This window comes from Variovorax sp. Soil_C_17 (assembly GCF_057657265.1).
Map to the genome: position 1 here is coordinate 112,268 of NZ_JBDGIT010000003.1, position 111,861 is coordinate 224,128.

Annotated in this window: 105 protein-coding genes and 1 tRNA gene (1 of these 106 running past the window's edge); 47 read left to right on the forward strand and 59 right to left on the reverse strand. The window is 67.9% G+C overall.

Annotated features, from left to right (window positions below; genetic code table 11):
* Positions 1-111: 111 nt before the first annotated feature.
* On the reverse strand, positions 112-1,008 hold the full coding sequence (locus AC3A6Y_RS15620; RefSeq protein ID WP_487869159.1) for a YihY/virulence factor BrkB family protein: 897 nt from the start codon (positions 1,006-1,008) through the stop codon (positions 112-114).
* Between the two features lie 73 nt (positions 1,009-1,081).
* Entirely contained in the window at positions 1,082-1,702 is a 621-nt protein-coding gene (locus AC3A6Y_RS15625; protein WP_487869160.1) for a DUF3761 domain-containing protein, read from the reverse strand.
* Between AC3A6Y_RS15625 and AC3A6Y_RS15630 the strand changes: the two genes are divergently transcribed.
* Positions 1,653-2,573, forward strand: a complete 921-nt coding sequence (locus AC3A6Y_RS15630; protein WP_487869161.1) for a 1-acyl-sn-glycerol-3-phosphate acyltransferase — start codon at positions 1,653-1,655, stop codon at positions 2,571-2,573. The genes AC3A6Y_RS15625 and AC3A6Y_RS15630 overlap by 50 nt on opposite strands.
* A 21-nt stretch (positions 2,574-2,594) precedes the next feature.
* On the opposite strand, the gene AC3A6Y_RS15635 is transcribed toward AC3A6Y_RS15630, so the two are convergent.
* Positions 2,595-3,152, reverse strand: coding sequence for a septal ring lytic transglycosylase RlpA family protein (locus AC3A6Y_RS15635; protein WP_487869162.1), 558 nt, complete (start codon positions 3,150-3,152; stop codon positions 2,595-2,597).
* Between the two features lie 160 nt (positions 3,153-3,312).
* On the opposite strand from AC3A6Y_RS15635, the gene AC3A6Y_RS15640 reads away from it, so the two are divergent.
* On the forward strand, positions 3,313-4,374 hold the full coding sequence (locus AC3A6Y_RS15640) for an RNA methyltransferase (RefSeq protein ID WP_487869163.1): 1,062 nt from the start codon (positions 3,313-3,315) through the stop codon (positions 4,372-4,374).
* On the opposite strand, the gene AC3A6Y_RS15645 is transcribed toward AC3A6Y_RS15640, so the two are convergent.
* Both AC3A6Y_RS15645 and AC3A6Y_RS15650 read right to left on the reverse strand, forming a co-directional pair.
* On the reverse strand, positions 4,364-5,419 hold the full coding sequence (locus tag AC3A6Y_RS15645; protein ID WP_487869164.1) for a hypothetical protein: 1,056 nt from the start codon (positions 5,417-5,419) through the stop codon (positions 4,364-4,366). The genes AC3A6Y_RS15640 and AC3A6Y_RS15645 overlap by 11 nt on opposite strands.
* 66 nt (positions 5,420-5,485) lie before the next feature.
* Complete coding sequence (locus AC3A6Y_RS15650) at positions 5,486-6,502, reverse strand: AraC family transcriptional regulator (RefSeq protein ID WP_487869165.1); 1,017 nt, start codon at positions 6,500-6,502, stop codon at positions 5,486-5,488.
* A gap of 141 nt (positions 6,503-6,643) precedes the next feature.
* Between AC3A6Y_RS15650 and AC3A6Y_RS15655 the strand changes: the two genes are divergently transcribed.
* From AC3A6Y_RS15655 to AC3A6Y_RS15675, 5 genes are all read left to right on the forward strand, one after another.
* A complete protein-coding gene (locus AC3A6Y_RS15655) occupies positions 6,644-7,492 on the forward strand; it encodes a TauD/TfdA dioxygenase family protein (protein ID WP_487869166.1) in 849 nt (282 codons plus the stop codon).
* Positions 7,493-7,531: 39 nt separating this feature from the next.
* Complete coding sequence (locus AC3A6Y_RS15660; protein WP_487869167.1) at positions 7,532-8,590, forward strand: beta-keto acid cleavage family enzyme; 1,059 nt, start codon at positions 7,532-7,534, stop codon at positions 8,588-8,590.
* Between the two features lie 19 nt (positions 8,591-8,609).
* On the forward strand, positions 8,610-9,581 hold the full coding sequence (locus AC3A6Y_RS15665) for a Bug family tripartite tricarboxylate transporter substrate binding protein (RefSeq protein ID WP_487869168.1): 972 nt from the start codon (positions 8,610-8,612) through the stop codon (positions 9,579-9,581).
* Between the two features lie 70 nt (positions 9,582-9,651).
* Positions 9,652-10,623: a quinone oxidoreductase family protein gene (locus AC3A6Y_RS15670; protein ID WP_487869169.1), complete on the forward strand. Its 972-nt coding sequence runs from the start codon at positions 9,652-9,654 to the stop codon at positions 10,621-10,623.
* Positions 10,624-10,650: 27 nt separating this feature from the next.
* A complete protein-coding gene (locus tag AC3A6Y_RS15675; protein WP_487869170.1) occupies positions 10,651-12,279 on the forward strand; it encodes a 3-(methylthio)propionyl-CoA ligase in 1,629 nt (542 codons plus the stop codon).
* Between the two features lie 73 nt (positions 12,280-12,352).
* Here AC3A6Y_RS15675 and AC3A6Y_RS15680 read toward each other — a convergent pair whose 3' ends face one another.
* From AC3A6Y_RS15680 to trkA, 4 genes are all read right to left on the reverse strand, one after another.
* Positions 12,353-13,867, reverse strand: coding sequence for a sensor histidine kinase (locus AC3A6Y_RS15680; protein ID WP_487869171.1), 1,515 nt, complete (start codon positions 13,865-13,867; stop codon positions 12,353-12,355).
* Complete coding sequence (locus tag AC3A6Y_RS15685; RefSeq protein ID WP_487869172.1) at positions 13,868-14,674, reverse strand: alpha/beta fold hydrolase; 807 nt, start codon at positions 14,672-14,674, stop codon at positions 13,868-13,870.
* 78 nt (positions 14,675-14,752) lie between these two features.
* Positions 14,753-16,219, reverse strand: a complete 1,467-nt coding sequence (locus AC3A6Y_RS15690) for a TrkH family potassium uptake protein (RefSeq protein WP_487869173.1) — start codon at positions 16,217-16,219, stop codon at positions 14,753-14,755.
* An 18-nt stretch (positions 16,220-16,237) separates the two neighbouring features.
* The gene (trkA, locus tag AC3A6Y_RS15695) at positions 16,238-17,707 is read right to left on the reverse strand and encodes a Trk system potassium transporter TrkA (protein WP_487869174.1); all 1,470 of its coding nucleotides are present in this window, start codon (positions 17,705-17,707) and stop codon (positions 16,238-16,240) included.
* A 146-nt stretch (positions 17,708-17,853) separates the two neighbouring features.
* Here trkA and AC3A6Y_RS15700 point away from each other — a divergent pair, with 146 nt between their 5' ends.
* The 7 genes from AC3A6Y_RS15700 (at position 17,854) to AC3A6Y_RS15730 (ending at position 24,553) form a co-directional block, all read left to right on the forward strand.
* On the forward strand, positions 17,854-20,154 hold the full coding sequence (locus AC3A6Y_RS15700) for an NADP-dependent malic enzyme (RefSeq protein ID WP_487869175.1): 2,301 nt from the start codon (positions 17,854-17,856) through the stop codon (positions 20,152-20,154).
* Positions 20,155-20,322: 168 nt separating this feature from the next.
* Entirely contained in the window at positions 20,323-21,354 is a 1,032-nt protein-coding gene (locus AC3A6Y_RS15705) for an ABC transporter substrate-binding protein (RefSeq protein WP_487869176.1), read from the forward strand.
* Complete coding sequence (locus AC3A6Y_RS15710; RefSeq protein ID WP_487869943.1) at positions 21,354-22,220, forward strand: ABC transporter ATP-binding protein; 867 nt, start codon at positions 21,354-21,356, stop codon at positions 22,218-22,220. Before AC3A6Y_RS15705 ends, AC3A6Y_RS15710 begins: the two co-directional genes overlap by 1 nt.
* Positions 22,217-22,984, forward strand: coding sequence for an ABC transporter permease (locus AC3A6Y_RS15715; protein ID WP_487869177.1), 768 nt, complete (start codon positions 22,217-22,219; stop codon positions 22,982-22,984). The genes AC3A6Y_RS15710 and AC3A6Y_RS15715 overlap by 4 nt, the downstream gene beginning before the upstream one ends.
* The gene (locus AC3A6Y_RS15720) at positions 22,977-23,459 is read left to right on the forward strand and encodes a nucleoside deaminase (protein ID WP_487869178.1); all 483 of its coding nucleotides are present in this window, start codon (positions 22,977-22,979) and stop codon (positions 23,457-23,459) included. Before AC3A6Y_RS15715 ends, AC3A6Y_RS15720 begins: the two co-directional genes overlap by 8 nt.
* 194 nt (positions 23,460-23,653) lie before the next feature.
* Entirely contained in the window at positions 23,654-24,157 is a 504-nt protein-coding gene (locus tag AC3A6Y_RS15725; protein ID WP_487869179.1) for a hemerythrin domain-containing protein, read from the forward strand.
* A gap of 81 nt (positions 24,158-24,238) precedes the next feature.
* Positions 24,239-24,553, forward strand: a complete 315-nt coding sequence (locus tag AC3A6Y_RS15730) for an EthD family reductase (protein ID WP_309965676.1) — start codon at positions 24,239-24,241, stop codon at positions 24,551-24,553.
* On the opposite strand, the gene AC3A6Y_RS15735 is transcribed toward AC3A6Y_RS15730, so the two are convergent.
* From AC3A6Y_RS15735 to AC3A6Y_RS15775, 9 genes are all read right to left on the reverse strand, one after another.
* A complete protein-coding gene (locus AC3A6Y_RS15735; protein WP_487869180.1) occupies positions 24,531-25,577 on the reverse strand; it encodes a lysylphosphatidylglycerol synthase domain-containing protein in 1,047 nt (348 codons plus the stop codon). The two genes, AC3A6Y_RS15730 and AC3A6Y_RS15735, sit on opposite strands and share 23 nt — an antisense overlap.
* A 148-nt stretch (positions 25,578-25,725) precedes the next feature.
* Complete coding sequence (locus AC3A6Y_RS15740) at positions 25,726-25,932, reverse strand: hypothetical protein (RefSeq protein ID WP_487869181.1); 207 nt, start codon at positions 25,930-25,932, stop codon at positions 25,726-25,728.
* Position 25,933: 1 nt separating this feature from the next.
* Positions 25,934-26,266 (reverse strand): hypothetical protein, encoded by a 333-nt coding sequence (locus AC3A6Y_RS15745; protein WP_487869182.1) that lies wholly within the window; start codon positions 26,264-26,266, stop codon positions 25,934-25,936.
* A 63-nt stretch (positions 26,267-26,329) separates the two neighbouring features.
* On the reverse strand, positions 26,330-26,725 hold the full coding sequence (locus AC3A6Y_RS15750; RefSeq protein WP_487869183.1) for a hypothetical protein: 396 nt from the start codon (positions 26,723-26,725) through the stop codon (positions 26,330-26,332).
* A gap of 161 nt (positions 26,726-26,886) precedes the next feature.
* Complete coding sequence (locus tag AC3A6Y_RS15755; protein ID WP_487869184.1) at positions 26,887-27,402, reverse strand: hypothetical protein; 516 nt, start codon at positions 27,400-27,402, stop codon at positions 26,887-26,889.
* Positions 27,403-27,505: 103 nt separating this feature from the next.
* Entirely contained in the window at positions 27,506-30,634 is a 3,129-nt protein-coding gene (locus AC3A6Y_RS15760) for an efflux RND transporter permease subunit (protein ID WP_487869185.1), read from the reverse strand.
* The gene (locus AC3A6Y_RS15765) at positions 30,631-32,151 is read right to left on the reverse strand and encodes an efflux RND transporter periplasmic adaptor subunit (RefSeq protein WP_487869186.1); all 1,521 of its coding nucleotides are present in this window, start codon (positions 32,149-32,151) and stop codon (positions 30,631-30,633) included. The genes AC3A6Y_RS15760 and AC3A6Y_RS15765 overlap by 4 nt, the downstream gene beginning before the upstream one ends.
* On the reverse strand, positions 32,148-33,380 hold the full coding sequence (locus AC3A6Y_RS15770; protein ID WP_487869187.1) for a TolC family protein: 1,233 nt from the start codon (positions 33,378-33,380) through the stop codon (positions 32,148-32,150). The genes AC3A6Y_RS15765 and AC3A6Y_RS15770 overlap by 4 nt, the downstream gene beginning before the upstream one ends.
* Before the next feature lie 75 nt (positions 33,381-33,455).
* Positions 33,456-33,812, reverse strand: a complete 357-nt coding sequence (locus tag AC3A6Y_RS15775) for a hypothetical protein (protein ID WP_487869188.1) — start codon at positions 33,810-33,812, stop codon at positions 33,456-33,458.
* A gap of 106 nt (positions 33,813-33,918) precedes the next feature.
* Between AC3A6Y_RS15775 and AC3A6Y_RS15780 the strand changes: the two genes are divergently transcribed.
* From AC3A6Y_RS15780 to AC3A6Y_RS15800, 5 genes are read left to right on the forward strand one after another with little or no spacing between them, the layout of a single operon-like run.
* A complete protein-coding gene (locus tag AC3A6Y_RS15780) occupies positions 33,919-34,245 on the forward strand; it encodes an ArsR/SmtB family transcription factor (RefSeq protein ID WP_487869189.1) in 327 nt (108 codons plus the stop codon).
* 19 nt (positions 34,246-34,264) lie between these two features.
* On the forward strand, positions 34,265-34,744 hold the full coding sequence (locus AC3A6Y_RS15785; protein WP_487869190.1) for an ArsI/CadI family heavy metal resistance metalloenzyme: 480 nt from the start codon (positions 34,265-34,267) through the stop codon (positions 34,742-34,744).
* A 41-nt stretch (positions 34,745-34,785) separates the two neighbouring features.
* A complete protein-coding gene (locus tag AC3A6Y_RS15790; RefSeq protein WP_487869191.1) occupies positions 34,786-35,280 on the forward strand; it encodes an arsenate reductase ArsC in 495 nt (164 codons plus the stop codon).
* Between the two features lie 9 nt (positions 35,281-35,289).
* Entirely contained in the window at positions 35,290-36,024 is a 735-nt protein-coding gene (locus tag AC3A6Y_RS15795) for an aquaporin (RefSeq protein ID WP_487869944.1), read from the forward strand.
* Between the two features lie 13 nt (positions 36,025-36,037).
* Positions 36,038-37,222 carry an MFS transporter gene (locus AC3A6Y_RS15800; RefSeq protein WP_487869192.1) on the forward strand — a complete coding sequence of 395 codons (1,185 nt, stop codon included), beginning with the start codon at positions 36,038-36,040 and terminating at the stop codon, positions 37,220-37,222.
* A gap of 75 nt (positions 37,223-37,297) precedes the next feature.
* Here AC3A6Y_RS15800 and AC3A6Y_RS15805 read toward each other — a convergent pair whose 3' ends face one another.
* A complete protein-coding gene (locus AC3A6Y_RS15805) occupies positions 37,298-38,089 on the reverse strand; it encodes an IclR family transcriptional regulator (protein ID WP_487869193.1) in 792 nt (263 codons plus the stop codon).
* Positions 38,090-38,207: 118 nt separating this feature from the next.
* Between AC3A6Y_RS15805 and AC3A6Y_RS15810 the strand changes: the two genes are divergently transcribed.
* Genes AC3A6Y_RS15810 through AC3A6Y_RS15820 form a run of 3 tightly spaced genes read left to right on the forward strand, consistent with a single transcriptional unit; the run spans position 38,208 to position 40,828 of the window.
* Entirely contained in the window at positions 38,208-39,185 is a 978-nt protein-coding gene (locus AC3A6Y_RS15810) for a Bug family tripartite tricarboxylate transporter substrate binding protein (protein ID WP_487869945.1), read from the forward strand.
* 30 nt (positions 39,186-39,215) lie between these two features.
* Positions 39,216-39,905, forward strand: coding sequence for an RraA family protein (locus tag AC3A6Y_RS15815; protein WP_487869194.1), 690 nt, complete (start codon positions 39,216-39,218; stop codon positions 39,903-39,905).
* On the forward strand, positions 39,902-40,828 hold the full coding sequence (locus AC3A6Y_RS15820) for an NAD(P)-dependent oxidoreductase (RefSeq protein ID WP_487869195.1): 927 nt from the start codon (positions 39,902-39,904) through the stop codon (positions 40,826-40,828). Before AC3A6Y_RS15815 ends, AC3A6Y_RS15820 begins: the two co-directional genes overlap by 4 nt.
* A gap of 93 nt (positions 40,829-40,921) precedes the next feature.
* Here AC3A6Y_RS15820 and AC3A6Y_RS15825 read toward each other — a convergent pair whose 3' ends face one another.
* Positions 40,922-41,806 carry a hypothetical protein gene (locus AC3A6Y_RS15825; protein ID WP_487869196.1) on the reverse strand — a complete coding sequence of 295 codons (885 nt, stop codon included), beginning with the start codon at positions 41,804-41,806 and terminating at the stop codon, positions 40,922-40,924.
* Positions 41,807-41,887: 81 nt separating this feature from the next.
* Positions 41,888-42,583: a Crp/Fnr family transcriptional regulator gene (locus AC3A6Y_RS15830; RefSeq protein WP_487869197.1), complete on the reverse strand. Its 696-nt coding sequence runs from the start codon at positions 42,581-42,583 to the stop codon at positions 41,888-41,890.
* 219 nt (positions 42,584-42,802) lie between these two features.
* On the opposite strand from AC3A6Y_RS15830, the gene AC3A6Y_RS15835 reads away from it, so the two are divergent.
* Entirely contained in the window at positions 42,803-45,040 is a 2,238-nt protein-coding gene (locus AC3A6Y_RS15835) for an NADP-dependent isocitrate dehydrogenase (RefSeq protein ID WP_487869198.1), read from the forward strand.
* A gap of 70 nt (positions 45,041-45,110) precedes the next feature.
* Here AC3A6Y_RS15835 and AC3A6Y_RS15840 read toward each other — a convergent pair whose 3' ends face one another.
* Both AC3A6Y_RS15840 and AC3A6Y_RS15845 read right to left on the reverse strand, forming a co-directional pair.
* The gene (locus AC3A6Y_RS15840) at positions 45,111-46,841 is read right to left on the reverse strand and encodes an OPT/YSL family transporter (protein ID WP_487869199.1); all 1,731 of its coding nucleotides are present in this window, start codon (positions 46,839-46,841) and stop codon (positions 45,111-45,113) included.
* Between the two features lie 24 nt (positions 46,842-46,865).
* A complete protein-coding gene (locus AC3A6Y_RS15845; protein ID WP_487869200.1) occupies positions 46,866-47,963 on the reverse strand; it encodes a lipocalin-like domain-containing protein in 1,098 nt (365 codons plus the stop codon).
* 260 nt (positions 47,964-48,223) lie between these two features.
* On the opposite strand from AC3A6Y_RS15845, the gene AC3A6Y_RS15850 reads away from it, so the two are divergent.
* Positions 48,224-49,408 carry an amylo-alpha-1,6-glucosidase gene (locus AC3A6Y_RS15850; protein WP_487869201.1) on the forward strand — a complete coding sequence of 395 codons (1,185 nt, stop codon included), beginning with the start codon at positions 48,224-48,226 and terminating at the stop codon, positions 49,406-49,408.
* Between the two features lie 13 nt (positions 49,409-49,421).
* On the opposite strand, the gene AC3A6Y_RS15855 is transcribed toward AC3A6Y_RS15850, so the two are convergent.
* From AC3A6Y_RS15855 to AC3A6Y_RS15870, 4 genes are all read right to left on the reverse strand, one after another.
* Positions 49,422-50,492: a TAXI family TRAP transporter solute-binding subunit gene (locus AC3A6Y_RS15855; RefSeq protein WP_487869946.1), complete on the reverse strand. Its 1,071-nt coding sequence runs from the start codon at positions 50,490-50,492 to the stop codon at positions 49,422-49,424.
* A 112-nt stretch (positions 50,493-50,604) separates the two neighbouring features.
* Positions 50,605-51,504: a hypothetical protein gene (locus AC3A6Y_RS15860; protein ID WP_487869202.1), complete on the reverse strand. Its 900-nt coding sequence runs from the start codon at positions 51,502-51,504 to the stop codon at positions 50,605-50,607.
* 56 nt (positions 51,505-51,560) lie between these two features.
* Positions 51,561-53,066, reverse strand: a complete 1,506-nt coding sequence (locus AC3A6Y_RS15865; protein WP_487869203.1) for a hypothetical protein — start codon at positions 53,064-53,066, stop codon at positions 51,561-51,563.
* Between the two features lie 148 nt (positions 53,067-53,214).
* On the reverse strand, positions 53,215-53,604 hold the full coding sequence (locus AC3A6Y_RS15870; protein ID WP_487869204.1) for an OsmC family protein: 390 nt from the start codon (positions 53,602-53,604) through the stop codon (positions 53,215-53,217).
* A gap of 72 nt (positions 53,605-53,676) precedes the next feature.
* Between AC3A6Y_RS15870 and AC3A6Y_RS15875 the strand changes: the two genes are divergently transcribed.
* The 3 genes from AC3A6Y_RS15875 to AC3A6Y_RS15885 all read left to right on the forward strand — a co-directional run bounded on the left by AC3A6Y_RS15875 (position 53,677) and on the right by AC3A6Y_RS15885 (position 57,294).
* The gene (locus AC3A6Y_RS15875) at positions 53,677-54,507 is read left to right on the forward strand and encodes an urease accessory protein UreD (protein ID WP_487869205.1); all 831 of its coding nucleotides are present in this window, start codon (positions 53,677-53,679) and stop codon (positions 54,505-54,507) included.
* 84 nt (positions 54,508-54,591) lie between these two features.
* The gene (locus AC3A6Y_RS15880) at positions 54,592-55,383 is read left to right on the forward strand and encodes a hydroxyacylglutathione hydrolase (RefSeq protein ID WP_487869206.1); all 792 of its coding nucleotides are present in this window, start codon (positions 54,592-54,594) and stop codon (positions 55,381-55,383) included.
* A 462-nt stretch (positions 55,384-55,845) separates the two neighbouring features.
* Positions 55,846-57,294 carry an MFS transporter gene (locus tag AC3A6Y_RS15885; protein ID WP_487869207.1) on the forward strand — a complete coding sequence of 483 codons (1,449 nt, stop codon included), beginning with the start codon at positions 55,846-55,848 and terminating at the stop codon, positions 57,292-57,294.
* Between the two features lie 57 nt (positions 57,295-57,351).
* Here the strand turns inward: AC3A6Y_RS15885 and AC3A6Y_RS15890 are convergent, their stop codons facing one another.
* From AC3A6Y_RS15890 to ppk2, 10 genes are all read right to left on the reverse strand, one after another.
* Positions 57,352-58,296, reverse strand: coding sequence for a VTT domain-containing protein (locus AC3A6Y_RS15890; RefSeq protein ID WP_487869208.1), 945 nt, complete (start codon positions 58,294-58,296; stop codon positions 57,352-57,354).
* 124 nt (positions 58,297-58,420) lie between these two features.
* Positions 58,421-59,113: an urea ABC transporter ATP-binding subunit UrtE gene (gene urtE, locus AC3A6Y_RS15895; protein ID WP_487869209.1), complete on the reverse strand. Its 693-nt coding sequence runs from the start codon at positions 59,111-59,113 to the stop codon at positions 58,421-58,423.
* A gap of 21 nt (positions 59,114-59,134) precedes the next feature.
* Positions 59,135-60,013 (reverse strand): urea ABC transporter ATP-binding protein UrtD, encoded by an 879-nt coding sequence (gene urtD, locus AC3A6Y_RS15900; protein ID WP_487869210.1) that lies wholly within the window; start codon positions 60,011-60,013, stop codon positions 59,135-59,137.
* A complete protein-coding gene (urtC, locus tag AC3A6Y_RS15905; protein WP_487869211.1) occupies positions 60,010-61,287 on the reverse strand; it encodes an urea ABC transporter permease subunit UrtC in 1,278 nt (425 codons plus the stop codon). Before urtC ends, urtD begins: the two co-directional genes overlap by 4 nt.
* Positions 61,284-62,870, reverse strand: coding sequence for an urea ABC transporter permease subunit UrtB (gene urtB / locus AC3A6Y_RS15910; RefSeq protein WP_487869212.1), 1,587 nt, complete (start codon positions 62,868-62,870; stop codon positions 61,284-61,286). Before urtB ends, urtC begins: the two co-directional genes overlap by 4 nt.
* A 157-nt stretch (positions 62,871-63,027) precedes the next feature.
* Positions 63,028-64,299 (reverse strand): urea ABC transporter substrate-binding protein, encoded by a 1,272-nt coding sequence (urtA, locus tag AC3A6Y_RS15915; RefSeq protein WP_487869213.1) that lies wholly within the window; start codon positions 64,297-64,299, stop codon positions 63,028-63,030.
* 130 nt (positions 64,300-64,429) lie between these two features.
* A complete protein-coding gene (locus tag AC3A6Y_RS15920; protein WP_487869214.1) occupies positions 64,430-64,894 on the reverse strand; it encodes a MarR family transcriptional regulator in 465 nt (154 codons plus the stop codon).
* Between the two features lie 49 nt (positions 64,895-64,943).
* Positions 64,944-65,798, reverse strand: a complete 855-nt coding sequence (locus AC3A6Y_RS15925; RefSeq protein WP_487869215.1) for a lipase family protein — start codon at positions 65,796-65,798, stop codon at positions 64,944-64,946.
* A gap of 15 nt (positions 65,799-65,813) precedes the next feature.
* The gene (locus tag AC3A6Y_RS15930) at positions 65,814-66,863 is read right to left on the reverse strand and encodes an extracellular catalytic domain type 1 short-chain-length polyhydroxyalkanoate depolymerase (RefSeq protein WP_487869216.1); all 1,050 of its coding nucleotides are present in this window, start codon (positions 66,861-66,863) and stop codon (positions 65,814-65,816) included.
* Between the two features lie 74 nt (positions 66,864-66,937).
* A complete protein-coding gene (ppk2, locus tag AC3A6Y_RS15935; RefSeq protein ID WP_487869217.1) occupies positions 66,938-67,855 on the reverse strand; it encodes a polyphosphate kinase 2 in 918 nt (305 codons plus the stop codon).
* 97 nt (positions 67,856-67,952) lie between these two features.
* Between ppk2 and AC3A6Y_RS15940 the strand changes: the two genes are divergently transcribed.
* The 7 genes from AC3A6Y_RS15940 to AC3A6Y_RS15970 all read left to right on the forward strand — a co-directional run bounded on the left by AC3A6Y_RS15940 (position 67,953) and on the right by AC3A6Y_RS15970 (position 74,394).
* Complete coding sequence (locus AC3A6Y_RS15940) at positions 67,953-69,062, forward strand: transporter (protein WP_487869947.1); 1,110 nt, start codon at positions 67,953-67,955, stop codon at positions 69,060-69,062.
* Positions 69,063-69,162: 100 nt separating this feature from the next.
* Positions 69,163-70,017 (forward strand): 3',5'-nucleoside bisphosphate phosphatase, encoded by an 855-nt coding sequence (locus tag AC3A6Y_RS15945; protein WP_487869218.1) that lies wholly within the window; start codon positions 69,163-69,165, stop codon positions 70,015-70,017.
* Positions 70,018-70,040: 23 nt separating this feature from the next.
* Complete coding sequence (locus AC3A6Y_RS15950; protein WP_487869948.1) at positions 70,041-70,961, forward strand: DMT family transporter; 921 nt, start codon at positions 70,041-70,043, stop codon at positions 70,959-70,961.
* A gap of 73 nt (positions 70,962-71,034) precedes the next feature.
* A complete protein-coding gene (locus AC3A6Y_RS15955; RefSeq protein WP_487869219.1) occupies positions 71,035-71,670 on the forward strand; it encodes an L-threonylcarbamoyladenylate synthase in 636 nt (211 codons plus the stop codon).
* A gap of 47 nt (positions 71,671-71,717) precedes the next feature.
* Positions 71,718-72,389, forward strand: a complete 672-nt coding sequence (locus AC3A6Y_RS15960) for a site-2 protease family protein (protein WP_487869220.1) — start codon at positions 71,718-71,720, stop codon at positions 72,387-72,389.
* Between the two features lie 7 nt (positions 72,390-72,396).
* Entirely contained in the window at positions 72,397-73,725 is a 1,329-nt protein-coding gene (locus AC3A6Y_RS15965; RefSeq protein ID WP_487869221.1) for a tryptophan--tRNA ligase, read from the forward strand.
* A 66-nt stretch (positions 73,726-73,791) separates the two neighbouring features.
* Positions 73,792-74,394, forward strand: coding sequence for a response regulator transcription factor (locus AC3A6Y_RS15970; protein ID WP_487869222.1), 603 nt, complete (start codon positions 73,792-73,794; stop codon positions 74,392-74,394).
* Between the two features lie 39 nt (positions 74,395-74,433).
* Here AC3A6Y_RS15970 and shkS read toward each other — a convergent pair whose 3' ends face one another.
* From shkS to AC3A6Y_RS15985, 3 genes are all read right to left on the reverse strand, one after another.
* Positions 74,434-75,870 (reverse strand): surface-behavior sensor histidine kinase ShkS, encoded by a 1,437-nt coding sequence (gene shkS / locus AC3A6Y_RS15975; protein WP_487869223.1) that lies wholly within the window; start codon positions 75,868-75,870, stop codon positions 74,434-74,436.
* 211 nt (positions 75,871-76,081) lie between these two features.
* Positions 76,082-76,291 carry a hypothetical protein gene (locus tag AC3A6Y_RS15980; RefSeq protein ID WP_487869224.1) on the reverse strand — a complete coding sequence of 70 codons (210 nt, stop codon included), beginning with the start codon at positions 76,289-76,291 and terminating at the stop codon, positions 76,082-76,084.
* A 178-nt stretch (positions 76,292-76,469) separates the two neighbouring features.
* On the reverse strand, positions 76,470-81,308 hold the full coding sequence (locus AC3A6Y_RS15985) for an NAD-glutamate dehydrogenase (RefSeq protein ID WP_487869949.1): 4,839 nt from the start codon (positions 81,306-81,308) through the stop codon (positions 76,470-76,472).
* 115 nt (positions 81,309-81,423) lie between these two features.
* Here AC3A6Y_RS15985 and AC3A6Y_RS15990 point away from each other — a divergent pair, with 115 nt between their 5' ends.
* A complete protein-coding gene (locus AC3A6Y_RS15990) occupies positions 81,424-82,440 on the forward strand; it encodes a class I fructose-bisphosphate aldolase (protein WP_487869225.1) in 1,017 nt (338 codons plus the stop codon).
* 21 nt (positions 82,441-82,461) lie between these two features.
* On the opposite strand, the gene AC3A6Y_RS15995 is transcribed toward AC3A6Y_RS15990, so the two are convergent.
* The 4 genes from AC3A6Y_RS15995 to AC3A6Y_RS16010 form a co-directional block, all read right to left on the reverse strand.
* Positions 82,462-83,094, reverse strand: coding sequence for a class I SAM-dependent methyltransferase (locus AC3A6Y_RS15995; RefSeq protein WP_487869226.1), 633 nt, complete (start codon positions 83,092-83,094; stop codon positions 82,462-82,464).
* A gap of 26 nt (positions 83,095-83,120) precedes the next feature.
* Positions 83,121-83,564 (reverse strand): CBS domain-containing protein, encoded by a 444-nt coding sequence (locus AC3A6Y_RS16000; protein WP_487869227.1) that lies wholly within the window; start codon positions 83,562-83,564, stop codon positions 83,121-83,123.
* A gap of 133 nt (positions 83,565-83,697) precedes the next feature.
* The gene (locus tag AC3A6Y_RS16005; RefSeq protein WP_487869228.1) at positions 83,698-85,521 is read right to left on the reverse strand and encodes a TraB/GumN family protein; all 1,824 of its coding nucleotides are present in this window, start codon (positions 85,519-85,521) and stop codon (positions 83,698-83,700) included.
* Between the two features lie 806 nt (positions 85,522-86,327).
* Complete coding sequence (locus tag AC3A6Y_RS16010; protein ID WP_487869229.1) at positions 86,328-86,528, reverse strand: hypothetical protein; 201 nt, start codon at positions 86,526-86,528, stop codon at positions 86,328-86,330.
* A 156-nt stretch (positions 86,529-86,684) separates the two neighbouring features.
* Between AC3A6Y_RS16010 and AC3A6Y_RS16015 the strand changes: the two genes are divergently transcribed.
* On the forward strand, positions 86,685-86,846 hold the full coding sequence (locus AC3A6Y_RS16015; protein ID WP_487869230.1) for a hypothetical protein: 162 nt from the start codon (positions 86,685-86,687) through the stop codon (positions 86,844-86,846).
* A gap of 334 nt (positions 86,847-87,180) precedes the next feature.
* Here AC3A6Y_RS16015 and AC3A6Y_RS16020 read toward each other — a convergent pair.
* A tRNA-Ser gene (locus AC3A6Y_RS16020) sits at positions 87,181-87,271 on the reverse strand.
* Between the two features lie 54 nt (positions 87,272-87,325).
* On the reverse strand, positions 87,326-88,657 hold the full coding sequence (gene serS / locus AC3A6Y_RS16025) for a serine--tRNA ligase (protein WP_487869231.1): 1,332 nt from the start codon (positions 88,655-88,657) through the stop codon (positions 87,326-87,328).
* A 62-nt stretch (positions 88,658-88,719) separates the two neighbouring features.
* Between serS and AC3A6Y_RS16030 the strand changes: the two genes are divergently transcribed.
* On the forward strand, positions 88,720-89,130 hold the full coding sequence (locus tag AC3A6Y_RS16030; protein ID WP_309965438.1) for a VOC family protein: 411 nt from the start codon (positions 88,720-88,722) through the stop codon (positions 89,128-89,130).
* On the opposite strand, the gene AC3A6Y_RS16035 is transcribed toward AC3A6Y_RS16030, so the two are convergent.
* The 3 genes from AC3A6Y_RS16035 to AC3A6Y_RS16045 are packed head-to-tail and all read right to left on the reverse strand — an operon-like array spanning position 89,131 to position 91,519.
* A complete protein-coding gene (locus tag AC3A6Y_RS16035) occupies positions 89,131-90,096 on the reverse strand; it encodes a threonine/serine dehydratase (RefSeq protein WP_487869232.1) in 966 nt (321 codons plus the stop codon).
* Positions 90,093-91,058 (reverse strand): 4-hydroxy-3-methylbut-2-enyl diphosphate reductase, encoded by a 966-nt coding sequence (ispH, locus tag AC3A6Y_RS16040; RefSeq protein ID WP_487869233.1) that lies wholly within the window; start codon positions 91,056-91,058, stop codon positions 90,093-90,095. Before ispH ends, AC3A6Y_RS16035 begins: the two co-directional genes overlap by 4 nt.
* 2 nt (positions 91,059-91,060) lie before the next feature.
* The gene (locus AC3A6Y_RS16045; protein ID WP_487869234.1) at positions 91,061-91,519 is read right to left on the reverse strand and encodes an FKBP-type peptidyl-prolyl cis-trans isomerase; all 459 of its coding nucleotides are present in this window, start codon (positions 91,517-91,519) and stop codon (positions 91,061-91,063) included.
* Positions 91,520-91,583: 64 nt separating this feature from the next.
* On the opposite strand from AC3A6Y_RS16045, the gene radC reads away from it, so the two are divergent.
* Positions 91,584-92,261, forward strand: a complete 678-nt coding sequence (gene radC / locus AC3A6Y_RS16050) for a RadC family protein (RefSeq protein ID WP_487869235.1) — start codon at positions 91,584-91,586, stop codon at positions 92,259-92,261.
* A 38-nt stretch (positions 92,262-92,299) separates the two neighbouring features.
* Complete coding sequence (locus AC3A6Y_RS16055) at positions 92,300-92,956, forward strand: Smr/MutS family protein (protein WP_487869236.1); 657 nt, start codon at positions 92,300-92,302, stop codon at positions 92,954-92,956.
* A gap of 60 nt (positions 92,957-93,016) precedes the next feature.
* On the opposite strand, the gene AC3A6Y_RS16060 is transcribed toward AC3A6Y_RS16055, so the two are convergent.
* Positions 93,017-93,427, reverse strand: a complete 411-nt coding sequence (locus AC3A6Y_RS16060) for a group II truncated hemoglobin (protein ID WP_487869237.1) — start codon at positions 93,425-93,427, stop codon at positions 93,017-93,019.
* A gap of 87 nt (positions 93,428-93,514) precedes the next feature.
* On the opposite strand from AC3A6Y_RS16060, the gene AC3A6Y_RS16065 reads away from it, so the two are divergent.
* From AC3A6Y_RS16065 to AC3A6Y_RS16100, 8 genes are all read left to right on the forward strand, one after another.
* On the forward strand, positions 93,515-94,345 hold the full coding sequence (locus AC3A6Y_RS16065; RefSeq protein ID WP_487869238.1) for an ABC transporter substrate-binding protein: 831 nt from the start codon (positions 93,515-93,517) through the stop codon (positions 94,343-94,345).
* Positions 94,346-94,437: 92 nt separating this feature from the next.
* Positions 94,438-95,133, forward strand: a complete 696-nt coding sequence (locus AC3A6Y_RS16070; RefSeq protein WP_487869239.1) for an amino acid ABC transporter permease — start codon at positions 94,438-94,440, stop codon at positions 95,131-95,133.
* A gap of 76 nt (positions 95,134-95,209) precedes the next feature.
* A complete protein-coding gene (locus tag AC3A6Y_RS16075; RefSeq protein ID WP_487869240.1) occupies positions 95,210-95,920 on the forward strand; it encodes an amino acid ABC transporter permease in 711 nt (236 codons plus the stop codon).
* Positions 95,917-96,660, forward strand: a complete 744-nt coding sequence (locus AC3A6Y_RS16080) for an amino acid ABC transporter ATP-binding protein (protein ID WP_487869241.1) — start codon at positions 95,917-95,919, stop codon at positions 96,658-96,660. The genes AC3A6Y_RS16075 and AC3A6Y_RS16080 overlap by 4 nt, the downstream gene beginning before the upstream one ends.
* Positions 96,661-96,673: 13 nt before the next feature.
* A complete protein-coding gene (locus tag AC3A6Y_RS16085) occupies positions 96,674-97,699 on the forward strand; it encodes an isopenicillin N synthase family dioxygenase (RefSeq protein WP_487869242.1) in 1,026 nt (341 codons plus the stop codon).
* Positions 97,700-97,847: 148 nt separating this feature from the next.
* Positions 97,848-98,270, forward strand: coding sequence for a rubrerythrin family protein (locus AC3A6Y_RS16090; RefSeq protein ID WP_068680194.1), 423 nt, complete (start codon positions 97,848-97,850; stop codon positions 98,268-98,270).
* Positions 98,271-98,355: 85 nt separating this feature from the next.
* Entirely contained in the window at positions 98,356-99,708 is a 1,353-nt protein-coding gene (locus AC3A6Y_RS16095) for a (Fe-S)-binding protein (protein ID WP_487869243.1), read from the forward strand.
* 5 nt (positions 99,709-99,713) lie between these two features.
* Positions 99,714-100,295: a DUF3501 family protein gene (locus AC3A6Y_RS16100; protein WP_487869244.1), complete on the forward strand. Its 582-nt coding sequence runs from the start codon at positions 99,714-99,716 to the stop codon at positions 100,293-100,295.
* Positions 100,296-100,730: 435 nt separating this feature from the next.
* Here the strand turns inward: AC3A6Y_RS16100 and AC3A6Y_RS16105 are convergent, their stop codons facing one another.
* The 9 genes from AC3A6Y_RS16105 to AC3A6Y_RS16145 all read right to left on the reverse strand — a co-directional run.
* Complete coding sequence (locus tag AC3A6Y_RS16105) at positions 100,731-101,921, reverse strand: trans-sulfuration enzyme family protein (protein ID WP_487869245.1); 1,191 nt, start codon at positions 101,919-101,921, stop codon at positions 100,731-100,733.
* The gene (locus AC3A6Y_RS16110) at positions 101,918-103,291 is read right to left on the reverse strand and encodes a pyridoxal-phosphate dependent enzyme (protein WP_487869246.1); all 1,374 of its coding nucleotides are present in this window, start codon (positions 103,289-103,291) and stop codon (positions 101,918-101,920) included. The genes AC3A6Y_RS16105 and AC3A6Y_RS16110 overlap by 4 nt, the downstream gene beginning before the upstream one ends.
* Positions 103,292-103,302: 11 nt before the next feature.
* The gene (locus AC3A6Y_RS16115; RefSeq protein ID WP_487869247.1) at positions 103,303-105,915 is read right to left on the reverse strand and encodes a helix-turn-helix transcriptional regulator; all 2,613 of its coding nucleotides are present in this window, start codon (positions 105,913-105,915) and stop codon (positions 103,303-103,305) included.
* A gap of 127 nt (positions 105,916-106,042) precedes the next feature.
* Complete coding sequence (locus AC3A6Y_RS16120; protein WP_487869248.1) at positions 106,043-108,559, reverse strand: ABC transporter permease; 2,517 nt, start codon at positions 108,557-108,559, stop codon at positions 106,043-106,045.
* 54 nt (positions 108,560-108,613) lie between these two features.
* Positions 108,614-109,084, reverse strand: coding sequence for a hypothetical protein (locus tag AC3A6Y_RS16125; RefSeq protein ID WP_487869249.1), 471 nt, complete (start codon positions 109,082-109,084; stop codon positions 108,614-108,616).
* Between the two features lie 57 nt (positions 109,085-109,141).
* Positions 109,142-109,993, reverse strand: coding sequence for a formate dehydrogenase accessory sulfurtransferase FdhD (locus tag AC3A6Y_RS16130; protein WP_487869250.1), 852 nt, complete (start codon positions 109,991-109,993; stop codon positions 109,142-109,144).
* Complete coding sequence (locus tag AC3A6Y_RS16135; RefSeq protein ID WP_487869251.1) at positions 109,990-110,379, reverse strand: hypothetical protein; 390 nt, start codon at positions 110,377-110,379, stop codon at positions 109,990-109,992. Before AC3A6Y_RS16135 ends, AC3A6Y_RS16130 begins: the two co-directional genes overlap by 4 nt.
* Positions 110,376-111,605 carry a formate dehydrogenase subunit gamma gene (locus AC3A6Y_RS16140; protein ID WP_487869950.1) on the reverse strand — a complete coding sequence of 410 codons (1,230 nt, stop codon included), beginning with the start codon at positions 111,603-111,605 and terminating at the stop codon, positions 110,376-110,378. The genes AC3A6Y_RS16135 and AC3A6Y_RS16140 overlap by 4 nt, the downstream gene beginning before the upstream one ends.
* A 28-nt stretch (positions 111,606-111,633) precedes the next feature.
* On the reverse strand, positions 111,634-111,861 hold the 3' portion of the coding sequence (locus tag AC3A6Y_RS16145) for a hypothetical protein (RefSeq protein WP_487869252.1). The gene runs 42 nt beyond the window's last position; 228 of the gene's 270 nt are visible here — the last part of the coding sequence; its start codon lies beyond the right edge, outside the window — the gene reads right to left on this strand; its stop codon occupies positions 111,634-111,636.

Sequence of the window (111,861 nt, forward strand, 5' to 3'; positions counted from 1 at the left end):
TCTCCTTAAATTAAATGGAGAACTTAAGTTCCGCTCGCGTCGACGAAACGCACAGGGTCTATTGCCTGATCGGGTTGAAGGGTGCGAGCGCTGCGGCGTGACGGCGCCTGCCTACATGTTGGTATGACGCGTGGAAGCAAGCGTCGCGTCCTCCCCATCTTCTTTTTCGCGCAACACCGCGTTGATCTCGGCACCGAAGATCAGCGTGGTCGCGCTGATGTACAGAAAGACCAGCGTCGCGACCACACCGGCGAAGCTGCCGTACAGCAATGCCAGTTTGCCGGCGGTACGCAGCGTGTACGAGAGAGTGGCGGCAGCCGCCACCCACAATGCCGCACCCATCAACGCGCCGGGCATCACCGTGCGCAGCCGCTGGCGAATGTCGGGCAGCCAGCCGTAGAGCAGCGCGTACAGCATCGTCAGCACCAGGAAGGCCGAGCCGTAGCGCACGCTGTTGCGAAGCCAAGGGGCCTCTTGCCCCGCCAGCAGCTGCCACAGGTACGGCATGATGATCACCGAGCTGAACGCTGCCAGGATGCCGGTGCCCACGATCGTCGTGAACAGCGTGACCTTGATGCGTGCCTTCCAGAACGGCAAGCCACGCTGGATGCCGTAGGAGCGATTGAGCGCCGTGCGCACGCCCTGCATGCCCGACGAAGCGGTCCAAAGCGTCATCACCACGCCGATGGTCAGCAGCGCCTGGTTGCGCTGGGCCAGCACCTGATCGATGACCGGCTGTACCGCGTCGCGCACCACCTGCGGCGCGTAGTCCATCACGCGATGGGCCAGCGCCGCGGCGTCGCCAGGCTGCCCCATGAAGCCGGCGGCGGCGGACAGCAGGATCAACAGCGGAAACATGGCCAGCACCCATGAGAACGCGAGGCTCCCGGCCTGGTTGGCGCTCTGGTGCAGGACGTAGTTGCGGATGGCGAGCAGGATGACGCGCAGGCCCGGCGTCGCGATCGCGGCATGCCGCACGCGGCGCCAGGCATCGCTGAGGCGTCTCATGGGGTGGCATGCCAACGCATCGCGGAAGGCGCTGGGGATGCAGTCAAGTCAAAGCGCTGTATCCGTGGGCTCGCTATTTTTTCTGCGTCTCTGGCTGCGCGGGCTTTACCGGGTTTTCCGGTGTCGCCGGGGTCCTGGACGGCTCGCCCGTCGCAGGCGCAGCGCCGGTCGCGGTCACCGCGGGAGACTGGGTCTGCACTGCCGCTGGTCCATACCACGTCTTGACGCCCCGATGCCCGGCGCATGCATCGGACCTCTTGGCGGCTTTCGAATAGGTTCCGTCCTTGCATTGCGCCGTACTGCCGGCCGGCGCCTTCGCCGGCGCCTGTGCTTGCGCAGCGAAGCAAAGAAGGGATGAGCAGATGAGAACAACCGGCCCGTAACGCATGACTGAACTCCTTGGCGCAATCGGTGTGCGCTTCCTGCTTCCTTCTTGCTCCACGGAGACGGCAGGGGCGACAGTCCTGCTTGCTGTTTGAACGTAGGACATCCGGCAGGCCGTGGGTCGAGTTCGATCCACCGCCTGCCATTGCCGCGAAGCTCGCAAGCGGGACCGGCCCTGTCGGACGACCTCCCAACATTGCGCGAGCCCTGAAAGAATGGATGCCCACCCGGGCTGTTCCGGACCCATCCCCCGCCGGCAAATGACCGTCTCCGCGTCGCCATCGGTCGAGACACTGACCGAGCTCAACATCGTCGACCTGCTCGATTCGGCAGGTCTGTTGCGCCTGCGCGGGACGCCTCTGTCCCGCTTGTTTCGACCTGCAGCCCGCCGCTTCGCCCGGACTGCGCACGAGTTCGACACCCGTGTCGGCGAACAGGGCCTTGCGCAGGGCAGCGCGTGGCTGATGAGCCGCATGACCGCCGGCATCGTCACCTCCGGCCTGGAATACGTTCCGCCGCAAGGGCCCGTGATCATCCTGGCCAACCATCCCGGCATGACGGACACGGTTGCGCTCTTCACGAGTCTCGCCTGCCGCCCTGACCTTCGCGTGATCGCCTCCGATCGCCCCTTCCTTCGCGCCTTGCCCAACGTCGCGCGGCAGTTGATCTTCCTGCCCGATGAAGAAAGCGGGCGCATGGCGGTCATACGAACGGCCGCCAGGCACTTGCAGGAAGGTGGCGCCCTGCTGACCTTCCCGGCCGGAGAGATCGAGCCCGACCCCGCCGCCTTTGGCCCCCAGCGGGCAGCGGCGTCGTTGCAGAGCTGGTCCGGCAGCTATGCCTTGTTCGCCCGGCTGGCGCCCCGAACGCGCTTCGTGCCCGCGCTCGTGAGCCATGTCATCTCCCCGGATGCACAGAGGCATCCGCTCACGCTGTTGCGCCGCACGGCGCGCAACAAGGAAAAGCTCGCTGCCGCGCTGCAGGTGGCGCTACCGCGCTACCGCGATCTGGTCGCCAAGGTCACGTTCGGCCATCCGATGGACGCCGGCGCCGAGGGGGCGCAGGCGCTCGGCGCGTCGATCGCAGCGCAGATGCGCCGCCTCATTTTTTCGGACGGATCGCCTCTGCGCACCGACGAGTCGCTCGAGGCGCTTTCGCCTCGTCTCGGACCTTCACCCTGATCACCCCAAGGGCCCCGCACGTCATCGTGTCGCCGCGCTGCCGCCCTTCGTGCCATCAGGCTGCGGTATCGACAAGGGCGTGACCTCGACCTGCGCCAGCCCGTCTTCCCGCGAAAGACCGATCTCGCGGGCCGTGGCGGGCGAGAGATCGACGATGCGCCCCTTCACGAACGGGCCGCGATCCTGGATGGTGACCACCGCGCTGCGCCCGGTGTCCAGGTTGGTCACCCTTGCGGTGGTCCCGAGGGGCAGTGTCTTGCTGGCCGCGTTGTCGTCCCGCGGGTTCATGCGGGTGCCGTCCGCCATCTTGCGGCCGGTGAATTTGTCAGCATAGAAGGAGGCCTTTCCGACCTGCTTGCCGCCGCTGCGGTCGAGGCCGGTCTTGCCGGCCGCGGATGGCTTCGGAGCGGGCGACGGTGCGCTCGATGGCGGCAAGACCTCACGCGATGCACCCGGCTCCGAAGCGGCCCCTTGCGCCGGCCGCTCGCGCGGCGTCGGGGCGATCGCGCAGCTGGACAGCATGCAGGCCATCACCGCGAGCGCCGCGGCGCGTCGGCCCGATGTCGGTTTCAGGATCATGGCGGCTCCCTTGCAGACGCTGTGGATGCAGGCAGCATTTCCCGTCGAGCGCACGGCATGTGTCGGACGCCGCCGATTTGCCTGGCGGATGCTGCCGGGCAGGTGTGCGAGGCAGTGCCCCTGCCCGGGTGCGACACTCGCGTGTCCAAAAAGGCAGCCCATGCGAATCCAGGAAATCAAACGCCGACTACGGGAAGCCGGAGCAGGGCCCAGCCACGAGCACCGCATCTTGCGGCTCTGGTCCCATGCGCTCCCCCGCAACAGCGGAAAGCGCCGGCCGGACAGCTTCTTTCCGTCATCCCTGCTGGCCGCCCTGCCCTCCATCGAAGCCGAGCTGGCGGGCCTGGCGCACATCCACGCGGTCCATCACGGTGCCGATGGTTCCGAGCGGCTGCTGATCGCCCTCGCGGACGGCCAGATGGTGGAGAGCGTGTTGCTGCCGCGGGACGGCCTTTGCGTCTCGTCGCAAGTCGGGTGCGCCGTCGGATGCCGCTTCTGCATGACGGGCCGCGACGGCTTGCTGCGCCAGGTGGGAAGCGCCGAGATCGTTGCCCAGGTCGCCCTCGCGCGCCTGCGCCGGCCGGTGCGCAAGGTGGTGTTCATGGGCATGGGCGAACCGGCCCACAACCTCGACAACGTGATGGAGGCGATCGACCTGCTCGGCACGGTGGGCAACATCGGCCACAAGAACCTGGTCTTCTCCACCGTGGGCGATGCGCGCGCATTCGAGAGGCTGCACGAGCAAAGCGTCAAGCCCGCGCTGGCCCTCTCGTTGCACACGACCCGGGCCGAGCTGCGCAGAAGGCTGCTTCCGCGCGCGCCGAGCATGACGCCCGAGGAACTGGTGGCGGCGTGCGAACGCTATGCCCGGGCCAGCGGCTACCCGGTCCAGTACCAATGGACGCTGCTGGAAGGCGTCAACGACAGCGAAGAGGAGATGGAAGGGATCGTGAAGCTGCTCTCCGGCAAGTTCGGCGTGCTGAACATGATCCCCTTCAACGCGGTGGATGGCGTGGCGTTCAGCCGCCCCGCGCGGGAGCGCTGCGAGCAGATGGCGCGCCTGCTGCACCAGCGCGGCATCCTGACCAAGCTGCGCTATTCGGCGGGCCAGGACGTCGACGGCGGGTGTGGTCAGTTGCGGGCGCGTGCGGTCGAAGTGCAGGTGCCGCTTCGCAGTTCGATCTCCGGCGCCAGGCATCGGGCCGGCGACGTCACAGGGTGATGGTCACGGTATTTCCACTCCGGCCCGTGCACATGAGGTATTGCGCAATGGCGCGCTTCACCGTGTCGAAATGCCGCAGGTGGATCTTTCCGTAGGACTTGTTGTTCTTCTTGTCGTAGTTGTCCGTGTTGTTCATGATGCTGTCGGTGGTAAAGCCTGGCTTGTCGTAGATGTCTGCGCGATAAGGCGACGGGACATTCTCGAAGCTCTTCACGTGGTATTCGTCCGGATTGCCAATCATGTGGCCGAACTCGTGTATCACTTCCACGCGGTCTTCCACATCCCATGTGCTCAGGTTGGCGCCGGCGCCGCGCGTCTCGGACACCTCGTCTCTCCACGCTTTCAACTCCGCCGGGTTCATGGCGCTCAATGGCTTCGGTGGGGGACCGACGGGCGTCGTCTTGGGCACGATGAGTCCATGGTAAGAACTGGTGCTCGGGTCCACCCAGGTCAAGTCGAACTGCAGGTCTCTCGGTCTCCGGCCGTCGCCGAGATCCACTTTGGCAACGTTCCAGAAGCTTTCGATCACGTTCTTCATGGATTGCTTGATGGCCTGGCTCTTCGCACCGCCCGGGTCGTAGGCCGCGAAGACTCGGACAAGAACCACAGGGCCATGCTCCGCCACCTCCAGGTAGGTCGACCACTTGTACGTCTTCATCTTCTCACCGGGCCACTGTTGCCTTTGCTGGATGTGATAGCTGATCTTCAAGGGAAGCTGCCCGCTCTTCAGAACGACGGCCTGTTGAGCGATCACCTTCTGCCCGAAATCGCTTCCCCTCGCGTTCACCGCGCCGGTGCTCTGGTGATAGACACCCGCAGCCCACCTTTCCAGGGCCGTCACCGCCAGGCGGGTCTTGTCCGACGCGCCCGCGCCCGCATGCTCGGCGTGCCACCTGTCGATCATTTCCAGAAGAATCGACAGCCCGAGCTTTGACCCCTGGTAGGTGCTCCAGAGCGCATTCAACGCACGGTCGATGTCGAGCAGCTTTCCCGACAGGGCGGTCTTGCCGGCGGCCTTGAGATCTTCGGCCCACTTCTTTCTCATCTTTTCGCAGTCTTGAGACGTCATATCAACACCTCCGAAGAAAGTTGAAACCGACAAGCGGCGCTGCTAGGGAGAAAGCACTCTTGTCGACGATGCCGAACGGTTGCGCCACGCTTCCGGAGAACAGCCGAACTGCGTGCCGAACCATCGGGTGAATGCGCTGTGCGAGGTGTAGCCCAGCATCGCCGCCACCTCTCCGAGGCTGTGGTGGGTATTGGCAACATAGCGGCGCGCGAGTTCCTGCCGCACTTCGTTGATCAAGGCCTTGAAGCAAAGCCCGTGTCCGTCGAGCTCCCGTTGCAAGGTGCGCACGCTGATCCCCAAGCCGGACGCGACGGATTTGCACGTTGCGCGGCCGGTCGGCAGCATCAGGTAGATGGCCTTGCGAACCTCCTGGTCGATGGAGCGCTGCCGATCGTCGGGCAGCGCCGCAATCATCTTCCTCGCATATCCGGCCAGCACCGGATCGGCCGCCGCGTTGGCCACGTCCAGATCGGCGGCGCGGCACACCAGCCCATTGAAGGGGCCATTGAACTCGACCCGGCATTTGAAAAAGCGGCGATGAAAGGCCGGGTTCGCCGGCGGCTCGTGCGCAAAGCTGACGCTCGTGGGCAGCCAGCGCTCCCGAAGAAGCAGCTCGCCCATGCGGTAGAGGACGCCGATCGCCAATTCGATGGACTGGCGGGCGGCACCCGGAAGCAGCAGCTCCTCGCGCAGGACCACCCGATCCCCGACGTCCTCGACCTGGATCGCCAGGCGCTCGTTGAGCAGGTGCAAGTGCTCGATGAGCGTCAGCAGCACCTGCCGCAGCGTGGATTGATGCATGAGCAGCAGGCTGACGACGCCGAAGTTCGACAGCTGGCGCCGTGCTGCCATGCGCAGGCCGAAGGACTCGCAGCCGGTGCTGCGGGCTGCATCCTCGAACAGGTGCGCGACCCGGTCCGCTTCGATCAGCTGGTCCGGCTGGCGAATCAGCTCGGCTCGCAGTCCCGCCCTGCGCAGCGCCGCGCCCGGATCGAGTCCGAGCTCCTGTGCAACTTCCGAGAAGTTCGTCAGCGCCGCTGCGCGCACCAGGGCCGTCATGGAGAAGCCTTTAGGTCGGGAGGCGATTCTGGCACGAAATGTCAAGGCGAAGGCACCAATTGCAAAGCGCCGACACAGCCCGACTCCTACAGTTCGCTCACTGCCCGAGCCTTGAAGCTCGAGGCGAAGAAGGAGACAAAGATGAAGATCGAAGCGCTGACATGCGCCCTGGGCGCACAGCTCCACGGCGTCAGCCTTGCCGACGCGGTGCGCAGCGAGGACTTGTTCATGCAGATCAAGGCGGCGCTGTTGCGTCACAAGGTGCTGTTCCTGCGCGACCAGACCTTCAGCCGCGAGGACCACGTGGCCTTCGCTCGCCGCTTCGGCGAACTGGAAGACCATCCCGTTGCCGGCAGCGATCCCGAGTACCCCGGGCTGGTGCGCATCTACAAGACGCCCGATGCCCCCAACGACCGCTACGAGAACAGCTGGCACACGGACGCGACCTGGCGCGAAGTGCCGCCGATGGGCTGCGTGCTGCGGTGCATCGAGTGCCCGCCCGTCGGCGGCGACACCATGTGGGTGAACATGGCGCTGGCCTACGAAAAGCTGCCCGAGCACATCAAGACGCTGATCGCCCCGCTGCGGGCACGCCACAGCATCGAGGCGACCTTCGGCGCGGCCATGCCGCCCGAGAAGCGGCTGGCGCTCAAGACACAGTTCCCGGACGCCGAGCACCCCGTGGTCCGCACGCACCCCGAAACGGGCGAGAAGGTCCTGTTCGTCAACAGCTTCACCACGCACTTCACCAACTTCCACACGCCGGCCAACGTGCGCTACGGGCAGGACTTCGTCCAGGGCTCGTCGTCGCTGCTGCAGTACCTGCTCAGCCAGGCCACGATTCCCGAGTACCAGGTGCGCTGGCGCTGGCAGCCCGACAGCGTGGCGATCTGGGACAACCGGGCCACGCAGCACTACGCGGTGATGGACTACCCGCCCTGCCATCGCAAGATGGAACGCGCGGGAATCATCGGCACGCCGACCTTCTGACCTGCCGCCCTATCCACTCGACATTCCCCGGAGCATTCAATGAACTTCCTCGACGGTCACCTGTTCCCCGAAAACCAGCAGCCGCTGGTCATCACCGCGGCGCCCTACGCGCCCTCGTGGCTGCCTTCCGATTTTCCCGGCGAGATCGCCGTGACGATGGAAGAGCAGATCCAGAAGGCGGTGGACTGCTACGAAGCCGGCGCCACCGTGCTGCACCTGCACGTGCGCGAGCTGGACGGCAAGGGCTCCAAGCGGCTGTCCAAGTTCAACGAGCTGATCGCCGGCGTGCGCGCCCGCGTGCCGGAGATGATCATCCAGGTGGGCGGCTCCATCAGCTTCGCGCCCGAGACCGAGGGCGCGGCCGCCAAGTGGCTGAGCGACGACACGCGCCACATGCTGGCGGAACTCGACCCCAAGCCCGACCAGGTGACGGTGACGATCAACACCTCGCAGATGAACATCCTGGAGCAGTTCGACGCCCGGGACATCCAGGGGACTTCGATGGAGGACCCGGCCGTCTTCAATGCCTACAAGGAGATGACCGTGCCGGCCCAGCCCGGCTGGGCCGAGGAGCACATCCGCCGCCTGTCGGCCGCGGGCATCCAGAGCGCCTTCCAGTGCTACAACATCAACAGCTTCGAGTCGGTCGAGCGCCTGATGCGGCGCGGCATCTACAAGGGCCCGCTGGCCCTGAACTGGGTGGCGATCGGCGGAGGCATGGACGCGCCGAACATCTACAACCTCGCCAACTTCGTGCGGGCGGTGCCCGACGGCGCGATGTTGACGGTGGAGAGCTCGGTGCTCAACGTGCTGCCGGTCAACATGATCGGCATCGCCATGGGGCTGCATGTGCGCTGCGGCACCGAAGACAACCTCTGGAACCAGTCGCGCAGCGCCAAGATCGGCACGGTGGCGCAGATCGAGCAGCTGGTGCGCATTGCCGGCGAGTTCGGCCGGCCCGTCGCGACCGCGCAGCAGGCCCGCGAGATCTGCAAGATCGGCGTGTTCTACGACACCGTGGAAGAGACGCTGCTGGCCAACGGCTTCGCGCCCAATCGCAATGGCGGCCAGCAGGGCTTCCTGCGCAAGGCCGCCTGAGCGCGGCACAGGAGACACCATGAAGCGCTTTTTCAATCTCGCCCTGTGCGCCGCGCTCGCCGCAGCCGGGCTGGTGCCGGCGTCGGCCTCTGCTTTCGCCGACAGGCCGGTCAAGATGATCGTGCCGGCTCCGCCGGGGGGCACCATCGACGTGATGGCACGCATCGTGAGCGACCAGCTCTCGCGCGACATCGGCCAGCCGGTCGTGATCGAGAACAAGCCCGGCGCCGGCGGCTCCATCGCGGTGAAGTACCTGCTCTCGCAGCCGGCGGACGGCCAGACGCTGATGGTGACGGCCAGCAACGTGCTCACCGAGGTGCCGCACGTGCTCAAGGGCGGCTTCGATCCGCTCAAGGACGTCAAGCCCATCTCGCTGATGGCGCTGTCCTCCATGCTCTTCATCGCTTCGCCGCAGTTCCCGGCCAAGGACGCGAAGGAAGCCATCGCCTACGTGAAGGCGCATCCCGGCCAGGTGTCCTATGCCTCCTACAGCGCGGGAACGGCATCCCAGTACGCCGGCGCCATCCTGAACAAGGCGGCGGGGCTGGACATGCAGCATGTGCCCTACCCCGGGTCCGCGCCGGCGCTGGCCCAGTTGATGGGCGGCCAGGTTCCGCTCATGTTCGATGGCGCCGTCACCTCCAAGAACCTGATCGCCGCCGGCAAGGTGCGGCTGCTGGCGGTCGCGACCAAGGCCCGCTTGCCGGACTTTCCCAACGTGCCCACGCTGACGGAGCTGGGCTACCCGGCGCTGAACTTCAGCAACTGGACGGGCGTGATCGCCTCGTCCCAGATGCCGGCGCCGGTGGCCGAGAAGGTTCATGCGGCGCTGCAGAAGGTCGCGGCGAATGCCACGGTGCGCGAGCGCCTGATCGCTGCCGGCTTCGAGCCGATGCCGGAGCGTTCGCTGGCGCAGGCGCAAAGCCAGTTGCGGGAGGAGTTCGACCGCAACGCCGAGATCGTCAAGACCTTCAACATCAAGCTCGACTGAGCGCCGGCGCCACCGCCTGAAGGTGCTGCATGCCGGGCGCCTCGACACCGAAACGAGCAGGAGACATGACATGGCCAAAGCCATCCGATTTCACGAGACCGGCACGCCCGAGGTGCTGAAGCTGGAAGACGTCGAGGTCGGCGATCCCGGCCCGGGCCAGGCCCGCGTTCGCCACAGCTACATCGCGCTGAACTTCATCGACATCTATTTCCGCACCGGGCGCTATCCGCTCGCGCTGCCCAACGGCCTGGGCTCCGATGCGGTCGGCGTGGTCGAAGCCGTGGGCCCGGGCGTGACGGACATCCGGGTGGGCGACCGCGTGGGCTACCTCATCGGCCCGCAGGGCGCGTACTCGCAGGTGCGGGTGATGCCGGCCGAGGTGCTCATTCCGCTGCCGGACGGCGTGTCGGACCGCACGGCCGCCACCTTGATGATGAAGGGCATGACGGCGCAGTACCTGTTCCGCCAGGTGTTTCCGCTGCAGGGCGGCGAGACCATCCTCTACCACGCGGCGGCCGGCGGCGTGGGCCTGATCGCCTGCCAATGGGCGCGCGCCATGGGCGTGACGATGATCGGCACCGTCAGCACCGACGAGAAGGCCGAGCTCGCCAAGGCCAACGGCTGCGCCCACACCATCGTGACTTCGCGCGAGGACATCGTGCAGCGCGTCAAGGACATCACCGGCGGCAAGGGCGTGCCGGTGGTCTACGACTCGGTGGGCAAGGACACGCTCGCGGCCTCGCTGGACTGCCTGCAGCCTCGCGGCTCGCTGGTCAGCAACGGCACATCGTCGGGCCCGGTGGTGATCGACTCGCAAATGCTGGCCGCCAAGGGTTCGCTCTGGGTCACGCGGCCGGCGATGGCGCACTACATCCAGCCGCGCGCCCACATGCTGGACATGGCCCGCGAGCTCTTCGACCACGTGCTGGCCGGACGCATCGTCAGCGAGCCCAAGCAGATGTTCCCGCTGGCGGATGCGGCCGAGGCCCATCGCGCGCTCGAGTCGCGCAAGACCACCGGATCGACGGTCCTGGTGCCCTGATCCGCCTGCAACCTGAAAGCACTTCCCATGAACGGTTTGATGATGGATCGGCCATTGCTGATCTCCAGCCTCCTCACACATGCAGAGAGCCAGCACGGCGACCAGGAGATCGTGTCGCGCCGCGTCGAGGGCGACCTGCACCGCATGACCTACCGCGAACTCGGCCAGCGCGCGCGCCGGCTGGCCAACGCGCTGGCCGCGCACGGCATCGGACAGGGCGAACGCGTGGCCACCCTGGCCTGGAACGGGCACCGCCACATGGAGCTCTACTACGCCGTGTCGGGCTCGGGCGCCGTGCTGCATACGGTCAACCCACGCCTGCATGCCGATCAGGTGGCGTGGATCGCCGACCATGCACAAGACCAGATCCTTTTCTTCGACCTCAGCTTCCTTCCGCTGGTCGAAGCCATCGCGCCGCGCGTGGCCACCATCAAGACCTTCGTCGCGATGACCGATCGGGCACACATGCCCGCCGCCACGACGGTGCCGAACCTGCTGTGCTACGAGGACCTGCTCGAAGCCCATTCGGCCGCATTCGACTGGCCCGAGTTCGACGAGCGCGCCGCCTCTTCGCTGTGCTACACGTCCGGCACCACGGGCAACCCCAAGGGCGTGCTCTACAGCCATCGCTCGACGGTGCTGCACGCCTACGCCGCGGCGCTGCCGGATGCGCTGAGCTATTCCGGCAGCGATACCGTGCTGCCCGTGGTGCCCATGTTCCACGTGAACGCCTGGGGCATTCCGTACATCGCCTGCATGGTGGGCGCCAAGCTGGTCTTCCCCGGCCCGAACCTCGACGGCCGGTCGCTGCACGAGCTCTTCGAGGCCGAAGGCGTCACCGTGTCTGCCGGCGTGCCGACCGTGTGGCAGGGACTGCTGGCGCATGTGGAAGCCAACGGGCTGAAGTTCAGCACCATGCGCCGCACCATCATCGGCGGCTCGGCCTGCCCGCCCGCCATGGTGCAGTCCTTCCAGGAGCGCCATGGCGTGCAGGTGGTGCATGCCTGGGGCATGACGGAAACCAGCCCGCTGGGCTCGGTGTGCAAGCTCCAGGCGCGGCATCTGGGGCTCGATGCGCCGCAGCGCCTGGCCATGCAGGCCAAGCAGGGCCGCGCGGTGTTCGGCGTGGAGATGAAGATCGTCGATGCCCAGGGCGAGCGCCTGCCGCACGACGGCCGGGCCGCGGGCGAACTGATGGTGCGGGGGCCCTGGATCGCCTCGGGCTACTACCGCGGCGAAGGTGCCGGCCCGGTGGTGGACGGCTGGTTCCCGACCGGCGATGTGTCGACCATCGACGCCGAAGGCTTCATGCAGATCACCGACCGCAGCAAGGACGTGATCAAGTCCGGCGGCGAGTGGATCGGCTCCATCGACCTGGAGAACATCGCCGTCGCGCACCCGGCGGTGGCCGCCGCCGCCTGCATCGCCGCGCGCCACCCGAAGTGGGACGAGCGTCCGCTGCTGATCGTGGTGAAGAAGCCCGGGCATGCGCTGTCGCGCGACGAACTGCTCGGCTTCTACGAAGGAAAGATCGCCAGGTGGTGGACGCCGGACGACGTGGTGTTCGTCGACAGCATTCCCCTCGGCGGAACCGGCAAGGTGCAGAAGAACCTGCTGCGCGACGCCTGGCGCGACCACTTGCTCGCCCAGGCCTGAGAGACGCACAGCCGTTCGATGTGAGGAGACCCGACCCCGGGCAGCAACTGGCGCAAGGAAAGAGGGAACCGACTCAGCCTCTCGGAAAGCTGAACGTGAAGGTGCTTCCACCGATCTGCGACGAGCTCACGCGCACATCGCCCCCATGCGCACGGGCGATGGCACGCACGATGAAGAGGCCCAGCCCCACGCTGCGCGCGGCGCTTCCCATGGAGCCGCCGCGCACCATGGGCTCGAACAGCGATGCCTGCACCTCGGGTGCGATCGGCTCGCCCCAGTTGTGGACGGAAAGACTCGCCGTGTCCCCCCGGATTGCCGAGGTCACGGTCACGGTGCCGCCGGGCTCGCCGTAGGTCATTGCATTGCCCACCAGGTTGCCGAGGAGCTGAGCCACGCGGTCGGCATCGGCAATACAGTGGCCCGAGCCTTCCGCGCGGTGGACGATGGTGCGGTCGGGAAATGCAAGCGCGAGCTCCTCCACGATCTTTGCTGCCAAGGCATGCAGGTCGAGGCTCGCGGGTTCGACCGCCAGGCCACGCCCGACCCGCACGAGCGTGAAATCGAGCAGTTCCTCGATCAGGCGCTGGGCGCGCTGGGCCGAACTGTCGACATGACCCAGCACGCGAAGCCGGTCGGCGGAGGTCTCGCCGCGGGCGAGCAGCTTGGCGCCCATGAGGATGGCCGACAGCGGATTGCGCAGGTCGTGGCTGACGATGCCCACCATCTGCTCCGCGAAAAGCGCCCTGTCGTGGGCGCGCGCGTGCTCGCGGGTCGATTCGGTGATGTCGCTCAGCACGCCGATGAAGTAGGCCAGGCTGCCGTCGTCGTTGAAGAACCCCTGTCCCGTGGAGGCCACGGTCCGTTGCACGCCATCGACGCCGTCGAGCCTGTAGGTGCAGTTGTAGACGTCCTCCGTCCGCCCCAGCGCGCATTCCATGGCGTGACGCTCGCTCTCCCGGTCGTCCGGCACCACCGCGGCGGCATAGAGCGCGTCGCTCACGGGGCGTGGCGCGGCGAATCCGAGCAGCCGCGCCACGTCGTCTTCGTAGCGGCGCGCGCCGGTGGCCGCATCCACGTCCCAGAGGAAGAGATTGCCCAGCTTCAAGGCCTGCCGCAGCCGTGCCTGCGTCACCTTCAGCGCGGCCTGGGCTTCGCGTGCCTTCGCCACCAGGTCGTCGGCGCGCTTGCGCGCAGCGAGGAGCTCCCGCTCGTACTTGTTGCGCTCCTCGGCGACCACCATCGAGACCTCGTCGTAGCTGCCCGCCCTCGTGGTGCGCCGGATCGCGTTGAGCATCATCGGAATGGTGTGGCCGTCCTTGTGGCGAACGTCGAGCTTCACTTCGGACAGGGAGCCCTGCATGTCCAGGGTCGGCAGCCAATGCGTCTGATGGAAGATGCGGCCACCCATCGTGAAGAGTTCCTGGAGCCGCTTCCTGCCCACCAGCTCGTCGCGTTCCATGCCGAGCCAGGTGCAGAAGGTCATGTTGACCTTCAGGATGGTGCCGGTGACCGTGGTGACGAGCAGGCCTGTCGGGAACTCATCGAAGAGCTGCTCGGCGTTCGGGAGTTCAGGAACGTGCTCGGCCATTCATCGAAGGGACAGAGTCGCGAGGAATTCATCCACCGCATCGGCGCTCGCGCAGGGCGCGCTCAGATGCGGGCAGTGGCCCACGTTCTCCACGACGCGAAGCATGGCGTTCGGAAGATGCCGATGCATGTATTCGCCGACGGCGACAGGGGCGATGAGGTCGTCGCTCGACTGGACGATCAGGGTCGGCGCGGCGAGCTTGGGCAGATCGGCCCGGTTGTCCGACATGAAGGTGACGCGGGCAAACTGGCGGGCGATGTCCGGGTCGGTACGGCAGAAGCTGTTCGTGAGCTCGACCCCCAGCTCCGGCTGCTCGGGCGCACCCATGATGGCCGGCGCCATGCTACTGGCCCAGCCCAGGTAGTTGGATTCCAGCGTGTCCAGCAGCGAGTCGATGTCTTCCCTGGTGAAGCCGCCGACGTAGTCCGCATCATTGATGTAGCACGGGGACGGCCCCATCATCACATGGCCCGCAAAACGCTCCGGGGCGCGGATGCCGGCCAGCAGGCCGATCATGGCGCTCACGGAGTGCCCGACGAAGACGACCGGCCCATCGGCGAACTCGTCGATCAGCTCGAGCAGGTCGCCCGCGTAGCCGGACAGATGGTCGTACTTGACGGGGTCGTAGGCTGCGATTTCCGACTGCCCGGCGCCGACCAGGTCGAAGGTGACCGTGCGAAAGCGCGAGGCATACTGCGGCGCCAGGAAGCGCCACATGTTCTGGTCGCACCCGAATCCGTGCGAGAACACCATCGTGGCAGGCCCGCTGCCCAGAACCTTGACGTTGTTCCGTTTCTTCACCGACATGACCTGTCCTTTGCTGGCACTGCCGCTCGCCCGGTGAACGGTCGGCAACAGAAGATGGATTATTCCCCAAGCCCGTCCTCACTTGCGCCAGAACGAGGGCGTCAGCAGTGCGATGAAGCTCAGCATCTCGAGCCGGCCCAGCACCATCGCGAAGGTGCAGACCCACAGCTGAAAATTCGAGAGGCCGCTGAAGTTGCCGGCCGGCCCCACGCTGCCGAGCCCCGGGCCGGTGCAGTTCACGCTGGCCAGCACGGCGCTGAAGGCCGTGACGGGGTCGAGGTCGGTCAGCACGAGCAGCATGCTCAGCGAGATCGTGGTCACGCCGTAGACCAGCATGAAGGCCAGCACCGAGAAGATCACGCGGTGGTCGACCACCATGTTGCCGAGCGTCACCGGCTGGACCGCGCGCGGATGCACGAGGCTCGTCATCTCGCGGCGCGCCTGCTTCACGAGGATGAGCACCCGCACCATCTTGATGCCGCAGCCGGTGGACCCGGCGCTCGTCGCCACGCCTGAGAGCAGCAGCATGAAGAGCGGCGCGAACACGGGCCAGTGCAGGTAGTCGACCGTGGCATAGCCGGTGGTGCTGCCGATCGAGATGGTGTGGAACACGCCGTGGCGCAGCGCATCCACCGGCCCGTAGACGCCTTTCATCCACAGCACCACGGCCACCAGCAGGCCGCCGCCGATCAACGCCGTGAGCGTGGCGCGCAGCTCCGGGTCACGCCAGACGCCGCGCCAATGGCCCTTTCGCATCGCGACGAAGTACAGCGCGAAGTTGCAACTGGCCGCCAGCATGAAGAGGACCGACACCGCTTCGAGCAGCGGCGAAGCAAAGTGCGCAAAGCTCGCGTCGTGCGACGAGAGCCCGCCCAGGCTCACGGTGGTGAACATGTGCATGAGCGCGTCGATGGCCGTCATGCCGCCGGCCCAATACGCGAGAAAGCAGGCCGCGGAGAAGGTCGCGTAGATGCCCCAGAGGCCCTTGGCGGTTTCCTTCACGCGCGGCGTGAGCTTGCTGTCCTTGATCGGGCCGGCCACCTCGGCCTTGAAGAGCTGGCTGCCTCCGACGCCCAGCAGCGGCAGGATGGCCACCGCCAGCACCAGGATGCCCATGCCGCCGAGCCATTGCAGGAACGTGCGCCACACGTTGATCGACACCGGCAGCGCGTCCAGCTTGACGAGCACCGTCGCGCCCGTGGTGGTGAGGCCCGACACCGCCTCGAAGTAGGCATGCGTGAAGTTGATCGGCCGGCCGATGTCCTCCAGCGCCCACATCAGCGGCAGCGTGGCGAAGAGCGGCAGCAGCACCCAGGTGAAGGACACCAGGAAGATGCCGTGGCGCGGCTGCAGTTCGCGCTTGTAGCGGGTCAGGCCGCCCCACAGCGCGCCCCCGCAGACGAAGGAGATCGCCGCAGAGAAGGCCCACACATGGCGCAGGCCGTCGGCATGCATCCACGAGATGACCCACGGCACGAACATGCCGATCGAGAAGAAGGTCAGGAGCGCACCGAGCACGCGCAGGACCGGAAGGAAGTCGCTCATCGAACGCGGGCCACGGCGTCAGAAGAAGGTGGCGCTCACGCGGAACAGCTTTTCCACGTCGCGCACCTGGCGCTTGCGCGGCACGAAGATCACCACGTGGTCGTTGCTCTCGATCACGGTGTCTCCGCGCGCGATGATCACTTGCGCCGGCGGGGGCAGCGGCGCCTCGCCGGCCGGCACCGTGCCCTCCCCGATCTCCGGCAAGCCGCGCATGACCAGGCCGAACTGCGCCCCCTTGGGCAGCTCGATGTCCGAGATCCTGCGCCCGACCACGCGCGAGGTCTTGCGGTCGCCGCGCGCCACGATTTCCAGGGCCTCGGCCACGCCGCGGCGCAGGCTGTGCACCGCCTGCACGTCGCCCCGGCGCACATAGGCCAGCAGCTCGCCCAGCATGGTCTGCGCGGGCGACAGCGCAATGTCGATCTGCGTGCCGTGCATCAGGTCGGCATAGCTGCGGCGGTTGATCAGCGCCAGCACGCGCTGCGCGCCCAGGCGCTTGGCCAGCAGGCTGGCCATGATGTTGTCCTCGTCGTCGCTGGTGAGCGAGAGGAACAGGTCGATGTTCTCGATGCCCTCGTCCTCCAGCAGGTCTTCGTCGGTGCCGTCGCCATGCAGCACCAGCACGCCCGTCGGCAGCTCGGAGGCGAGCAGCACGCAGCGCGCATGGTTGCGCTCCAGCAGCTTGATCTGGTAGTTGCGGCCGGTCTCGACGAGCTGCCGCGCGAGCCGCAGCCCCACGCGGCCGCCGCCGGCGATCATGATGCGCTCGACGGCGCGGTGATCGGCCTGGTCGTAGCGGTGCAGCGCCGACAGGACCGCCCGGAGGTGCTCGCGCGCCGACAGCACGAACACCTCGTCGCCGGGCTCGATGAGCGTCTGGCCCTCGCACACGATGAAGCGATCGGGCTCGTTCTCGAGCCGGCGGTAGATCGCGACGATGCGCATGTCGGCACCGGGCACGCATTGGCGCAGCTCGGCGATGGTGTGGCGTACCAGCGGCGCACCCGCGACGGCGCGCACCGCCACGAGGCAGGCCAGCCCGCCCGCGAACTCGCGCACCTGCAGCGCCTCGGGGTACTCGACCAGCTTGCCGATGTAGCGTGTCAGCGATTCCTCGGGGCAGATCACGCGGTCGACGGCGAAGCCTTCCTTGCCGAGCAGCGGGCCGTCGTCCTTGAACGCATTGGAGCGAACGCGCGCGATGCGCGTCGGGATGCCGAACACCTGGTGGGCGACCTTGCAGCACACCAGGTTGGTCTCGTCCAGCGCGGCGCAGGCGATCAGCATGTCGGCATCGCGCGCACCGGCTTCGGCCAACACGCCGGGCTCGATGCCGCTGCCCACCACGCCGCGCAGTTCGATGCGTTCCTCGAGTTGGCGCAGGCGCACCGCGTCGGTGTCGATGACGGTGATGTCGTTGCGCTCCGACACCAGCGTGCCGGCCACGCTCTCGCCGATCCGGCCTGCGCCGAGAATGATGATTTTCAATGGATGTCCCCCCGGAACGGTTTATACGCCCGAAGGGGATCGCGTGACATCCCCTGAGCCGCCCGTGCACCTTCGTGCTTCCACTACACGAGCCCCCCGCGCTTTTGGAGTAGCCTCTCCGCTCGTCAGTACCCAAGGAGACTTTCATGGCCGCCCCCCTGTCCCCAGCAGAAGAAGCATTGCGCGATGCCGCCCGCGAATACCACCGCAGCCCCGCCAAGGGCAAGATTTCCATCACGCCGACCAAGCCGCTGCTGAACCAGCGCGACCTCTCGCTGGCCTACTCCCCCGGCGTGGCCTACCCCTGCCTCGACATCGAGGCCGACCCCGCCATGGCCGCCGAGTTCACCTCGCGCGGCAACCTGGTGGGCGTGGTCACCAACGGCACCGCGGTGCTGGGCCTTGGCAACATCGGCCCGCTGGCGGCCAAGCCGGTGATGGAAGGCAAGGGCTGCCTCTTCAAGAAGTTCGCCGGCATCGACGTGTTCGACATCGAGCTGGCCGAACTCGACCCCGACAAGCTGGTCGAGATCATTGCCGCGCTGGAGCCCACGCTCGGCGGCATCAACCTCGAGGACATCAAGGCGCCCGAGTGCTTCTACATCGAGCGCAAGCTGCGCGAGCGCATGAATATCCCGGTGTTCCATGACGACCAGCACGGCACCGCCATCATCTCGGCCGCGGCGCTGATCAACGGGCTGGAGCTGGTCGGCAAGAAGATCCAGGAGGTGAAGATCGCCGTCTCCGGCGCCGGCGCCGCCGCCATCGCCTGCCTGGACGTCATGGTGGGCATGGGCGCCAAGCCCGCCAACATCTTCGCGGTCGACTCCAAGGGCCTGATCTACATCGGCCGCCCGGGCGGCTTCGACGACTCGAAGTCGCGCTACGCACAGTCGGACACCGGCGCCCGCACCCTGGCCGACGTGATGAAGAACGCCGACGTCTTCCTGGGCTGCTCGGCGCCCGGCGTGGTCTCGCAGGACATGGTCAAGTCCATGGCCGACCAGCCCATCATCCTGGCGCTGGCCAACCCCGAGCCCGAGATCCGGCCCGAGCTGGCCAAGGAAGTGCGGCCCGACTGCATCATCGCCACCGGCCGCTCGGACTACCCGAACCAGGTCAACAACGTCCTGTGCTTCCCCTACATCTTCCGCGGCGCGCTGGACTGCGGCGCGACCAAGATCACCGAAGAGATGAAGCTGGCCTGCGTGCGCGAGATCGCCGAGCTGACCAAGGCCGACATCAGCGAAGAGGTGGCCACCGCCTACCAGGGCCAGGAGCTGGCCTTCGGCCCCGACTACATCATTCCCAAGCCCTTCGACTCGCGCCTGATCCTGCGCATCGCACCCGCCGTGGCCAAGGCCGCCCAGGCCTCGGGCGTGGCCACGCGGCCGATCGAAGACCTGGACATGTACCGCCAGAACCTGGCGCGCTTCGTCTACCAGACCGGCATGTTCATGCGGCCGGTCTTCAGCGCCGCCAAGCTGGCGAGCGCCAAGCGCGTGGCCTACTGCGAGGGCGAGGACGACCGCGTGCTGCGGGCCGCGCAGCTGGCGGTCGACGAAGGCCTGGCCAAGCCGATCCTGATCGGCCGCCCGGCCGTGATCGAGACGCGCATCAAGAAGGCCGGCCTGCGCATCCGGCTCGGCACCGACGTGGACGTGGTCGACCCCGAGGACGACCCGCGCTTCCGCACCTACTGGGAGGCTTACCACAAGGTGATGGGCCGCCGCGGCATCACGCCCGAGGCGTCCAAGGCCATGGTGCGGCGCTCCAACACCACCATCGGCTCGCTGATGGTCCAGCTGGGCGACGCCGACGCGATGCTGTGCGGCCTGGTCGGGCGCTTCGACAGCCACCTGAAGATCCTCAACCAGGTGCTGGGCCTGAAGCGCGGCGCTCCCGGCTTCGCCACCCTCAACGCGCTGACGCTCGAGAAGTACACCCTGTTCATCGCCGACACCAACGTCCACGAGGACCCGGACGCCCAGACCTTGGCCGAGATCGCCGTGATGGCGGCCGAGGAAGTGCGCCGCTTCGGCCTGCCGCCCAAGGTGGCGTTCCTCTCGCACTCCAACTTCGGCTCGTCCGAACGCGCCTCGGCGCGCAAGATGCGGCTGGCGCGCGACCTGTTCGCGAAGATGGCACCCGACGTCGAATGCGACGGCGAGATGCACGGCGATGCCGCGCTGTCCGAGACCGTGCGCCACAACGCCCTGCCGGAGACCACGCTCAGCGGCTCGGCCAACCTGCTGATCTGCCCCAACCTCGATGCCGCCAACATCCTCTTCAACGTGCTGAAGATGACCGGCGGCAACGGCGTGACCGTGGGACCGATCCTCATGGGCGCGGCCGGCTCGGCGCACATCCTCACGCCTTCGGCCACCGTGCGCCGGGTGCTCAACATGACGGCGCTCGCCGTGGCCAATTCGAGCTCGCCCAAGTAGGCCGCGCACCGGAACGAACGCCCTGCCGCGGTGCGCGCGCCAGGGCGTTTTTCATTGGGAGCGGGCCGGCCGCATGCACCCGCTTGGCTCGGCCGGAAGGGTTCGCACCAAGTGCGTGCCGGCACCGAATTTGCTTGAATGCCGGCACTCATCCACACGTACCATCGAATGAACAAGCGCCAACTGCTCCACTCCTTTCTCGCCGCCTCGGCGCTCAGCTTCGGCCTCGTCGGCGCCTACGCCCAGTCCCCGACGCCGATCAAGTTCCAGCTCGACTGGCGCTTCGAGGGCCCGGCCGCCCTCTTCCTGCATCCGGCCGCCAAGGGCTATTTCAAGGACGCGGGGCTCGACGTCACCATCGACGCGGGCAACGGCTCGGGCGGCACCGTCACGCGGGTGGCCTCGGGGGCCTACGACATGGGCTTCGCCGACCTGGCGGCGCTGATGGAATTCCACGCCAACAACCCCGACAGCCCCAACAAGCCGGTCGCGGTGATGATGGTCTACAACAACACGCCGGCCTCGGTGATGACGCTGAAGAAGAGCGGCATCACCAAGCCCGCGGACCTGTCGGGCAAGAAGCTGGGCGCGCCGGTCTTCGACGCCGGCCGCCGCGCCTTCCCGATCTTCGCCAAGGCCAACAACATCGGCGCCGTCAACTGGACCGCGATGGACCCGACGCTGCGCGAGACCATGCTGATCCGCGGCGACATCGACGCCATCACCGGCTTCACCTTCACCTCGCTGCTCAACCTGGAGGCGCGCGGCGCCAAGCCGGCCGACATCGTGGTGCTGCCCTATCCCGACTACGGCGTGAAGCTCTACGGCAACGTGATCATCGCCTCGCCCAAGCTGATCAAGGAGAACCCGGCCGCGGTCAAGGCCTTCCTCTCGGCCTTTGCCAAGGGCGCGAAGGAGGTGCTCGCCAATCCGGCGATGGCCATCGAGTCGGTGAAGAAGCGCGACGGCATCATCGACAGCGCGCTGGAGACGCGCCGCCTCAAGCTGGCGATCGACACCGTGATCAACAGCCCCGATGCGCGCACCGAGGGCTTCGGCGTGGTCAACGCGGGCCGGCTCTCGCTGATGGCCTCGCAGGTGTCGGACGCCTTCAACACCAAGACGCGCGTGAGTCCCGACGCGGTGTGGACCGCCGCCCTTCTACCGCCCGCCGCCGAACTCAACATCCTGAAAAAGTGATGGCGGTCGCCGAGACCCCGCCCTTCGTCGACTTCCAGGACGTCTGGCTCGCCTACAACGAGGAGCTGCTGCGGGCCAACCACTTCGCGGTCGAGGCCATCGACCTGCAAGTGAAGCGCGGCGAGTTCATCGCCATCGTCGGCCCCTCGGGCTGCGGCAAGTCCACCTTCATGAAGCTCACGACGGGCCTGAAGATGCCCTCGATGGGCAAGATCCGCATCGACGGCGCGCCGGTGACCGGCCCGCTCAAGATCTCGGGCATGGCCTTCCAGGCGCCCTCGCTGCTGCCCTGGCGCACGACGGTGGACAACGTGCTGCTGCCGCTGGAAATCGTCGAGCCTTACCGCTCCAGCTTCAAGGCCAGGCGCAAGGACTACGTGGAGCGCGCGCGGCGCCTTCTGCAGAAGGTAGGCCTGGGCGGCTACGAGGACAAGTTCCCCTGGCAGCTCTCCGGCGGCATGCAGCAGCGCGCCAGCATCTGCCGCGCGCTGATCCACGAGCCGAAGATGCTGCTGCTCGACGAGCCCTTCGGCGCGCTCGACGCCTTCACCCGCGAGGAGCTGTGGTGCATCCTGCGCGACCTCTGGGCCGAGCAGCGCTTCAACGTGATCCTGGTCACGCACGACCTGCGCGAATCGGTGTTTCTGGCCGACACGGTGTACGTGATGAGCAAGAGCCCCGGCCGTTTCGTGGTCAAGCGCGACATCGAGCTGCCGCGCCCGCGCGAGCTGGAGCTCACCTACACCAAGGAATTCACCGACATCGTGCTGGAGCTGCGCGGGCATATCGGCGCGATCCGCGGGACCGGCCTCGCGACAGCGGCAACGACAGCGGCAACGACAGTGACAGCGGGGGCGGGGGCATGAACGACAAGCGACTCGAACGCTGGTCGCCCTGGCTGCTGCTCGTCGCGGTGATCGTGCTGTGGCAGATCGTCTGCTCGGCCTTCGGCGTCTCCGATTTCATCTTCCCCAGCCCCTGGCGCATCTGGACGCAGTTCTGGGAATTCAAGGAAATCATCGCGGGCCATGCCTGGCGGACCTTCTGGGTCACCATGGCCGGCTTCGGCCTGGCGATCGTGGTGGGCGTGCTGCTGGGTTTCGTCATCGGCAGCTCGCGCCTGGCCTATGCCGCGATGTACCCGCTGATGACGGCTTTCAACGCGCTGCCCAAGGCGGCCTTCGTGCCGATCCTGGTGGTGTGGTTCGGCATCGGCATCGGGCCGGCCATTCTCACCGCCTTTTTGATCAGCTTCTTCCCGATCATGGTCAACATCGCCACCGGCCTGGCCACACTCGAGCCCGAGCTCGAAGACGTGCTGCGCGTGCTGGGCGCCAAGCGCTGGGACGTGCTGGTCAAGATCGGCCTGCCGCGCTCCATGCCCTACTTCTACGCCTCGCTCAAGGTCGCGATCACGCTCGCCTTCGTGGGCACCACCGTGAGCGAAATGACGGCCGCCAACGAAGGCATCGGCTACCTGCTGATCTCGGCCGGCTCGGCCATGCAGATGGGCCTGGCCTTCGCCGGGCTCATGGTGGTGGGCGCGATGGCGATGCTGATGTACGAGATCTTCAGCGTCATCGAAAAGCACACCACCGCCTGGGCCCACCGGGGTTCCCAGAATGGATAGGCAGCAGGCCATCCGCGCGCTGCGCCGCGCCGACCAGGTCGCGCGGCGCGCAATGGCGATGGGCCGCCATCCCTTCGGCGCACTGCTGGTCGCGCCGGACGGCGAGACTGTGCTGGCCGAGCAGGGCAACATCGACACCGTGCAGCACGCCGAGGCCACGCTGGCACGCACCGCCGCGCTCAACTACCCGGGCGAGTTCCTGGCGCAGTGCACCCTGGTCACCACCTTCGAGCCCTGCGCCATGTGCGCCGGCACCGTCTACTGGGCCAACATCGGCCGCGTGGTCTACGGCGCGGAGGAGTCGGCGCTGCTGGCGCTCACCGGCGACCATCCCGAGAACCCGACGCTCTCCCTGCCCTGCCGCGAGCTCTTCGCGCGCGGGCAGAAGACCATCGAGGTGATCGGGCCCGTGCCCGAGGTGGCGGACGAGATGATCGCCACCCATCGCGGTTTCTGGGCACAGCGCGGCCGCTGACGCGCGGCATCGACGCCCGCTCCCCTATGGGAAAGGGCGGGTCTGAGGCTCGAGAGCACGCAGAGACCCCATCACCCCGAAGATCAAAGTTCTCTTGCGTCGCCGCCCATGACGCAGTAGAACTATCCGACTGGCAAGGTATGAATGGACTCCGGGGCGAGCCCGGAGAAGCCACTGTTTCAAAAGGGGCGGAAATGTTGGCGTCCGAATGCGCGTGGGCCGTCTTGCGTGCCGAGCACTCGCGCATGCGCGAGTTGCTGGCGCGGGTCGATGCGGTGCTGAAGGCCGGCGAATGGAAGCGGGCGGGGCCCGCGGCTTCGCCGATCGCCGGACTGATCGCCCGCCTGCAGGCCTTCGACGAAGCCACCCATCGTCCCAAGGGCACCGTCCTGCTCCAGATCCTGCGCGGCAGGTCGGCCGAGTCCGACGATCTGCTGCGCCGGCTCGGAGAGCAGCGCGAACGCTGCGACGCCCTGCTCGCACAGGTGAAGTCGAAGCTCAGGCAGGCCGAATCCGGGGACACGGCCGCCGCGGCCGCCGTCGAAGACTGGCTGGAAGAGCACCGCCGCCTGATGCTCGATCACCTGGACCAGGAAGACACCTTGCTCCACTCCCAGACCGCCGAGCTGCTGACCGGCGAGGAGTGGGCCGCGGTGGCGTCGTCCATCTCCGAGAACATCGGCTCGCGCAAGGGCTGAGTTTCATCGGAGCGCGCGTGGCGCTTGTGACGCGCTGCGGCATCTCCTATGCTCACGGGCCCTTTCACACGGAGATGAAACATGATCAAGGTCAGCGTGATGTACCCCAACACCGCAGGCGCCCGGTTCGATCACGACTACTACCGCGACAAGCACATGCCCATGCTCAAGGAAAAGATGGGCGACGCGTGCAAGTCCTACACCATCGACAAGGGCCTGGCGGGCGGTGCGCCCGGCGCCCCGGCGCCCTACATCGGCATGTGCCACATCTTCTGCGACTCCGTGGAGAGCTTCCAGGCGGCCTTCGGCCCGCACATGAAGGCGATCATGGCCGATGTGCCCAACTACACGGACCTCAAGCCCGTGATGCAGATCAGCGAGGTGGTGGTGGGCTGAGCACTTCGCTGCCTTCGGCCTCCGGCGGCGGATGCGCGCTGGCGTAACGCTCCAGCAGGACATACAGCAGCAGCCCGCCGCCCAGCGGCACCAGGTAGTACAGCGCGCGGTAGGCCAGCAAGGCGCCCATCAGCGCGCCCTGGCGCACCGAGCCGGAGAGCAGCGCGAGGTACACCGCCTCGAGCACGCCGAGACCGGCGGGGATCGGCGTCACCACCCCCGCGATCGACGCCGCCAGCATCACCCCCAGCGTGACCAGATAGGGCACCTTGCCACCCAGCAGCAGGTACACGGCCGAGGCCATCAAGGCCCAGTTGGTGGCCGACACGACGAGTTGCACCAGCGCCAGCCGTGCCGAAGGCAGCTCCAGCCGCCGCCCGCGCACCTGCCAGTGCCGGCCCTCTGCCTTGGCGCAGGCCACCACGTAGCCGGCCGCCAGCAGCAGCATCAGCACGCCCAGCGCGCGGAAGCTGCCCTCGCCCACGTGGGCCTGCGCCGGCGGCTGCACCACGCCGGAAGCGAACACGCAGCCCGCCACCAGCCCGTAGCCCAGCCAGTTGGTCGCCAGGCTGAGCCCGACGATCTGCGCCACCGTGGCTTCGTCGAGCCCGGCCCGCGCATAGAGGCGCGCACGCATCCCCACGCCGCCGACCAGCGAGCCCAGATTGAGGTTGAACGCGTAGCTGGTGACGGCGATCGCCCAGCTGCGCCAGCGCGGCACGCCGTGGCGCGTGTGGTGCCGGCCGATCAGGTCATAGCAGCCGTACAGCGCATGGCTGGCGGTGCACAGCGCGAGCACGGCCAGCAGCAGCCAGGGCGAATAGCCCCTGAGCGCCTGCCAGGCGCCCGCCCAGTCGACCTTGTGCGCGTGCGACAGCAGCAGGCCGAGCACGACCAGCCCCAGTGCAGGCAAGGCCCAGCGGCGCACGCGCTGCCAGAGCGTGCGCCCGGTGGCCGCGGCGCCCGATCGAGCATCGGGCGCCTCGGGCGATTGGGACAAGGGCATCGCATCGCTGTTCGGCATGGGCGCATCATTCCCGCGGACAGGCGGTGCGGCCAGTTGCGGCCGGCGCTTGTTGGCGTAGGTTCAGGTGCCGCAGCGTGCGCCCCAGGTGCGCCGATGGGCGTGAAGGCGCAGGCGCGGCGTGACGCTCGCCGTGCGCAGGCGCGGCTCAGCGCCGCCTTTTGCGCTTGCGCGCCGGCATCGCCGCCTTGCCGCTCCAGAAGTCGATCATCTGCCGCGTCATCTCGGCCTGCGCCGCGGCCATTTGACGGTGCATCTCGGCGCTCGCGTACCCGCGCGCGGCACCGGTCATCGTGTTGGCCGCGCTCAGCCAGGCGCTGAGGAAGGGGTTCTTCTGTACCCAGGGATTGCGCATCTCAGTGCCTGCCGCGCCGGGCCGCGGCCCGCAGGATCATCGCCAGCGCCGCGCCGCCGGCCGCTGCCATCATCGCGGCCTTGACCGGCTCCTGGGCCACATAGTGCTCGCCCTGCGCCTTGGCCTGCCGGGCGCGCCCGGGCAGCGAGCTCATGGCCGACCGCACCTTGTCCCAGGTGCGATGCATGTTCGACGGCGCCTTCGCGTACATCGCATCGTCGACGTGCGAAGGCCCATGGCCGACATCGTTGCCGGCGACGGGCATGGGCAGGGTCTCCGCTTCGGGATTGGCCTGCTGGGGAGCAGGACGCGTGTGGAAGGTTTCGATTTTCATGAAGGACCTTTCGAAGAAGTTCTTGGGAGTCCGGTGCAGCGGAAGAAGCGGTGCAGGGCCGCCTCAGCGCGACGGCGAAGGCGCCGGTGCCGGAACCGGCGTGACGGTCTCGCGGATCACGCCGCCGCCCATCACGCTGCCGCTGGTGCTGGTGGCGGCGCCCCTGACGCGGGCTTCGCAATCGGCACGGTCGGCCGCGGGCTGCAGCAGCTGGCAGCGCGCCAGCGCGTTCTGCTCGGCCCGGTCGCCCGGCGTCAGGCCGCCGCGCTGCGATTCCTGCTTCGCCGCGCCCGCCTCGCGGCGGCAGGCTTCGCGGTCTTGCTGGACCCCGTCGCAGGCTGCGCGGTCGCGCTGGACTTGCGATGCGCTGCCCTGCGCCCACGTGTTAACGCCGAAAAGGCATCCGGCACAGAGCAGTGCGGCGAGCGACGAACGGAAGAAGAGAGCTTGCTTGGGCATGTGAGGCTCCTCGATGGACAGCCCTTTTTCTAACCCCCCGGGTGGCTGCGATGTGTCGGACGCGGCGACGTCCGGTGGCACCAGCCTTTCGCGACAGGCGCCCGCGCACGGACCCCTGCGCGAGGAGGCAGGTGAAGGGGCAATCTGCGGCGAGCCTGAGCTCAGCTGTGCTGCTTGTTCTGCGACCCTTCGCCGGATCGGCTGCCCGCCGGCGACGACGACGAATCGGACGTTCCCGTGCCCGCCTTCCCGCCCGATGCCTGCTGATTCGCGCGATTGCTGCGCCAGGTGTTGAACTCGTCGGCGAACTTGCCGTAACGCTCCCGCCGAAACGCCTCGAAATCATCGTCGAAGCGCTCCAGTTGCTCGTTGCGCCATTGCTGGTAGTCGGGGTCCGAGTGACGGCCCTGTCCCATGCCGCGCCCTTGCACGCCGCTGCCTATGCCGCTGCCCCAGGTGCGAGGACCTGTCGGAATGGGCTGCTCATGTTCGAACGGGTCCGGATCACCGCGATCGAAGTCGTTGCCCCAATAGCCTCGTTCGTAGTCCGAAGACCCCATCTGGGTGCTGCGACCCTGAAAGGCTTCGTGCTGCCTTGGCCCCCGGCTCGGCCAATCCGCGTTCCGGTCGTCCCGCCAGTCCCGGCCGCCGCGGCTGTCATCGTCTCTCGGCTTCATAGCCAACTCCTTTCAGATGCTGGAAGCCCAGGCTAGTCGGATCATTGGCGCCCCTTGTCGGATCGGAGCGCAAATTGCGTAGGAGGGTGGCCGGCAGCGCACGTCACGGGGGCGCGGACCGACGTCGCTGCATCAGGTACCAGGCCGCCGGAACGACAAGCATGCTCAGCAGGGGCGCGGTGAGCATGCCGCCCACCATGGGCGCAGCTATTCGCGTCATCACCTCCGAGCCGGTTCCGCTTCCCCACATGATGGGGAGCAAGCCCGCCATGACGACGGCAACGGTCATTGCCTTCGGCCGAACGCGCTGGACGGCGCCCTCGCGGATGGCGGCAAGAAGCGTCTCCTCGTTCATCGGTGCGCCCGCCGCCATGCGCCGGGCCAGCGCGTTCTTGAGGTAGATGAGCATGACGACGCCGAACTCGGCGGCCACGCCGGCCAGCGCGATGAATCCGACCGCAGTGGCGACCGAGATGGAGTGGCCCAGGGCCCAAACGAGCCAAAAGCCGCCGACGAGCGAGAACGGCACCGCTGCCATGACCAGTGCGGCGTCGCCGAACGATCTGAACAGCAGGTACAGCAGCAAGAAGATGACTGCCAGGGTGAGGGGCACCACGAGCTTGAGCCGTTCCGTGGCTCGTTCGAGGTACTCGAACTGCCCGGACCATGACACCGCGTAGCCGGCGGGCAGCTCCACGGACTCGAGGACCTCCGCCTGCAGGTCGTTGACGACCGACCTGAGGTCTCGACCCCGCACGTCGACGTAGACCCATCCGGAAAGGCGTGCATTCTCGCTTCGCAGCATCGGTGGACCGTCATCGATGGTGACCTTCGCCACATCCTGGAGCAGCAGCTGTGCCCCTTTGTCGGTCACGAAGGGCAGCTCGCGCAGGCGTTGCAGGGAGTCGCGAATCTCGCGCGGATACCTGACGTTGATGGGATAGCGTTCCCGGCCTTGTATGACTTCACCTGCGTTGTCGCCCCCGATTGCGGTCGAGACGATGGCCTGGACGTCGGCCACCGAGAGCCCGTAGCGGGCCGCCGCCAGCCGGTCCACGTCGACATCGATGTAGCGACCGCCCGTCAGCCGTTCGGCCAGAGCCGAGGAAACGCCCGGCACCTTCTTGGCCGCGCTCTCGATCCGGGTCGTCAGCCTGTCGATGGTCGCCAGGTCCGCGCCGGCCACCTTGATGCCGACCGGGCTCTTGATGCCGGTGGCCAGCATGTCGATGCGATTGCGGATGGGCGGCACCCACACGTTCGTCAGCCCAGGGACCTGCACCGCACGGTCCAGTTCCTCGACGAGCTTGTCCGGCGTCATGCCGGCACGCCACTGCTCGCGCGGCTTGAACTGGATGGTGGTCTCGAACATCTCCAACGGCGCGGGGTCCGTGGCAGTGTCGGCTCGTCCGGCCTTTCCGAAAACGGTGGCCACCTCGGGGACCGTCTTGATGAGGCGGTCCGTCTGCTGCAACAGCGCCGACGCCTTGGAAATCGAAAGCCCCGGCAGGGCAGACGGCATGTACAGCAGGTCTCCCTCGTCCAGCGGTGGCATGAACTCACCGCCCAGGCGCAATACCGGAACGGCAGTCAGCGCGAGGAGCAAGGCGGCGGCGACCAGCGTGGCTTTGGGAAACGCAAGAACCACTTCGAGCGCAGGCCTGTAAGCCGACATCAGAAAGCGGTTGACGGGGTTGGCGGCTTCATGCGGGATGCGGCCGCGGATGAGATAGCCCATCAGCACCGGAACGAGCGTCACCGACAGGCCGGCGGCAGCGGCCATTGCATAGGTCTTGGTGAAGGCCAAGGGCGAAAAGAGCCGGCCCTCCTGCGCCTCCAGGGAAAACACCGGCACGAACGACAGCGCAATGACGACCAGCGAGAAGAAGAGGGCCGGGCCCACCTCCACGGAGGCGGTGCTGACGAGATGCCATCGCTCCGTCGGCGTTGGGCTTCTGCCCTGCTTCGACTCGAACGCTTCCAGGTTCTTGTGAACGTTCTCGACCATCACGATGGCGCCGTCGACCATCGCGCCAATGCTGATGGCAATGCCGCCGAGGGACATGATGTTGGCGTTGACCCCCTGCCAGTGCATGACGATGAACGCCGCAAGAACCCCGATCGGAAGCGCGACCACGGCCACCAGCGCCGAGCGCAGATGAAAAAGGAAGACGGCGCAGACCAGCGCGACCACCAGGAACTCCTCCACGAGCTTGTACCCGAGGTTGTCGACGGCACGGTCGATGAGCAGGGAGCGGTCGTAAGTCGGTACGATCTCGACGCCCGGCGGCAAGCTCGGCTGGAGCGACTCGAGCTTCGCCTTCACGGCCTCGATGGTCGTGCGCGCGTTCTTGCCGGAGCGCATGACCACCACACCGCCGGCGACCTCTCCTTCACCATCGAGCTCGGCGATGCCGCGGCGCATTTCCGGGCCGATCTGCACCGTGGCCACATCGCGCAACAGCACCGGCGTGCTGCCCGAAACGGCGAGCGGAATGGTTCGGAAGTCGTCCAGCGATCTGAGGAAGCCGCGCGACCGAACCATGTACTCCGCTTCCGCCAGTTCCACGACCGAGCCGCCCGATGCCTGGTTGGCGTTCTCCAAGGCTGTCATGACCGTCGCCTGCGTGATGCCGAGCGCCCTCATGCGGTTCGGGTCCAGCACCACCTGGTACTGCCTCACCATGCCGCCGATGCTCGCCACTTCTGCAACGTCGGGAATCGTCTTGAGCTCGAACTTCAGGAACCAGTCGTTGAGCGCACGCAGCTGTCCGATGTCCTGTCTGCCGGTTCGGTCGATGAGGGCGTACTCGTAGACCCAGCCGACACCGGTTGCATCCGGCCCCAGCGACGCGTTGGCCCCGGCAGGCAGCTTGCTCTGAACCTGGTTGAGGTACTCGACCACGCGCGAGCGGGCCCAATAGGGGTCCGTCTTGTCATCGAAGAGCACGTAGACGAACGAATCCCCGAAGAAAGAGTAGCCGCGGACCGTCTTGGCACCAGGAACGCTGAGCATGGTCGTGGTCAGGGGATAGGTGACCAGGTCCTCCACGACTTGAGGTGCCTTGCCCGGGTACGGCGTTCTGATGATCACCTGAACGTCCGAGAGGTCCGGCAGCACATCCAGGCTGGTCTTCGATACCGACCACAGGCCTGCGGCGACCAGGAACAAGGTTGCGAAGAGCACCAGGAACCGGTTGTTCACCGACCAGCGGATCAATGCGGCGATCATTGCTTCGTTCCCGTTTGCAGCCGCTGCACCGAAAGCAACTGGTAGCCCATCGGGCCGCCTTCCTTGAACTCGAAGCGCACGGTGTCGCCCGGCTTCACCTCGGGGAAGGCGTTCGGGTCCGGCTTCGAGAAGCCCATCGTCATCGACGGCCACTTGAGCGTCGCGACCGGCCCGTGAGAGATGGTCATCGCGTCCGCCTCGACGCTTTCGACCTTGCCCTCGGCCACGTGGGTTCCCGATGCCGTGGCTGTCGGCGCCGAGCTGGCGGCTGCCGGCTGCGCTGATGAAGATGCAGACATGCTCCCCAGGACCGAGCGCAGCCGGGCCTCCGAGTCGACGAGGAACTGGCCACTCGCAACCACCTCGTCGCCTTCGCTCAATCCCTGGACGACCTCGATCTCGTCACCGAGGTCCATTCCCAGCGAGACGTCACGCGGCTCGAAGGTGCCGCTTCCCTGGCGGACGATGACGACCGCGCGCTTTCCTGTCCGGATGACCGCCTCGGCCGGCACGACCAAGCGCGTGCGCGCCGGTCCTGTCACCTGCAGCCGCAGAAGCATCCCGGGCGTGAGCTTGCCGGCCTTGTTGTCGACCTCGAACCGCGCCTTGAGCGTGCGCGTGTTCGAGCTCACCTCCGGAAGTATTTCCTTGAGCTCGCCCTCGAAGGTCTGCGTGGCATCTGCCTGGAGGACTGCCTGGACCTTCTGCCCGCGGCGCAGGCTCACCACCTGTGCTTCCGGTATCTCTGCGACTGCCCAGACCTTGTCGAGACCGGCAATGCGAAACAGTGTCATGCCGGGCGTGACGGCGACGCCTTCCCGCACCCCCAGTTCGGCGACCACGCCGTCGGCGGGCGCACTGAGCGTGAAGCGCGCCTGCGCGATGCCCGTCTCCTCGCTTCGGCGGACAAGGTCGGCCGGAATCGACATGGCGCGCATCCGCTCACGCGCTGCAGCAATGAGCTCCGGCGAGACGCCCGAGCGCTTGAGCGCCAGCAACTCGTTCTGCGGCCCCAGCCACTCGGGCGCAAAGAGGGTCGCCAAGGCCTGGCCCTTGCGCACGCGCTCCATCGGAGCACGAACGGCCAGGCGCTCGACGTATCCCGCGACGCGCGTCTGCACGGCCACGTTCAATCGCTCGTCGAACTGGACCGCTCCTATCGCGTCGAAGGAGCTCGAGGCCTCGGTACGCCGCACGGTGGCATACCGGATGCCGAGGCTCTGTTGCACCGCAGGACTCACCTTGACACCCGTGGTGCTCGGGTCACCGTCCGCGTACACGGGCACGAGCTGCATGTCCATGAAGGGCGACTTCCCCGGCTTGTCGAACCGCGGGCCCGGAACCATCGGGTCGTGCCAGTAGAGGATCTTGCGGCCGTCTGGCGAAGTCGTGCCGCCGGTGCCGCCGGTTGCACTGCTCATGCTCTTCTGGCTCGTGTGCTGTCCCAAGAGGAAGCCGCCACCAGCCAGGGCCACGCCGGCGACGACAAGAAGTGCCCTGAGGTATGTGCGTTTCATTGGCCGCCTCCTTGCGCGAGCGGTTTGAATGCAAGCCGTGCCTGGGCTATGGCGAGGTCGCGTTGAAGCGTGAGGAGCTTGCGCTGCGCTTCCGCCTCGGCGTGCCTTGCTTCGAACAGGGTCACCAGAGTGCCCTGGTTCGACCGGTATGCCGCGGTGGCTGCGGCGGTCCGCTGGCGGGCTGGCGTCACGACGCCGCCGCGGACCCGCTCGATGCGGACAAGCAGTCGTTCGATATCGCTGGCGAGCACTCGGTATTCAGCGATGGCCGCGCGGACGGCTTCAGCGAGTTCCGCTTCGGCTTTGTCGGCCAGCGCGAGCTTCGCTGCGGTTTCGCGGTCCTGGCGCTCGGAGCGCGCCACTTGAAGCGGGATGCTCACGCCGAACGACACCATGTCCGAGTAGCCGGTGCGCTGCCCGTAGGCCACTTCCCAGGTCCAGTTCGGCTTGCGTTCCGATGCCGCGACCGCGGCAGACTGCTTGGCCACGTCCACGTCGAACTGCTTCGCCATTACGCCGGGATGCCGCTCGACATACGCTTGCTCATCGGGCAATGGCATTGCGGCCACGGGTGCCAGCTCGTCGTTCGTCGTGCCGACCCACCGCTGCAATGTCACCCGCGCCGCGCTCTGCTGCTGGCGCACTTCCGCCGATTCGTCTTCCGCTCTGCCGCGGGCGCCGGTCAGCGCAAGGGCCTCCTGGCTGCTGCCGGTCGACGACGCCAGGCGCGCACGCGCCGCCTCGAGTTCGTCGTGCGCGTGCTGCTCCATGAGCGTCGCGAGCTTCAGCGCCTCGCCGGCATAGAAGGCTTCAAGATACGCCAGCGCGATGTTCAGGCGAGTCTCGGCAACGGCCGCTTCGGACTGGATCGATTCGCGGGCGACCGACGCCTGGGCTGCGGCCTGGCGGGCGGCCCGCTTCTCCGGCGATACCCACTCCTGGCTGATGCCGATGCGCTTCATCGTCATCGAATCGCGGGTCGTACTGAAGCGGTCGCCTCCCGTCACCGGCAGGTTGTCGATGCCGGCCCGTAGCGCCGGATCGGGCAGCTGGCCGGCGGCGCGGGCCGCTTCGGTTGCGCTCGTGACGCCGGCGCGCGCTGCGCGAGCCGCTTCGGAGCGTTCGACGCCCAGCTGGAGCGCCGTCTCGAGCGTCAGGGGTGCTGCCTCCACCAGGCAGGAGAGCAATGCGGCGGCCAGGACGGCTGTGCGCAGGAAGTGAAGTCGCATGAAGACTCCGAAGACCAATGAGATGTCGGCCGGCAGCGGACAAGCCGCGCCGGCGCCATTCAGTCGACGGAGATTTCAGACGCGAAGTCTGAGCGTGGAGAGGAAGACGGGTTCAGGAGGCGGTCTGGCGCCGGGTGCCGCGGTGTGGCCCAGCGCCGTCGTGGACGCTGCTTCCATGACGGCGGGCAATACCAGCACTTGAACGATGGCCGGCAGCGACGGCGTTGCCGGCTTGGGCTGTTCGACCGACTGTGGCGCGCTGTTTGCGTACTGATGGCAAAGGACAGGCTGCGCCGTGTCCATCCCTTCGCACGGCTCGCCGGACGCCATCGTTTCAGCCATTGCCGCTGGATCGGCGGTGCCCGGGCAGACGTAGCTTGCCAGCGCCAGTTGTGAAAACAGCAGCGACAGGACCACGAAAAACGCAGTCATGGAGCGACGGAGCGGGCGGTGGAACATGGGCGCACGAGTGTAGCGCCGCCGCCGTTCTCGTGCTCATGCCTTGACGCGAGGGCTTTATTTCGATTATTCTCGAATCATGGAATCGCAGCAAGTCATCCAAGCCCTGGCAGCACTCGCCCATCCGCTTCGCCTCGAGGTGTTCCGCGCACTGGTCGTGTCCGGACAGACCGGCCTGACGCCCGGCGTCATGCAGGAAGCCTTGGGCGTGCCGCCGGCCACCTTGTCCTTTCACTTGAAGGAGCTGGTGAACTCGGGTCTGGTGACGCAGGAGCGTGCCAGCCGCAACCTCATCTACCGGGCCGCATACGACAACATGAACGCGCTGCTCGGATACCTCACGGACAACTGCTGCCAGGGCGCTGCCTGCGCCGTGGAGAACCCTGCCGACGACTGCCATTGCTGACCTCACTCAAGGAGCCTTCATGAAGAGATTTCACGTTCACGTCCATGTCGACGACCTCAAGGCGAGCATCGCCTTCTACTCGAAGCTTTTCGCCGCCGAACCGGCACGGGTCGAGGCCGACTACGCCAAATGGATGCTCGAAGACCCGCGACTCAACTTCGCCATCTCCACGCGCGCAGGAGCGCCGGGCATCGACCACCTCGGCTTCCAGACGGACGATGCAGACGAACTTGCCGAACTGAAGGCGCGCGCCGAGTCGGCGGACATGGCGCTGCTCGACCAGGGCGAGACGAGCTGCTGCTATGCGCGCAGCGAGAAGCACTGGGTCACCGACCCGCAGGGCATCGCGTGGGAGCACTTCCATACGCTCGATAACATCCCGGTGTTCGGGGAGAGCGCAAAGAGTGCTGAAGCTCGGTCCGCCGTCTGCTGCGCTCCCTCCACAGCTCGAGGCAAGCCGGTCGGAGTGACCGTCAAGCCCGCATCGTCCTGCTGCTGAAAGCGCTGCGACATGACAAGGACCTCGGAAAGCGCGAATCGATGACAACCCACGTTCTGATCCTCTGCACCCACAACTCCGCGCGCAGCGTGCTGAGCGAAGGCATGCTCAACCACTGGGCCAAGGTGCTGGGCAAGGATGTGCGGGCGCACAGCGCCGGCAGTGCGCCGAGCGGCCGCATCAATCCGTTCGCGCTCGAGGCACTCGGCAACGCGGGCGTGGATACCGCGGGCTACCGCAGCAAGAGCTGGGACGAGTTCACGGGCTCCGACGCGCCCCGGATGCGCATCGTCATCACGGTGTGCGACAGCGCCGCGGCGGAGGCTTGCCCGTACTGGCCGGGGAGCCCGGTCAAGATGCATTGGGGTTACCCGGACCCCTCCAACGCGGCCGGCGGCGACGAAGGAAAGCGCGCGGCCTTCGAGCTCACGCGCCAGGCGGTGGGCTACCGGATGCTCCAGCTCCTGCAGCTGCCGCTCGATTCGATGGGCGACGCCGAGCTGCAGCAGGCCCTCCATGACATCGCAAGGCGCTAGGTGAGCAAGTTGGGCGACACGACGCGCAAGCTGTTTGCCGAAGCGCTCGGCACCGCACTGCTGCTGGCCGTGGTCATCGGCTCGGGCATCATGGCCGAGCGCCTGGCCAGGGGCAACGTGGCCATCGCTCTGCTGGCCAATACCCTGGCGACGGTCGGCGGCCTGTACATCCTCATCGAAGTGTTCGGGCCCGTGAGCGGCGGGCACTTCAACCCGGCGGTGTCGCTCGTCATGGCGGCGCGCGGCGCGATGCCTCGCGCGCTGGCCGCCCCGTATATCGTCGCGCAGCTGGCCGGCGCGATGCTCGGCGCGTGGCTGGCGCACGCGATGTTCGACGCAACCATCTTCCAGTTCTCGACGAAGGTCCGCAGCGGCACGGGCCAGTGGCTCGCAGAGGCGGTGGCCACTGCCGGCCTGCTCCTGGTCATCCTGAGAGCGCCCGCAAGCCGCGTCGCCGCCATGGTGGCGTGCTACATCGGCGCGGCCTACTGGTTCACGGCGTCGACCTCCTTTGCGAACCCTGCCGCTGCATTCGGCCGGATGTTCAGCGACAGCTTCGCGGGCATCTCCCCGGCCAGCGTGCCGGGCTTTGTGGTCGCCGAGCTCATCGGTGCCGGCATCGGTGTCGCCATTCACATGGCTCTGAGTCCGACGGGGGACGAGGTCGCTGCGCATTCGGCGCAGGATGTCGCCAAGCCAGGCAACGCTACCGACGGCACGGACGCAACGCTCCCGCCTGCATGAACTGCTCGATTTCATGATCGCCCGCACCGGCGTCGTCGCTGCCCTGGGCGTGGCGCAGACGCTGGCCTGGGCCTCGTCCTACTACCTGCCGGCGATGCTTGCAGCACCGATGGCGCGGGATCTGGGCGTCTCGGTGCCGACGGTGTTCGGCGCCTTTTCCTTTGGGCTCGTCGTGTCGGCGCTGCTCGGGCCCTATGCCGGGCGGGCCATCGACCGATGGGGCGGCCGGCCCGTGCTGATGGGCACGAACCTCGTCTTCGCCGCCGGCCTCGCGGCACTGGCGGCCGCGCAGGGGCCCGTCAGCCTCTTCGCCGCCTGGATGCTCGTCGGTGCGGGCATGGGGGCCGGACTGTACGAGGCGGCGTTCTCCGCCCTGGTCCGCCTCTACGGGCGCGATTCGCGCAGCGCCATCACAGGCATTACCTTGCTGGCGGGTTTCGCCAGCACGGTGGGCTGGCCGCTGTCGACACTGCTCGACGCGCAACTCGGATGGCGCGGCGCCTGCCTCGCCTGGGCCGCACTCCATCTCCTGCTGGGACTGCCGCTGAACGCAACGCTGCCCAGGATCACTGCGCCGGGCATGCCGCAGGAGAGTGCGGTGCCTTCGCCCGATGCCGCCGCTGCCGACGGGGGCACGACGCCGCGCATTCGCCTCGCGGCCGGCCTCCTGGCCTTCGTCTTCGCGGCAACGTGGTTCATCAGCACGGCAATGGCAGCCCACCTGCCGCGCCTGCTCCAGGCCGGTGGCGCGACGCTCGGCGTGGCAGTTGCCGTGGGAGCGCTCGTCGGTCCTGCGCAGGCTGCAGGGCGGCTGCTGGAGTTCGGCTTCCTGCGGCGAATCCACCCGCTGTTGTCCGCGCGCATGGCGGCCCTGGCCCATCCGGTCGGGGCCGCGGCGCTGCTGATGGCGGGCGCACCGGTGGCCGCGCTGTTCGGCATCCTCCACGGCGCCGGCAACGGCATCCTGACCATCGCCAAGGGCACCCTGCCCCTCGTCTTGTTCGGGCCGCACGGCTATGGCGCCCGGCAGGGGCTTCTGATGGTGCCGGCGCGCATCGCGCAAGCCTTCGCGCCCCTGGCTTTCGGCCTCTGCCTCGATCGATGGGGCGCGGGCGCGCTCTGGCTCACAGCGGTTCTGGGGCTGGCGGCGTTCGGAGCGCTCCTTGTGCTTCCCCGCGGCGCGACGGCGAGGCAGTAGCGCCTGGTGCTGCGCTATCCCACGCGCGGCCACGAATCATGGCTTCCTGCCCGCTCGGGTCGAACCCGCCGTGGGCTACGGATGCCACGCCGAAACCACCCTCGGCGTCTGCGGCGTCGTGCTCCCGGCCAGTGCATACGACAGCTGGTTCGCCGCCTTGATGATCGTCCTGGCGTGTCGAAGCAGCTTGTTCTTCGGCAGCCGTTCGGCAGGGCCGGAGATGCAGACCGAGCCCAGCAAGCGCCAGTTGAGGCCGAAGACGGGCGCAGACACCGTCGCGACCCCCTTCTCTCTCTCGCCGATGGAGAAGTGGTAGCCGCGCTTGCGGATCTCTTCGTACAAGGCGCCGGGCTCGCCCGAGAACGCGAGGATCACCCGTCCGGGCGAACCCTTGTCGAGCGGCAGGGCCGAGCCCATGCGTGCATGGTGGCGGATCGGCTGCGGTCCCTCGACCCGGACGATGCAGGTGCGGATGTTGCCTTCGCGCACGTAGAACGCAGCGCTCTCGCCGGTCGCCTGCGTCAGCTCGCGCAGCATCGGCTCGACCACGTTGTTGACGTCGAAGGCCGCCTGGTAGCGCGCTCCCAGCCAACCGGCCGCCGGCCCGAGGCGCCACTCGCCGTCGTCGCGCTGGACCACGTAGCCGCTGTGGCCCAGCGTTCGCAGGAGACGCAGCGCCGTCGTCTTGTGCATGCCGCTGCGGCGCGTCAGCTCCGCCAGCGACAGGCGCTGGTCCTGCATGCCGAATGCCTCGAGCAGTTGGAGGGCGCGGGTGACGGCGGTGACGCCGCCGGCGGGCTCGTCGCCTTCGGGCGCTGCGCCCGCATCGCGCTGTTGCCGGGTTTCGCTGGCTTTGGTTCGCGGCATGGTTCGTGGTCCACCTGGTGCAACACCATTGTACGTATCGGAACGCAAATCTACAGTTCGTCCAAGCCTGAAGCAGGCAAACGACCGTGGATCATTCAACCGGAGACAAGCCTTGACCATCACGAAACTCGACCTTTCCCGCCGCACCGCGGTGTTCGCCCTGTTGTCCTTTGCGTCCTGCGCCGCGCTGGCGCAGGCCTACCCCTCGCGGCCGATCAAGCTCATCGTGCCCTTCCCCGCTGGCGGCGGCACCGACCTCATCGCGCGCGAAGTGGGCAACAAGGTCGCGACGCAGCAGGGCTGGACGGTGGTGATCGACAACAAGCCCGGCTCGGGCGGCAACCTGGGCGTGGACGCCGCGGCCAAGGCCGCGCCGGATGGCTACACCATCGTGCTCGGACAGACCAGCAACCTCGCCATCAATCCCACGCTGTATTCGAAGCTGCCCTACAACCCGCAGAAGGACCTGGCCCCGATCGGCCTGGTGGCCAGCTCGCCGCTCGTGCTCGTGGTTGCGGCCGACTCGCCCTACAAGACGCTGGCCGATGTCGTGACCGCCGCCAAGGCGAAGCCCGAAACCATCAATTACGCGAGCTCCGGCAGCGGCACGGTCGCCCACCTGGCGGCCGAAAAGTTCCAGAAGATCGCCGGGGTCAAGTTCACGCACGTGCCGTACAAGGGCGCGGCGCAAGGCGCGACCGACCTCGTCGGCGGCCAGATCCAGATGTACATGTCGTCGATTCCCACGCTCATCGGACACATCCGCAACGGCAAGATGCGGGCCATCGCCGTGACCTCCGACAAGCGCGTGAACGACCTTCCCGACGTGCCGACCGTCGCGGAGTCCGGCTACAAGGGCTTCGAGGCCGTGACCTGGTTCGGCATCGCCGGCCCCGCCTCGATGCCGAAGGACGCGGTGGCGAAGCTCAACGCCGCCTTCAACAAGGCGCTGCAGGACGCCGAGGTGAAGAAAAAGCTCGAGGGCCAGGGCGCCGACGTGCTCGGCGGCACGCCCGAGCAGTTCGGCAAGCTGATCCAGGACGAGATCGTGCGCTGGGGCAAGGTCGTCAAGGACTCTGGCGCCAAGGTCGACTGAGCCTCGCCACCCCCGACAGAAAGACCCATCATGAGCAACCCATTGCCCGAGATCATTCGCGACTTCGAGCGCGTCCCTGCCGACATCGTCCGGCAGGCTTCCGAATTCCAGCCGGCCATTCTTGCCGACGTCGCAGGCCGCCGGGGCGCATTGCACGGCCGCATCCAGCCGCTGCGGCCGCGCATGAAGCTGGCCGGCCCCGCACTGACGGTCGAGGTGCGGCCCGGAGACAACCTCATGATCCACGCCGCAATCGCGCTGGCCAGGCCCGGCGACGTGCTCGTGATCGACGGCAAGGCCGACCAGACCTCGGCGCTCATGGGCACCATCATGATGACCGCCTGCCGCCAGCGCGGCATCGCCGGCGTGGTGGTCGATGGCGCGGTGCGCGACAGCCTCGAAATCGAGCAGATGGACTATCCGGTCTTCTCGGTCGGCACCAATCCCAACGGCCCGACGAAGAGCATCGGCGGCCGCATCGGCCATCCGGTGACGGTGGGCGGCGTGACCGTGCGGGCCGGCGACTTCGTGATCGGCGATGGCGACGGCGTGATGGTCGTGGAGCGCGAGAAGATCGCTTCGTTGATCGGCGCCGCGCGCAAGAAGGTGCAGGACGAGACCAGGCGCATCGCGGCGATCAAGGAAGGCAACACGGCCGCCTCCTGGCTCGACGGCGCGCTGCGCGCGGCGGGCGTGCTGAAGGAAGGAGAGACGCTGTGAGCGCGATCCTCGTCACCGGCGCGGATCTCGCCCCGGAGGCGCTCGAGCTCCTGCAAGCGCACGAGCTGATCTTCGCCGGCAAGACGCCGACGGAGGACGACGTGGTGGCGCTGTGCGCCAAGCACGATCCGGCGGCGATCATCGTGCGCTACGGCAAGGTCGGCGCGGCGGCGATGGATGCGGCGCCCGCCTTGCGCGTGATCTCCAAGCACGGCAGCGGCACCGACACCATCGACAAGCCGGCGGCCCGGGCGCGCGGCATCGAAGTCGTCGCCGCGGCGGGTGCCAATGCCGCGGCCGTGGCCGAACAGGCGCTGGCGCTGATGCTGGCCTGCGCCAAGTCCGTGGTCGCGCTCGATGCGCGCATGCATGGCGGGCATTGGGACAAGGCGACGCACAAGAGCCTGGAGCTCGGCGGCCGCACCGTCGGCCTGGTCGGCCTCGGTGCGATCGGCCTGCGCTTTGCGAGGATGGCCCATGCGCTGGACATGCGGGTGATCGGCTTCGACCCTTTCGCGAAGCAGCTGCCCGACCACGTGCAGGCGGTCGACCTGGATGCGATCTGGCGCGACGCCGACGTGATCTCGCTGCACTGCCCATTGACGGAAGACAACCGCAAGCTGGTGAATGCCGACACCCTGGCGAAGACCCGGCGCGGCGTGATCCTGGTCAACACGGCCCGCGGTGGCCTGATCGACGAGGACGCGCTCCTCGCCGCCGTGAAGTCCGGCCAGGTGCTGGCAGCCGGCCTGGACAGCTTCGCCGTCGAGCCGATGGTTGCCGGGCATCCTTTCCAGGGCCAGAAGGGCTTCGTGCTGAGTCCGCACATCGGCGGCGTGACCGGCGACGCGTACGTGAAGATGGGGGTCGCCGCGGCGAGGAACGCACTCGACGTCCTGGCGAAGCAACAGGCGCCCGCCTGAACGCCGCGCAACGGGAATCAGGAGCCATTCGACGAGCGCTTCACGCAGCCCCGCTCACCCGGGCTTGCGCAGCTGGACCGGCGATCGAAGCGGCTACTCCGGCAAGGGGCTCGCAAGCCGCTTGTACTCGTTGCGCTTCATCGCGAGGTAGTCCTCGCGCTCCACTTCGCGCAGCTGCCGCGCATAGCGCTCGGTGCTGTCGAACCAGGCCGCAAGGCGCTGCGGCAGTTGCTTGGGGGCGTCCATGTAGGCGTCGATGGCGAGGTAGTAGCGCATGGTGTTGCGCTCCACCACGCCGCGCACGCCGCCCACGTAGGTCGGCTCGCCCGCCGGGTTCTTGCCCGTCACGGTGAATCCCACCTTGTCCGAACCGATGGTCGAGAGATAGCCCTGCATCGCGATGCGCGCCGCCACCCCGTAGGCGTAGGCATAGCCGAGATGCATGAAGGTCTTGCCGTTGCCCAGCGGCGTCGCCTCGAGCTCGATGCGGTAGTCGCGGGTCGACAGCGGCCCCTTGTCGGCGCTCAGGCGCACGCTCAGGTAGTCGTCGCCGATCTTCGGCGGCTGCCAGACGAAGTCGACGCGCGTCGCCTCCGACAGCGGCTGGTCGAACTTGCGGCCCACCGAGACGGCGAGCGACCTGGCATCGTCTGTTCCGCGCGGTGCGCAGTACTTGGTGTTGAGGTGCAGCATCAGCACGTCGCACCAGACGCCGGGCTGGCTCAGGGAAGCGCTCACCTGGTCGAAGGGGTGGTTCAGCACCGCGAAGATGTCGCCGCTCAACTGGCCGGAGGCTTCCGTCGATTCGAGGACCAGCGGCCGCCCAAAGATGTTCTTGTCGATCTGCGTGTGGACGGCGTCGAATTTGGCACGCAAGGCCGCGGCACTCCCGAGCTGTGTCTGCGCCTGGACGGCGACCGGCACGATCAGGAACAAGACCCACAGCACCAGCCGGCGAAGTGTTGTCGCGGGTTTCATGATGTTGCGCATTGTCACGCTGCGCCGGGCGGCTGGCTAGTCCTTTAGTTGCAATAGTTGCTCGTGACGGGCGCGGCCGGATCAGGTCGCCGGCGTGGTCGCCGCGAGCCGGTCTTCCAGGCGCTGCCGGTCGGCGATGAGACGGCCGGCAACGAGCGTCACCACCTCGAATCCGAAGGCCGGGTTCTGGAAATAGAGCGTCTTGAACGTCGACTCGTCCATCTGCAGCACGGTGCAGTGGGTGGCGCAGCGGGCGGTCAGCGTGCGCCGCTTGTCGGGCGCAAAGAATGCGATCTCGCCGAACAGCCGGCCGGCCTCCATGGTCTGTCCGATCTCGACGAACTCGATCTGCCCTTCGGCGAGGAAATACAGGCGCTTGGCCTCGTCGCCCTTGCGGAACAGGATGGCGTCCTTCCGGAGCCGCCGCCGGCGCATGTAAGGGCGCAGCCAGACGCCGGAGAAGTCGCTCGTCGCGGCCGCGACGCGCACGCGCCGCGTGAGGCGGACCATCTGGGCCGCGCGGAAGATGTTGATGGGCAGCAGCGCACCGTGCAGCAGCACCAGGATCAGCGACGGATGCAGCGCACCGTAGATCAGAAAGCCCAGGTTGCCGCCGATCGCGAGGCAGCGCAGGGGAATCATGGTCTTGACGAAGGAACTCACGATCACCAGCACGCCGGCGACACCGGCCGAGCAGAGCGCAACGATCCCCATCGGCGTGGCCAGCGCCGCGGTCAGGGCGGTCATCGCGGTGTCGAACAGTGCGGGCGTTGGCATCAGCGTTCCTCCAGAAGGGGCCGCGCCATCTTGTCTCGCGCATGCGCCCGTTGTCGAGCAAGGCCGCGATTCGGGATTTCCCGCGCATCGAGGCCCGGCCTTGCCGGACTTTCCCGGCGCGCCGTCCTCCCCTCGGGCCATTTGTTAAAGTTTGCGCCCGCTCGTCACGCCGTCCGTTCCGTGACGAGGCGTTGTTGTTCAGCCCACCCGAAAGCCGCCATGACCGCCGCAAACTCCCAAATCATCTACACCCTCACCGACGAGGCGCCGCGCCTGGCCACGGCCTCGCTGCTGCCGATCATCCAGGCGTTCGCCGCGCCCGCGGGCATCGAGGTCGCCACCAGCGACATCTCGGTGGCCGGCCGAATCCTGGGGCAGTTTCCCGAAGCGCTGACCGAAGCGCAGCGCATGCCGGACAACCTGGCCGAGCTGGGCAAGCTGACGCTGCGGCCCGAAGCCAACATCATCAAGCTGCCCAACATCAGCGCCTCGGTGGCCCAGCTCAAGTCCGCCATCAAGGAACTGCAGGACAAGGGCTACAAGATTCCCGACTATCCCGAGAGCACGAAGACGGACGAGGAGAAGGACATCCGCGCGCGCTACAACAAGTGCATCGGCAGCGCGGTGAACCCGGTGCTGCGCGAAGGCAACTCCGATCGCCGCGCGCCCAAGGCCGTCAAGGAATTCGCACGCAAGAACCCGCACAGCATGGCCGAATGGAGCCAGGCCTCGCGCTCGCACGTCTCGCACATGCACCACGGCGACTTCTACCACGGCGAAAAATCGATGACGCTGAACAAGGCGCGCGACGTGAAGATGGAACTGATCACCAAGAGCGGCAAGGCCATCGTGCTCAAGCCGAAGGTGTCGCTGCTCGAGCGCGAGGTGATCGACTCCATGTTCATGAGCAAGAAGGCACTGCTGGAGTTCTACGAGCGGCAGATCCAGGACGCGCACAAGACGGGCGTGATGTTCTCGCTGCACGTGAAGGCCACCATGATGAAGGTGTCGCACCCCATCGTGTTCGGCCACTGCGTCAAGATCTTCTACCGCGAGGCCTTCGAGAAGCACGCCAAGCTGTTCGAGGAGCTGGGCGTGAACGTCAACAACGGCATGGTCGACCTGTACACCAAGATCGGCCCCCTGCCGCAAAGCACGCAGGAAGAGATCATGCGCGACCTGCACGCCTGCCACGAGAACCGTCCCGAGCTGGCGATGGTGGACTCGGCCAGGGGCATCACCAACTTCCATTCGCCCAACGACGTGATCGTCGATGCCTCGATGCCCGCGATGATCCGCAACGGCGGCAAGATGTACGGTGCCGACGGCCGGCTGAAGGACGTGAAGGCCGTGATGCCCGAGAGCACCTTTGCCCGCATCTACCAGGAGATCATCAACTTCTGCAAGTGGCACGGCGCCTTCGACCCCAGGACCATGGGCACCGTGCCCAACGTCGGCCTGATGGCCCAGCAGGCCGAGGAATACGGCTCGCACGACAAGACCTTCGAGATTCCCGAGGACGGCGTGGCCAACATCACCGATCTCGACACGGGCGAGGTGCTGCTCAGCCAGAACGTGGAAACGGGCGACATCTGGCGCATGTGCCAGGTCAAGGACGCGGCCATCCGGGACTGGGTCAAGCTCGCCGTCACGCGCGCGCGCAACTCGGGCATGCCGGTGGTGTTCTGGCTCGACGCCTACCGCCCGCACGAGGCGCAGCTCATCACCAAGGTCAGGATGTACCTGCACGAGCACGACACCACCGGGCTCGACATCCAGATCATGAGCCAGGTGCGCGCCATGCGCTATACGCTCGAGCGCGTGGTCCGCGGGCTGGACACCATCAGTGCCACCGGCAACATCCTGCGCGACTACCTCACGGACCTGTTCCCCATCATGGAGCTGGGCACCTCGGCCAAGATGCTGTCCATCGTTCCCCTGATGGCCGGCGGCGGCATGTATGAAACGGGCGCCGGTGGCTCGGCCCCCAAGCACGTGCAGCAGCTGGTGGAGGAAAACCACCTGCGCTGGGATTCGCTGGGCGAGTTCCTCGCGCTGGCCGTGAGCCTGGAGGACCTGGGCATCAAGACCCACAACGCCAAGGCCAAGCTGCTGGCCAAGGCGCTCGACGCCGCCACCGGCAAGCTGCTGGACAACAACAAGGGCCCCTCGCCCAAGACCGGCCAGCTCGACAATCGCGGCAGCCACTTCTACCTGGCGCTCTACTGGGCCCAGGCCCTGGCCGAGCAGACCGAAGACCAGGAAATGGCCGCCCACTTCAAGCCGCTCGCCGAGTCCCTGGCCGCCAACGAGCAGAAGATCGTGGACGAGCTCGCCGCCGTGCAGGGCCAGCCGGCCGACATCGGCGGCTACTACCTGCCGGACGTGCGCAAGACCGAGGCGGTGATGCGCCCGAGCGCCACGTTCAACGCGGCGCTGGCTGCCGCGGCGGGCTGAGGGCCCGGTAACGCCCGGGCTGCCGGCCTGGGGGTTCGGGCATGGACGGTGTGCGGGTCCGGCCCGGGCTTCAGGTCAACACCGCCAGCAGCCCGGCGACGCCGATCCCCACCGCCGCCAGCGCATCGCCGGCGATCAGGCCTCCGCCGAACAGCGAAGCGCTGCTCATGTCCTCCGGCAGGTCGCGCCGCGCGGGCGCGCGGGCGGCCAGCAGACTGCCCGCGACGCCGCCCGCGCCGAGCCACAGCGAGGTCGGCAGGCTGACGAAGCCGCCGAAGGACAGCGCATACGGCGAAGGCAGCACGATGGCGTCGAGCACGAAGCTGCGCGGGCGCAGCCACTTGCGCAGCAGCTCGATCACCAGGCCGGCCGCGATGCCCACGCCGATGGCGATGCGCTGGAAGGGCTGGTCCTCGGTGAGGCTGCGCAGCACGCCCACGAACTTGTAGGTCATGGCGGAGCTCCAGCCGGCCGGCTGCTGATCCGCCTTCAGCACGGTCTGGTCCTGCAGCAGCACCGGATAGGCCGCCATGAACAGCCGCGCGAACACCACCGCCAGCATGGCGCCCACGACGATGCCCAGCACCTGGTAGCGGAACTGCAGCACGCGCGGCGTGCCGAGCCGCCAGCCGGTGGAGCGGTCCTGCTGCATGTCGCAGGCCACGCTGGTCGCCACCAGCAGCACCGCGCCGGCCATCAGCCCCACGCCCGCATCGCGCAGGCCGAGGGCGGCGAGGATGACGATCGTCACGACGAAGGCCGAGGAGATCGGGTTGGAGTCGCTGATGCCCACGGAGATGCCGTTCACCAGCGCGAAGAGAAAGACCAGCGCCACCGCCACCACCAGGAAGAAGACGGGCTGTCCCAGCACCCAGTGGCCGCAGGCCACCGTGGCGGCCGCCCACACGATCACCCACAGCACGAGGCGCGTGCTGTCGACGCGCCGCCAGTCGCCGGCCTCGGGCGGCGGCGCATCGCGCGCCGCCTGCCGTCGTGCCCGCGGCAGGGCGCGCGCGAAGATCACCGCGAGATCCACCAGGGCCGCGCCCATGATCGTTCCGAGCGCGATGAGGAACATGATCTTGCGCGGCGGGTCGCCGGCCTGCAGCCAGCCGATCGAGACGGAGTACGGCTGCAGCGCGACGCCGATCAGCCCGCCCACCACCGCCGGGATGCCGATGCGCGCGCCGATCACGAGGCCCGCGCCGAAGGTGGAAGCCGACAGCTCGACGGCGCCCAGCAGCGGCAGGCGGGCCGAGGCCAGTCCCGCGATCAGCCCGGCGGCAATGCCGCTTCCCAGCTGCCGCACCGAGCGCCGCAGCAGCCGGGTGTCGGTCAGCGCCCGCAGGATGTTCGCGACCGCCAGCCCCGAAGGAAAGACCAGGCGCATGCGGTCCACCACCACCGGCGTGTAGAGCATGCCCACGCCCACGCCGAACATGCCCACGCAGGTGAGGTACATGACCATCTGCCAGGCCGGCGGCTGCGGCAGCCCCATCCACGTCATGGCCTGCAGCAGCACACCCAGGCCGCTCATGCTGGCGACCGAGGCAGCAGCCGTCTGGATGTAGTTGGCACCGTGCCGCCCGGCCGCGCCATAGCCGGCGGTGACGGCAGAGCCGAGCAGCCCCGCCAGCACCTGCCCGCCGACGAAGAAGCCCAGCGAGAAATTCATGTAGGCCGCCGTCACGCCGGCCAGCGGGCCCAGCACGAGCACGCCCGTGAGCGCCAGCAGCAGGTGGTATTTCCAGCTGCCTTCGGCGGGCAGCCAAGGCCAGCGGGCGCCGGGGGGTGGATCCATGGATCTGCCTGGGCCGGCGCGATGTCACTTGCTCTTGGACTGCCGGGCGCTCAGGCGGTCGTAGCCGCTCAACTCCAGGAAGCCCTGCCCCTCCTGGCTGCCGCTCACCTTGACGGGCCCTTCCCAATAGACGTTGCCGGTGGTCCAGCCCGAGTCGAATTCGCTGTCGGGCACGAAGGGCTTGACGTTGAGCACGCCCGACGCAAGCTTGATGCGCCACTCGACGACGTAGGGGATGTGGGTCTTCGGGCTGGTCCAGGTGGCGCCGGGCAGCAGCTCGACCTCGCCGGGCTGGAGCGGCCGGGACCCCTTGGCGTCCGACAGCGTGCCCGCGGTCATGATCTTGCGGCCGTCCTCGTCGAAGAGCTCGTAGAGCATCAGGTCGGATCCATCGGCCAGGTGCAGGGCGAACCAGTTCCAGCCGAGCGTGAGGACGTCGAACTCGCCCCACTGGTGATCGAACCAGAGCTCGCCGCTCACCGGGAGCGACTTCCCTGCGATGGCGATGCTGCCGCGCGCCGGAAGCCGAGGGCGCGAGTAGTAGTAGCTGATCCCGCTCTTGCCGAAATCGAGCAGGCCCGGCGTCTCCGAGCCCGGCGCGCGGTGCGCGACGGCGGGACCCGAGACGCCCAGGTCGAAGGCGACGGAGGCGCCGTCGAAGCCGGCGCGCAGAACGTGGGACGAAGGCGATGCGGACACCTGCCAGCCCTGCTCCCTGAAGTCGAAGCCGTTGGGGACGTTCGTCGCCGGGGTGCCGCCGGTCCGGGTCTGGCTGGCGTAGCGCTTGCCGGTTTGAAGGTCGGTCAAGGCCGCATGCATCACGGTGTGCTTGACCAGCCCGTTGGCCACGAAGACGACCATGTGGAAGGCATAGCGCTGGCCCGCCTCCGCGGCGAGGATGCCGCTGTAATACCACCACTCCATCGCAGACCCATGGGGCGCATCGTCCGCCGGCAGGTTGAGGGGCGGGAGCGCGGCGGTTCGCTCGACCGGCTTGCGGCCGGCGTCGGGCCGTGCTTCGGCCGCAGCGAGGGCGGCCGGATGGCGCTCGGTGGTCCAGAGGTAGTTCAGGCCCGCGAGGATGACGGCCGTGACGCCCACCACCGCGGCGAAGAACACCATCCATCCCCTTCTTCTCGCCCGTGCCCGCGCCCGGGAGGAACGTGAGCGTCCCGAGGTGGAACGCCTGCGGCGCTGTCGAAGAGGGTCGTTGGCATTCATGTCCGGCGGGTCCTTCGTGTCGTGGCGGAGACTCGATCGCAGTCATCTTAGCGATGCAAGCCCCGGATCGAAGGCGCACTTCGGCGCGCGCTCACGAGGGGTTTACCCTCTGCATGCATGCCCCGGGACAATCGACACCCGCAGGCAAGGACCTACGACCCATGACCCATCTGAACGCCCCCGCCTCCGCCATGATCGACCGCTGCGCCCAGGCCTCGCTCGACCTCCTGCAACGCAACCTGACGCCGCACGGCATCCTGGCCGCCAGCCGCACCGAGGCGGCCGAGGCGCGGCGCTACACGCGCATCTTCGGGCGCGATGCCGCGATCTGCGTGATGGCGATGTGCGGCAGCGGCGTGCCCGCGCTGGAGCAGGGTGCGGTGGCGAGTCTCGATGCGCTGGCGGCGCACCAGGCGGCCAATGGGCAGATCCCCAAGTACGTGGACCCGGAAGGCCGCGATGCCGACTTCTGGTACCTGGGCTGCATCGACGCCACCTTGTGGTGGCTGATCGCGGTGGACCATGTGCGCCGCCACGGCAGCGTCGGCTCCTCGCATTGGAGCCGCGAAGTGGAGCGCGCGATCGGCTGGCTGCTGGCGCAGGAGCACCAGCACTTTCGCCTGCTGCAGCAGAACGAGGCCAGCGACTGGGCCGACATCATGCCGCGCTCGGGGTACGTGCTGTACACCAACACGCTCTGGTACGAGGTCAAGCGCCGCTACGCGCTCGAGCATGCCGGGGAGACGCAGTACCACTTCAACCACCTCTTCAATCCCTTCCAGCGCGAGCTGCCGAAGTACCACCGCGCGCGGCTGCTGCGGCACTATGCGCGGCGCGGCCGGCGCGATCCGGGCCTGTACCTGAGCTTCGTCAATCTCTCGGTGGTCGGCCACGAAGGGGACGTGTTCGGCAACATCCTGGCGATCCAGAGCGGACTGGCGGATAAAGCCATGGCCTACCGCATCGTCGAGACCCTGAGCGCGGCGAATGCCAGCGTGCCCTATCCGGTGCGCGTGGTGCTGCAACCGCTGACGCCCCAGCACCCGCTGTGGCGGCTCTACATGGGGCGCCACCAGCAGAACCTCGTGCACCAGTACCACAACGGCGGCATCTGGCCCTTCGTCGGCGGCTTCTGGGTGTTGATGCTGGCGCGGCTGGGACTGCACGAGCCGGCCTGGACCGAACTCGCGCGGCTGGCGCAGGTGAACGCGCTCAACGACTGGCGCTTCACCGAGTGGTTCCACGGCCGGACGCTGGCACCGCGCGGGATGGCCGGCCAGAGCTGGAATGCGGCGACCTTCCTGCTGGCGAGGCGCGCGCTGCGGGGCGACGCGGCGGCCTGGTAGCGCCGCGCTCCCGTCACCGGTTGCAGATCCCCAGCACCAACTCCTGCTCCGTGCAGGGACGCTGCGGTTGCTGGGACTGTTGAGACTGCGGCTTGGCGAAGGCCCCGGTGCGCGACACCGCCACCTGGCCGGCGATGCAGGCACGCAGCCGCTTCTCCATCGGCGGGTAATAGCGCCACCCCTGGCCCAGCGCCGGCAGTTCCAGGCGCACCTGCTTCCACTTGGGATGGCCGTTGGCCTGGAGCTTGTCGAAGTTGGTGCAGAGCGACTCGGCGAAGCGGCGCAGGTTGCCCACCGTGGACTGCAGGCCGTAGTCGTAGGTGACCAGGTAGGCCTTGATGGTCAGCGTGGGAATGTCGGCCGTGAGCCAGTTGGCGTAGCTCGTCGCGCGGATGGTCGCGGGGAAGTAGGTCTTCGTCACGCGCGCGGTTTCGGGCGCCTTGTCATCCAGCTTCAGGAGCTTGATGAAGTTGCGCGCCTCGGGCTTCATGTCGGTGAACAGCTTGGCGGGCTGGCCGGCCACGATGATGGCGACGTCGATCGACTTGTCGACGGTGAGCCTGGCGAGCGCCTCCTCGTTGCTCAGGTACTGCGCATTGGCAGCCGGGATCGGCTCGCCGAACATCAGCTGGTAGAGCGTTCTCGCGCTGAGCGCCGTGCCGCTGCCGAGCGGGCCGACGCCGAGCTTCTTGTCCCTGATCTCGTGGATGCTGTTCAGGGGCGAGTCGGCGCGGGCGACGAAATAGATCTCTTCGTCGTAGAGCGGCAGGATGAGGCGCAGCGGCCGGATGATGTTGCCCGCGTCGGCGCTGCCGGCCTTGGCCTCGTCGAGAAAGGCCTGGTAGACGTCGGACTGCACCAGCGCGAGCTTGACGCCCTGCTCGAAGCGCATCCGATGCACGTTCTCCGCCGAACCCTTGGACTCCAGCACTTCGAGATCGATGCCGGCGGGCTCGGCCACCCACTTGGCGAGGTCGCGCCCGATCTGGATGTAGGTGCCGGTCTTCGACGCGGTGACGATCTTGTACTCGGTCCTGGCCGCCGGCGGCGCTGCGCCAGCCGCGGGCAGGAAGGTCATCAACATCAGCAACGTCAACAGGGATCGGATCGTCATGCCGGCTCCTTCGAGGAGGGTTCCTCATGGTTGCGGCGAGGGCCCCTCGCCTTGGCCCTGCGTCCCGCGCTGCCCGGGCCGTTCACCGTTCGCTCCCGGCAGCGCAAAGGGCCAGGGCCGCAAGCGCCGGGTTGCACTCGCTCTTCTCGGGCTCCTGCACGGCGACCGGCGGCGCGGGCGCGACGACGACCGGCGCCTGTGCTGCCGGCGGCGGCGTCTTGGCCACCGACGGAGCGGGAGCGCCGAGGCCCAGCGACCGGCTCGCCTTCTGGGTGGCGGCGCGCAGTTCTTCCTGCCTGGCCAGTTGCTCGCGCATCCGGCGATCGAGCGCATCGCTCAACTCGCGCACGGCGGGATGGCCGGGATAGGCGGCGGCCAGCACCGCCAGTTCGCGCTCCGTGGCGATGAAATCGCCTCGGGCCAGCGCGCTCTGCGCCTGCGCCAGCTGGGCCGTCAGCGCGCGCGACCTGGCCGCCTCGTTCTCCTGGCTGGAACGGACATGGCCGAGGACCAGGACGAGCACGGTCGCGACCATCACCGCACCGATCGCCGCGTACTTCAGGATCGGGCGGCGCCACGGCGCGAGAGGCTGCGGCTGAGCGGTCGCGGTCGCGGCCGGCAGCTCGTCGGGCCATTCGAAGGCAGCAGGAACGATGTGGGCGATGTCGAGATTGCCGGCTTCGCCGGCATCGCTGCGCGCGTCGAGGACGGGGGGAGGCTCGGTGCTCTCCTCGACGTCGCGACGCGGCATGTCCGGCGCCTCTTGCGCCGGCGGCGCCTCGGGCTCGGCGCGATCGGCTGTCGCGCGATCGGCTGTGGCGCGTCCGGGCCCGAAGGCGGCGTTGGCCGCCTCGTGTCCCCAAGGAGGGGCGTCGTTCTCGCTGCCGCAATAGGGGCAGAACTTGACGCGCCCATGCAGCAACTGCGCACAACGCCTGCACGGCTGCGAGAGCGCCAGATTCAGTTCAGCCAGATTCGCCATGTCGAAGAACAAAGATCAGTGCAAGAACGCCTCACAGACGCGGCGGCCGGTCCTCCTCAGGCGTCGACCCGCCAGCCCGGCAGCCGACGCTGGCTCGGGTGATGGAGATACAGGTGGCCCGCATAGATGAAGGGCCGGGTCGCCCATGGCCGCGGCAGGCTCGCCACCCAGAACTGCACCTCGCGCTCCCCGTGCAATTCGAATGTGGTGGTGAATGCGTCGCGCGATGCGAACAGGCCCTCGACCGATCCGGGGCTCGACACGCGTGCGCACAGCACCGTGGACGACGAGGTCGACTCCAGCAGGGGAATGATCACTTCGCCGGAAGGTTCGGAATCCAGGCCGTCGTCGGCATCGAACCAGGGCGCGATCCGCAGGCGCGCATCGAGCTGGAAGCAGGCTGCCCCGGTGCTCAGGCGCGGCGAACTGGCCGGCCTGATTTCCGGCTCGACGCGGCCCAGTTGAACGAAGACGAAGCGCTGCCCCTCGTCGTCCTGCTGCGTGCACTGCTGCCACAAGTGGCCGCTGCGGGACAGGTAGGGGCTGCCCAGCTCGAAGCTGGGCGCGATGCCCGCCGGCCAGGGCAGGAGGGATGCCTCCAGCGCGTCGCCGTTGCCCGGCTTGACGATCAGCTGGCCCGCGGACGACATCCACACGATCTGCCGCCGATCGGCCAACGGACGGACCCATTTCGCCGACGCGATATCGAGCGCCGGCCCGTCGACGCGATGCAGCGCGGTGCCGGCCGGGTCGAGCACATGGACGCCCAGCTTCCCGTCGTCGTCCAGCATGGGCACGTGCACCCTGCCCTGCCACAGGATCGGCGCGCCCAGGCAGCGTGTGCCGATGGTGCGGGATTCATAGGTCCGGGCGATCAGGTTGATGGAGACGATGGCCAGGCCGGCATCGGTCGGCATGAAGATCCGCGTGGCGCCTTGCGGGTCTTTCACCGCCATGCCCCAGGCCTCCTCGCCGAGGGAGCTTCCGACGAGCGCGTGCACCGCGCCGCAGCGCAGCTCCAGCCAGCGCTCCGAGTGCGGAAGCCACTGGTGGATGCGCCCGCGCGAATACTCCACGGCCAGCAAGCGGGCATCGCAGGTCTGGCATGCGGCGACCAGGAATTGATGGTTTCCCGCCGGAGGCGCCGCCAACTGGCGGTCCGGAAGAGACTCGATGCTCAGCGTCGATCGCAGCGCCAGGGGCGCGGCGGTCAGGCGCAGCCCTTGCGGCGGGTCCTCGCCGGCACTGTCGCCACCGAAGGGCGGCAGCCATGCGTCCCGATGGGCGAGGGACGGCGCGGGCAGCGCCTTGCCCGTCACGGGAGAAAACTTGAAGGCGCCCGGGTAGAGCGCGACGGGCTTGCCTGCGCGATCCGCTCCCTCGACGCTCACGCGCGCGCCGACGAGGGTCGCCAGGTCGAGCGGGTCGCAGGCGGCCGGCGGCGCGCCCCATCCCTTGTAGTCGGCAAGCTCGAAGGCGCCCGTGCTCGGATTGCGCGACCATGTCTGGTCACCAATCGCCCAATGCTCGATCTGGAGGGCCGAGGCCAGCCATGTGGACATTCATTCAGTGTAATGACTTGGTTTTCTTGTGGGCATCATTCGCATTGAGGGGAATCACCAACTCCGCAACAGCGCGCGCGGGTATAGCCGGCGCGGCGGCGCCGGGTCGAACCGGGGGGGGTCTTCAAGCGATCGAGCGCCCGGCGGCTCAGACCAGCCGCGTCTCGATCTCCGTTTTCACTTCGGCCATCAGCCGATGCAGCGGGCATTTCCCGGCCACGCGCAGCAGCGCCGCCTTCTGCTCCTCGCTCAACGCGCCGGTGACGTGCAGCGTGGTGTCGAGCTTGTAGAGCCCTTGCCGCTCCTGGCTGTCGTCGCGGTTCACCGCCACCTCGATCTCCTCCACCGGAATGCCCTTGTGCTGCGCATAGACCAGCACGGTCAGCGCCTTGCAGGCGGCCAGCGCGGAGTCGTAGAGATCATGCGGCGTCGGGCCTGCGTCATGCTCGCCGCCGGTGTCCACCGCGATCTCGTGGGCGCGGACCTTGAGGATGTGGCGGGTGCCGGTGATGCCGTCGCGTCGAACGGTGATGCTCATGAGGGTTCCTTGGTTGCGGATGGACGATGAACGATCGTATAGCGCGGGCGTGCCCACACCTACACTCGACCCATGCCCTGGCACGCGCGACTCGAACTCGACTACACCCTTGAAGAACACCGAAGCGTCGCGCGCTTCCGCCACGAAGGCCCGCTGCGCATCCTGCAGAGCCTCTACCCCGAAGGCGGCGCCGTCTGCCACAACGTGCTGGTGCATCCGCCGGGCGGGCTGGTGGGCGGCGATACGCTGGACATCCGCGTGCGCGCCTCGGCCGGCAGCCATGGCCTGGTCACCACCCCCGGCGCCAGCCGCTTCTACCGCTCGGAAGGCGAGCTGGCGCTGCAGCGCACCGAGCTCCTGCTCGAGCCCGGCGCCCGGCTCGAGTGGCTGCCGCTGGAGGCGATCTGCTTCAGCGGCTGCCGCGCGGAGAACCGGCTGGTCGTGCGGCCGGCCGAAGGGGCCGAGCTGATCGGCTGGGACCTCGCGGCGCTGGGCCTGCCCAATGCGGGCAAGCCCTTCGAGCGCGGCACGCTGCAGCAGCACATCGAAATGCCGGGCGCGTGGCTGGAGCGCGGGCGCATCGACGCGGCCGACCACCGGCTGCTCGACGGGCCGCTGGGCCTCGCCGGGCATCGCTGCCTGGCCTCGATCTTCTTCGTCGCCGGTTCGCCGATCGCGCGGGCGCGGCGCGAGGCGGCGCTGGAGCGGGCGCGTTCGCTGATCGAGGCCCACCCGCTGCGCGACAGCGCGGGCGCGACCAGCCCCACGGGCGAAGTGATCGTGCTGCGCGTGCTGGCGCCGGTGGTCGAGCCGGCCATGCAGCTGCTGCGGCAGGTGTGGCGCGCCTGGCGCGCCGAACTGTGGCAGATGCAGGGCGCGGCGCCGCGGATCTGGGCGATGTAGGGCGCGAGGCAGGGCGCGACGCCGGACGCGTTTCCGGCGGGGCGCGGTTCTCGTATGCTTGCCGCTCCGCACCAGGAGTACCCCATGATCGTCGAGCGCATCTGGACCGGCAACGCCTATCGCAACTACAACTACCTGATCGCGTGCCCCGAGAGCGGCGAGGCCCTCGCGATCGATCCCCTGGATCACCAGAAATGCCTGGCCGCGGCGCGCGAGAAGGGGTGGCAGATCACCCAGATCCTGAACACGCACGAGCACCACGACCACACCGGCGGCAACGCGGCGGTGGTGGCGGCGACCGGGGCCAAGGTGATCGCGCACCACCTTGCGGGCTCGCGCATCGCCGGGGTGGACCGCGGCGTGCAGGCCGGCGACGTGATCAAGGTCGGCAGGACCGTCGAGCTCGAATGCATGGACACGCCCGGCCACACGATGTGCCACATCTGCCTGCGCTCCCACACCGACAGGCCGGCGCTGTTCTCCGGCGACACGCTGTTCAATGCCGGTGCCGGCAACTGCCACAACGGCGGCAATCCGGAAGACCTCTACACCACCTTCGTCGAGCAGCTCGCGAAGCTGCCCGCCGAGACGCGCGTCTACCCGGGCCACGACTACATCGAGAACAACCTGCGCTTCACCCTCGCGCGCGAGCCCGACAACGCGGCCGCCGGTGCGCTGCTGCCCGAGGTGACGGGGCAAGACCCGGCGAAAGCCAAGGTCACGACGCTGCACGAGGAACAACAGATCAACACCTTCCTGCGCCTGTCGAGCCCGAGCGTGATCGCCGCGCTGCGCGAGGTCTTCCCCGACCTGCCGGAGAAGCCGGACCCGAAGACCGTGTTCATCAAGCTGCGGGAGCTGCGCAACCAGTGGTGACGCGCCGGGCAGGCGAGCGTCCGGCTTCCGTTTTCCACACCGGCCGCACCGACCGCGGCCGCTGCTGCATCCGTAGGCAATGCGTTGCAAACCTTTGCAGGACGAGGCTTGCGCGACTTGTGCCCCGAGTTTTCCACAGGCTTGTCCACGGCAGCGGGGGATGAAATCCGACATCCGCACGCTCCCTCCCCTACCCGGCTGCCCGGCTTTTGCCGTCGCGCCGGGCACGGGACGCAGCCCAGGATGCGGCTTCGAACTCACAGGAGACCTCCATGAAAAGCATCATCCTCTGGCTCTGCGGCGTGCCGATCGGCGTCATCATCCTGCTGAAGGTATTCGGCGTCTTCTAAGGACGCGCAGACGAACTGCGGGTGCCCCCCGCACATGGGGCATGCGACTACAGGCAGGCCCCTCCGCCGGGTTTAGGCTCGCGGACATGGCCCGCCCCGCAAAGCCGACCCGATGAGGGGTGTCCACAGCGACATCCCGGCCCGCCTCGACCGCCTGCCCTGGTCACGCTGGCACTGGCGCGTGGTGCTGGCGCTGGGCATCGCCTGGGTGCTGGACGGGCTGGAGGTCACGCTGGTCGGCTCGATCGGCGGCGTGCTGGAGCGGCCCGACACGCTGGCGCTGAGCGCGGCGCAGATCGGCTGGTCGGGCTCGCTCTACATCGCCGGCGCGGTGATCGGCGCCCTGCTCTTCGGCCGGCTCACCGACCGGCTGGGACGCAAGAAGCTGTTCCTCATCACCCTCGCGGTCTACGCGCTGGCCACGCTGGCCACCGCCTTTTCTCCCGACTTCGCCTTCTTTGCACTGTGCCGCTTCGCGACCGGGCTGGGCATCGGTGGCGAATACGCGGCCATCAATTCGGCGATCGACGAGCTGATCCCGGCACGGGTGCGCGGGCGGGTCAACCTCGCGATCAACGGCAGCTTCTGGATCGGTGCAGCGCTGGGCGCGGGGCTGAGCCTGGTGCTGCTCGACCCGCGGGTGCTCGGGCCGGTGTGGGGCTGGCGAGCGGGCTTCGGGCTGGGCGCGCTGCTGGCGGTGGCGATCCTGCTGGTGCGGCGGCACGTGCCCGAGAGTCCGCGCTGGCTGATCGCGCACGGCCGGGCCGAGGAGGCGGAGCGCATCGTCGCGAGCATCGAGGCGCAGGTCGCTGCGGAGCATGGACCGCTCCTCGAACCCCTGGGCCGCGTCCACTACGGCAGGCGCGCCACCGTGGGGTGGCGCGAGGTCGCGCAGGTGCTCATACGCCGCTACCCGCAGCGCAGCGCGGTCGCGCTGGCCCTGATGATCTCGCAGGCCTTCTTCTACAACGCGATCTTCTTCACCTATGCCCTGGTGCTGACGCGCTTCCACGGCGTGCCGGAGGGCCAGGTGGCGCTCTACATCTTTCCCTTCGCGCTGGGCAACGTGCTGGGGCCGCTGATCCTCGGTCCGCTGTTCGACCACGTCGGCCGCCGGCGCATGATCGCGCTGACCTATGTGTGCTCGGGGCTGGGGCTGGCGCTGACCGGCTGGGCCTTCATGCAGGGCTGGCTCGATGCGCGCAGCCAGGCGCTGGCCTGGTCGGCGGTGTTCTTCCTGGCCTCGGCGGCCGCGAGTTCGGCCTACCTCACGGTGAGCGAGGTGTTCCCCCTGGAGATGCGCGCGATCGCGATCGCGATCTTCTATGCAGTGGGCACGGGTGCGGGCGGTTTCGTGGCACCGGTGCTCTTCGGCGCGCTGATCGAGACCGGCAGCCGTGGCGCGGTGGCGATCGGCTATGCGATCGGCGCCGTGCTGGTGGTCATCGCCGGGCTGATGGCACTGCGCTGGGCGGCGGACGCGGAGCGCAAGCCGCTGGAAGAAGTGGCGCCGCCGCTGGGCATGCAGGACCCGGAGCCGCTCACGCGTGAGCGCGCCTAGCGGACCGAAGTGGTCGTCGCCACTGCGCTGCCGCCACGCCCGACCCGCCGAGCGCCTTCAATGGGCGGCGGTCGGGTGCCCGGCCTCGACCCAGGCCTCCAGCCCGCCGGCAAGCGGCCGGGCGCGCTTGAAGCCGCGCGCCACCAGGGCCTGCGCGGCCAGGGCGGCCGAGACTTCGTTGGGGCAGTTGCAATAAAGAATGATCTCGCGCTCGCCGCTCTCGAAGGGCAGCTCCGCGCGCCGCTGCTGCAAGGCCTTGAGCGGGATCGGCAGCGCGCCGGGAATGCGCCGCGGGTCGACCTGGATGCCCGCCTCGCCGCGCACGTCGATCACGATGGGTGCCGGCTCGCGCGTCATCAGCGTGGCCAGCTCACCGATGGTGGCGCGCGGCATGCGGGTGGTCCGCAGGAACGCGCGGCGGCGCCACCAGCGCCGTGCCAGCATCGCGGCCACCACCACCACCAGCGCCGCAGTGGCGACGCCGCCGGCATCGGCCAAGGCATCGAGCACGGCCTGGATCTGCTCGCGGAAGAGCCAGCCCAGGGCGAGGAAGACGCCGGCCCACAGCAGCGCGGCCAGGGTCTCGAAGGCCAGGAAACGCCAGGAAGACATGCCCAGCGCCCCCGCCATCGGCGGCGCCACCACCGACACCCCCGGCACGAACTTGGCCGCCACCAGCGACAAGCCGCCCCAGCGCGTGATCAGCGACTCGCTGCGCCGCACGCAGGAGTCCGGCGAGATCGAGATCTTGCACAAGAGGCGCATGAAGTGGTAGCCGTAGACGCGGCCCGTATAGAACCAGACGGCGTCGCCCAGCACGTTGGCCACCAGCGCGGCGCCGACCATGGCGAAGAGCAGCAGCGGCTCGGCGATGGCCGCGATGCCGCCGGCCACCACCAGCACCGGCGCGGCCGGCACGGGCAGGCCCACGCGGGCCGCGAAGGTCGCGACGAAGACCACCGCGACGGCGTGGTCGACCATCAGGGCGATCAGCGCCTCCACGGAAGGCTCCTCGAAGGCTGAAGGGACGAAGTCCGCAGGCGGTGCATGGTGGTGGCGCGTCGGTCCCGGGCTGTGGCAACAGCCCCGAGCGTAGCGCCTTGCCGGGCCTGTGCCCGGCGGCGCTTCAAATCGCCACGAGCTGGCGCACGCCTTGCGCTTCCATGTCCTTGCCGAGACCGCGCGCGATCACTTCGCCGCGCTCCATCACCAGGTAGTCGTCGGCCAGTTCCTGCGCGAAGTCGTAGTACTGCTCGCACAGCACGATCGCCATGTCGCCGCGGTCGGCGAGCATGCGGATCACGCGTCCGATGTCCTTGATGATGCTGGGCTGGATGCCTTCGGTGGGCTCGTCGAGGATCAGCAGCTTGGGCTGCGGCGCCAGCGCGCGGGCGATGGCGAGCTGCTGCTGCTGGCCGCCCGAGAGATCGCCGCCGCGGCGGCCCCGCATCTGCTCGAGCACCGGAAAGAGCTCGAAGAGCTCGGCCGGGATCGGGGTGCCGGCCGGACGATAGGCCAGGCCCATGCGCAGGTTCTCCTCGACCGTGAGGCGCGCGAAGATCTCGCGCCCCTGCGGCACGAAGCCGATGCCGGCCCGGGCGCGCTCGTACGGGGTCTTCTTCTGGATGGGGGCGCCGTCGAACTCGATGCTCCCGCTCTTGATGGGCACCAGGCCCATCAGCGACTTCAGCAGCGTGGTCTTGCCCACGCCGTTGCGGCCGAGCAGCACCGTGACCTTGCCGGCATGCGCTTCGAGGCTCACCTCCCGCAGGATGTGGGAGCCGCCGTAATACTGGTGGATGTTCTTGACTTTGAGCATGGGTGTGTTGTCGAAGCGGGATCAGCGCCCCAGGTAGACCTCGATCACGCGCTCATCCGCCTGCACCTCGTCCAGCGTGCCCTGCGCCAGCACGGACCCGTCGCACAGGACGGTGACGATCTCCGAGATGGTCCGCACGAAGCTCATGTCGTGCTCCACCACCATCAGCGAATGCTTGCCCTTGAGCTCGAGGAAGAGCTCGGCCGTGCGCGCCGTTTCCTCGTCGGTCATGCCGGCCACGGGCTCGTCCAGCAGCAGCAGCTTCGGGTCCTGCATCAGCAGCATGCCGATCTCCAGCCACTGCTTCTGGCCATGGCTCAGATTGCCGGCCAGGCGCGAGACGCTGTCCTCGAGGTGGATGGTGTGCAGCACCTCCGCCAGCCGGTCGGACTGTGCGGAGTCGAGCCGGAACAGCATCGAGGCCTTCACGCCCTTGTCGGTCTTGAGCGCGAGCTCGAGGTTCTCGAACACCGTCAGATGCTCGAACACCGTCGGCTTCTGGAACTTGCGGCCGATGCCGAGCTGGGCGATGTCGGCCTCCTTGTGGCGCAGCAGGTCGATGGTGCTGCCGAAGAACACGGTGCCCTCGTCGGGCCGCGTCTTGCCGGTGATGATGTCCATCATCGTGGTCTTGCCGGCGCCGTTCGGGCCGATCACGCAGCGCAGCTCGCCGGGCGCGATGTCCAGCGAGAGCTTGTTGATGGCCTTGAAGCCGTCGAAGCTCACGCTCACGTCCTCGAGGTAGAGGATGCGGCCGTGCGTGAGGTCGACCTCGCCGGGCGTCGCATGCCGGCCATAGCCCGCCTCGCGCCCGCCCGAGGCGGTGAGCTTGCCGAAGTCGCTGTGCCGGGCGTGGCGCGCGATGCGCTCCGCGCCGGCGTCCATCAGGTCCGGCGTCATGCGCGGGCTCCTTCGGCACGCACCGGCAGCACCGGGGCCGCGGACTCGGTCACGCCATGCTCGGCCGCGACAGCGCGCTGCGCGGGGGGCGGCGGCGCCTCGTCGGGCATCGCCTTGCGCGCCCTGGACGTCCATTTCTTCACCAGGCCCACGATGCCGTTCGGCAGGAACAGCGTGACCGCGATGAACAGCGCGCCGAGGAAGTACAGCCAATACTCCGGATAGGCCACCGTGAGCCAGCTCTTGGCGCCATTGACGATGAAAGCGCCGAGGATCGGCCCCACCAGCGTGGCGCGCCCGCCGACCGCGGCCCAGATCGCGATCTCGATCGAGTTGGCCGGGCTCATCTCGCCCGGGTTGATGATGCCCACCTGCGGCACGTAGAGCGCCCCGGCCACACCGCACATCACCGCCGAGATGACCCAGATCGTGAGCTTGTACGGCAGCGGGTTGTAGCCCGAGAACATCACGCGCGACTCGGCATCGCGGATGGCCTGCAGCACGCGGCCGAACTTGCTGCCGATGAGCCAGCGGGCGAACAGGAAGAAGCCCAGCAGCGTGAGCCCGGTGAGCGCGAACAGCAGCATGCGCATCTCCTGCGTTGCGATCGGCGTGCCCAGGATGCGCTTGAAGTCGGTGAAGCCGTTGTTGCCGCCGAAGCCGGTCTCGTTGCGGAAGAAGAGCAGCATCGCCGCGAAGGTCATGGCCTGCGTGATGATCGAGAAGTACACGCCCTTGATGCGCGAGCGGAAGGCGAAGAAGCCGAACACGAAGGCGATCAGGCCCGGCACCGCGACGATCAGCACCAGCGTGGCGATGAAGCTGTCGCTGAAGGTCCAGTGCCAGGGCAGCGTCTTCCAGTCGAGGAAGACCATGAAGTCCGGCAGCTCGCTCTTGTAGTTGCCGTCGCGTCCGATCTGGCGCATGAGGTACATGCCCATCATGTAGCCGCCCAGCGCGAAGAAGAGGCCGTGGCCCAGCGAGAGGATGCCGGTGTAGCCCCAGATCAGGTCCATGGCCAGCGCGCAGATGGCGTAGCACATGATCTTGCCGACCAGCGCGACGGCGTAGTCGCTCATGTGCAGCGCGCTGCCGGCAGGCACCAGCAGGTTGAGCACGGGCGCCAGTGCGCAAACGCAGATCAGCGCGACGAAGAAGGCGGTCCAGCCCTTGCCGCTCAGCAGCGGGCCCTTGGTCGGCAGAAGGACCCCGCCCGTCTGCGCCGGCACTTCGACACGCCCCGTGCGAACGGTGGTGGTGGTGGATGCGTTCATGCCTCGGCGCTCCGCCCCTTGACTGCGAAGATGCCCTGCGGCCGCTTCTGGATGAAGATGATGATGAAGACCAGCACCGCGATCTTCGCGAGCACCGCGCCGGCCCAGCCCTCGATGAACTTGTTGAGCACGCCCAGGCCGAGCGCCGCGTAGACGGTGCCGGCGAGCTGGCCGACGCCGCCCATCACGACCACCATGAAGGAGTCGACGATGTAGCTCTGGCCGAGGTCGGGGCCGACGTTGCCGATCTGCGAGAGTGCGCAGCCGGCGAGCCCGGCGATGCCCGAGCCCAGCGCGAAGGCGTAGGTGTCGATGCGCGCCGTGTTCACGCCCATGCAGGAGGCGATGGGACGGTTCTGCGTGACGCCGCGCACGAACAGGCCCAGCCGCGTGCGGCCGATCAACCAGCCCATCGCCAGCAGCACCAGGCCCGCGAAGACGATGATGCAGATGCGGTTCCACGGCAGCGTGACGTTGCTCAGCATGGTGAAGCCGCCGCTCATCCAGCCGGGGTTCTCGACGCCGACGTTCTGCGCGCCGAAGAGCGAGCGCACCAGCTGCTGCAGCATCAGGCTGATGCCCCAGGTGGCCAGCAGGGTCTCGAGCGGCCGGCCGTAGAGGAAGCGGATCACGCCGCGCTCCAGCACCGCACCCACCAGCGCCGAGGCGAGGAAGGCGACGGGGATCGCGGCGACCAGGTACCAGCCGAAGAGCGACTCGGGCATGTAGCGCTGGAAGATGCCCTGCATCACGTAGGTGGCGTAGGCGCCGATCATCATCAGCTCGCCGTGGGCCATGTTGATCACGCCCATCAGGCCGTAGGTGATGGCAAGGCCCAGCGCGGCGAGCAACAGCACCGAGCCCAGGCTAATGCCGCTGAAGATCGCGTTGATGCGGTCGCCCCAGACCAGCGAGCCGTCGATGCTCGCGATCGAAGCCTCGATCGCCTTCTTGACGTCGGCCTCGGTCTCGTCGGCCAGGCGCTGGTTGAGCAGCAGCTTGGTGTCGGGGCTGCGGCTTTCGCCCAGCGCCTTCGCGGCCGCGAGACGCTTGGCCTTGTCGGCACTGCTCAGCATGCTGGCGGCACGCACCCGTTCGAGCTGGGCCTTGATGCGCTCGCTGGTCTCGACGGCGAGCGCCTTCTCGACCAGCGGCAGGCGGGATTCGTCGGGCTCCTTGAAGAGGGCCTGCGCCGCCTCGGCGCGCACCGCCTCGTCCTTGCTGGCGAGCTTGAGCGCGGCCTGCGCGGCATCGAGGGCGCCGCGCATCAGGTTGTTGTTGACCACGTCCTCGGCGGTGTCGGGCAGCTCGAGCTCGGCGCCGGTCACGGGGTCGTAGGCCTTGTCGTCCTTGATGAGGAAGACCTTGTCCTCGGTGTACTTGACCGCGTCGTCCGCCATGGCCTGGATGAAGGCGGCGGTCTTTTCGTCGGCGGTGCCGACCGCCTTGTTGAGCGCGGCGATGCGGGCTTCGGAGTCGCCCGAGGCAATGGCGCGCGCCTCGTCGAGGGTGAGCGCGTGTGCGGCCAGCGCCATCAGCAGCGTCGAGGCGCAGAGCACGCGGTGGAATAGTCGTCGGAGCATCGTAGGTTGGGCTTTGGCTCCCTCTCCCCTCGGGGAGAGGCGAAGGTGAGGGGCAGCGCGCTCAAAAAAGGAGCGGCGGTCACTGCCGCCGCTGGCCCTCACCCCAACCCTCTCCCCAAGGGGAGAGGGAGCAAGAGAGGGGCCGCTCGTTGCTGCCTTACAGCGACTTGCCGGCCGGGTAATCCGGCTTCTTGTCGTTGCCCTCGATGTACGGGCTCCACGGCTTGGCCTTGACCGGACCCGGCGTCTTCCACACCACGCTGAACTGCCCGTCGGCCTTGATCTCGCCGATGAACACGCTCTTGTGCAGGTGGTGGTTCTTCTCGTCCATCTTGGAGACGATGCCCGAGGGCGCAGTGAAGGTCTGTCCGGCCATGGCCGCGATCACCTTGTCGGTGTCGGTGCTCTTGGCCTTCTCGACGGCCTGCTTCCACATGTGGATGCCGATGTAGGTGGCTTCCATCGGATCGTTGGTGAGCGGCTTGTCCTTGTGGCCTGCGATGTTCTTGGCCTTGGCGTAGTCGCTCCACTGCTTGATGAAGGCGGTGTTGGTCGGGTTCTTGATCGACATGAAGTAGTTCCATGCGGCCAGGTGGCCCACCAGCGGCTTGGTGTCGACGCCGCGCAGTTCTTCCTCGCCCACCGAGAAGGCGACCACCGGCACGTCCTTGGCCTTCAGGCCGGCGTTGCCGAGTTCCTTGTAGAAGGGCACGTTGGAGTCGCCGTTGATGGTCGACACCACGGCCGTCTTGCCGCCGGAGGAGAACTTCTTGATGTCGGCCACGATGGTCTGGTAGTCGCTGTGGCCGAAGGGGGTGTACTTCTCGTCGATGTCCGTGTCCTTCACGCCCTTGCTCTTGAGGTAGGCGCGCAGGATCTTGTTGGTGGTGCGGGGATAGACGTAGTCGGTGCCCAGCAGCACCCAGCGCTTGGCGCCGCCGCCTTCCTTGCTCATCAGGTAGTCGACCGCGGGAATGGCCTGCTGGTTGGGCGCGGCGCCGGTGTAGAAGACGTTCTTGCTGAGTTCCTCGCCCTCGTACTGCACGGGGTAGAAGAGCAGGCCGTTCATTTCCTCGACCACCGGCAGCACCGACTTGCGCGACACCGAGGTCCAGCAGCCGAAGATCACCGAGACCTTGTCCTGGCCGAGCAGCTGCTTGGTCTTCTCGGCGAACAGGGGCCAGTTGGAGGCCGGGTCGACCACCACGGGCTCGAGCTTCTTGCCGAGCACGCCGCCCTTGGCGTTGATCTCGTCGATCGCCATCAGCACCGTGTCCTTGAGGACGGTCTCCGAGATGGCCATGGTGCCCGACAGCGAGTGGAGCACGCCGACCTTGATGGTGTCGGCCGCGAGCGCCGGCACGGCGGAAAGGCTGGCCAGCGCGACCGCGGCCGTGAGCGCCTTGAGGGTGAAGCGACGTTGTTGCATGGGGACTCTTCTCCTGGGTGTGAATGACACGCCGGAGTCTGCGGAATCGATCGCGCAGCGGAAATACGCCGGGTGGCGTACAGGGATCAGGCGCGCAGCAGCGCGGGATGCGTCTGCTTCAGGTGCTTCTTCAGCAGCACCAACAGGTTGCCCGCTTGCTCGGCACACTCCGCGACCATGCCACGTCGGCAAAGCCAGCGCTCCCGAGCACCATCACGTCGATATCGCTTCGGGGCGTCTCGTTTCCCGATGCGATCGAACCATAGATGAAGGCGAGCGTGACCGATTCACCGAGTGCGCAGATCGCGTCGCGCAGCACGTCAGCAATTCCCGCCGTCTTGCGCAGCAGGCCGGCGATTTCATCGAACACGGGGCTGCGGTCGTTGGCCCGGTAGTGAACCTGTCGGCCGACTTCGTTGCGCATCAGGAGCCCTGCATCGCTCAGGCCCCGCAGTTCCCGATGCAGCGAGCCTGGCGATACGCCGGTCATGCGCGCCAGTTCGCGCACATGCAACGCCCGTTCCGGATGAAGGAACAGCGCTGCAAGCACGCGGGTGCGCGCTTGGCCTAGAAGATGTTCCGCGACGCCTGGCATGTTCTCATTTTTGCTTCAAATGTAGCCACATTGAGAACAATGAATTTCTTCACTTGAAATAGGCGCGCGCGTAATTGATCGGCGCATGGTCCGCCAGGTCGCGCAGCAGCACCGCGCCGCGCTTCCAGGCATGGTCGACCACGTAGCGCGCCCGCCCCTGGGCGCGGTCGCTCTCGATGAAGCTGACGTCGGGGTTGTGCATGCACTCGCCCTCGCAGCTGATGTAGCTGGTCGGCCCCGCATGCGCATAGAGCGAGAAGGCCGGCGGCAGTTGGGTGACGACGTCGCAGCCGTCGACGAGGCGCAGGATCTCGACTTCCGCCAGCGCGGCCACGAAGGCCGCGTTGCCGACGCGCGGGGAGCCGAGCGTGACCAGCAGGCTGGGCGGCAGCACGGTGGCGATCAGCGTTGCGAGGGCGGCGCCGAGGCTGTGGCCGGTGAGGATGAGCGCTTTGCGGCCGGCACCCTCGCCCTCTTCCAGCCATTCGCGCAGCAACGGCAGCAGCGCCCGCGCCGCGCGCGCGAAGCCCGCGTGCACGCGACCGCCGCTTTCGGGCCACTCGACCTGGTTCGCCTGCAGGTTGGTTGCCAGGTCACGGATCTCGTCGGGCTGCGTGCCGCGGAAGGACACCAGCGCCGTGCCGTCGGCATGCAGCGCAGCGAAGGCGAAGCTGTGCGAATCGGCGTGCGGAATGAGCGCCGGCGGCCCGAAGCCGGCGCGCGCCAGCGCATCGGCCAGGCGCTGGCGCTCGCCGTCCGCAAGATCGGCACGCAAGTAGGCCAGGCGCGATGCTTCGATGGCCCACTGGGTCGGCGTGTAGTGCTGCCCGGCTTCGAACAGCGTGTCCTGCCGCTCCGGCGAATAGAGCGCCGTGCGGCTGGGGTCGTAGGCGATCGCGGGCATGGCGCTCGAAGAGGCCTAAAGGGCGGCAAGCGCCTTGAACTGCTTCGATGCGAAGGCCCAGATCAGCCGCGAGGCATTGGGCCCGGCCGCGTCGCTGAAGGGCAGGCGCGGCGCGCCGCCGCTCCACGCATGGCCGAGGCCCGCCACCTCGCACAGCATGACGAAGGTGCGGCCCTTGCGCTTGAACTCGGTCACCCGCATCGCATGGCGCTTGCCGCGCTGCACGGTGCGCTCGATGCCGGGGCGCGCACCGGTCGCCGTGGCCCAGACCTCCGCGGCGCTGAGCGCGTTGCGCGCCGAGACCACGAGATCGACATCGCCGTGCAGGACCAGGAGCGGCGGCAGCGTGGTGAAGACGGCGGCGGCACCCATGGCCTTGCCGACCGCGGTCGCCGGCATGGGCGGCACATGGCGCCCGCGCATCGCGCCGAGGGCGGTGGCCGGAGAGCGGGCGGCGCCGGGCGCCACCCCCGAATGCATGGCCACCGCCTTGAAGCGCACGGGGTAGCGCGTGGCCATCAGCGCCGCCATGCCCGCGCCGGCCGAGAGCCCCGCCACGGCGATGCGGTCGCGGTCGACCGGGTACAGCGTGCAAGCCTGGTCGACCGCGGCCATCAGGGTCGCGGCCTCGGCATCGGCCTTGCCGAAGCGCCGGTCGTACCAGTTCCAGCAGCCCTGCGGATGGGCCATGCGGTCCTGCTCCGGGTAGAGCACGAAGAAGCGTTCGCGTGCTGCCAGCAGGTTCATGCGCGTGCTGGCTGCGAAGTCGCGCCCGGTCTGGCCGCAGCCATGCAACATGACCAGGAGCGGCAGACGCTCGCCGGGCAGCACATCCGGCGGACGGTACAGGTGATAGCGCCGCGCGCCGCCGGGGCCGAGCGCCGCCCCGGCCAGCCAGTCGCCGGGACCGCGCGGTGCCTTGAGTTGCTCGGCCGCCGCGCGCTGCACCTGGCCCGCGATGCGCCTCCCGCTGCGCAGCGTGGCCTTGGTGAGCGCCTTCATGCCGCGCTGGTAGGCGCGGGTGATCGCCGAGGCGGCAGAGGTCGAGGAAGGGCGACGAGCCATGGTGCTTGCGTGGGCCGGAGTCCGGCCCCGCACCTTAGCAGCTTCCGCGCCGCGGGCGGCGCGGCCAGGCGCCTTCAGTAGACCTCGGGCACGTACATCGAAGCCGGCACCGGCTGGCGCAGGTAGTCCGCGTGGCGCTCGCGCGCGGGCAGCTCGATGGGCGCATGCGGCACTTCCTGGTAGGGCAGCTGGCCCAGCAGGTGCGTGATGCAGTTCAGCCGCGCCTTCTTCTTGTCGACCGCCTGGACCACCCACCAGGGCGCTTCCTCGATGTGGGTGCGCTCCAGCATGGTTTCCTTGGCCTTGGTGTATTCCTCCCAGCGGCGGCGGGACTCGAGGTCCATGGGGCTGAGCTTCCATTGCTTGAGCGGGTCGTGGATGCGGCCTAGGAAGCGCATGTGCTGCTCGTCGTCGGTGATCGAGAACCAGTACTTGATGAGCTTGATGCCCGAGCGCACCAGCATGCGCTCGAAGTCGGGCACGGTGCGGAAGAACTCCTCGTATTCGTCGTCGGTGCAGAAGCCCATCACGCGCTCGACGCCGGCGCGGTTGTACCAGCTGCGGTCGAACAGCACGATCTCGCCGGCGGCCGGCAGGTGGGCCACGTAGCGCTGGAAGTACCACTGCGTGCGCTCGCGGTCGTTGGGCGCGGGCAGCGCCGCGACGCGCGCGACGCGTGGATTGAGCCGCTGGGTGATGCGCTTGATCACCCCGCCCTTGCCGGCCGCATCGCGGCCCTCGAACAGGATCACGACCTTCTGCCGGCTGTGCTGCACCCAGTCCTGCAGTTTCACGAGCTCGCCCTGAAGGCGGAAGAGTTCCTTGAAATAGGCCCGGCGAGCGGCCTTGTCGGGGGCCTGGCCCGACTCGAACTCTTCCACGCTGCGGTCTTCGATCTCGAGTTCCAGCTCTTCGTCGTAGCCGTCGATCAGATCGCGCGCGATGCGCTGCATCAGTTCTTCCTGGTCGCGGAGGGTGCTGGGCAAACTCATGGGCGGGCTCGAATCAGGGAAAGCACCCATGCTGCGCCCCCGCAATGACCGATTCGTGACAGACGAAATGCAGCGCCCGCGTCGTCACAACACTGACATACGCGGCGCCCAGCATGCTGCGACGCCGATTTCGCGCCCCACTTTCCGTTCCGAGTTCCCGCTCCTGAATCGTCCTGTCTTGTCCTCGCCCCGGGATGTTGCCGCCGCCTCGTACGGCGGCGACGAAGCCGGCCTGATCTGCGGCTACCTGTTCGACCCGGCGGCCGAGGAGTCGTCGCGCGCGATCGATTCGAACGCCGCGGTGGCCTGGCTCGCGCAGGAGACCCCGCCCGAAGGCGCCTACCTGTGGCTGCACTTCAACCTGAGCCACGCGCAGGCGGAACGCTGGCTGCACCGGCACGCGAAGCTGTCCGACACCTTCTTCGAGACGCTCAGGGACGGGATGCATTCGACCCGCATCGAACGCGCCGACGACTCCCTGATCGCGGTCATCAACGACGTGCATTTCGAATTCAGCTTCGAGCCCTCGGACCTCTCCACCCTGTGGATCAGCGTCGGGCCGCGCCTGGTGGTGACGGCGCGCGCCGAGCCGTTGCGCTCGGTCGACGCCCTGCGCACGGCAGTGAAGGCGGGCGACGCGCCGCACTCGAGCGCCGAGTTGCTGGAGCACCTGCTGCGCGTGCAGGCCGACGTGCTGGTGAACGTGGTGCGCGGCGTGACCACCCGCGTCGATGCGATCGAGGACGCGCTGCTGACCGGCCGCCTCGACCACAAGCGCGCCCGGCTCGGCGAGATGCGCCGGCTGCTGGTGCGCCTGCAGCGCCTGTTGGCACCGGAGCCGGGCGCGCTGTTCCGCCTGCTGCAGAAGCCGCCGGAATGGCTGGCCGAGGACGACGCCCAGAAGCTGCGCGGCGCGACCGAGGAGTTCTCGGTGGTGCTGCGCGACATGGGCGCGCTGCAGGAGCGCATCAAGCTGCTGCAGGAAGAGATCGCCGCCAACGTCAACGAGGACACCAGCCGCAGCCTGTTCGTGCTGACGGTGGTGACGGTGCTGGCGCTGCCGATCAACATCCTGGCCGGGCTGTTCGGCATGAACGTGGGCGGCATTCCGCTGGCCGAGGACAAGCACGGCTTCTGGGTGCTGGTCGCGATCGTGATCACCTTCACCGTGGTCGCGGCCTGGGCCGCCTTTCGCAAGAAACGCTGAAAGCACCCGCGGGCGCCCTCTTCTCGCTATTGATTCGATAGCACGCTCGACAGTCGCCATGCGCTCTGCAAGCCCATGCAAGAAAGAATAAGATCGTGGCGTGTCTTCCATCCTGAACGCCGACCTGCACTGCCACTCCGTGGTGTCGGACGGCACCCTGACCCCTGAAGAACTGGCTGCCCGCGCCGCCGCCAACGGCGTCGAGCTCTGGGCGCTGACCGACCACGACGAGATCGGCGGCCAGCATCGCGCAGCCGCCGCGGCCCGCGCCCAGGGCATCAAGTACCTCACCGGCACCGAGATCTCGGTCACCTTCGCGAACGAGACGGTGCACATCGTCGGCCTCGGCTTCGACCCCGACGACGCGGCCATCACCGAGGGCCTCTACGACACCCGCGGCGGCCGCGGCCGGCGCGCGGAGGAGATGTCCGAAGGCCTGGCCAAGGTGGGCATCAAGGGCGCCTACGAGGGCGCGCTCAAGTTCGTCGGCAATCCCGAGCTGATCTCGCGCACCCATTTCGCCCGCTTCCTGGTCGAGCAGGGCCACTGCCGCGACACCAACGAGGTGTTTCGCAAGTTCCTCACCGAGGGCAAGCCCGGCTTCGTGCCGCACCGCTGGGCGACCTTGAAGGACGCCGTGCGCTGGATCAACGGGGCCAAGGGCCTGGCCGTGATCGCGCATCCGGGGCGCTACAAGTTCACCGCCAACGAGGAATACGCGCTCTTCCTCGAGTTCAAGGAACACGGCGGCCGGGCGATCGAGGTGGTGACCGGCAGCCATTCGCCGGCAGAGTACGTCGAGTACGCCGACAAGGCGCTGGAGTTCGGCTTCGCCGCCTCGCGCGGCAGCGACTTCCACAGCCCCGACGAAAGCCATTGCGACCTGGGCAAGCTGCCCCCGCTTCCGGGCCAGCTCACACCGGTGTGGGAATTGCTCGAAGACCGCATTCAGTGACCGGGCCGACCACGACCGCAGGCCTGTCGGCCGACCGCAAGCGCACCCGCGATCTCGAATCCGAGCGCATCCTGGCGGGAATCGGCCTGGTGCTCCTGGCCGTCGCCTGCTTCACCACCCTGGACACCGCCACCAAGCTGTCCACCGCCGGCGTGCCGATCCTCATGGGCGTGTGGTTTCGCTACGCCTTCCAGGCCATCGCGACCACCGCCGTGCTGCTGCCATTGCAGGGCACGGCACTGCTGCGCACCCGGCACCCCAGGTACCAGTTGCTGCGCGGCGCGTTGCTGCTGGCCTCGAGCACGCTGGCCTTCTTCAGCCTGCGCTACATGCCGCTTGCCGAGTTCACCTCGATCGTGCTGATTGCGCCGCTGGTCATCACGCTGCTGGCGGCCACGACGCTCAAGGAGCAGGTCTCGCCGCTGCGCTGGGTGCTGGTGACGGGCGGCTTCCTCGGCACCCTGGTCATCCTGCGGCCGGGCGGCGAAGCCTTCAGCTGGGCGGTGCTGCTGCCCATCGGCCTGGTGCTGACCAACGCCTGGTTCCAGGTGCTCACCAGCAAGCTGGCACGCACCGAGAACCCACTGACGATGCACTTCTACACCGGTTGGGTGGGTACCCTGATCGCCTCGCTGGCCCTGCCCTTCGTCTGGACGGCGCTGCCCGGCTGGGAGTGGTGGGCACTGCTGTGCCTGATGGGCTTCATGGGCACGGTGGGGCACTTCATCCTGATCCTGGCCTACCAGCGCGCGCCGGCCTCCACGCTCACGCCCTACCTGTACGTCCAAATCGCCTTCGCCATGCTGGGCGGCTGGCTGATCTTCTCGCAGGTGCCCGACCGTCTGTCGCTGGTCGGCATCGCCATGATCGCGGTCTGCGGCGCGGCCGGCGCCTGGCTCACGGTGCGCGAACGGCGGGTGCCGATCGAGCCGGCCGAGTCCTGAACACGCTGCCGAGCGAATCCGTCTTCATTTGTCGGCAGAATGCACGGCTGCCGTTTCGCCTTCTCCCCCAACCATGGCCCAGTTCTTCGAGCTCCACCCCGACAACCCGCAACAGCGCCTGCTCAAGCAGGCCGCTGCCCTGCTGGCGCGCGGCGAGATCGTGGCGGTGCCTACCGATTCGAGCTACGCGCTGGCCTGCCACCTGGACGACAAGGACGCCGTGGACCAGCTGCGCCGCATCCGCCAGGTCGACGAGAAGCACCACCTCACCCTGCTGTGCCGCGACCTGAGCGAGCTCTCGAGCTACGCGAAGGTGGACAACAAGCAGTACCGCCTGCTGAAGGCCGCGACGCCCGGGCCCTACACCTTTCTGCTGGAAGCCACCAAGGAGGTGCCGCGGCGGGTGAGCCATCCGCAGCGAAAGACCATCGGCCTGCGCGTGCCGGACCACAAGGTGCTGGGCGAGCTGCTCATGCTGCACGGCGAGCCGCTGCTGGCCACCACGCTGATCCCGCCCGGCGAGACCGAGGCGCTCAACGACGCGCAGGCGATCCGCGAGCGCTTCGAGAAGCAGATCGGCGCGGTGATCGCCTGCGGCGCCTGCCCGTCGGAACCCACCACGGTGGTCGACCTCACGCCCATGGGCACCGGCGGCGAGCCGGTGCTGGTGCGCCAGGGCCGCGGCCCGGTGGCGGTGCTGGGCTTGTGAACCCCTTCGCGTCCGGTTCATCCGCAGCGGTCTGAGACAATCACCCGGTGGATATCCCCAACTTGATTCAGACAGTGCTGATCTACGCACTGCCCGTGATCTTCGCGATCACGGTACACGAAGCGGCCCATGGCTACGTGGCGCGCTACCTCGGCGATCAGACGGCCTGGATGATGGGCCGCGTGACCCTCAACCCCGTCAAGCACATCGACCCCATCGGCACCATCCTGATGCCGCTGCTGCTCTATTTCGCGACCTCGGGCGCGTTCCTGTTCGGCTATGCCAAGCCGGTGCCGGTCAACTTCGGGCGGCTGCGCAACCCCAAGCGCGACATGATCTGGGTCGCGCTGGCCGGACCGGCGGTGAACTTCATCCAGGCGATCCTGTGGGCGCTCGTCTTCGTCGCCTTGCTGGCGACCGGCGTGACCGAACCCTTCTTCGTCAAGATGGCCCAGGGCGGCGTGCTGGTCAACCTCGTGATGTGGGCCTTCAACCTGTTCCCGCTGCCGCCGCTCGACGGGGGACGGGTGCTGGCCGGGCTGCTTCCGCGCGGCGGCGCGCAGGACCTCCTGGCGCGCATCGAGCCCTACGGCTTCTTCATCGTGATGGGCCTGGTCATCGCGGGCATCGTCAGTACCTGGTGGCTGCGTCCGCTGATGAACTTCGGCTACCAGGCCATCGACCTGCTGATCTCGCCCCTCACGGCGCTGCTGCGCTGAGTTTTCCATGGCAACGTCCTCTCCCATCCGCTTTCTCACCGGCATCACCACCAGCGGCACGCCGCACCTGGGCAACTACGTCGGCTCGGTGCGCCCCTCGGTGCGCTTCAGCCGCCAGGCCGATGTGCAGAGCTTCTACTTCCTGGCCGACTACCACGCGCTGATCAAGGTCGACGAACCGGCGCGCATCCAGCGCTCCACGCTGGAGATCGCCGCGACCTGGCTGGCCTGCGGGCTCGATCCGGAGCGCGTGACCTTCTACCGGCAGTCCGACGTCCCCGAGATCCCCGAGCTCACCTGGCTGCTGACCTGCGTCACCGGCAAGGGCCTGCTGAACCGCGCCCATGCCTACAAGGCGCAGATGGACAAGAACGCCGCGCGCGGCGAGGACCCGGACGCCGACGTCAGCGCCGGCCTCTTCATGTACCCGGTGCTGATGGGGGCCGACATCCTGATGTTCAACGCCCACAAGGTGCCGGTGGGCCGCGATCAGGTCCAGCACATCGAGATGGCGCGCGACATGGGGCAGCGCTTCAACCACCTCTACGGCGAGCACTTCACCCTGCCCGAGGCGGAGATCGACGACGCAGTGGCCACGCTGCCCGGCCTCGACGGCCGCAAGATGAGCAAGAGCTACGACAACACCATCCCGCTCTTCGCTCCGCGCGCCCAGTTGCAGAAGCTGATCGCCGGCATCGTGACCGATTCGCGCGCGCCCGGCGAGCCCAAGGACACCGAAGGCTCGGCGCTGTTCCAGGTGTACCAGGCCTTCGCCGATGCCGAAGAGACCGAGACCCTGCGGCGCGCCTTCGCCGAAGGCATCGCCTGGGGCGAGGCCAAGCAGGTCCTCTTCGAGCGCATCGACCGCGAGATCGCGCCGATGCGGGCGAGCTACGAGGCCCTGGTCAGCGACCCGGCCCGCATCGAGAAGATCCTGCTGGCCGGTGCCGAGAAGGCCCGGGCCATCTCCCGGCCCTTCATGGCCGAGCTGCGCCATGCGGTCGGCCTGCGCAACCTGGCGGCCGGCGGGAGCCGGGGCGCGGCGCGCCCGAAGGCGGCCAAGGCCGCCAAGCCGGCTTTCAAGCAATACCGAGAGAAAGACGGGCTTTTTTATTTCAAGCTGCTCGACGAAAGCGGTGCACAACTGTTACAAAGCTTGGGATTCGCATCGCCGCAGGATGCGGGCCGGGCGATCGGCCTGCTTCGGGAACAGCGCGGCGCGGCATTGACATTGCTCGCCGCGCAGCTCGAACCCATCGACAATGCGAACATGCGTGCGGCAACAGACGCACTGGAGGCGCTGGCGGCCGAGAACTCGGCCGACAAGAGCGACTAAGGGAAGTGTTTCCGCGCGACCAACAAGGGCCGGCCGAGCCGGCGCGCACACAGTGAGAAAAATGCTATGAGTATCTATGTCATCGACGACCACCCCTTGATGCGCGACGCCATCGTGATGGTGCTGCGGCGCCTGCGGCCCGCCGAGACCATCGTGGAGCTGGAACGGCTCGACAAGCTGGCCAGCGCCGTCAAGCAGCATGGGGAGCCCGGCCTGTTCTGCCTCGACCTGAAGCTGCCCGACGTGACGGGTGTTTCGGGCGTGATCGCGGTGAAGAAGATCTATCCCGACGTGCCGGTGGCGGTCTATTCGGCCTCGCCGGCCGGCGACATGGAAGAAGCCTGCATCGAGGCCGGGGCCGACACCTACATCGAGAAGTCGGCCAGCTCGGCCGAGCTCACCGCCGCCCTGCGCGGCCTGCTGATGGCCGACACCGAGGCCGAGGAGCCGGTCACCACGGCCAACAGCAAGCTCTCGAAGCGCCAGACCCAGCTGATCGCCATGCTGGACCAGGGCATGAGCAATCGCGACATCGCGACCGAGCTCGACATCAGCGAGCACACGGTGAAGGTGCACCTCTGGCGCCTGTTCCGCCGTCTCGGCGTGAAGAGCCGCACCCAGGCGCTGCACCACGCGCGCACCAACGGACTGCTGTCCAGCAACAGCTAGTTCTCCCCGGAACCAAAAGCCGCCCAAGGGGCGGCTTTTTTACCCCACCGCGCCCGAGATGCGGGTCTGCGCCTGCGACTCGTCGGCGTCGTGCAGCGCCACCCGGAACACGCTGCCCCGGCCAAGCCTGGAGCGCACGCTGACGGGATGGCCCAGCGCGTGCGACAGCCGCGCGACGATCGCCAGGCCGAGGCCGAAGCCGTCCGAGGTGCCGGCATGGTCGGCCACCTTGTAGAACTCCAGGAACACGTCGCGCAGGTGCTCGCGCGCGATGCCGATGCCGGTGTCCCATACCTCCACCCGCAGGCCGTCGCGGGTGTGGCGCGAAGCCAGCAGCACCCCGCCCTCGGCCGTGTACTTGATGGCGTTGGCCAGGAGGTTGCCGATCATGCGGCGCACGCGGATCGGGTCGGTGAGCACGGTGCCCGAGCTCACGTGCATGCGGAAGCTCAGGCCCTTGGCCTCGGCGACCGGACGGTATTGCAGCTCGAGGTCGTGCAGCAACTGGGCCACATCCACCCGCTCGATGTGCAGCCGCACCTGGCCGGAGTCGATGCGCGCCAGGTCGAACAGCGAATCGAACAAGGCATTGACCGCGTGCGTGGCACGCACGATCTTCGGCGCGATCTCGGCCACCAGCTCCGGCTCGTTGCGCAGCCAGTCGGCGTACAGCGAGAGCGCCAGCACCGGCTGGCGCATGTCGTGCGCCGCGCTGGCGAGGAAGCGGTTCTTCATTGCCACCGCCGACACGGCCGCCTGGCGCTGCTGGGTCAGCGAGTTGATCAGGATGTGGTTGTGGAACAGCAGTTCGAAGCTGTTGCGCGCCGTCTCATGGATGCGCCGGCCGGCGCGCAGCAGCAGCCACCAGTGCAGGCCCGGCAGCAGCAGGAAGCCGTAGTGGAAATGCGGGCGCTCGAACTTGAGCTCGATCACGCGGAACACGATCGCCGCCAGCATGGTGACGAACAGGGTGTTGACGTAGCGCTTGAGCAGCGGCGGATGCAGCGCCAGCCCGTTGAGCGGGAAGGTGGCGACGCCGGCGACGATCAGCCAGCTCATGAACTGGTTCACCAGCGGCGTGCGCTCGAAGAAGATCAGGATCGACAGGCCCCAGGCGAAGGCGCTGGCGCTCCAGAGGTAGCGGTAGCGCTCGACGAAGTACTGCTGGGCGGCGGAGTCGCGGTCGGCATAGTGCCGGCCGTAGACCTGCTCGCCCCAGATGCGGCAACTGGTGGCGGCGATGCCGATGGCCAGCCAGACGAAGAGTTGCCAGGGCGGCACGTGGCCCCAGCTCAGGCCCACCATGGCCGGCATCAGCGCCGCGGCCAGCAGGTAGGAGCCGCGCGAGGCCCGCATCAGGCTGCGGATCAGCTCGCCGCGCACCCACGGTTCGGCCTCGTCGGCCGAGGCCGGCGCAGGCGTGAGGCTGGCGAAGGACGAGTTGCCCAGCCCCGCAAAGGACGAATTACCCATCATGGCTCACGGTCTCTCTCCCGGGTCAGTCCGGCCATAAAAAAAGCCCCTGTCGAGGGGCCCCTGTGTGCGGCTCTCGGGCGCGCTGTGAAAAGCTCCGGCAGCCGGCGGTGGCATGGAAGCCCGCGCCCGGCGGCCGGCCGTGCTGCAATCTTAACTGCGCAGGCGTCCAGAGCGCCGCGGGCCGCGTCGTGCAGGCACAACGGCGGCCGGTCTATCCGCCGCCGAAGTAGCGCATGGCCGTGCGGCCCAGCGGCGTCAGCGCGATGACGAGCGCGGTGGCCGAGGGCGCGCCCTCCGGCGGAAGGTCCGCTTTCACGTAACCCGCATCCCGAAGAATGCGCAGACGCTCGATGTCCGACTGTGCACTCAGCGTCATCGGCAACGAAGCGCCGGCAATTTTTCTCAGCAACTCGTAAGCCATCCAGTCCTCCGCCGGCTTTTTTCTTGCGGCGATTGTGGGGCATGGCATCGGGGAAGTCGGCCGCCGCCGGATCAGGCCTTTCCCTGAGCGCCACCGGGCCACCGGGGAGCCGCGGGTATCGGTCGACAGTCAGGCCCCCGGGGAGAAGAACGGGCGGCGTCTCCAGCATCGCTCCCCTCTAGGCGAGAGCGCGCAGCTCCCGCAGCGCCACCGCCAGCATCGCTGCGTCGGGCGCCGCCACCGCGCGCAGTTCGCCCATCAGCTGCGCCGCGCGCTCCAGCGTGCGGCCGTTGCTGGCCTGCCAGGCCTCGACCCGGGCGGCCGGCGATTCGCCCTCCCCGCCTGCCGTCAGGACCGCATGGGTGATCGCGCGCTGCAGGCCCGAAAGATCGTCCTGCATCGCTCCCTTTGCCAGCGCCTGCCAGTGCTGGTCGCCCGGCAGCGCCGAGATGCGGTCGCGCAGCCAGGGCATGCCGAGCCGGTTGGCGAGGTCGAAGTAGATCGCCGCCACCAGCTCCACCGGCCAGCGCGCGCTGCCGGCGATCTCGGCAATGTCGAGCGAGGCGTAGAGCGTGCCGAAGTTCACCACGCGCTCGGCCAGCTCGCGCGGTACGCCCCGGCCCGTGTAGCGGGCCGCCGCCGCATCGACGCGGGCGCGCTCGTCGGCGTCGAGCAGCTGCGGCAGGCGCGCCGACAGCGTCTCGACCTTGGACTTGAAGTGCTCGATGGTCGAAGCCATGTCCTCGGCCAGGCGGCGCGAGCGCAGGAACCACATGGTGCCGCGCTCCAGCTGGCGGCCGGTGTCGATCAGCATGCCGGACTGCACCTCGTCGTCGACCTGGTTGTCCAACGCCTCGATGGACTGCCACAACGGCACCATGCCGAAGATCTCGCGCGAAAGCAGGTAGGCGCGCACCACCTCGAAGGCGCGCGCGCCCGTGGTCTCGACCAGCCGGTGCACGAAAGTGCTGCCGACCCGGTTGACCGTGCTGTTGGTGACGTGGGTGGCGATGATCTCGCGCTTGAGCGGATGGCGCGGCATCCAGGCCGCGAACTTCCGGCGCAGCAGCTCGGGGAAGTAGCGCTCCAGCGCGGTGGCGACCCACGGATCGTCGGGAAGCGGCGATTCGAGCAGCTCGTCGTAGAGCCAGATCTTGCTGTAGGCCAGCACCACCGCGCGCTCGGGGCTGGTGAGGCCCTGGCCCTGGGCCCGGCGCTCGGCCAGTTCCTCGTCGGCGGGCAGGTACTCGATGGCGCGGTTCAGCCGCCCGGCCTTCTCCAGATACTGCATGAAGCGCATCTGCGCATCGAGCAGCTGCGGTGCGATGCGGCCGGTGACCGAAAGCACCTGGGTCTGGAAGACGTTGTCGCGCAGCACCAGCGCGGCGACGTCCTCGGTCATCTCCGGCAGGATCGCGTTGCGCTGCTTCTCGGTGAGCTCGCCCTCGGTGACCGGCAGGCCCAGCAGGATCTTGATGTTGACCTCGTGGTCGGAGGTGTCCACGCCGGCCGAGTTGTCGATGGCATCGGTGTTGATGCGACCGCCCGCGCGCGCGAACTCGATGCGCCCCAGCTGCGTGCATCCCAAATTGCCGCCTTCGGCGAAGACCTTGCATCGCAGCTCGCGGCCGTTGACGCGCAGCGCATCGTTGGCGCGATCGCCGACCTGGGCGTGGGTCTCGCCGGTCGCCTTCACGTAGGTGCCGATGCCGCCGTTATAGATCAGGTCCACCGGCGCCTTGAGGATCGCATTGACGAGCTCGGTAGGCGTGAGCGCGTCGGCCTGGACGTCCAGCACCTGCTTCACCTGCGGCGTGAGCGCGATCGACTTGGCGCTGCGCGCATGGATGCCGCCGCCCTCGGAGATCAGCGTCGCGTCGTAGTCGGCCCAGGAGGAGCGCGGCAGCTTGAACAGGCGCTCCCGCTCGGCGAAGCTCTTGGCCGCGTCGGGCGCCGGGTCCAGGAAGATGTGGCGGTGGTCGAAGGCCGCCACCAGCAGGATGTGCCGCGACAGCAGCATGCCGTTGCCGAACACGTCGCCCGACATGTCGCCCACACCGGCCACCGTGAACTCGGTGCTCTGCGTGTCGATGCCCATCTCGCGGAAATGCCGCTTGACCGACTCCCAGGCGCCGCGCGCGGTGATGCCCATGGCCTTGTGGTCGTAGCCCACCGAGCCGCCCGAGGCGAAGGCATCGCCCAGCCAGAAGCCGTACTCCTTGCTGATGCCGTTGGCATAGTCGCTGAAGGTGGCGGTGCCCTTGTCGGCCGCGACCACCAGGTAGGGATCGTCGGGATCGTGCCGCCGCACCTGCGGGGGCGGCACGACCGTGGTGCCCGCCAGGTTGTCGGTGATGTCGAGCAGGCCGCGCAGGTAGTCCTGGTAGCAGGCCACGCCTTCGCGCATGTAGGCCTCGCGGTCGCTGGGCGAAGGGGCACGCTTGAGCACGAAGCCGCCCTTGGAACCCACCGGCACGATCACGATGTTCTTGACCATCTGCGCCTTGACCAGGCCCAGCACCTCGGTGCGGAAGTCTTCCGGCCGGTCCGACCAGCGCAAGCCGCCGCGTGCCACCCGGCCGCCGCGCAGGTGCACGCCCTCGAAGCGCGTCGAGTACACGAAGATCTCGAAGAGCGGCTTGGGCGCCGGCAGGTCGGGCACCTTGGCCGCATCGAACTTGAAGGACAGGAAGCCGCGCCGCCGGCCGCTCGCATCGCGGCGCCAGTAGTTGGTGCGCAGGGTGGCCAGGATCAGCGCGAGGTACTGGCGCAGGACGCGGTCTTCGGACAGGTTGGACACGTCGTCCAGCGCCGCCTCGATCTCGCGCACCTTGTCTTCCTCGCGCGCCTGTGCGTCGGACGCCGGCTGCGGGTCGAAGCGCAGCTTGAAGAGCTCGACCAGCGAACGCGCAATGCCGGCATGGCTGGCCAGCGTGCCCTCGATGAAGGACTGCGAGAGCGCAAAGCCGATCTGCCGCATGTACTTGGCGTAGGCGCGCAGCAGCACGATCTCGTGCACCGGCAGTTGCGCGGCCAGCACCAGGCGGTTGAAGTCGTCGTTCTCGACCTCGCCGGCCAGCACCGCGCCGAAAGCTTCCTCGAACACCGGACGCAGCGCATCGACCTCGACCTCGCTGTCGCCCGAAGCGGCCTGCAGGCCGAAGTCGTGGACCCACACCGGCGACTCGCCCTGCGGCGCGACGCGGTGCGGATGCTCGTCGAGCACCTTCAGGCCCAGGTGCTCGAGCATCGGCAGGCTGGACGAGAGCGTGAGCGGCTCGCCGCGGCGCAGCACCTTGAAGCGCAGCGTGCCGTGCGGCGCTTCCAATGGCCGGTACAGGTTCATGCCCAGGCGCTGCGCGTCGCTCAGGCGCGCCATCAACTCGATGTCGTGCACCGCGGCGCGGGCTGCGAACTCGTCGCGGTAGCCGGGCGGGAAGGCGGCGCCGAAGCGCCGCAGCAGCGCATTGCCCTGCGCCTCGCCGGCGGCCTCGAGCAGCGCGGTCTTCAGGTCGTCGTCCCAGCGCCGGGCGGCGGCCACCAGTTTCTGCTCCACCTCGCGCACATCGAAGAAGGGGATGCTGCCCGGCTTGGTGCGCACGGTGATCTGAATGCGCGCCAGCACCGATTCCGACAGGTGCACGTTGAACTCGGAGCTGGTGCCGTTGAACTCGCGCATCAGGATGTCCTGCCACTTCTGGCGCAGCTCGGTCGTGTAGTTCTCGCGCGGCGCGTAGATCAGGCAGGACAGGAAGCGCTCGAAGGGATCGCGCCGCACGAAAAGCCGGAAGCGCTGGCGCTCGCCCAGGTGCAGGATGCCCATCGCGGTCTGCAGCAGGTCGTCGTCGCCGGTCTGGAACAGCTCGTCGCGCGGGTAGGTCTCGAGGATGTTGATCAGCGCCTTGCCCGAGTGGCTGCCGGGCGCGAGTCCGGCACGCTCGACCACGCTCGCGATCTTGCGGCGAAGCAACGGAATCTCGGCCGGGTTGGCGCTGTAGGCGGTGGAAGTGAAGAGGCCGAGGAAGCGGTCCTCGCCGCAGACCTCGCCCTTGTCGTCGAAGCGCTTGACGGCCACGTAGTCGAGATGGCCCGGCCGGTGCACGGTGGAGCGGGAGGCGGACTTGGTCACCACCAGCAGCTCGGGCCGGCGGGCATAGGCGCGCACCTCGGGCGGCAAGGCGGCGAAGGCAGCCGCGCCGTCGGACTTGTCGGGTGTTTCCCGCAGGATGCCGAGTCCGGAGCCCGGCACCACCTTCAGGCCGTCCTCGCCGTCGAGCCGCACCAGCTCGTGACTGCGGCAGCCGAGGAAGGTGAAATGGTGGTCGGCCAGCCAGCGCAGGAAGGCCTGGCCTTCGGCCAGCTCCTGCGGCGGAATCGGCGGCGGACGATCGTCCAGGCCCTGCACGATCGCGAGCACGCGCTCCCGCATGGGCTCGAAGTCGGCCACGGCCTGGCGCACGTCGTCGAGCACGCGTTCGAGATCGGCGGCCAGCGCCTCCATCCGCGCGGGCTCCGGCACACGGTCGACCTCGACATGGATGAAGGACTCGCGACGCGCCTCGGGCGATGCGCCCGCCTCGCTCGCGAGGCCCCGCAACACGCCGTGGGCACCGCGTTCGACGGCCACCAGGGGGTGGATGATCAGGTGCAGCGTCAGGCCGTGCCGGTTGACCTCCATGGTCACCGAGTCGACGAGGAAGGGCATGTCGTCATTGACCATCTCGATGATGGTGTGGGTCGACTGCCAGCCGTGCTCCGCGATGCTCGGGTTGAAAACCCGCAGCTTCGGATGCCCGGGCTCGCGTTTGCGCGCGAAGCTCCAGTGCGAGAGCGCGGCGCCGTAGAGGTCGGCCGCCGGCCGCTCGTCCAGGTCCTCCGGATCGACCTGGCCGAAGTAGCGGCGCACGAATTCGCACACCTCCTCCACCGATTCGGACGGGAGCTTGGCTCGCACCAGCTGCTCCACTTCGTCAAGGCGCTCCTGTCTGCGCCCCGCTTCCGTCGTCTGCGCGGTCATCAGCATGCTTGTCTCCGGTTTGGCGTCCGTAATCTACATCGCAATCGGGTCCGAAGGATGACTTGCATTGCAGGGCCGGCCGTCGGAGACTGGGAGGATCCAACGAGGACACGCCATGACGACTGAACTTCAAGCCACGGTGGACGGGCTGGTGCAGAAGGGCAAGGGCATTCTGGCCGCCGACGAAAGCGGCCCGACGATCGCCAAGCGCTTCAAGGCGATCGGCGTCGAGTCGACCGAGGAAAACCGGCGCGCCTGGCGCAGCCTGTTGCTGGGGGCGCCGGGGCTCGGCCGGTACATCAGCGGCGTCATCCTGTACGAGGAGACCCTGGGCCAGCGCGCCGACGACGGCGAGCCGCTGCCGCAGCTGGCCGCGCGGCAGGGCATCGTGCCGGGCATCAAGGTCGACGCCGGCAAGGGCCCGCTGGCGCTGGCGCCCGGCGACGAGATCACGCATGGGCTGGACGGGCTCGCGCAGCGCCTCGAGGGCTACAGGCAGCAAGGCGCGCGCTTTGCCAAGTGGCGCGCCGTCTACAACGTCTCCGACCAGCTTCCGAGCCGGGCCGCGATCGAGGCCAACGCCGAGGCGCTCGCGCGCTATGCGGCGATCTGCCAGGCACAGGACGTGGTGCCGATCGTCGAGCCCGAGGTGCTGATCGACGGCGATCACACGCTGGCGCGCTGCGCCCAGGTCACGCAGGCCGTTCTGCATGAGGTGTTCGTCGCCTTGTACCGTCACGGCGTGGCGCTCGAGCACATGCTGCTGAAGCCGAGCATGGTGGTGCCCGGCAAGGCGCATTCGGCGCAGGCCCGACCGGCCGAAGTGGCCGCGCAGACGCTGCGCGTGCTGCGTCGCACGGTGCCGGCCGCGGTCCCCGGGATCAACTTCCTCTCCGGCGGCCAGTCGCCGGCCGAGGCGACGGCCAATCTCGATGCGATGAACCGGCTGGGGCCTCAGCCATGGCGGCTGAGCTTTTCCTACGGACGTGCACTGCAGGACACCGCGATGCAGGCTTGGCGGGGCGACGCGGCGCATGCGCAGCTTGCACAGCAGGCGCTGCTGAAGCGCGCCAGGTTGAACGGGGCTGCATCCATCGGCGAGTACGGCGCCGAGATGGAAGCTGCCGACTAGGCTCCCGCCGCGGCCAGCCTCTCAGCCCGTCGGCTTGCGCCACACGCTCGCGAGCCAAGGCTGCTGCTCACGCGGCAGCCCTTCCGGGCGGTAGTAGTGCGAGAGCGCCACGAAGCCCGCGCCCGACACGTAGCGCTGCCAGGCCTCCAGATCGTGAAAGGCGCTGTAACGCGCGCCGCTCCAGCCTTCCTGGCCTTCGCCGCGCGGGTTCGAGCTGAAGAGCACGCCGCCCGGCTTCAAAGTCGCGTGCAGTTCCCGCAGGACGCGCGGCAACTCTTGCGCAGGCACGTGGAACAGCGCCGCATTCGCGAACACGCCGTCGAAGCGATCCGGCGGCAGGTCCAGCGCGAGGAAATTCTGCTCCAGCACCTCGCAGCCGCTGTGGGCGCGTGCCATCTCGGCCAGCCGCGCAGCGCCCTCCAGCCCGATCGCGAGATGCCCGAGCCGCTTGAAGGTCAGCAGGTCGCGCCCGGGCCCACAGCCGAAATCCAGAATGGCGAACGGGGGCGGCGCCTCGATGGCCTGAAGCAGCGCCGCGACGTTCTGGCTCACATCGTGATCGCGCGTCGCGGCCCAGAAGTCCTCGGCGCTCCGGTCGTAGTGGGAGAGCGTCGATGCGGCAATGCGCTCGAGGTCTTTGGCCGACAGTGCCATGGGCGTTGCAAGGGCGGACCGGGCGCTCAGGCGTGCTCGCCGGTGATGTAGTGCTGCAGCTGTTCGATGATGAACTTCTGCTCCGAGATGATGCCCTTGACCAGGTCGCCGATCGAGATCAGGCCGACCAGCCGGCCGTGGTCGTCGAGCACCGGCAGGTGGCGCACGCGGTTCTCGGTCATCACCGCCATGCACTCTTCGCTGCTTTGCGCGGGATGCACGTAGATGACCGAGGGAGTCATGATCTCGCGCAGGCGGGTTTCCTTGGATGAGCGCGACATCAGCACGACCTTGCGCGCGTAGTCGCGCTCGCTCAGCATGCCGACGATGCGCTCGCCCTCCATCACCAGCAGGGCGCCGATGTTCTTCTGCGCCATCAGCGCGACGGCTTCGTACACCGAGGCGTCGGGCCCGATGCTGTGCACGCTCTGGTCGCCTTTTTCCTTGAGGATTTCTGCCACGGTCTTCATCGCTTGTGTCTCCGAACAGGACGTTGTGCCTGCATGAAAACACAGGCCGGGCGCGCTCGGCAAGTCCTCTTTAGATTCCCCGGTTGCGCAGGACAGGAGATTGCGTGCCTGGCGTCGCGCCACAAGCCACTTGTTACTTCATTGATGGTGGCGGTGGCAGTTCAAGTGGCTTGACGCCTCTGTTCGCAACACCGCTTTCATTGTTTTTTACCGACATTCGAAGTGGCATGCGTGAGCCGACATACACATCGGCCATCACTCTGAAGATCAAAGGCTGTTCACTGGAACTCACCTTATCTTTCTGATCATGGGAGACGATAAAAAATGTTTCATCGTGACTATTTGTTGTGCCGCGCTGAGGAATATCGAACATGAACATCGACTTGCAATTGGGCAATGCGCATTGAACCCCGAAGACATCTGCTACTCCCGATGTATCCCTCCACACATGGAAAATCCCGAATAGCGCGATGAATTTGCCATTCGCCCGCCGCGGCATGTCGTCGTTGATGATGCCAACGGCAAACGCATTCAACGCGGCAGCACGAGCTCGGTAGTTCATACCGTTTGAGCCTAGGCTATCTGGCGAGACCATGTCGGTGTCAACGAACATTACCCGCATCCCCACCTCCTTTGCCTTCTCCAGGACAGTCGCAAGTTCCATTGCCGCCATCTTGAGTTCCGGCGACATGGGCGTCCCTGAAAGACCCGAGAAATAGGCATTGGCCAGGCGTTGAGCTTCCGCCGGCAAATTCTCCAGATAGACTGTCGCATAACCACGCTCGCGCAGCCACGCCATATTCTGAATGATAAAATTTAAAGCGGCAAAGTGGTCGTGAAGTTCTCCGATCAGCAGGTTGTGCTCAGACAACTGATTCAACACTGCAGCATACTGCTCTCGAGAGGCCACTTGGTGATAAATGGGCGTGCCTGTCTCAAGGGCAGGAAGTGGAGAAGATAGATCGATAGTGGTCAACCAGATTTTTTCGAATTCGTCCCGCACTTGATCCACAACAGACAAGAAGTTTGGCTCTTTCGTCCAGCCTTGTTTGTTGTCGGCATCCTGACCAAAGCCGAGGTAGTACCTGACGCAATCTGCTAATCGTATTGAATAGTTGACTTCTACCGTTGCCCGTCCGGTGCTGGTCCAGTCAGCCCGGATCCCCTTGAAGTCGTCCAGGGAGGCGGGACGCCCCAAGAGTTGGGATGCGTTATGAAGGAATATCTGTAGGGCCAAATCGCGATTGGCCGCCTCCTCTTGCAACGTCTTGCCGGGAAATACAAAGATGTATATAGGCAACTTGGTTCTGAAGCCTGGCTTATCATAGAGTTCAGGCCACAGCGTCCGGTACTGACGATTTTTCTGCCAAGAAAATGACGGGCGGTCGACCGCATTCATGTTCGTGGTGACTTCAAGCCGCGTTGCGTCGTCAAGCGTCCGAACGGCTAGTTCCCAGATCTGCCATGCATGGACAGACGTCTCCTCTGAGCGAGCCATTTGCGCACCCAAGAAGCAAAAGGCGAACGCCGCGTCGGATCCATTTCCCAGCAGCGCGCAATACCGAGAAAGCAAATTGGGCCGCAGCAGAAGCATGTTGACCCAGCGGGCGTGCGTGGAGGCTTGCAGTATGTATTCGAGAGCCGCAGGCGCATGCTCGTGATCTGCCCGGTCTTCCTTCAGCTCCTCCAATATCTGCAGCAAGGCCTTGGCCGCAGTTTCCCACCCGTGCGACATGGATTTGATCGCTTCATGGACAAACTGGACCTTACGTGCCACTAGGGGTGGGGAGCTCACCCAGGCGCCGAGATCGATCCATTGGGCAGCACTCGCCCTTGTCAACAGGTGGGCAGCCTTCTCGACGTCGAAATTTTCGAATTTCGCCACAAAGTCGGCGTTGAACGACGCTTGGCGATTCGCGGTCGAAAACAACGTATAGCGAAGAGGAACTGGTTGCATGAAAACACTTTTCCTTCTGAAAATGAAGCCGGGGGTGGCCGTCTGAGAGCTCTGATTGCGATCGCGGCCGCTGGCCACGGATAACGGGCGAATATAAAGACGCCAGGGGATTGAAATCTGAACATTTCTAAGCTATCGCTCGGCGGCCTACCGCTTCTGCGCCACCGGAAAGGTGGGCAACAATGATTTTTAGTTGCAGGACGCGATGACAGGCCAAGTTCTTCACCCCCGGAATCAAGCGCATCGCCGGCGCAGCGCGGGTGCGATCGTCAACACCATCGAGGGGGGAAGGTCGCCGCCCCGACTCACCTGTCCGGAGGCGCGGCAATAAGGCGCTGATGCTTGGCCGCCGCAGGCCTAGCAGCCTGCCAGCCGCGCGGGTGGGAGTGAACGCGGTCAATTCCACGATGACGCTGACCGAGCGCATGGCCGAAAGATTGGTGCCCGACCCCCGCTTACGTCCGCTCGCAGCGAAGAGGAGGTGCTGCGCGCAGCAGAGCGTATGCCGCCTGGGCGCATCGCAGAAGACGACGGACAGTAGTCTTCTTCAGCTCTCCGCGCTCACGCTACATCTCGGGCGCATCGTCGCTGGAAGGGGCAGCGAAGGCGAAGAGGCCTGAGGGTGGGCCTGCTTCGCGCCGACGGCATGGCGGGGTCGGAAAGGTAGCGACAGTCGCCGGCATCGAGGAACCGCCCAGCAAGGGCGGATGCCGAAGCAACCTCTACCAGCGCCAGGCGACTGTCTGCATTCATATTGGGCGGCCAGTCTTAGGCCAGACTTAAGAATCGTTGGACGAAGCCAGGGCTCAGCTCAGCGCGTGAGCAAGGTTCAGCAGGGACCAGCCGAACCCGCCCATGAGCGCTGCGATCAGCAAGGCCTTCACCCACACCCGCTCCGGCTTCCGCCGATGGAAGGGACCGGAGATCGGGTTGAATGATGAGGCGCGGGGCTCCCGGTCGGGCCTGTCGGTCCACCAGCCCAGATTGGTGTCGTGTCGGTCGTTCATGTGTTCCCTCTTCGATGGACCTATCTTGAGCCATTTTGTAATACTTTGGTAGAGCATCAGTTCCATCAAGAAGCCTGAAATGTGAAACTTTCCCATTCTTCGTTCACTTGTCTTATAGTTGGCACGCCTTCGATGACGGGACGAGGAATACCAACCATGAACGTGATCTCCGACGAGCATGTCCCCACAAGCAGCTTCGAACCGGTGAGTTCGCCGGTCGCGAGCGCTCCCTGGTCCGAAATCCTGATCGAGGCCGGTTTTGTCGGCGCCGTTTTCCTGGTGCTGGCGCTCGTCGTCGTTGCGTCCGTCGGGCGATAAGCAGCGGTTTACGAAGCTCTCAGACGGAGGCTTGGCTTGTCTTCACAGTCCGACCCGGACAAATTGCCCGGCGCGCGACGGCGCAGGCTGACTCGCGCTGAGTGGATCGATCGGCTGCGGCGCGCAGCCACGGCGGAGCGGCGGCAAGCCGACCCCGACCCGTGCCTGCAAGAAGACCCGCCGCCAAGCGAACCCGCACGCATCGAAAGCAATCGGGAAGCGCCTGCAGCCGAATAGCGCTGCGCCATCTGCGGCCGCAGCCAACAAAAAAGCCCAGGAGGCTTGGGTCCTCTTGGGCTTTTTGCGTTGATTCGGAGCCTTTGCGGGGCATCCTTGGCGGAGAGGGTGGGATTCGAACCCACGGTACGGGGATACCGTACGCCTGATTTCGAGTCAGGTACATTCGACCACTCTGCCACCTCTCCGGAGTCTGGTGTTTGTCGAGCCCGCGATTCTAGCAGAGGCTTTTGGCGACTTTTTCAGGGCTGCAGGGTTTCAAGGCCGCCCATGTAGGGCCGCAGCGCCGCCGGCACCGCGATCGAGCCGTCGGGCTGCTGGTGGTTCTCCAGCACCGCGACCAAGGTGCGGCCGACCGCGAGGCCCGAGCCGTTGAGGGTGTGCACCAGCTCGTTCTTGCCCTGCGCATTCTTGAAGCGGGCCTGCAGCCGCCGCGCCTGGAAGGCCTCGCAGTTCGACACCGAGCTGATCTCGCGGTAGGTGTTCTGCGCCGGCAGCCAGACCTCGAGGTCGTAGGTCTTGGCAGCGCCGAAGCCCATGTCGCCGGTGCACAGCAATACCACGCGGTACGGCAGCTCCAGCGCCTGGAGCACGGCCTCGGCGTGGGTGGTCATGGCCTCCAGCGCTTCGTAGCTCTTTTCCGGATGCGTGATCTGCACCATCTCGACCTTGTCGAACTGGTGCTGCCGGATCATGCCGCGCGTGTCGCGCCCGGCGCTGCCTGCCTCCGAGCGGAAACAGGGCGTGTGGGCGGTGAAGCGCAGGGGAAGCTGCGTCTCGGCAAGGATCTCGTCACGCACGAGGTTCGTGAGCGGCACCTCGCTGGTCGGGATGAGGTAGAGCGCCGAATGATCGGGCGCAGGCTCCCCGTCCTGCCCGCCCTTCTTTGCCGCGAACAGGTCGCCCTCGAACTTCGGAAGCTGGCCGGTGCCGCGCAGCGTGTCGGCATTGACCACGTAGGGCACATAGCACTCGGTGTAGCCGTGCTGCTGGGTCTGGATGTCTAGCATGAACTGCGACAGCGCCCGATGCAGCCGCGCGATGGGGCCCTTCATCACGGTGAAACGCGAGCCCGCGAGCTTGACGCCGGTCTCGAAGTCGAGCCCGAGCGGCGTGCCCAGGTCGACGTGGTCGCGCGCCTCGAAGCCGAGTGCAGGCGCATCGGCACCGTTGCCGCCCTTGGGGCTCCAGCGCCGGACCTCGAGATTCGCGTTTTCGTCGTCTCCCACGGGGACACTCGCATGCGGGAGGTTCGGCACCGCGAGCAGCAGCGCCTGCAGCTCGGGCTGGATCGCCTCGAGCCGAGTGGCGGAAGATTCCTGCTCGGCCTTGAGCGCATTGACCTCGGCCATCAGCGCCTCGACCGACTCGCCCCTGGCCTTCAGCGGCCCGATCTGCTTGTTGAGTGCGTTGCGGCGCGCCTGCATTTCCTCGGTGCGGGTCTGCAGGGTCTTGCGCTCGGCTTCGAGGGCGCTGAAGGTCGCCACGTCGAGAAAGGTCTGGTTCTTCTTGCGGGTTTCGAGGCCGGCAACGACCGAGGCAAGGTCCTTGCGTAACAGAGTGATATCGAGCATCGGGCGATTTTAGGCGGGGGCGTAGGATGGCTCTCCCCTCTGCAACCACCCAAGGAGATTCGATGGAAGCGTACCTGTCCTTCAACGGAAATGCGGCCGAAGCGCTGGCCTTCTACGCCAAGAGCCTGGGCGGCAAGATCCTCTTCAGCATGACCTTCGGCGAAAGCCCGATGGGCAAGGACACGCCGGACTCGCACAAGAAAAAGATCATGCATGCCACGCTCGAAGCGCGCGGCAAGCAGATCATGGCCTCCGACCTGCCGCCCGGCATGGCCTTCGACGGCTACAAGGGTTTCTCGCTCTCGGTCCAGGCCAAGGACGTCAAGGAAGGCGAGCAGCTCTTCAAGACGCTGTCCGAAGGCGGCAAGGTCACGATGCCCTACGCCGCCACTTTCTGGTCCCCCGGCTTCGGCATGCTGGAAGACAAGTTCGGCGTGCCGTGGATGGTCAACGTCGACCAGCCGCAGAGCTGATCAGGCGAGACTCGTCGGGTCCACGTTGGCGCCACAGACGATCAGGCAGATCTTCTCGCCTTCGCGCGGCGCATAGGCACCCGTGTGCAGTGCGGCCAGCGGCAGGGCCGCGGCCGGCTCGACGGCCAGCTTGAGTTCCTTCCACAGCCACGACTGCGCAGCGCGAATCGCACCGTCGGGCAGCAGCAGGGCGTCGCGCACCTGGCGTTGCGTGATGTCCCAGGCGAAGGCGCCGATGCGCCGCGCTCCGAGCGAATCGGCCGCCACGCCGCTGACCTCCACATCGACCGGCTCGCCGGCTTCGCGCGCGCGAAAGAGCGTGGGGGCGCGCTCGGGCTCGAGCGCCACCACGCGGCTGCGCTGCTCGAACCAGGCCGCCAGGCCGCCGATCAGGCCGCCGCCGCCCACGCTGACCAGCACTGCATCCGGCAGGCCGCCCTGGTCCTCGATCTCGCGGCCCAGCGTGCCGGCACCGGCCACCACCTCGGCCTGGTCGTAGGCATGGGTGAGCAAGGCGCCGCTCTCGCGCTGACGCTCGAGGCAGGCCGCCAGCGCATCGGCATAGACCTCGCCGCCCACCACCACCGTGGCGCCGAGTGCGCGCAGCTTCGCGCGCTTGGCTTCCGGCGAGACGGTGGGCAGGAACACCTCGCAATGCACGCCCAGCGCCTGCGCCGCCGCGGCGGTCGCGATGCCGGCATTGCCGCCCGAGGCCACGATGGCGCCGCTGTCGGGAATCTCATGGGCCAGCAGCCGATTCATCATGCCCCGCGCCTTGAAGCTGCCACCGGCCTGCAGATGCTCGAGCTTGAGCCAGAGCTCGACGCCCGGCACCTCGATGCCCAGCGCGCGGCCTGGCAGCTTCCACAACGGTGTCCTGCGCAGGAATTGCGGGGCCCGCTCGTCGATCCGCCGTGCGGCCGCCTCGATGTCGCGTCGCCAGTCGATGGCGGCGGCGCTCGTCACGAAATATGGCCCGGCGCGGGCATGTGGTCGAGCTTCAGGCCCTTGGGCAGCGGAAACTTGAGCGTTTCTTCGATGCCGTCCATCTTGCGCACCGACACCGCGCCCAGTGCCTTGATCCGGTCGATCACCTCGCGCACCAGCACCTCGGGGGCGGAGGCGCCGGCCGTCAGCCCGACGCGGGTCTTGCCCTCGAACCATTCGGGCTTCAGTTCGGCGGCCGAGTCGACCATGTAGCTCTCGGTGCCCAGGCGCTGCGCCAGTTCGCGCAGCCGGTTGCTGTTGGAGCTGGTCGGGCTGCCGACCACGATCACCAGGTCCACCTGCGGGCTCAGCAGCTTGACGGCGTCCTGCCGGTTCTGGGTGGCATAGCAGATGTCCTGCTGCTTGGGCTCGCGCACCTTCGGGAAGCGCGCGCGCACCGCAGCCGAGATCTCGGCCGCGTCATCGACCGACAGCGTGGTCTGCGTCACCACGGCCAGCTTCTCGGTCTGCCCGGGCTGGACGCGCGCCACGTCCGCCACGTCCTCGACCAGGTGGATGCCGCCGGAAAGCTGCCCCATGGTGCCCTCGACTTCGGGGTGCCCCTTGTGGCCGATCATGATGAACTCGTAGCCCTCTTTCGCGAGCTTGGCGACTTCGACGTGCACCTTGGTCACCAACGGGCAGGTGGCGTCGAAGATCTCGAAGCCGCGCGCCCGCGCCTCGGCCTGCACGGCCTTGCTCACGCCGTGCGCGCTGAACACCAGCGTCGCCCCCGCGGGCACCTCGGCCAGTTCCTCGATGAAGATCGCGCCCTTGGCCTTGAGCTCGTTGACCACGTAGGTGTTGTGCACGATCTCGTGGCGCACGTAGATCGGCGCGCCGAACTTGGCGATCGCGCGCTCGACGATCTCGATCGCGCGGTCGACGCCGGCGCAGAAGCCCCGTGGCTCGGCGAGGATGACTTCTTCGACCGTGCCCATGTTCACAGCACCCCGATCAGCTGCACTTCGAAGCTCACCGGCTGCCCGGCGAGCGGATGGTTGAAGTCGAAACGCACCGCGGTCTCGTTGGCTTCGACCACCGCGCCGGCGTAGCTGCCGCTCCCGTCGGGCGTCGGGAACTGCACCACGTCGCCCACCGCGTACTGCTCGTCGGGGTCGCCCATCTGCACAAGCAGCTTGCGCGCCACCCACTGCTGCATGTCGGCGTTGCGCTCGCCGAAGGCCTCGCCGGCCGGCAGTTCGAAGGTGGCATGGGTGCCCTCGGCCAGGCCCATCAGCCGCTGCTCGACCGCGGGCGAGAGCTCGCCGGTGCCCAGCGAGAGCGTGGCCGGCTTGTCGCCGAAGGTGTTGATGATGTCGCCCGCAGGCCCGGCCAGCCGGTAGTGCAGCGTGAGGAAGGAGCCGGGCACGACGATGGCGGCGGAGGTGGTGGAGGACAAGGTGGCGCTCGCTATAGACTGGGGCCCTGTATTTTAGGGAGGGGCCAACGGGCCCATGCCGACCATGTCTTTCTCCGATCTTCCCCTGGAAGCACGACCGCGCGAAAAGCTGATGGCGCTGGGCCCCGGCTCGCTGGCCGATGCCGAGCTGCTGGCGCTGCTGCTGCGCACCGGCCTTCCCGGCAAGAACGTGCTGCAGCTCGCGCAGGACCTGCTCGACGGCTTTGGCGGCATCAATGGCCTGCTCCACGCCGGACTCGACGACCTCAGGCGCATCAAGGGCCTGGGCGGCAGTGCCAAGCGGAGCAACCTTGCGGCCGTGCTCGAGCTGGCGCGACGCGCGATGGCCCAGGGGCTGAAGGAACGCGAGCTGTTCGAGTCGCCCGATGCCGTGAAGAACTATTTGCAACTGCAGCTGGCGGCCAGGCCGCACGAGGTTTTCGCCGCGCTCTTTCTCGACGCGCAGCACCGCCTGATCGCGCTGGAAGAACTCTTTCGCGGGACCCTGACCCAGACCAGCGTGTACCCGCGAGAGGTGGTGACACGCGCCCTGCACCACCGCGCGGCGGCCCTGATCCTGGCGCACAACCACCCGAGCGGCTGCGTCGAACCCTCCCGAGCCGATGAAGCGCTGACGCACACGCTGCGGGCCGCGCTGGCCTTGATCGACGTGCGGGTGCTGGACCACGTGATCGTCGCCCCGGGCCGGGCCCTGTCGATGGCCGAGCGCGGCCTGATCTGAGCCCGGACGCGGAGGACGTATCCTCCAGCGACCAGCCGATGCCCAGCAAACCCAAAGCCCTCAAGACCCTCGCCGAGCTCAAAGGCGTGCAGAAGACCCTGGCCGAGCAGCGTGAGCGCGAAGCCGCCGAGGCCGCCGTGCGCGCAGCCGCCGAGAAGAAGCGCGCCGCCGAGCAGGACCTGTTCTCGCGCGCCATCGGCGCCACGCAGCCGCTGCGGCGCCGGCCTGCGGTGCCGCTGGCGCCCGAGCCGCCGGCGCCTCTTCCCGTGCAGAAGCAGCTCGACGAACAGCGCGTGCTGCGCGAGTCGCTGTCGGACGAGTTCGACGTCAGCACCCTGCTCGACGCCGACGACGCGATGAGCTTTCGCCGCCCCGGCATCCACACCGACGTGACGCGCAAGCTGCGCGCGGGCGAGTGGAGCATCCAGCGCGAGATCGACCTGCACGGCATGCGCAGCGACGAGGCGCGGGAAGCGCTGGGCGAGTTCATCCGCGAGGCGGGCAAGCTGGGCGTGCGCTGCGTGCGCGTGGTGCACGGCAAGGGCCTGGGATCGCCCGGGCGCCAGCCGGTGCTCAAGGCCAAGGTGCAGCGCTGGCTGATCCAGAAGAGCGAGACCCTGGCCTTCGTGCAAGCCAAGCCGGCCGAGGGCGGGGCCGGGGCGCTGGTGGTGCTGCTGACGCCGTCGCGGCGCTAGCCGGTCGGCTGCCGTCCGGCCGCTCCGAGGCTCAGCGAAGCGATGTGAAAAGCCGCAGGCTTATGTCCGCATCCAGTCGGCGGTCTGGAAGAAGGAATCGCGCAGGCGCGCACGAAGTCCTTCGGGTACACCGGTCTCCCCCATCGCCTGGTCCATGCATGCCAGCCACTGGTCGCGCTCCTGGATGCCGATGGTGTGGCCGCCGATGCTCTGCGGCAGGTGCCGCGCCCGCAGCATCGGGTGGCCGAAGCGGTCGGTGTAGTGCTGCGGTCCGCCCAGCCAGCCGCACAGGAACCAGAACAGCCGCTGCCTCGCGTTCTCCAGCGAGGGGCCGTGCACCGCCCGCAACTGCGCGTAGGCCGGCTCCAGTTCCATGAGGTCGTAGAAGCGCTCGACCAGCGCATGAACCTTCTGCTCGCCGCCGATCCATTCGAAGGGCGTGTCGAAAGGCGGTTTTTCCTGGATTTGCATGACGGCAGTATGCATATGGAAAAGAGCTATTTCACGCAGCAGGCTTTTGTTTGCTATGGTGCGGACCCCTTTCCCCAGGAGAAAAAGATGCGCTTCCGTTTCGCTGCCGCCGCCCTCGCCGCGGCCGCCCTGCTCGCGGGCACCGCCGTCCATGCCGACCAGCTGGATGACATCAAGAAGAAGGGCCAGCTGGTCGTCGGCGTGCTCGGCACCGACGAGCCCGCCACCTTCATCGACCCGAAGACGCGCGAGATCATCGGCTACGAAGTCGACCTGGTGAACGCCATCGCGAAGAAGATCGGCGTGAAGCCGGTGCTCAAGCAGATCGCGGTGGCCGCACGCATCCCCGAGCTGCAGCAGGGCCACGTGGACCTGGTCGCGGCGGGCCTCACGCACAACAAGGAGCGCGAGTCGCAGATCGACTTCTCGCTGACCACCTTCGTGACCGGCCAGAAGGCCATCGTCAAGAAGGACAGCGGCATCACCGACGTGCCGCAGCTCGCGGGCAAGAAGGTGCTGACCATCCGCGGCGGCACGCAGGAGCCCAACATCAAGAAGGCCGTGCCCACTGCCGAGGTGGTGACCTTCGACACCAGCCAGCAGGCCTTTCAGGCGCTGCAGCAGGGCAAGGGCGTGGGCTACGTCGACGACGAGGCCGCGCTGCTCAACAGCTACGCCAAGCTGGGGCCGCAGAAGGCGCAGTACGTGGTGCTCAAGCAGAACCTGAGCACCGAGGCGTTGGCCATCGGCATCAGGAAGGGCGAGAGCGGCCTCAAGAAGGTGGTGGACGACACGCTTCGCGAGCTCGAGAAGTCGGGCGAGGCCGAGAAGATCTTCTTCAAGTGGTACGGCCCGAAGACAAAATCGGGCTTCGAGACGCGCACGTTCAAGATCGAGACCGACAAGATCGACAGTTGAAGACGGTGTGAGCGCCGCCGCGCGGCGCTTCACGGATGCGTACCATGTGCCCCGCGGCGGTCCGCGTGGGCGCCTGCGCATCCGATCGATTCATGCCGCTTTTCGACTATTCCCTGCTTCTCACGGGGCGCTACCACGACATGCTGGTCGCGGGCCTCGCTCTCTCGCTGCAGCTGCTGGCCGCCTCGCTGATGCTGGCCCTGCCGGTCGCGCTCGCAGTGGCGCTGCTGCGCCTGGCGCCGGTGGCCGCGCTGCGGGGGCTGGGCTTCGCCTACGTGGAGTCGATCCGCAACATCCCGCTGCTCGCGCACATGCTGTTCTGGTATTTCGGCGCGCCCGAGCTGCTGCCCGAGGAGCTCAAGCAGCGCCTCTATGCCGGCCGCATCGAGGCGATGAGCGCGGTGGTGGCACTGGGCCTCTACACCGCGGCCTACATGGCCGAGGACATCCGCAGCGGCATCCGCGCCATTCCGGCGGTGCAGATGGAAGCGGGCCGCGCCCTGGGCTTCGGCTTCCTCGCGACCATGCGCCGCATCATCCTGCCGCAGGCGTTGCGCGTCACCATCCCGCCGCTGATCTCGCAGACCCTCAACCTCTGGAAGGGCACCAGCGTGGCCACCGTGATCGGCGTGGCCGAGCTGATGTACCAGGCCGGGCAGGTGGAGAGCGCGACCTTCCGCAGCGCCGAGTCCTTCGCCTTCGCCACCGCGGCCTACCTCACGGTGTCGATGCTCATCACCGGTGCGGCCAGCTGGTACCAGCACCGCTTCCCGCCGAGGGCGCTATGAGACCGCGCGCGGCCGTTTCGAAGGGGGCTCGTACCGCAGAAGGCGGAGGTACTCCGATCAGCACCGGAGCCGCACCGTGATCGAGCTCGTGCGCGACTACTGGGTCTACTTTCTCATCGGGCAGTATCCCAACGGCCCGCTGGGCGGACTGGCGCTCACGGTGCTGCTGGCCTCGCTGGGCCTGGTGCTCGCCCTGCCCTTCGGCCTGCTGCTGGGCCTGGCGCGCGTGAGCCCCTGGCGCTGGCTGCGATGGCCGGTGACGCTGGTGGCCTTCGTGGTGCGCGGCACGCCGCTGCTGATGGTGGTGTTCTGGGCCTACTTCTTCCTCCCCAGCGTGACCGGCGTCAAGACCGACCAGTTCACCACCATGCTGATCGCGCTGGTGGTCTTCGACGGCATCTACATCGGCGAGATCGTGCGCGCCGGCATCCTGGGGCTGCCGCGCGGCCAGGTCGAGAGCGCGCGCTCGCTGGGCCTGGGCTGGGGCCGCACCATGCGCTTCGTGGTGCTGCCCCAGGCGTTGCGCAGCATGCTGCCCTCGCTGGTGAACCAGTTCGTCTCCACCATCAAGGAGACCTCGCTGGGCTACATCATCGGCCTGGCGGAGGTGTCCTTCATCGCCTCGCAGATCAACACCCAGGTCTTCACCAAGCCGGTGCAGGTCTACCTGGTCCTGGGCCTCACCTATTTCGTCATGTGCTTCGGGCTGTCTCGCTTCGCCTATTGGCTGGAGCGGCGCACGGGCCGGCGCACGACCGTCCGCGAAGCACCGAAGGCACCCGCATGATCGAATTCGACAAGGTCAACAAGTGGTACGGCGGCTATCACGCGCTGGTCGACGTGAGCGAGACCATCGCCCGGGGCGAGGTGGTGGTGGTCTGCGGCCCCTCGGGGTCGGGCAAGTCCACGCTGATCCGCACCATCAACCGGCTGGAGCCGATCAAGTCCGGCCGCATCATGGTGGACGGCAAGGACATCCACGCGCCCGGCATCGATCTCAACGACTTTCGCTCGCACATCGGCTTCGTGTTCCAGCAGTTCAACCTGTTCCCGCATCTCACGGTCATCGGCAATTGCACGCTGGCGCCGATCCAGCTGCGCGGCCTCTCGCGCGCCCAAGCCACCGAGCGCGCCATGGCCCTGCTCGAGCGCGTCGGCCTGGCCAACAAGGCCCACGCCTTTCCCTCCGAGCTCTCGGGCGGCCAGCAGCAGCGCGTGGCCATCGCACGGGCGCTGGCCATGCAGCCGCCCTTGATGCTCTTCGACGAACCCACCAGCGCGCTCGACCCCGAGATGGTGGGCGAGGTGCTGCTGGTGATGCGCGACCTCACGCGCGAAGGCATGACCATGGTGGTCGTGACGCACGAGATGGGCTTCGCACGCGACGTGGCCGACCGCGTGCTCTTCATGGATGCCGGCCGCGTGCTGGAGCGGGCCACCCCCGACGACTTCTTCAATCGCCCGCAACACCCGCGCGCGCAGCAGTTTCTTGCCGACATCCGCACGCCCTTCGCGCACGCGGTTTGATACGCTGGCCTCGATGCGCACATCGACCCCTTCATCGACCCCTTCGCTGCCCGTCATCGACATCGCACCGCTGGTCGCGCGTGCGCCCGGACGCGCCGAGGTCGCCGCACGCATCGGCGAGGCCTGCCGCGCGCACGGCTTCTTCTACGTCACCGGCCACGGCGTCGACCGCGCGCTGACGCAGCGCCTCGAAGCGCTCAGCCGCGCCTTCTTCGCGCTGCCCGAAGCCACCAAGATGCAGTGGCGCATGGAACTGGGCGGCCGCGCCTGGCGCGGCTATTTCCCGACCGGTGGCGAGCTGACCTCGGGCCGGCCCGACTGGAAGGAGGGGCTCTACCTCGGCACCGAGCTGCCCGAGGACGATCCGCTGGTGCTCGCGCGCACGCCGGTGCACGGGCGCAACCTGTTCCCGGATGTCCCCGGCCTCAGGCAGACGATCCTCGACTACATGGCCGCGGCGACGCGCCTGGGCCATCAGCTGATGGAAGGCATCGCCCTGAGCCTCGGCCTGGGCGCCGGCTACTTCGCCGAGCGCTACACGGCCGACCCGCTGATCCTCTTTCGCCTCTTCAACTATCCGACCCAGCCGGTCCCGGCCGGCCTGGACGTCGCCTGGGGCGTGGGCGAGCACACCGACTACGGCCTGCTCACCATCCTGCGGCAGGACGACATCGGCGGCCTGCAGGTGCGCACGGGCGAAGGCTGGATCGACGCGGCGCCGATCCCCGATGCCTTCGTGATCAACATCGGCGACATGCTCGACCGCATGACCGGCGGGCTCTATCGCTCGACGCCGCATCGCGTGGTCCGCAACACCTCGGGCCGGGACCGGCTGTCCTTCCCGCTCTTTTTCGATCCCAACTTCCATGCGCGGGTCCAGCCCATCGCGGGCCTGCCGCGGCCCGCCGTGGCCGACGACAGCGCCACGCGCTGGGACCACGCCAACGTGCATGCCTTCGACGGCATCTACGGCGACTACCTGCTCGCCAAGGTGGCCAAGGTGTTCCCGCAGCTGCGCGAGGCCGTGCTGCCGGGCTGATCCCCGCGCGCGGCCCATTGCCTGCCTCAATGATCCTTATTGAGGCTTTGTATGGCACATCCCGCTGCTTGGTGTAGATTGCAGGGGCGCCGCTGTCACGGCAGCGACGGTTCCACTTTGCATGCCTAGCCAATCCCAGGAGATAGCCATGGACTTGAAAGGATCGAGAACCGAGCAGAACCTGAAGGACGCCTTCGCAGGCGAATCCCAGGCCAACAGACGCTACCTCTACTTCGCGAACAAGGCCGACGTCGAAGGCCAGAACGACGTCGCGGCGCTGTTCCGTTCCACCGCCGAAGGCGAGACCGGCCATGCGCACGGCCATCTGGAGTTCCTCGAGCACGGCTCGGGCGACCCGGCCACCGGCCTGCCGATCGGCGACAGCCGCCTCAACCTGAAGGCTGCCGTTGCCGGCGAGACCCACGAGTACACCGACATGTACCCGGGCATGGCCAAGCAAGCGCGCGAAGAGGGCTTCGACGAGATCGCCAACTGGTTCGAGACGCTGGCCAAGGCCGAGCGCTCGCACGCCAACCGCTACACCAAGGCGCTCGAGGCGCTGGTCGACTGAGCCGCGCGCGAGCGCTTGACGGACGAAGGGCTCTTCACCGGGCACAGCGTCCGCCGGCGCCATGCGCCCGGCCACGGGCCATCCCATGACGAGTCGAGAAGGCAATCTCGAGGCGCCCACGCGCCACCCGGTGGACTGGAAGAACCCCGAGTTCTACGACCAGGCCGCGTGCGAGCGCGAGATGACGCGCATCTTCGACATCTGCCACGGCTGCCGCCGCTGCGTCAGCCTGTGCCAGGCCTTCCCGAACCTCTTCGATCTGGTCGACGCCACCGAGGACGGCGAGGTGCACGGGGTCGATCCCAAGCACTATGGCAGCGTGGTCGACCAGTGCTACCTGTGCGACCTCTGCTACATGACCAAGTGCCCCTACGTGCCGCCGCATCCGTGGAACGTGGACTTTCCGCACACCATGCTGCGCGCCAAGGCCATCAAGTTCAGGAACGGCGGCGTCGCGGGTGGCGAGAAGCTGCTGGCCTCCACCGACGTGCACGGCAAGTTCGCGGGCATTCCGGTGGTGGTGCAGGCGGTCAATGCGCTGAACAGGACGAAGCCCATGCGCAGGCTCCTGGACAGCGCGCTGCACGTACACCCGAATGCCTGGCTGCCCGACCTGGCGACCAAGCGCTTCCGCTGGAGCGCCCCCAAGGACGACGCGGCGCCGCCGGTGGTCGACGGCGAGCGCACACCCGGCAAGGTCGCGATCTTTGCGACCTGCTATGTCAACTACAACGAGCCCGGCATCGGCTTCGACCTGATCAAGCTGCTCAGGCACAACGGCATTCCCTACACGATCGTCTCGAAGGAGAGCTGCTGCGGCATGCCCAAGTTCGAGCTCGGCGACCTCGATGGCGTGGCCCGGCACAAGGAGGCCAACATCCCCGTGCTGGCCCGATACGCGAAGGAAGGCTTCGCGATCCTCACGGCCGTCCCCTCCTGCACGCTGATGTACAAGCAGGAACTGCCGCTGCTCTTCCCGGACGACGCCGACGTGAAGCTGGTGCAGCAGGCCATGTACGACCCTTTCGAGTACCTGATGGCACGCCACAAGGACGGCCTGCTCAAGACCGACTTCAAGACGCCGCTGGGCAAGCTCAGCTACCACATTCCCTGCCACGGGCGGGTGCAGAAGATCGGCCGCAAGACCGAGGAGATGTTCAAGCTGATCGGGCAGACGGTGCCGGTGCAGCTCAACACGGTGGAGCGATGCTCAGGCCATGCGGGCACCTACGGCGTGAAGACGCCCTACCACCCGGTGGCGATGAAGATCGGCAAGCCGGTGTTCAAGTCCATGGGCAAGAACGAGCCCGACTACATCAGCTCCGACTGCGCGTTGGCCGGCCACCACATCGCGCAGGGCATGGCGCAAGATGGGCTGGCGGCTGCCAAGCTGCAGCATCCGCTGAGCCTGGTGCGCATGGCCTACGGCCTGGAGTAGCCACGATGACCATCACCCCCGACACCCTGATGACGCTGGAGGCCTACGCCAAGATCCGCAAGTCGAGCGCCCCGGAGTCCATCGCCCACCGCAAGCTGCGCACGGTGCGCCTGGGCGACCATGTGAGCGTGCAGTTCGAGGACGAGACCACCATCCGGCGCCAGATCCAGGAGATGCTGCACATCGAGAAGATCTTCGAGGAGGACGGCATCCGCAGCGAGATCGACGCCTACCTGCCGCTGGTGCCCGACGGCAGCAACTGGAAGGCGACCATGCTGATCGAGTACACCGACGTTCACGAGCGCAAGCGCGAGCTGGCGCGCCTCATCGGCGTGGAAGACCGCATGTTCGTCGAGGTCGAGGGCCATCCGCGCGTTTACGCCATCGCCGACGAGGACCTGGACCGCGAGACCGACGAGAAGACCTCGGCGGTGCATTTCCTGCGCTTCGAGTTCGACGATGCGGCGCGCGCGGCGGTGCGCGCGGGTGCGCAGGTCAAGCTGGGGTGCGATCACACGAACTACCCGGCGATGATCGTCATCGCGCCGGAGACGCTGGCCAACCTTGCGGGTGATCTTGGCGCCTGACTTGAAGGACTTTGCGTTCAATACAGGCAGTGATGCAGGCGGGCGCGCCGCGGAAGGCGGTCTGCGGTCCGGGCTCATACTGGGGCGGTCGTCGCTACGCGCCGACTTCGTTGCGGTGCTCGTCTGGGGGCGGCGCCGCGGAACTCGCGACGTTCACTGCGTTCACTCTGCTCAAACAGCCGCGGCGAGCTAGACAACGAAGCGCGCCTGTCCTTCGGCAGGCGCGCCCGCCCCCAGACTGCGCTCCTCACCGCCCCAGAAATCGCCCGGCCCGCAAACCACCTTCCGCGGAGGACACGGCGGGGTTGATCCGAATACCAACCCGGACTCCGGTTCCGGCCCCCGCGCACCTGCGTTTGGCGCGCCGCAGCGGACCCGTGGGCTCCTTTGCAGCGCGCAGGCACATGAGCGCCCTTCCAAGCCCCTATCGCAAAATCAGATCTTCTCCAGCGCCTGCCGCAGGTCGGCCCGCAGGTCCTCCAGATCCTCGACCCCGACCGACAGCCGCACCAACCCATCCCCAATGCCCAGCCGCGCACGCGTCTCGGCCGGGATGGTGGCGTGCGTCATGATGGCCGGGTGCTCGATCAGGCTCTCGACGCCGCCCAGGCTTTCTGCCAGCGAGAAGATGCGTACCGCTTCCAAAAAGCGCCGCGTGCCGGCGAGATCGGTCTTCAGGTCGACGGAGATCATGCCGCCGAAGCCCTGCCGCATCTGCTGCCGCGCCAGCGCGTGCTGCGGGTGCGAGGCCAGGCCCGGGTAGTGCACGCGCGCCACCTGCGGCTGCGCCTCGAGCCACTGGGCAAGCGCCAGCGCACTGCTGCAATGGCGCTCCATGCGCAATGCGAGCGTCTTCACGCCGCGCAGCGCGAGGAAGCTGTCGAAGGGCCCGGCGATCGCACCCACCGAGTTCTGCAGGAAGCCCAGGCGCTCGCGCAAGGCCGCGTGGCGCTCCTCGCGGCCGACCACGGCGATCCCGCCGATCACGTCCGAATGGCCGTTGAGATACTTGGTGGTGGAGTGCACCACGATGTCGAAGCCCAGCTCCAGCGGCCGCTGCACCCAGGGGCTGGCGAAGGTGTTGTCGGCGACGCAGAGGATGTCGCGCTCGCGGCAGATTGCCGCGATGGCACGCAGGTCGGCCAGGCGCAGCAAGGGGTTGGTCGGCGTCTCGACCCACACCATGCGCGTCTCGGGTGTCAGCGCTTCCAGCAGCCGCACCGGATCGGTCAGGTCGACGAAGCTGAAGCGGTGCCCCGCGCTGCGCGCACGCACCCGCTCGAACAGTCGGAAGGTGCCGCCATAGACATCGTCGCCCGAAACGACATGGGCATTGGCGTCCAACAGCTCCAGCGTGGTCGAGATCGCAGCCAGGCCCGAGGCGAAGGCAAAAGCCGCCGAGCCGCCTTCGAGGTCTGCCACGCAGCGCTCCAGCGCCCAGCGCGTGGGGTTGTGCGAGCGGCCGTAGTCCAGGCCCTTGTGCACGCCGGGGCTTTGCTGCACGTAGGTGGAGGTGGCGTAGATGGGCGGCATGATCGCGCCGGTCGAGGGATCGGGCGCCTGGCCCGCATGGATGACGCGGGTGGCGAAGCCGAGCGGGGCGTGCGGGTCCTTGTCTTGGCTCACTTCAGCTTTCTCCGGAGATGGTTCAAGAGATCGGTGCGCGTGATGAGGCCGTGGAAGCCGGCCTCGTCCGAAATCATCGCTGTCAGCCCGCGGTCGAGCACCGCTTCGAGCTCGGCCAGGCTGGCGCTGGAAGGCAGGGTCTCGGGCAGGTCGGTCATCGCGCTCTTCACGCTGGCGCGGAAGCGGCTCGCGTCCGCGTGAACGCTCAGCAGCAGGTCGGACTCGTCGATCACGCCGACCAGCTGCGTGCCTTCGAGCACCGGCAGCTGCGACACGTCCGCCAGGCGCATGCGCTGGAAGGCGGTGAGCAGCGTGTCCTCGGGCCCCACGCTGATCACGCTGCCGTCCTCGAAGCGGCGCGAGACCACGTCGCGCAGATCGCCGAAGCGCTCGCGCGCGAGCAGGCCCTGGTCGAGCATCCACTGGTCGTTGTAGACCTTCGAGAGATAGCGCGTGCCGGTGTCGCACACGAAGCTCACCACCCGCAGCGGCCGGGTCTGCTCGCGGCAGAAGCGCAGCGCCGCCGCCAGCAGCGTGCCGGTCGACGAGCCGCCCAGGATGCCCTCGGCCCGCAGCAGCTCGCGGGCAGTGCCGAAGCTTTCCTCGTCGGTGATCGAATAGGCCTTCTTCACGCCGGAGAGATCGGCGATGCCCGGGATGAAGTCCTCGCCGATGCCCTCGACCGCCCACGACCCGGCCTCGCCCACGGTGCCGCTGCGCGTGTACTCCGCGACCACCGAGCCCGCCGGATCGGCCAGCACGAAGAAGAGCGCGGGCTGAACCTCGCGGAAATAGCGCGTGAGCCCGGTCACGGTGCCGCCGGAGCCGACGCCGACGACGATCGCATCCACATCGTGCCCGCATTGCTGCCAGATCTCGGGCCCGGTGCTGGCGGCATGCGCGAGCGGGTTGTCGGGGTTGTTGAACTGGTCGGCGAAGAAGGCTCCCGGGATCTCCCCGGCAAGCCGCGCCGCATAGTCCTGGTAGTACTCGGGATGGCCCTTGCCCACGTCCGAGCGGGTGGTGTGGACCTCGGCGCCGAGCGCCTTCAGGTGCAGCACCTTCTCGGTGGCCATCTTGTCGGGCACCACCAGCACCACGCGGTAGCCCTTGGCGCGCGCCACCAGCGCCAGGCCCAGGCCCGTATTGCCGGCGGTGGCCTCGACCACCGTGCCGCCCGGCTTCAGGCGCCCGTCGCGCTCGGCCGCATCGATCATCGCCAGGCCCACGCGGTCCTTGATCGATCCGCCGGGGTTCTGCGACTCGAGCTTGAGGAACAGGGTGCAGGGGCCGGTGTCCAGCCGCGTGACCGGCACCAGCGGCGTGTTGCCGATCAAGTCCAGCACGGCGGGGCGCGTCTCGTTCGTCATTCGTTCACTCCTCATCGCACCCCCAACTCGCGGAACCAGGCCGCTGCCGCCCCACGCGAGGCCAGGTCCAGGCGGTCCAGGATGCGCGCCACGTGCCGCTTGACGGTATGGGGACTGAGGTCGAGCGCCCGGGCGATCAGCTTGTTGCTGTCGCCCGAGGCGATGCGCTCCAGAACCTCCATTTCGCGGGGGGTCAGCACCTTCGAATCGGGCAGTGCAGACTTGGGCGCGTCCGGCTTCGCATTTCCCTGCGCCTGCACCGACAACGCGGCCCAGTGCCGCATCTCCGTTTGGGCTTCCTCCGGCACCTCGGAGCCCCACGGCGCCTGCACCAGCTCGGCCAGAACGCGCGGCCCGCACATCAGCACCCCGCACATGAGGCCGGTGCGCCGGGTCCGTGCCACCAGCGGTTCCATCGCGGCCCAGGCCGCCTGCGGCCGCCCGGCGCGCATCTCCGCCATGGCGAGTGTGCTGCGCACCATCGCATCGAAGCCGAAGCGGTCGATGTCCTGGGACGTCTCGACGCATTCGCGAAGCAAGTGCAGCGCATCCTCGACACGCTGTTCGTGCAAGGCGAGCTGGGCCTCGAGCAGAGGCGGAAAAGGCTCCCAGTACGAACCGCGCATGTCCATGCCGCGCAGGCTTTCGAGGACCTCCCGGACGGTGGCCCAGTCTTCCACGACGCTGGCCGCGGCGCCACGCGTGACCAGCTCCAGGCGCGGCAAGTGCTTGAAGTAGCTCTTGTCGCTCATCACGAGATGAATGGCCTCCCGATCGCCACGTACCATCGCCTGGGCCACGGCAAGAATCCAGGAGCCGACACGGGCATGGCGCGGACGCCCGGCCCATTTTTCGTCCGCCTCCAGCTGCACGGCCAGCGCACGGGATTCGGCGACACGGCCTTCCCACAGCAGCAGCCAGGCTTCGTTGCTCCGCGCCAGCAGCTGCAGCGGCACATGGCTATCGCCCGCGGCGCGCAGGGCGCCGGCCACGACCCGCCTGACCAGTTCGGGAAAGGCCGGCGTGACGTAGTTGCCGAACATGTAGGGGAGAAACCGGAACCAGAGCGCCGGCGTTCCGCCGTCCTCCAGCAGGCTCACCAGGCGCCGCAGGTGGTCTTCGGCCGCGGCAGCGGGACCACTGACCACGGCACCCCAGTACCGGCTCGCCAACCTGGCCGCGTCGGTCTCCAGGTCCGGCGGGGCGTCCTCGAGCGTGGCGAGAACCTCCGCCGCGTGGGCCTGGAAGCGCTGCAAGGCGCCGCCATAGGCCGAGAGCGCGAGCGCGCGCCGCGCCATGCGCAGGTCGCCCTCTCGCTCGAACTTGAGGGCCGCCTCGCGCATGTGCACCATCAGCTCGGGACTGAGCTCGCCGAAAGCGAGCAGGCCGCGCACATAGGCCAGGCGCGGCGACTCGGCCTGCGGCCCCTGCGGGAACCGCTTCAAGAGGCTGTCCACCTTCATCCCGTCGCCCTGCGCGAGCATCGACGGCGTGACGGCGACCAGCATGTCCTCGGCCTCGCGCCATGCCGATGCGCGCAGAAGATAGCCCAGCTTGCGCGCCGTGTCGGACTCGTCCTCGGCCGCCAGGCGCAGCAGCTGCGGCAGCTCCTCCGGCCGCTGGCGCTTCAGCTGTTCCTCGAGAAACGTGCGAAAGAGATCGTGCAGGCGCAGCATGAGCTCGTCGGCGTCGAGCACCGACACGAACAGGCCGCGCCGCTCGATCTCCTCCAGCATCTCGGCCGCGCGCGGGTTGCCGCTCACCTTGGCGCAGCGGGCGGCGCTGAGCTCGGGCAGCACCGAGCAGCGCATCAGGAACAGCTGCCACGGTTGCGAGAGCCTGTCGAAGACCTCGCTGGCGAGGTAGTCGGACAGATGCCGCTGGCTCAGTCGCAGCTCTGCCGCCGACTCGGCCGATCGCCCGGCCGCATCCAGGATCAGGCAGAGGCCGGCGATCCATCCATCGGTGCGCCCGAGCGCGCGCTCGACCATGCCGTCGCTGTCGGCCTGCCCCGACTCGCGCAGGAGAAGCCGGGTTTCCTGCGGCGTGAACCTCAGGTCGGCCTGGCCGAATTCGGCCAGCTCGCGACGCGCCCGCATTCGGGCCAGCGGCAGCGGCGGCGGCGTCCGGGACGAGATGGCCAAGGTCCAGTTGAGCGGCGCCAGCTCCAGCAGCTTGCGCAGGAACTCGAAGATCCTGGGGTCCGGGATCGTGTGCATGTCGTCGAACACGATCACGCCGTGGTCGACACTCATGGCGCCCAGCGCATTCGCGATCTCCCCGACCGCCAGGCCCAGCCCGCCCGGCATGCAGGCCTGCTCCGCCAGGCTTTCGGGCGCGACGCGCCAGGGCGGGTCATAGGCCTCGAGGGTGTCGATCAGGCAGGTCACGAAACGCGGCAAGTCGTCCTGCTCGTCGGCCGCGACCCAGGCCGAGATGCAGCCGTGCGGCAGCAGGGAGAGCTGGCGCGACAGGGCTGCCGTCTTGCCGAAGCCGGCCGGCGCCACCAGCAAGGTGAGGTGTCGGTTCAGCAGCGCCTCGCCGAGGCGGCTTTCGAGCTCGGCACGCTCGACCAGGCCCGCGCGAAAGGCAGGGGTCCGGATTTTCGTGAGCGCGTAAACCATGGAATCAGATCGCGCGACCGCATGGCCCGACGCGTGACCGCGACCAGTCTCCGCTCAGGCACCGCGCGGACGCTGCTGCAAGCAGTGTGGCGATCTTCCTCGCGGGGCGCAAGCGCGTTCGCCGGTGCTATTCGGCCGCGCGCCTGAGCGTGTCCACCACCGGCCGCCGCAGCACTTCGCGCAGCCCCCACCAGCCGGCGGCCAGCGCCAGCACGGCACCGGCCAGCGAGCCGGTCACCGGCACCAGTGGCGAAGCGGTCCAGCTGAACTCGAACACGAAGCGCGCCAGGCCCCAGCCGATCAGCGAGGCCACGATGCTGGCCAGGAAGCCGGCCAGCAGGCCCACGCCCACCAGCTCCGCGCGCTGCACCTGGCGCAGCAGGCTGCCGCGCGCGCCCACGGCACGCATCACCGCGAACTCGCGCGCGCGCTCCTCGCGCGTGGCGGTGACCGCGGCGAACAGCACCACCAGGCCGGCCGCGAGCGTGAAGCCGAACAGGAACTCCACCGCGCGGATCACCTGGTCGAGCACCCGCTGCACCTGGCCGATGGTGGCGCTCATGTCCACGTTGGTGACGTTGGGGAAGGTGCGCACCAGCGCGTTGTCGAAGCCCGGACGGTCCGGCGCGCGGAAGGCGCTCATGTAGGTGACGGGCACGTCGCCCAGCGAGCTCACGGTGTACATGACGAAGAAGTTGGCATGCATCGAGCCCCAGTCGACCTTGCGCACGGAGGTGATGCGCGCGTCGCTCTGCTGCCCGCCGATGTCGAAGCGCAGCTGGTCGCCGAGCTTGAGGCCCAGCGTCTCCATCAGGCCCTGCTCCACGCTGACCTCGCCCTGCTTCTCGGGCGCCCAGCTGCCGGCCACCACCTCGTTGTGCGAGGGCCGCTCGGCCGCGTTGCTGAGGTTGAACTCGCGGTCGACCAGGCGCTTGGCGCGGTCGTCCGCATAGTCGTCGGGCGAGACCGGCTTGTCGTTGATCGCGACCAGCCGGCCGCGGATCATCGGGTACCAGTCGTACTTCTTCACCCCGCCGGCCTGCAGCGCCTGGCGAAAGGCTTCGCCCTGGTCGGGCATCACGTTGATCACGAAGCGGTTGGGCGCATCGGGCGGCGAGGCGCGGCGCCAACTGGCGACCAGGTCGGTGCGCAGCAGCACCAGGAGGATCAGCGCGAGCAGGCCGACGGCCAGGGCGCTGACCTGGACCACCGTGTAGGCCGGCCGCGCCGAGATCTGGCGCGTGGCCAGCACCAGCCAGCGCGGCGCGGTGGTCTCGTTGACGCTGCGGCGCAGCAGCAGCACGGCCACCCAGCTCAGCAGTGCGAACACCGCCACGGCGCCGGCGAAACCGCCGACCGCGATCAGCCCCAGCTTGAGGTCGCTGCTGGCCGCCAGCAGCAGGGCCGCGAAGCCGGCCACGCCGATCCCGAGCACGGCGATCGAGGCCGGCTTGAGGTTGCCCACGTCGCGACGGATCACGCGCAGCGGCGGCACCTGCGCGAGCTGCAGCACCGGCGGCAGTCCGAAGGCGAAGAGCAGCGTGAGCCCCATGCCCAGGCCGAAGGCCACCGGCCACAGGCTGGGTGCGGGCAGCGCGGCCTCGACCAGTCCGGCCAGCAGCAGCACGAACACGTAGTGAACGGCGAAGCCGATGGCCACGCCGAGCGCGCTGGCCGCCAGGCCGATGGCGGCGAACTCGAAGGCATAGGCCTGGGCGATGGTGCGCTGGCTCTGGCCCAGCACGCGCAGCATGGCGCAGTCGTCGAGGTGGTTGGCCGCGAAGCCGCGCGCCGCCAGCGCCACGGCCACCGCCGACAACAGCGCCGCCAGCAGCGCGACCAGGTTGAGGAATTTTTCGGCGCGCTCCAGCGTCTGGCGCATCTCGGGACGGCCGCTCTCGAAAGAGTCGAGCCGGATGCCGCGCAGCTCGCCCTTCTTGAGGGTCGCGTCGGCCCAGTCGCTGAAGCGCTTCACCGCAAGGGTGTCTCCGGCCACTGCGAAGCGGTAGCTGACGCGGCTGGCCGGCTGGACCAGCCCGGTGCGCGGCACGTCGGCCTTGTTGAGCATCACGCGCGGCGCGAAGCTCATGAAGCCGGCGCCGCGGTCGGGCTCCAGCGTGATCACGCGCGCGATGCGCAAGCCGGCATCGCCCAGCAGCAGCGTGTCGCCCATCTTGAGCGCCAGGGCTTCCAGCAGCGGGGCATCGACCCAGGCCTCGCCGGGCGCGGGCACCTCGCGCGTGGGCGCGCCGGGCGTGTCGGGTGCGTCGCTGACCTGCAGGCTGCCGCGCAGCGGATAACCGGGCTCCACCGCCTTGAGCGCGACGAGTTTGGTCGCGCCGCCCTGCGCTTCGCTCGCGCGCGCCATGGTGGGGAAGCCATAGGTGCCGGCCGTCTGCAGGCCGAGCGATCGGGCGCGCTCGATGAAGGGGGCGGGCGTCGGGTTGTCGCTGGCCAGGACCGCATCGCCGCCGATCAGCTGGCGTGCATCTCGTTGGAGGCCGCCCTTGAGCCGGTCGGCGAAGAAGCCGACGGCGGTGAGCGCGGCGACGGCGAGGACCACGGCGACGATGAGAAGACGCAGCTCACCGGCGCGCAGGTCGCGCCAGAGCGTGCGCCAGCCGAGACGGGCGGAGGCATTCATGGAGCGCACGATAGCCGATGCAGGCGCGGGATCGTGCGGCGAGGGGCAATCAGATCAACGAGGCGCGTCGTCCGTCTCCTGCGGCACCTGGACCCAGTCCTGCTTGCAATCGGGAACCGCCGGGAAGTAGCCCGCCGGATCGGGGCAGTACAGCCGCATGACGGGTCCGGGAGCGACGGGAACGGGCTGCACGCCGTAGACGGTGTAAGGCACGGCGTAGCTGGCCGGGTAGTAGCTCGGGTAGTAGGCCGGGTAACGCGGGTAATAGCTCGGATAGTAGTAGGCCGGGAATGCGAAGCCGGCGCCGACGAAGACGGCGGAACGGTGATGGTGATGCCTGGGGAAGAATCCCCGGTGCGCAGGAAAGCCGGCAACGCCGCGGAATGGCGCCGGGCGGAAGCCATGTCCGTGGAAAGCACCCCCATGGAAGGCGCGGCCTTGGTGCCCGCCGCCTCGATGCGCGAAGCTGGGCATGGCGGCCGCGGCCGCGGCGGCGAACAGGGCAGCCAGGATGAGTCTGTTCATGGCGACCTCCTCGAAGGGGATCGTTGGACCCCGGGGCCAGGCGCCGAGTTCGCGGCTTTACCGAAGCGCCAGCTCCGGCTGCAGCTCCAGCCGCTCGGCCCCCGCATAGCAGACGAAGCGCTTGTGGGTCGCGCGCCCGATCGCGCACAGGCCGACCCGGGTCGCAACCTCGTGCCCCATCTGCGTGATGCCGCTGCGCGAGACCACGATGGCCACGCCCATCTGGGCCGACTTGATCACCATCTCGCTGGTCAGGCGCCCGGTGGTGTAGAACACGCGCCCGCCTTCGAGCCGTCCGGCCGGCTGCATCGCGATCCATCCGGCGATGGTGTCGATCGCGTTGTGGCGGCCCACGTCCTCGACGAAGCACTGCATGCGGGCGTCGTCGTCGCCCTCGCCGAGCGTGAACAGGGCGCAGCCGTGCACCGAGCCGGCCGACTTGTAGGTGCTCTCCTGGAGCCGGATCGCGTTGACCAGCGCATAGAGCTGCGCCTGCCGCATGCGCGTCGCGGGCAGCGCAAGCTGCTCGATGCCGGCCATCAGCTCGCCGAACACGCTGCCCTGCCCGCAGCCGGTGGTGACCACCTTCTTGGCAGTGCGCTCCTCGATGCGGTCGATGCCGGCATGCGTCTTCACGGCGGCGGCGTTGACTTCCCAGTCGACGGTGATGGATTCGCAGTCGGCCGCCGACTCGATGAGCCGCTGGTTCAGCAGGTAGCCCAGCACCAGCAGCTCGGGCTGGGCGCCGAGCGTCATCAACGTGACCAGCTCGCGGCGGTCCACATAGACGGTGAGGTCGCGCTCGGCCGGGATCGAGACGCGGCCGCGCTCGCCGTGCTCGTCGACGATCTCGACCTCGCGCGTCAGGGGCGCGCGCGCCGAACTCAGGCGCGGGAGCGCGGGGCTCACTGCTTGGGCGTGGGATTCGCCGCCGCGGCCGGCTGGTTGGTGTTGGGGGGCGAGGACGCGTTGCCGGCCGGCGAATGCGCGCCCGCGGCCTCGATCGGCTTTTGCTCGGGCGGCGTGTAGGCGAAAGGACCCGGATCGGCACAGGCAGGCGCGGCCGGCGCCGCCAGCTGCTTGCCGGCCGCCGCCGCACTTTCCCGGTACTTCGCGGCCACGCGGTCCTGCGCCTGGCAAAGCTGGTAGGCCTCGACCTTGCCGCTCCACGCCGTGCGGGCGGCGGCTTCCGCGGCCTTGGCCTTGGCTTCGGGCGTGGCCGGCGGCGCGGGCAGCTTGGCGAATGCGCTGCTGCCGGCCAGCGCGAGGCCGCAGGCGATCACGATCTTCTTCATGAGGGATTTCCTTCGATGCGGGCGGTGTTCACCGGCGGGGTGACGTGGGCCGGGGCGCTGCGTTGCGCCGGGATCTTGCCGGCAGCGATGTCTTCGTACCAATACTCGTGGTGCTCGCGGGCCCAGGTCTCGTCGACATAGCCGTGGCGCATCGCATGGTAGGCGCCCTTCATGCCCAGCGTGCCGATGTAGATGTGGCCCATGATCAGCGCCATCATCAGCATCGTCGCCACCCCATGGACCATGTGCGCGATCTGCATCTCGCCGCGCGTGTAGACGAAGCCCGGCAGCAGCTTGTCGAGGAACAAGCCCGAGGCGGCCACGATGCTGCCCAGCACCAGGATGCCGCCCCAGAACACCACCTTCTCGCCGGCATTGAAGCGGTGCGAAGGCACCTCCTTGCCGCCGAACAGGCCGCCGCCCTTCGCCAGCCATTTCAGGTCCGCCACGCGCGGCAGGTTGTCCCGCACGAAGGTGATGAACATCAGCACCAGCGTGACCACGAACAGCGGCCCGACGAAGTTGTGGATGGTCTTGAGCGCGTAGGTCAGCAAGCCGAAGAGCGAGGCGCCGATGATCGGCAGCAGGAAGAATTGTCCGAAGGCCATGACCAGGCCGGAGACCGCCAGCGTGACGAAGGCGATCGCGTTGGACCAGTGGGTGGCGCGCTCGAAGGGCGTGAAGCGCTCGATCTTGCGGCCCGTCTCCGTGCCGTGCAGGCCGATCGGCCCGCGCGTGAAAAAGAAGATCGCGATGGCCAGCAGCATCACGAAGAGAAGGGCCGCGCCGTAGGGAATGATCCACTCGTTGCGCACCTGGCGCCAGGCCTCGCCGGCGTTGGTCAAGCGCGATCCGGGGTACTTCACCATGGGCTGGATCAGGTTGCCGGCCTCGGGCGCCTGCGAAACAGGCAGGCTGCTGTGGCCGGTCACGCCCTGCCCGACCTGCCGCCACATCGGCGCGTTGTTGCCGGGCTGCACCTTCATGCGCTCGGCGTTGCTCTGCTGAAAGTAGTTCGGATCGGCGCTGGCCTCGGGCTTGACGTCGAAGATGTTCTGGCTGCGGATGCCACCGGGCTGCTGCGCCGCGGGTGCCTGGACCGACGGCGCCTGCGGCGCCGGCGTGCCGCTGACCGCACCGCCGGCGGCGGGATTCTGTGCCTGCGCCGCGGCCAGGCCGGACGCCAGCGCGGCCGTGAGCGCCAGGGCGTTCAGCAGCTTCTTCATGCAGCTCATGCAGCCTCCTTGCGTTCTTTCAGTTGTCGCGGGTGTAGTCGTTCTGGCCGTTCTGCGTTCGAACTTTCAGCTGTCGCTGCCAGGCGTTCGGGTCGCCCACTTTCCAGCCGGAGGCGGTGAACGCGGTGCCGGCAGCCGCCTGCGTGCCGGCGTTCGAGCCGGTGCTGGTGCCTGTCCAGGGCGCGGCGTCGTACTTCACGCCCTGGGCGTTGGTCTGCGGCTTCTCGCCACAGGCCGCGAGCAGCGC

Bases quoted from the DNA above. Each gene is read 5' to 3' on its own strand.
- AC3A6Y_RS15685 (WP_487869172.1), bottom strand. From the start codon at position 14,674: ATGTCGGTGAAGAAACGGAACAACGTCAAGGTTCTGGGCAGCGGGCCT.
- AC3A6Y_RS15630 (WP_487869161.1), top strand. From the start codon at position 1,653: ATGACCGTCTCCGCGTCGCCATCGGTCGAGACACTGACCGAGCTCAAC.
- AC3A6Y_RS16070 (WP_487869239.1), top strand. From the start codon at position 94,438: ATGCCGCTTTTCGACTATTCCCTGCTTCTCACGGGGCGCTACCACGAC.
- AC3A6Y_RS16095 (WP_487869243.1), top strand. From the start codon at position 98,356: ATGACGAGTCGAGAAGGCAATCTCGAGGCGCCCACGCGCCACCCGGTG.
- AC3A6Y_RS16080 (WP_487869241.1), top strand. From the start codon at position 95,917: ATGATCGAATTCGACAAGGTCAACAAGTGGTACGGCGGCTATCACGCG.
- AC3A6Y_RS15740 (WP_487869181.1), bottom strand. From the start codon at position 25,932: ATGCGCAATCCCTGGGTACAGAAGAACCCCTTCCTCAGCGCCTGGCTG.
- serS (WP_487869231.1), bottom strand. From the start codon at position 88,657: ATGCTCGATATCACTCTGTTACGCAAGGACCTTGCCTCGGTCGTTGCC.
- AC3A6Y_RS15750 (WP_487869183.1), bottom strand. From the start codon at position 26,725: ATGCCCAAGCAAGCTCTCTTCTTCCGTTCGTCGCTCGCCGCACTGCTC.
- radC (WP_487869235.1), top strand. From the start codon at position 91,584: ATGTCTTTCTCCGATCTTCCCCTGGAAGCACGACCGCGCGAAAAGCTG.
- AC3A6Y_RS15790 (WP_487869191.1), top strand. From the start codon at position 34,786: ATGACAACCCACGTTCTGATCCTCTGCACCCACAACTCCGCGCGCAGC.
- AC3A6Y_RS15735 (WP_487869180.1), bottom strand. From the start codon at position 25,577: ATGCCGAACAGCGATGCGATGCCCTTGTCCCAATCGCCCGAGGCGCCC.
- AC3A6Y_RS15775 (WP_487869188.1), bottom strand. From the start codon at position 33,812: ATGACTGCGTTTTTCGTGGTCCTGTCGCTGCTGTTTTCACAACTGGCG.
- AC3A6Y_RS16115 (WP_487869247.1), bottom strand. From the start codon at position 105,915: ATGGTTTACGCGCTCACGAAAATCCGGACCCCTGCCTTTCGCGCGGGC.
- AC3A6Y_RS16005 (WP_487869228.1), bottom strand. From the start codon at position 85,521: ATGCAACCAGTTCCTCTTCGCTATACGTTGTTTTCGACCGCGAATCGC.
- urtC (WP_487869211.1), bottom strand. From the start codon at position 61,287: ATGAACGCATCCACCACCACCACCGTTCGCACGGGGCGTGTCGAAGTG.
- ppk2 (WP_487869217.1), bottom strand. From the start codon at position 67,855: ATGAGTTTGCCCAGCACCCTCCGCGACCAGGAAGAACTGATGCAGCGC.
- urtD (WP_487869210.1), bottom strand. From the start codon at position 60,013: ATGACGCCGGACCTGATGGACGCCGGCGCGGAGCGCATCGCGCGCCAC.
- AC3A6Y_RS15990 (WP_487869225.1), top strand. From the start codon at position 81,424: ATGACGACTGAACTTCAAGCCACGGTGGACGGGCTGGTGCAGAAGGGC.
- AC3A6Y_RS15830 (WP_487869197.1), bottom strand. From the start codon at position 42,583: ATGCCAACGCCCGCACTGTTCGACACCGCGATGACCGCCCTGACCGCG.
- AC3A6Y_RS15690 (WP_487869173.1), bottom strand. From the start codon at position 16,219: ATGAGCGACTTCCTTCCGGTCCTGCGCGTGCTCGGTGCGCTCCTGACC.
- AC3A6Y_RS16055 (WP_487869236.1), top strand. From the start codon at position 92,300: ATGCCCAGCAAACCCAAAGCCCTCAAGACCCTCGCCGAGCTCAAAGGC.
- AC3A6Y_RS15805 (WP_487869193.1), bottom strand. From the start codon at position 38,089: ATGCCGCGAACCAAAGCCAGCGAAACCCGGCAACAGCGCGATGCGGGC.
- AC3A6Y_RS16065 (WP_487869238.1), top strand. From the start codon at position 93,515: ATGCGCTTCCGTTTCGCTGCCGCCGCCCTCGCCGCGGCCGCCCTGCTC.
- AC3A6Y_RS15955 (WP_487869219.1), top strand. From the start codon at position 71,035: ATGGCCCAGTTCTTCGAGCTCCACCCCGACAACCCGCAACAGCGCCTG.
- AC3A6Y_RS16030 (WP_309965438.1), top strand. From the start codon at position 88,720: ATGGAAGCGTACCTGTCCTTCAACGGAAATGCGGCCGAAGCGCTGGCC.
- AC3A6Y_RS15980 (WP_487869224.1), bottom strand. From the start codon at position 76,291: ATGGCTTACGAGTTGCTGAGAAAAATTGCCGGCGCTTCGTTGCCGATG.
- AC3A6Y_RS15620 (WP_487869159.1), bottom strand. From the start codon at position 1,008: ATGAGACGCCTCAGCGATGCCTGGCGCCGCGTGCGGCATGCCGCGATC.
- AC3A6Y_RS15655 (WP_487869166.1), top strand. From the start codon at position 6,644: ATGAAGATCGAAGCGCTGACATGCGCCCTGGGCGCACAGCTCCACGGC.
- AC3A6Y_RS15885 (WP_487869207.1), top strand. From the start codon at position 55,846: ATGAGGGGTGTCCACAGCGACATCCCGGCCCGCCTCGACCGCCTGCCC.
- AC3A6Y_RS16120 (WP_487869248.1), bottom strand. From the start codon at position 108,559: ATGAATGCCTCCGCCCGTCTCGGCTGGCGCACGCTCTGGCGCGACCTG.
- AC3A6Y_RS15995 (WP_487869226.1), bottom strand. From the start codon at position 83,094: ATGGCACTGTCGGCCAAAGACCTCGAGCGCATTGCCGCATCGACGCTC.
- AC3A6Y_RS15635 (WP_487869162.1), bottom strand. From the start codon at position 3,152: ATGATCCTGAAACCGACATCGGGCCGACGCGCCGCGGCGCTCGCGGTG.
- AC3A6Y_RS15765 (WP_487869186.1), bottom strand. From the start codon at position 32,151: ATGAAACGCACATACCTCAGGGCACTTCTTGTCGTCGCCGGCGTGGCC.
- AC3A6Y_RS15860 (WP_487869202.1), bottom strand. From the start codon at position 51,504: ATGGCGAATCTGGCTGAACTGAATCTGGCGCTCTCGCAGCCGTGCAGG.
- AC3A6Y_RS15920 (WP_487869214.1), bottom strand. From the start codon at position 64,894: ATGCCAGGCGTCGCGGAACATCTTCTAGGCCAAGCGCGCACCCGCGTG.
- AC3A6Y_RS15800 (WP_487869192.1), top strand. From the start codon at position 36,038: ATGATCGCCCGCACCGGCGTCGTCGCTGCCCTGGGCGTGGCGCAGACG.
- AC3A6Y_RS15880 (WP_487869206.1), top strand. From the start codon at position 54,592: ATGATCGTCGAGCGCATCTGGACCGGCAACGCCTATCGCAACTACAAC.
- AC3A6Y_RS15645 (WP_487869164.1), bottom strand. From the start codon at position 5,419: ATGAGAAAGAAGTGGGCCGAAGATCTCAAGGCCGCCGGCAAGACCGCC.
- AC3A6Y_RS15625 (WP_487869160.1), bottom strand. From the start codon at position 1,702: ATGTTGAGCTCGGTCAGTGTCTCGACCGATGGCGACGCGGAGACGGTC.
- AC3A6Y_RS16135 (WP_487869251.1), bottom strand. From the start codon at position 110,379: ATGAAGAAGATCGTGATCGCCTGCGGCCTCGCGCTGGCCGGCAGCAGC.
- AC3A6Y_RS16125 (WP_487869249.1), bottom strand. From the start codon at position 109,084: ATGAACAGACTCATCCTGGCTGCCCTGTTCGCCGCCGCGGCCGCGGCC.
- AC3A6Y_RS15700 (WP_487869175.1), top strand. From the start codon at position 17,854: ATGGCCGCCCCCCTGTCCCCAGCAGAAGAAGCATTGCGCGATGCCGCC.
- AC3A6Y_RS16010 (WP_487869229.1), bottom strand. From the start codon at position 86,528: ATGAACGACCGACACGACACCAATCTGGGCTGGTGGACCGACAGGCCC.
- AC3A6Y_RS15925 (WP_487869215.1), bottom strand. From the start codon at position 65,798: ATGCCCGCGATCGCCTACGACCCCAGCCGCACGGCGCTCTATTCGCCG.
- shkS (WP_487869223.1), bottom strand. From the start codon at position 75,870: ATGATGGGTAATTCGTCCTTTGCGGGGCTGGGCAACTCGTCCTTCGCC.
- AC3A6Y_RS15705 (WP_487869176.1), top strand. From the start codon at position 20,323: ATGAACAAGCGCCAACTGCTCCACTCCTTTCTCGCCGCCTCGGCGCTC.
- AC3A6Y_RS15710 (WP_487869943.1), top strand. From the start codon at position 21,354: ATGGCGGTCGCCGAGACCCCGCCCTTCGTCGACTTCCAGGACGTCTGG.
- urtE (WP_487869209.1), bottom strand. From the start codon at position 59,113: ATGCTCAAAGTCAAGAACATCCACCAGTATTACGGCGGCTCCCACATC.
- AC3A6Y_RS16090 (WP_068680194.1), top strand. From the start codon at position 97,848: ATGGACTTGAAAGGATCGAGAACCGAGCAGAACCTGAAGGACGCCTTC.
- AC3A6Y_RS16000 (WP_487869227.1), bottom strand. From the start codon at position 83,564: ATGAAGACCGTGGCAGAAATCCTCAAGGAAAAAGGCGACCAGAGCGTG.
- AC3A6Y_RS15785 (WP_487869190.1), top strand. From the start codon at position 34,265: ATGAAGAGATTTCACGTTCACGTCCATGTCGACGACCTCAAGGCGAGC.
- AC3A6Y_RS15770 (WP_487869187.1), bottom strand. From the start codon at position 33,380: ATGCGACTTCACTTCCTGCGCACAGCCGTCCTGGCCGCCGCATTGCTC.
- AC3A6Y_RS15780 (WP_487869189.1), top strand. From the start codon at position 33,919: ATGGAATCGCAGCAAGTCATCCAAGCCCTGGCAGCACTCGCCCATCCG.
- AC3A6Y_RS15840 (WP_487869199.1), bottom strand. From the start codon at position 46,841: ATGGATCCACCCCCCGGCGCCCGCTGGCCTTGGCTGCCCGCCGAAGGC.
- AC3A6Y_RS15670 (WP_487869169.1), top strand. From the start codon at position 9,652: ATGGCCAAAGCCATCCGATTTCACGAGACCGGCACGCCCGAGGTGCTG.
- AC3A6Y_RS15715 (WP_487869177.1), top strand. From the start codon at position 22,217: ATGAACGACAAGCGACTCGAACGCTGGTCGCCCTGGCTGCTGCTCGTC.
- AC3A6Y_RS15675 (WP_487869170.1), top strand. From the start codon at position 10,651: ATGAACGGTTTGATGATGGATCGGCCATTGCTGATCTCCAGCCTCCTC.
- ispH (WP_487869233.1), bottom strand. From the start codon at position 91,058: ATGGGCACGGTCGAAGAAGTCATCCTCGCCGAGCCACGGGGCTTCTGC.
- AC3A6Y_RS15680 (WP_487869171.1), bottom strand. From the start codon at position 13,867: ATGGCCGAGCACGTTCCTGAACTCCCGAACGCCGAGCAGCTCTTCGAT.
- AC3A6Y_RS15965 (WP_487869221.1), top strand. From the start codon at position 72,397: ATGGCAACGTCCTCTCCCATCCGCTTTCTCACCGGCATCACCACCAGC.
- AC3A6Y_RS15835 (WP_487869198.1), top strand. From the start codon at position 42,803: ATGACCGCCGCAAACTCCCAAATCATCTACACCCTCACCGACGAGGCG.
- AC3A6Y_RS16100 (WP_487869244.1), top strand. From the start codon at position 99,714: ATGACCATCACCCCCGACACCCTGATGACGCTGGAGGCCTACGCCAAG.
- AC3A6Y_RS15730 (WP_309965676.1), top strand. From the start codon at position 24,239: ATGATCAAGGTCAGCGTGATGTACCCCAACACCGCAGGCGCCCGGTTC.
- AC3A6Y_RS16060 (WP_487869237.1), bottom strand. From the start codon at position 93,427: ATGCAAATCCAGGAAAAACCGCCTTTCGACACGCCCTTCGAATGGATC.
- AC3A6Y_RS16015 (WP_487869230.1), top strand. From the start codon at position 86,685: ATGAACGTGATCTCCGACGAGCATGTCCCCACAAGCAGCTTCGAACCG.
- AC3A6Y_RS16110 (WP_487869246.1), bottom strand. From the start codon at position 103,291: ATGACGAACGAGACGCGCCCCGCCGTGCTGGACTTGATCGGCAACACG.
- AC3A6Y_RS15640 (WP_487869163.1), top strand. From the start codon at position 3,313: ATGCGAATCCAGGAAATCAAACGCCGACTACGGGAAGCCGGAGCAGGG.
- AC3A6Y_RS15985 (WP_487869949.1), bottom strand. From the start codon at position 81,308: ATGACCGCGCAGACGACGGAAGCGGGGCGCAGACAGGAGCGCCTTGAC.
- AC3A6Y_RS15850 (WP_487869201.1), top strand. From the start codon at position 48,224: ATGACCCATCTGAACGCCCCCGCCTCCGCCATGATCGACCGCTGCGCC.
- urtA (WP_487869213.1), bottom strand. From the start codon at position 64,299: ATGCAACAACGTCGCTTCACCCTCAAGGCGCTCACGGCCGCGGTCGCG.
- AC3A6Y_RS16140 (WP_487869950.1), bottom strand. From the start codon at position 111,605: ATGAAGAAGCTGCTGAACGCCCTGGCGCTCACGGCCGCGCTGGCGTCC.
- AC3A6Y_RS15930 (WP_487869216.1), bottom strand. From the start codon at position 66,863: ATGGCTCGTCGCCCTTCCTCGACCTCTGCCGCCTCGGCGATCACCCGC.
- AC3A6Y_RS15845 (WP_487869200.1), bottom strand. From the start codon at position 47,963: ATGGTGTTCTTCGCCGCGGTGGTGGGCGTCACGGCCGTCATCCTCGCG.
- AC3A6Y_RS16085 (WP_487869242.1), top strand. From the start codon at position 96,674: ATGCGCACATCGACCCCTTCATCGACCCCTTCGCTGCCCGTCATCGAC.
- AC3A6Y_RS15660 (WP_487869167.1), top strand. From the start codon at position 7,532: ATGAACTTCCTCGACGGTCACCTGTTCCCCGAAAACCAGCAGCCGCTG.
- AC3A6Y_RS15970 (WP_487869222.1), top strand. From the start codon at position 73,792: ATGAGTATCTATGTCATCGACGACCACCCCTTGATGCGCGACGCCATC.
- AC3A6Y_RS15815 (WP_487869194.1), top strand. From the start codon at position 39,216: ATGAGCAACCCATTGCCCGAGATCATTCGCGACTTCGAGCGCGTCCCT.
- AC3A6Y_RS15745 (WP_487869182.1), bottom strand. From the start codon at position 26,266: ATGAAAATCGAAACCTTCCACACGCGTCCTGCTCCCCAGCAGGCCAAT.
- AC3A6Y_RS15755 (WP_487869184.1), bottom strand. From the start codon at position 27,402: ATGAAGCCGAGAGACGATGACAGCCGCGGCGGCCGGGACTGGCGGGAC.
- AC3A6Y_RS15825 (WP_487869196.1), bottom strand. From the start codon at position 41,806: ATGAAACCCGCGACAACACTTCGCCGGCTGGTGCTGTGGGTCTTGTTC.
- AC3A6Y_RS15720 (WP_487869178.1), top strand. From the start codon at position 22,977: ATGGATAGGCAGCAGGCCATCCGCGCGCTGCGCCGCGCCGACCAGGTC.
- AC3A6Y_RS15725 (WP_487869179.1), top strand. From the start codon at position 23,654: ATGTTGGCGTCCGAATGCGCGTGGGCCGTCTTGCGTGCCGAGCACTCG.
- AC3A6Y_RS15865 (WP_487869203.1), bottom strand. From the start codon at position 53,066: ATGTCCACATGGCTGGCCTCGGCCCTCCAGATCGAGCATTGGGCGATT.
- AC3A6Y_RS15650 (WP_487869165.1), bottom strand. From the start codon at position 6,502: ATGACGGCCCTGGTGCGCGCAGCGGCGCTGACGAACTTCTCGGAAGTT.
- AC3A6Y_RS15760 (WP_487869185.1), bottom strand. From the start codon at position 30,634: ATGATCGCCGCATTGATCCGCTGGTCGGTGAACAACCGGTTCCTGGTG.
- AC3A6Y_RS15875 (WP_487869205.1), top strand. From the start codon at position 53,677: ATGCCCTGGCACGCGCGACTCGAACTCGACTACACCCTTGAAGAACAC.
- AC3A6Y_RS15665 (WP_487869168.1), top strand. From the start codon at position 8,610: ATGAAGCGCTTTTTCAATCTCGCCCTGTGCGCCGCGCTCGCCGCAGCC.
- urtB (WP_487869212.1), bottom strand. From the start codon at position 62,870: ATGCTCCGACGACTATTCCACCGCGTGCTCTGCGCCTCGACGCTGCTG.
- AC3A6Y_RS15870 (WP_487869204.1), bottom strand. From the start codon at position 53,604: ATGAGCATCACCGTTCGACGCGACGGCATCACCGGCACCCGCCACATC.
- AC3A6Y_RS15855 (WP_487869946.1), bottom strand. From the start codon at position 50,492: ATGTTGATGACCTTCCTGCCCGCGGCTGGCGCAGCGCCGCCGGCGGCC.